General features: G+C 59.8%; 108 protein-coding genes and 3 tRNA genes (1 of these 111 only partly in view). 62 read left to right on the top strand and 49 right to left on the bottom strand.

Features of this window, described 5'->3' with window-relative positions:
• Positions 1-355, bottom strand: the start of a protein-coding gene (locus LGT41_RS12955; protein WP_274127314.1) for an aminotransferase. Its footprint begins 821 nt before the window's first position; the window shows 355 of its 1176 coding nt (coding positions 1-355); its start codon is at positions 353-355; its stop codon lies off the left edge, out of view.
• 99 nt (positions 356-454) lie between these two features.
• Between LGT41_RS12955 and LGT41_RS12950 the strand changes: the two genes are divergently transcribed.
• Positions 455-2260 (top strand): ABC-F family ATP-binding cassette domain-containing protein, encoded by a 1806-nt coding sequence (locus tag LGT41_RS12950; protein ID WP_274127312.1) that lies wholly within the window; start codon positions 455-457, stop codon positions 2258-2260.
• A 34-nt stretch (positions 2261-2294) separates the two neighbouring features.
• Here the strand turns inward: LGT41_RS12950 and parE are convergent, their stop codons facing one another.
• Positions 2295-4277, bottom strand: coding sequence for a DNA topoisomerase IV subunit B (gene parE, locus LGT41_RS12945; protein WP_274127311.1), 1983 nt, complete (start codon positions 4275-4277; stop codon positions 2295-2297).
• 139 nt (positions 4278-4416) lie between these two features.
• On the opposite strand from parE, the gene LGT41_RS12940 reads away from it, so the two are divergent.
• The gene (locus tag LGT41_RS12940; RefSeq protein ID WP_274127310.1) at positions 4417-5352 is read left to right on the top strand and encodes a glycosyltransferase family 2 protein; all 936 of its coding nucleotides are present in this window, start codon (positions 4417-4419) and stop codon (positions 5350-5352) included.
• A 74-nt stretch (positions 5353-5426) separates the two neighbouring features.
• Here LGT41_RS12940 and LGT41_RS12935 read toward each other — a convergent pair whose 3' ends face one another.
• Entirely contained in the window at positions 5427-5627 is a 201-nt protein-coding gene (locus tag LGT41_RS12935; RefSeq protein ID WP_274127309.1) for a hypothetical protein, read from the bottom strand.
• Positions 5628-5697: 70 nt separating this feature from the next.
• On the opposite strand from LGT41_RS12935, the gene LGT41_RS12930 reads away from it, so the two are divergent.
• On the top strand, positions 5698-6645 hold the full coding sequence (locus tag LGT41_RS12930; RefSeq protein ID WP_274127308.1) for a glycosyltransferase family 2 protein: 948 nt from the start codon (positions 5698-5700) through the stop codon (positions 6643-6645).
• Here LGT41_RS12930 and dddP read toward each other — a convergent pair.
• Together dddP and LGT41_RS12920 are read right to left on the bottom strand one after the other, a co-directional pair.
• Positions 6642-7955 carry a dimethylsulfonioproprionate lyase DddP gene (gene dddP, locus LGT41_RS12925; RefSeq protein WP_274127307.1) on the bottom strand — a complete coding sequence of 438 codons (1314 nt, stop codon included), beginning with the start codon at positions 7953-7955 and terminating at the stop codon, positions 6642-6644. The two genes, LGT41_RS12930 and dddP, sit on opposite strands and share 4 nt — an antisense overlap.
• A gap of 92 nt (positions 7956-8047) precedes the next feature.
• Positions 8048-8476: a glyoxalase superfamily protein gene (locus LGT41_RS12920; RefSeq protein WP_274127305.1), complete on the bottom strand. Its 429-nt coding sequence runs from the start codon at positions 8474-8476 to the stop codon at positions 8048-8050.
• A 338-nt stretch (positions 8477-8814) separates the two neighbouring features.
• Here LGT41_RS12920 and LGT41_RS12915 point away from each other — a divergent pair, with 338 nt between their 5' ends.
• Entirely contained in the window at positions 8815-9855 is a 1041-nt protein-coding gene (locus LGT41_RS12915; protein WP_337993034.1) for an aromatic ring-hydroxylating dioxygenase subunit alpha, read from the top strand.
• A 105-nt stretch (positions 9856-9960) separates the two neighbouring features.
• Here the strand turns inward: LGT41_RS12915 and LGT41_RS12910 are convergent, their stop codons facing one another.
• The 3 genes from LGT41_RS12910 to LGT41_RS12900 form a co-directional block, all read right to left on the bottom strand.
• Positions 9961-10608 carry an outer membrane protein gene (locus LGT41_RS12910; RefSeq protein WP_274127303.1) on the bottom strand — a complete coding sequence of 216 codons (648 nt, stop codon included), beginning with the start codon at positions 10606-10608 and terminating at the stop codon, positions 9961-9963.
• A gap of 108 nt (positions 10609-10716) precedes the next feature.
• On the bottom strand, positions 10717-12126 hold the full coding sequence (gene glnA / locus LGT41_RS12905; RefSeq protein WP_274127302.1) for a type I glutamate--ammonia ligase: 1410 nt from the start codon (positions 12124-12126) through the stop codon (positions 10717-10719).
• A gap of 33 nt (positions 12127-12159) precedes the next feature.
• Positions 12160-12498 (bottom strand): P-II family nitrogen regulator, encoded by a 339-nt coding sequence (locus LGT41_RS12900; protein WP_274127301.1) that lies wholly within the window; start codon positions 12496-12498, stop codon positions 12160-12162.
• Between the two features lie 150 nt (positions 12499-12648).
• On the opposite strand from LGT41_RS12900, the gene LGT41_RS12895 reads away from it, so the two are divergent.
• A complete protein-coding gene (locus tag LGT41_RS12895; RefSeq protein WP_274127300.1) occupies positions 12649-14364 on the top strand; it encodes an NAD(P)H-hydrate epimerase in 1716 nt (571 codons plus the stop codon).
• Positions 14365-14408: 44 nt separating this feature from the next.
• Positions 14409-14493, top strand: a tRNA-Leu gene (locus LGT41_RS12890).
• A gap of 5 nt (positions 14494-14498) precedes the next feature.
• On the opposite strand, the gene LGT41_RS12885 is transcribed toward LGT41_RS12890, so the two are convergent.
• A complete protein-coding gene (locus LGT41_RS12885; protein ID WP_274127299.1) occupies positions 14499-15134 on the bottom strand; it encodes a hypothetical protein in 636 nt (211 codons plus the stop codon).
• A 130-nt stretch (positions 15135-15264) separates the two neighbouring features.
• Here LGT41_RS12885 and tig point away from each other — a divergent pair, with 130 nt between their 5' ends.
• Positions 15265-16596: a trigger factor gene (gene tig, locus LGT41_RS12880; RefSeq protein WP_274127298.1), complete on the top strand. Its 1332-nt coding sequence runs from the start codon at positions 15265-15267 to the stop codon at positions 16594-16596.
• Positions 16597-16642: 46 nt separating this feature from the next.
• Here the strand turns inward: tig and LGT41_RS12875 are convergent, their stop codons facing one another.
• Positions 16643-17737 (bottom strand): hypothetical protein, encoded by a 1095-nt coding sequence (locus tag LGT41_RS12875; RefSeq protein ID WP_274127297.1) that lies wholly within the window; start codon positions 17735-17737, stop codon positions 16643-16645.
• A 182-nt stretch (positions 17738-17919) separates the two neighbouring features.
• Here LGT41_RS12875 and LGT41_RS12870 point away from each other — a divergent pair, with 182 nt between their 5' ends.
• The 5 genes from LGT41_RS12870 to LGT41_RS12850 all read left to right on the top strand — a co-directional run bounded on the left by LGT41_RS12870 (position 17920) and on the right by LGT41_RS12850 (position 21268).
• Positions 17920-18552, top strand: a complete 633-nt coding sequence (locus LGT41_RS12870; protein WP_274127296.1) for an ATP-dependent Clp protease proteolytic subunit — start codon at positions 17920-17922, stop codon at positions 18550-18552.
• 90 nt (positions 18553-18642) lie between these two features.
• Entirely contained in the window at positions 18643-19908 is a 1266-nt protein-coding gene (gene clpX / locus LGT41_RS12865; protein WP_274127295.1) for an ATP-dependent Clp protease ATP-binding subunit ClpX, read from the top strand.
• 68 nt (positions 19909-19976) lie between these two features.
• Positions 19977-20345, top strand: a complete 369-nt coding sequence (locus tag LGT41_RS12860) for an NADH:ubiquinone oxidoreductase subunit NDUFA12 (protein WP_274127294.1) — start codon at positions 19977-19979, stop codon at positions 20343-20345.
• Between the two features lie 3 nt (positions 20346-20348).
• Complete coding sequence (mlaD, locus tag LGT41_RS12855; protein ID WP_274127293.1) at positions 20349-20807, top strand: outer membrane lipid asymmetry maintenance protein MlaD; 459 nt, start codon at positions 20349-20351, stop codon at positions 20805-20807.
• Positions 20804-21268 carry a DUF2155 domain-containing protein gene (locus LGT41_RS12850; protein ID WP_274127292.1) on the top strand — a complete coding sequence of 155 codons (465 nt, stop codon included), beginning with the start codon at positions 20804-20806 and terminating at the stop codon, positions 21266-21268. Before mlaD ends, LGT41_RS12850 begins: the two co-directional genes overlap by 4 nt.
• On the opposite strand, the gene aat is transcribed toward LGT41_RS12850, so the two are convergent.
• From aat to LGT41_RS12825, 5 genes are all read right to left on the bottom strand, one after another.
• Positions 21232-21870 (bottom strand): leucyl/phenylalanyl-tRNA--protein transferase, encoded by a 639-nt coding sequence (aat, locus tag LGT41_RS12845; RefSeq protein WP_274127291.1) that lies wholly within the window; start codon positions 21868-21870, stop codon positions 21232-21234. The two genes, LGT41_RS12850 and aat, sit on opposite strands and share 37 nt — an antisense overlap.
• A gap of 6 nt (positions 21871-21876) precedes the next feature.
• Positions 21877-23223 (bottom strand): acetyl-CoA carboxylase biotin carboxylase subunit, encoded by a 1347-nt coding sequence (gene accC, locus LGT41_RS12840; RefSeq protein WP_274127290.1) that lies wholly within the window; start codon positions 23221-23223, stop codon positions 21877-21879.
• A gap of 6 nt (positions 23224-23229) precedes the next feature.
• The gene (gene accB, locus LGT41_RS12835) at positions 23230-23727 is read right to left on the bottom strand and encodes an acetyl-CoA carboxylase biotin carboxyl carrier protein (RefSeq protein ID WP_274127289.1); all 498 of its coding nucleotides are present in this window, start codon (positions 23725-23727) and stop codon (positions 23230-23232) included.
• Positions 23728-23814: 87 nt separating this feature from the next.
• Positions 23815-24570: a DsbA family protein gene (locus LGT41_RS12830; protein WP_274127288.1), complete on the bottom strand. Its 756-nt coding sequence runs from the start codon at positions 24568-24570 to the stop codon at positions 23815-23817.
• A 153-nt stretch (positions 24571-24723) separates the two neighbouring features.
• Positions 24724-27342, bottom strand: coding sequence for an Rne/Rng family ribonuclease (locus LGT41_RS12825; RefSeq protein ID WP_274127287.1), 2619 nt, complete (start codon positions 27340-27342; stop codon positions 24724-24726).
• A 404-nt stretch (positions 27343-27746) separates the two neighbouring features.
• On the opposite strand from LGT41_RS12825, the gene LGT41_RS12820 reads away from it, so the two are divergent.
• From LGT41_RS12820 to LGT41_RS12805, 4 genes are all read left to right on the top strand, one after another.
• A complete protein-coding gene (locus LGT41_RS12820) occupies positions 27747-28949 on the top strand; it encodes an N-acetylmuramoyl-L-alanine amidase (protein ID WP_274127286.1) in 1203 nt (400 codons plus the stop codon).
• A 123-nt stretch (positions 28950-29072) separates the two neighbouring features.
• A complete protein-coding gene (locus LGT41_RS12815) occupies positions 29073-31559 on the top strand; it encodes a penicillin-binding protein 1A (RefSeq protein WP_274127285.1) in 2487 nt (828 codons plus the stop codon).
• A 65-nt stretch (positions 31560-31624) separates the two neighbouring features.
• On the top strand, positions 31625-32752 hold the full coding sequence (prfB, locus tag LGT41_RS12810) for a peptide chain release factor 2 (protein ID WP_274127284.1): 1128 nt from the start codon (positions 31625-31627) through the stop codon (positions 32750-32752).
• A 78-nt stretch (positions 32753-32830) separates the two neighbouring features.
• Positions 32831-33433, top strand: coding sequence for a M35 family metallo-endopeptidase (locus LGT41_RS12805; protein ID WP_274127283.1), 603 nt, complete (start codon positions 32831-32833; stop codon positions 33431-33433).
• Between the two features lie 45 nt (positions 33434-33478).
• Here LGT41_RS12805 and LGT41_RS12800 read toward each other — a convergent pair whose 3' ends face one another.
• The 3 genes from LGT41_RS12800 to LGT41_RS12790 form a co-directional block, all read right to left on the bottom strand.
• Positions 33479-33988 carry a bactofilin family protein gene (locus tag LGT41_RS12800; protein WP_274127282.1) on the bottom strand — a complete coding sequence of 170 codons (510 nt, stop codon included), beginning with the start codon at positions 33986-33988 and terminating at the stop codon, positions 33479-33481.
• Positions 33978-35306, bottom strand: coding sequence for a M23 family metallopeptidase (locus LGT41_RS12795; RefSeq protein WP_274127281.1), 1329 nt, complete (start codon positions 35304-35306; stop codon positions 33978-33980). The genes LGT41_RS12800 and LGT41_RS12795 overlap by 11 nt, the downstream gene beginning before the upstream one ends.
• A 133-nt stretch (positions 35307-35439) precedes the next feature.
• Positions 35440-35895, bottom strand: coding sequence for a peroxiredoxin (locus LGT41_RS12790; RefSeq protein ID WP_274127280.1), 456 nt, complete (start codon positions 35893-35895; stop codon positions 35440-35442).
• A 90-nt stretch (positions 35896-35985) separates the two neighbouring features.
• Between LGT41_RS12790 and queA the strand changes: the two genes are divergently transcribed.
• From queA to lpdA, 4 genes are all read left to right on the top strand, one after another.
• Positions 35986-37044 (top strand): tRNA preQ1(34) S-adenosylmethionine ribosyltransferase-isomerase QueA, encoded by a 1059-nt coding sequence (gene queA, locus LGT41_RS12785; RefSeq protein ID WP_274127279.1) that lies wholly within the window; start codon positions 35986-35988, stop codon positions 37042-37044.
• 63 nt (positions 37045-37107) lie between these two features.
• Positions 37108-38367, top strand: a complete 1260-nt coding sequence (locus LGT41_RS12780; protein WP_274127278.1) for an MFS transporter — start codon at positions 37108-37110, stop codon at positions 38365-38367.
• A complete protein-coding gene (locus LGT41_RS12775) occupies positions 38364-38954 on the top strand; it encodes a DUF924 family protein (protein WP_274127277.1) in 591 nt (196 codons plus the stop codon). The genes LGT41_RS12780 and LGT41_RS12775 overlap by 4 nt, the downstream gene beginning before the upstream one ends.
• 79 nt (positions 38955-39033) lie before the next feature.
• Entirely contained in the window at positions 39034-40428 is a 1395-nt protein-coding gene (gene lpdA, locus LGT41_RS12770; RefSeq protein WP_274127276.1) for a dihydrolipoyl dehydrogenase, read from the top strand.
• An 85-nt stretch (positions 40429-40513) separates the two neighbouring features.
• Here lpdA and LGT41_RS12765 read toward each other — a convergent pair whose 3' ends face one another.
• Positions 40514-41944, bottom strand: coding sequence for a pyridoxal phosphate-dependent decarboxylase family protein (locus LGT41_RS12765; protein WP_274127275.1), 1431 nt, complete (start codon positions 41942-41944; stop codon positions 40514-40516).
• A 65-nt stretch (positions 41945-42009) separates the two neighbouring features.
• Positions 42010-43455, bottom strand: coding sequence for a catalase (locus LGT41_RS12760; protein ID WP_274127274.1), 1446 nt, complete (start codon positions 43453-43455; stop codon positions 42010-42012).
• A 145-nt stretch (positions 43456-43600) separates the two neighbouring features.
• Between LGT41_RS12760 and lipA the strand changes: the two genes are divergently transcribed.
• Positions 43601-44551, top strand: a complete 951-nt coding sequence (lipA, locus tag LGT41_RS12755; protein WP_274127272.1) for a lipoyl synthase — start codon at positions 43601-43603, stop codon at positions 44549-44551.
• A 12-nt stretch (positions 44552-44563) separates the two neighbouring features.
• Here the strand turns inward: lipA and LGT41_RS12750 are convergent, their stop codons facing one another.
• From LGT41_RS12750 to hpt, 3 genes are all read right to left on the bottom strand, one after another.
• Entirely contained in the window at positions 44564-44989 is a 426-nt protein-coding gene (locus LGT41_RS12750; RefSeq protein ID WP_274127271.1) for a hypothetical protein, read from the bottom strand.
• Between the two features lie 71 nt (positions 44990-45060).
• Positions 45061-45255: a hypothetical protein gene (locus LGT41_RS12745; RefSeq protein WP_274127270.1), complete on the bottom strand. Its 195-nt coding sequence runs from the start codon at positions 45253-45255 to the stop codon at positions 45061-45063.
• Positions 45252-45761, bottom strand: coding sequence for a hypoxanthine phosphoribosyltransferase (hpt, locus tag LGT41_RS12740; RefSeq protein WP_420720216.1), 510 nt, complete (start codon positions 45759-45761; stop codon positions 45252-45254). The genes LGT41_RS12745 and hpt overlap by 4 nt, the downstream gene beginning before the upstream one ends.
• 92 nt (positions 45762-45853) lie before the next feature.
• Between hpt and LGT41_RS12735 the strand changes: the two genes are divergently transcribed.
• The gene (locus tag LGT41_RS12735; RefSeq protein WP_274127268.1) at positions 45854-46303 is read left to right on the top strand and encodes a type II toxin-antitoxin system RatA family toxin; all 450 of its coding nucleotides are present in this window, start codon (positions 45854-45856) and stop codon (positions 46301-46303) included.
• Here LGT41_RS12735 and LGT41_RS12730 read toward each other — a convergent pair.
• Genes LGT41_RS12730 through LGT41_RS12720 form a run of 3 tightly spaced genes read right to left on the bottom strand, consistent with a single transcriptional unit; the run spans position 46300 to position 48415 of the window.
• Positions 46300-46776, bottom strand: coding sequence for a CinA family protein (locus tag LGT41_RS12730; protein WP_274127267.1), 477 nt, complete (start codon positions 46774-46776; stop codon positions 46300-46302). The genes LGT41_RS12735 and LGT41_RS12730 overlap by 4 nt on opposite strands.
• Positions 46773-47264, bottom strand: coding sequence for a phosphatidylglycerophosphatase A family protein (locus LGT41_RS12725; protein WP_274127266.1), 492 nt, complete (start codon positions 47262-47264; stop codon positions 46773-46775). The genes LGT41_RS12730 and LGT41_RS12725 overlap by 4 nt, the downstream gene beginning before the upstream one ends.
• Positions 47261-48415 (bottom strand): bifunctional 2-C-methyl-D-erythritol 4-phosphate cytidylyltransferase/2-C-methyl-D-erythritol 2,4-cyclodiphosphate synthase, encoded by a 1155-nt coding sequence (locus LGT41_RS12720; protein ID WP_274127265.1) that lies wholly within the window; start codon positions 48413-48415, stop codon positions 47261-47263. The genes LGT41_RS12725 and LGT41_RS12720 overlap by 4 nt, the downstream gene beginning before the upstream one ends.
• Before the next feature lie 113 nt (positions 48416-48528).
• On the opposite strand from LGT41_RS12720, the gene dusB reads away from it, so the two are divergent.
• The 9 genes from dusB (at position 48529) to hflX (ending at position 60218) form a co-directional block, all read left to right on the top strand.
• Positions 48529-49500: a tRNA dihydrouridine synthase DusB gene (gene dusB / locus LGT41_RS12715; protein WP_274127263.1), complete on the top strand. Its 972-nt coding sequence runs from the start codon at positions 48529-48531 to the stop codon at positions 49498-49500.
• A complete protein-coding gene (locus LGT41_RS12710) occupies positions 49497-50573 on the top strand; it encodes a two-component system sensor histidine kinase NtrB (protein WP_274127262.1) in 1077 nt (358 codons plus the stop codon). The genes dusB and LGT41_RS12710 overlap by 4 nt, the downstream gene beginning before the upstream one ends.
• Entirely contained in the window at positions 50573-51982 is a 1410-nt protein-coding gene (gene ntrC, locus LGT41_RS12705) for a nitrogen regulation protein NR(I) (RefSeq protein WP_274127261.1), read from the top strand. Before LGT41_RS12710 ends, ntrC begins: the two co-directional genes overlap by 1 nt.
• Before the next feature lie 115 nt (positions 51983-52097).
• Positions 52098-54278: a sensor histidine kinase NtrY-like gene (locus LGT41_RS12700; RefSeq protein ID WP_274127260.1), complete on the top strand. Its 2181-nt coding sequence runs from the start codon at positions 52098-52100 to the stop codon at positions 54276-54278.
• On the top strand, positions 54279-55673 hold the full coding sequence (gene ntrX, locus LGT41_RS12695; protein WP_274127259.1) for a nitrogen assimilation response regulator NtrX: 1395 nt from the start codon (positions 54279-54281) through the stop codon (positions 55671-55673).
• A 30-nt stretch (positions 55674-55703) separates the two neighbouring features.
• Positions 55704-57080, top strand: coding sequence for a Trk system potassium transporter TrkA (trkA, locus tag LGT41_RS12690; protein WP_274127258.1), 1377 nt, complete (start codon positions 55704-55706; stop codon positions 57078-57080).
• On the top strand, positions 57080-58597 hold the full coding sequence (locus LGT41_RS12685) for a TrkH family potassium uptake protein (protein WP_274127257.1): 1518 nt from the start codon (positions 57080-57082) through the stop codon (positions 58595-58597). The genes trkA and LGT41_RS12685 overlap by 1 nt, the downstream gene beginning before the upstream one ends.
• A 112-nt stretch (positions 58598-58709) precedes the next feature.
• Positions 58710-58949 (top strand): RNA chaperone Hfq, encoded by a 240-nt coding sequence (gene hfq, locus LGT41_RS12680; RefSeq protein ID WP_274127256.1) that lies wholly within the window; start codon positions 58710-58712, stop codon positions 58947-58949.
• A 42-nt stretch (positions 58950-58991) separates the two neighbouring features.
• A complete protein-coding gene (hflX, locus tag LGT41_RS12675; protein WP_274129727.1) occupies positions 58992-60218 on the top strand; it encodes a GTPase HflX in 1227 nt (408 codons plus the stop codon).
• Here hflX and LGT41_RS12670 read toward each other — a convergent pair whose 3' ends face one another.
• Together LGT41_RS12670 and LGT41_RS12665 are read right to left on the bottom strand one after the other, a co-directional pair.
• Positions 60219-61271, bottom strand: coding sequence for a DUF475 domain-containing protein (locus tag LGT41_RS12670; protein WP_274127255.1), 1053 nt, complete (start codon positions 61269-61271; stop codon positions 60219-60221).
• A 191-nt stretch (positions 61272-61462) separates the two neighbouring features.
• Positions 61463-62272: an FkbM family methyltransferase gene (locus LGT41_RS12665; RefSeq protein ID WP_274127254.1), complete on the bottom strand. Its 810-nt coding sequence runs from the start codon at positions 62270-62272 to the stop codon at positions 61463-61465.
• Between the two features lie 189 nt (positions 62273-62461).
• On the opposite strand from LGT41_RS12665, the gene LGT41_RS12660 reads away from it, so the two are divergent.
• The 9 genes from LGT41_RS12660 to LGT41_RS12620 all read left to right on the top strand — a co-directional run bounded on the left by LGT41_RS12660 (position 62462) and on the right by LGT41_RS12620 (position 72637).
• On the top strand, positions 62462-62689 hold the full coding sequence (locus LGT41_RS12660; RefSeq protein ID WP_274127253.1) for a hypothetical protein: 228 nt from the start codon (positions 62462-62464) through the stop codon (positions 62687-62689).
• Positions 62690-62750: 61 nt separating this feature from the next.
• Positions 62751-64214, top strand: coding sequence for a hypothetical protein (locus LGT41_RS12655; protein ID WP_274127252.1), 1464 nt, complete (start codon positions 62751-62753; stop codon positions 64212-64214).
• Positions 64207-64596 (top strand): DUF6165 family protein, encoded by a 390-nt coding sequence (locus tag LGT41_RS12650; protein ID WP_274127251.1) that lies wholly within the window; start codon positions 64207-64209, stop codon positions 64594-64596. The genes LGT41_RS12655 and LGT41_RS12650 overlap by 8 nt, the downstream gene beginning before the upstream one ends.
• The gene (gene miaA, locus LGT41_RS12645) at positions 64597-65514 is read left to right on the top strand and encodes a tRNA (adenosine(37)-N6)-dimethylallyltransferase MiaA (RefSeq protein WP_274127250.1); all 918 of its coding nucleotides are present in this window, start codon (positions 64597-64599) and stop codon (positions 65512-65514) included.
• 60 nt (positions 65515-65574) lie between these two features.
• Complete coding sequence (locus LGT41_RS12640; RefSeq protein WP_274127249.1) at positions 65575-66414, top strand: AraC family transcriptional regulator; 840 nt, start codon at positions 65575-65577, stop codon at positions 66412-66414.
• Between the two features lie 161 nt (positions 66415-66575).
• A complete protein-coding gene (locus tag LGT41_RS12635) occupies positions 66576-68222 on the top strand; it encodes an ABC transporter substrate-binding protein (RefSeq protein ID WP_274127248.1) in 1647 nt (548 codons plus the stop codon).
• A 113-nt stretch (positions 68223-68335) separates the two neighbouring features.
• Entirely contained in the window at positions 68336-69382 is a 1047-nt protein-coding gene (locus LGT41_RS12630; RefSeq protein WP_274127247.1) for an ABC transporter permease, read from the top strand.
• Positions 69383-69391: 9 nt separating this feature from the next.
• Positions 69392-70540, top strand: coding sequence for an ABC transporter permease (locus LGT41_RS12625; RefSeq protein ID WP_274127246.1), 1149 nt, complete (start codon positions 69392-69394; stop codon positions 70538-70540).
• Between the two features lie 3 nt (positions 70541-70543).
• Entirely contained in the window at positions 70544-72637 is a 2094-nt protein-coding gene (locus LGT41_RS12620) for a dipeptide ABC transporter ATP-binding protein (RefSeq protein ID WP_274127245.1), read from the top strand.
• A 75-nt stretch (positions 72638-72712) separates the two neighbouring features.
• On the opposite strand, the gene LGT41_RS12615 is transcribed toward LGT41_RS12620, so the two are convergent.
• Positions 72713-73153 carry a DUF6314 family protein gene (locus tag LGT41_RS12615; protein ID WP_274127244.1) on the bottom strand — a complete coding sequence of 147 codons (441 nt, stop codon included), beginning with the start codon at positions 73151-73153 and terminating at the stop codon, positions 72713-72715.
• Positions 73154-73205: 52 nt separating this feature from the next.
• Between LGT41_RS12615 and purB the strand changes: the two genes are divergently transcribed.
• Together purB and LGT41_RS12605 are read left to right on the top strand one after the other, a co-directional pair.
• On the top strand, positions 73206-74513 hold the full coding sequence (purB, locus tag LGT41_RS12610) for an adenylosuccinate lyase (RefSeq protein ID WP_274127243.1): 1308 nt from the start codon (positions 73206-73208) through the stop codon (positions 74511-74513).
• 9 nt (positions 74514-74522) lie between these two features.
• Positions 74523-75419: a cation diffusion facilitator family transporter gene (locus tag LGT41_RS12605; RefSeq protein WP_274127242.1), complete on the top strand. Its 897-nt coding sequence runs from the start codon at positions 74523-74525 to the stop codon at positions 75417-75419.
• 118 nt (positions 75420-75537) lie between these two features.
• On the opposite strand, the gene LGT41_RS12600 is transcribed toward LGT41_RS12605, so the two are convergent.
• The gene (locus tag LGT41_RS12600) at positions 75538-75852 is read right to left on the bottom strand and encodes a DUF1476 domain-containing protein (protein ID WP_274127241.1); all 315 of its coding nucleotides are present in this window, start codon (positions 75850-75852) and stop codon (positions 75538-75540) included.
• 162 nt (positions 75853-76014) lie between these two features.
• On the opposite strand from LGT41_RS12600, the gene purC reads away from it, so the two are divergent.
• The 6 genes from purC (at position 76015) to LGT41_RS12570 (ending at position 81370) form a co-directional block, all read left to right on the top strand.
• Positions 76015-76776 (top strand): phosphoribosylaminoimidazolesuccinocarboxamide synthase, encoded by a 762-nt coding sequence (gene purC, locus LGT41_RS12595; RefSeq protein WP_274127240.1) that lies wholly within the window; start codon positions 76015-76017, stop codon positions 76774-76776.
• Between the two features lie 11 nt (positions 76777-76787).
• Positions 76788-77027 carry a phosphoribosylformylglycinamidine synthase subunit PurS gene (purS, locus tag LGT41_RS12590; RefSeq protein ID WP_274127239.1) on the top strand — a complete coding sequence of 80 codons (240 nt, stop codon included), beginning with the start codon at positions 76788-76790 and terminating at the stop codon, positions 77025-77027.
• A 6-nt stretch (positions 77028-77033) separates the two neighbouring features.
• On the top strand, positions 77034-77510 hold the full coding sequence (locus LGT41_RS12585; RefSeq protein ID WP_274127238.1) for a DUF3592 domain-containing protein: 477 nt from the start codon (positions 77034-77036) through the stop codon (positions 77508-77510).
• Between the two features lie 11 nt (positions 77511-77521).
• Positions 77522-78193, top strand: a complete 672-nt coding sequence (gene purQ, locus LGT41_RS12580) for a phosphoribosylformylglycinamidine synthase subunit PurQ (protein ID WP_274127237.1) — start codon at positions 77522-77524, stop codon at positions 78191-78193.
• A 78-nt stretch (positions 78194-78271) separates the two neighbouring features.
• Positions 78272-80026 (top strand): sensor histidine kinase, encoded by a 1755-nt coding sequence (locus LGT41_RS12575; protein WP_274127236.1) that lies wholly within the window; start codon positions 78272-78274, stop codon positions 80024-80026.
• Between the two features lie 3 nt (positions 80027-80029).
• Positions 80030-81370 carry a sigma-54-dependent transcriptional regulator gene (locus LGT41_RS12570; RefSeq protein ID WP_274127235.1) on the top strand — a complete coding sequence of 447 codons (1341 nt, stop codon included), beginning with the start codon at positions 80030-80032 and terminating at the stop codon, positions 81368-81370.
• Here LGT41_RS12570 and LGT41_RS12565 read toward each other — a convergent pair.
• The 8 genes from LGT41_RS12565 to LGT41_RS12530 all read right to left on the bottom strand — a co-directional run bounded on the left by LGT41_RS12565 (position 81347) and on the right by LGT41_RS12530 (position 87321).
• Positions 81347-81955: a DUF1638 domain-containing protein gene (locus tag LGT41_RS12565; RefSeq protein WP_274127234.1), complete on the bottom strand. Its 609-nt coding sequence runs from the start codon at positions 81953-81955 to the stop codon at positions 81347-81349. The two genes, LGT41_RS12570 and LGT41_RS12565, sit on opposite strands and share 24 nt — an antisense overlap.
• Positions 81956-82038: 83 nt before the next feature.
• The gene (locus tag LGT41_RS12560) at positions 82039-82743 is read right to left on the bottom strand and encodes a corrinoid protein (protein WP_274127233.1); all 705 of its coding nucleotides are present in this window, start codon (positions 82741-82743) and stop codon (positions 82039-82041) included.
• 99 nt (positions 82744-82842) lie between these two features.
• On the bottom strand, positions 82843-83853 hold the full coding sequence (gene bmt, locus LGT41_RS12555; RefSeq protein WP_274127232.1) for a betaine--homocysteine S-methyltransferase: 1011 nt from the start codon (positions 83851-83853) through the stop codon (positions 82843-82845).
• Between the two features lie 2 nt (positions 83854-83855).
• Positions 83856-84320 (bottom strand): SufE family protein, encoded by a 465-nt coding sequence (locus LGT41_RS12550; RefSeq protein ID WP_274127231.1) that lies wholly within the window; start codon positions 84318-84320, stop codon positions 83856-83858.
• Positions 84321-84345: 25 nt separating this feature from the next.
• On the bottom strand, positions 84346-84981 hold the full coding sequence (locus LGT41_RS12545; RefSeq protein WP_274127230.1) for a precorrin-6A/cobalt-precorrin-6A reductase: 636 nt from the start codon (positions 84979-84981) through the stop codon (positions 84346-84348).
• Between the two features lie 13 nt (positions 84982-84994).
• Positions 84995-86155 (bottom strand): ribonuclease D, encoded by a 1161-nt coding sequence (gene rnd / locus LGT41_RS12540; RefSeq protein ID WP_274127229.1) that lies wholly within the window; start codon positions 86153-86155, stop codon positions 84995-84997.
• A 73-nt stretch (positions 86156-86228) separates the two neighbouring features.
• Positions 86229-86303, bottom strand: a tRNA-Asn gene (locus LGT41_RS12535).
• Between the two features lie 79 nt (positions 86304-86382).
• Complete coding sequence (locus LGT41_RS12530; RefSeq protein ID WP_274127228.1) at positions 86383-87321, bottom strand: MBL fold metallo-hydrolase; 939 nt, start codon at positions 87319-87321, stop codon at positions 86383-86385.
• Positions 87322-87442: 121 nt separating this feature from the next.
• Here LGT41_RS12530 and LGT41_RS12525 point away from each other — a divergent pair, with 121 nt between their 5' ends.
• Positions 87443-88699, top strand: a complete 1257-nt coding sequence (locus tag LGT41_RS12525; protein ID WP_274127227.1) for an ATP-binding protein — start codon at positions 87443-87445, stop codon at positions 88697-88699.
• On the opposite strand, the gene LGT41_RS12520 is transcribed toward LGT41_RS12525, so the two are convergent.
• Together LGT41_RS12520 and LGT41_RS12515 are read right to left on the bottom strand one after the other, a co-directional pair.
• A complete protein-coding gene (locus tag LGT41_RS12520; RefSeq protein ID WP_274127226.1) occupies positions 88696-90303 on the bottom strand; it encodes a SulP family inorganic anion transporter in 1608 nt (535 codons plus the stop codon). The genes LGT41_RS12525 and LGT41_RS12520 overlap by 4 nt on opposite strands.
• Before the next feature lie 65 nt (positions 90304-90368).
• Positions 90369-90444: transfer RNA gene (locus LGT41_RS12515), tRNA-Ile, on the bottom strand.
• Between the two features lie 125 nt (positions 90445-90569).
• Between LGT41_RS12515 and LGT41_RS12510 the strand changes: the two genes are divergently transcribed.
• The 4 genes from LGT41_RS12510 (at position 90570) to LGT41_RS12495 (ending at position 93079) form a co-directional block, all read left to right on the top strand.
• Positions 90570-91025: a hypothetical protein gene (locus LGT41_RS12510; RefSeq protein ID WP_274127225.1), complete on the top strand. Its 456-nt coding sequence runs from the start codon at positions 90570-90572 to the stop codon at positions 91023-91025.
• Between the two features lie 82 nt (positions 91026-91107).
• The gene (gene purM / locus LGT41_RS12505; RefSeq protein WP_274127224.1) at positions 91108-92157 is read left to right on the top strand and encodes a phosphoribosylformylglycinamidine cyclo-ligase; all 1050 of its coding nucleotides are present in this window, start codon (positions 91108-91110) and stop codon (positions 92155-92157) included.
• On the top strand, positions 92157-92756 hold the full coding sequence (gene purN / locus LGT41_RS12500) for a phosphoribosylglycinamide formyltransferase (RefSeq protein ID WP_274127223.1): 600 nt from the start codon (positions 92157-92159) through the stop codon (positions 92754-92756). The genes purM and purN overlap by 1 nt, the downstream gene beginning before the upstream one ends.
• Positions 92753-93079: a TfoX/Sxy family DNA transformation protein gene (locus LGT41_RS12495; RefSeq protein ID WP_274127222.1), complete on the top strand. Its 327-nt coding sequence runs from the start codon at positions 92753-92755 to the stop codon at positions 93077-93079. Before purN ends, LGT41_RS12495 begins: the two co-directional genes overlap by 4 nt.
• Here the strand turns inward: LGT41_RS12495 and ndk are convergent.
• Positions 93076-93498 carry a nucleoside-diphosphate kinase gene (ndk, locus tag LGT41_RS12490; protein ID WP_274127221.1) on the bottom strand — a complete coding sequence of 141 codons (423 nt, stop codon included), beginning with the start codon at positions 93496-93498 and terminating at the stop codon, positions 93076-93078. The two genes, LGT41_RS12495 and ndk, sit on opposite strands and share 4 nt — an antisense overlap.
• 140 nt (positions 93499-93638) lie before the next feature.
• Here ndk and LGT41_RS12485 point away from each other — a divergent pair, with 140 nt between their 5' ends.
• From LGT41_RS12485 to LGT41_RS12470, 4 genes are all read left to right on the top strand, one after another.
• Complete coding sequence (locus LGT41_RS12485; protein ID WP_274127220.1) at positions 93639-95498, top strand: ABC-F family ATP-binding cassette domain-containing protein; 1860 nt, start codon at positions 93639-93641, stop codon at positions 95496-95498.
• Positions 95498-96115: a MarC family protein gene (locus tag LGT41_RS12480; protein WP_274127219.1), complete on the top strand. Its 618-nt coding sequence runs from the start codon at positions 95498-95500 to the stop codon at positions 96113-96115. The genes LGT41_RS12485 and LGT41_RS12480 overlap by 1 nt, the downstream gene beginning before the upstream one ends.
• Positions 96115-96711: a retropepsin-like aspartic protease family protein gene (locus LGT41_RS12475; protein ID WP_274127218.1), complete on the top strand. Its 597-nt coding sequence runs from the start codon at positions 96115-96117 to the stop codon at positions 96709-96711. The genes LGT41_RS12480 and LGT41_RS12475 overlap by 1 nt, the downstream gene beginning before the upstream one ends.
• A 69-nt stretch (positions 96712-96780) precedes the next feature.
• Positions 96781-97608, top strand: coding sequence for a universal stress protein (locus tag LGT41_RS12470; RefSeq protein ID WP_274127217.1), 828 nt, complete (start codon positions 96781-96783; stop codon positions 97606-97608).
• Here the strand turns inward: LGT41_RS12470 and LGT41_RS12465 are convergent.
• Both LGT41_RS12465 and LGT41_RS12460 read right to left on the bottom strand, forming a co-directional pair.
• On the bottom strand, positions 97605-98075 hold the full coding sequence (locus LGT41_RS12465) for a DNA polymerase III subunit chi (RefSeq protein WP_274127215.1): 471 nt from the start codon (positions 98073-98075) through the stop codon (positions 97605-97607). The two genes, LGT41_RS12470 and LGT41_RS12465, sit on opposite strands and share 4 nt — an antisense overlap.
• Positions 98075-99541, bottom strand: a complete 1467-nt coding sequence (locus LGT41_RS12460; RefSeq protein WP_274127213.1) for a leucyl aminopeptidase — start codon at positions 99539-99541, stop codon at positions 98075-98077. The genes LGT41_RS12465 and LGT41_RS12460 overlap by 1 nt, the downstream gene beginning before the upstream one ends.
• Before the next feature lie 122 nt (positions 99542-99663).
• Here LGT41_RS12460 and lptF point away from each other — a divergent pair, with 122 nt between their 5' ends.
• The 5 genes from lptF to rsmA are packed head-to-tail and all read left to right on the top strand — an operon-like array spanning position 99664 to position 106080.
• On the top strand, positions 99664-100779 hold the full coding sequence (gene lptF, locus LGT41_RS12455; protein WP_274127211.1) for an LPS export ABC transporter permease LptF: 1116 nt from the start codon (positions 99664-99666) through the stop codon (positions 100777-100779).
• The gene (gene lptG / locus LGT41_RS12450) at positions 100776-101876 is read left to right on the top strand and encodes an LPS export ABC transporter permease LptG (protein ID WP_274127210.1); all 1101 of its coding nucleotides are present in this window, start codon (positions 100776-100778) and stop codon (positions 101874-101876) included. The genes lptF and lptG overlap by 4 nt, the downstream gene beginning before the upstream one ends.
• Positions 101876-103987, top strand: a complete 2112-nt coding sequence (locus LGT41_RS12445) for an LPS-assembly protein LptD (RefSeq protein ID WP_274127209.1) — start codon at positions 101876-101878, stop codon at positions 103985-103987. Before lptG ends, LGT41_RS12445 begins: the two co-directional genes overlap by 1 nt.
• 24 nt (positions 103988-104011) lie before the next feature.
• Positions 104012-105229: a peptidylprolyl isomerase gene (locus tag LGT41_RS12440; protein WP_274127207.1), complete on the top strand. Its 1218-nt coding sequence runs from the start codon at positions 104012-104014 to the stop codon at positions 105227-105229.
• Positions 105226-106080, top strand: a complete 855-nt coding sequence (gene rsmA / locus LGT41_RS12435) for a 16S rRNA (adenine(1518)-N(6)/adenine(1519)-N(6))-dimethyltransferase RsmA (protein WP_274127206.1) — start codon at positions 105226-105228, stop codon at positions 106078-106080. Before LGT41_RS12440 ends, rsmA begins: the two co-directional genes overlap by 4 nt.
• Here the strand turns inward: rsmA and LGT41_RS12430 are convergent.
• The 6 genes from LGT41_RS12430 to LGT41_RS12405 all read right to left on the bottom strand — a co-directional run bounded on the left by LGT41_RS12430 (position 106077) and on the right by LGT41_RS12405 (position 111619).
• On the bottom strand, positions 106077-106616 hold the full coding sequence (locus LGT41_RS12430; protein ID WP_274127204.1) for a DUF4167 domain-containing protein: 540 nt from the start codon (positions 106614-106616) through the stop codon (positions 106077-106079). The two genes, rsmA and LGT41_RS12430, sit on opposite strands and share 4 nt — an antisense overlap.
• Before the next feature lie 164 nt (positions 106617-106780).
• On the bottom strand, positions 106781-107644 hold the full coding sequence (gene prmC, locus LGT41_RS12425; RefSeq protein ID WP_274127202.1) for a peptide chain release factor N(5)-glutamine methyltransferase: 864 nt from the start codon (positions 107642-107644) through the stop codon (positions 106781-106783).
• Complete coding sequence (gene prfA / locus LGT41_RS12420) at positions 107645-108700, bottom strand: peptide chain release factor 1 (RefSeq protein ID WP_274127200.1); 1056 nt, start codon at positions 108698-108700, stop codon at positions 107645-107647.
• A 1-nt stretch (position 108701) separates the two neighbouring features.
• Positions 108702-109244, bottom strand: a complete 543-nt coding sequence (locus LGT41_RS12415; RefSeq protein WP_274127199.1) for a DUF1499 domain-containing protein — start codon at positions 109242-109244, stop codon at positions 108702-108704.
• The gene (ispG, locus tag LGT41_RS12410) at positions 109244-110365 is read right to left on the bottom strand and encodes a flavodoxin-dependent (E)-4-hydroxy-3-methylbut-2-enyl-diphosphate synthase (protein WP_274127198.1); all 1122 of its coding nucleotides are present in this window, start codon (positions 110363-110365) and stop codon (positions 109244-109246) included. The genes LGT41_RS12415 and ispG overlap by 1 nt, the downstream gene beginning before the upstream one ends.
• 96 nt (positions 110366-110461) lie before the next feature.
• Entirely contained in the window at positions 110462-111619 is a 1158-nt protein-coding gene (locus tag LGT41_RS12405; protein WP_274127197.1) for a helix-turn-helix domain-containing protein, read from the bottom strand.
• Positions 111620-111666: the final 47 nt, after the last annotated feature.

Genomic DNA, 111666 nt, shown 5'->3' with positions numbered 1-111666 from the left:
CGCCCGGCGCCGCGATGGTGGACATCGCGGCGGCAAAGGCCTGGTTGCAGCCCGAGGTGATGGCCACATCCTCTGGCGCAATATGCCCGCCATATTGCGCCGACCAGCGGGCCGCCAATTCGGCGCGCAGCGCCGGCAGGCCCAGCACGGGGCCATAAAGGTGGCTGCTGTCATCCTCAACCGCGTCTGCAAGCGCCTTGCGCAATTCCGGCGGTGGCGGGGCAACGGGTGCGGCCTGGCTCAGGTTCAGCAAGGGGCGGTCGGCCGGAATAGACACCCCCGCCAGCCAGCGCCGCGCCTCCATCACTGGCGGCGGCGTGGTGGCGGCAATTGTTGCAGCATGGGGTTTCAGCATGGCGCGGGCTCCGGCAAATTTCGGCCAGCTTAGCGGGCGGGGTGGCGTGCGCAAGTGCCAGCCCTTGACGCTGGCCAAATGGCGGGCGATATGGCGGGCATGGCACAGCCCCCAATCCTTACGCTAAGCGGTATTTCCCTGAATTTCGGGGGCGATCCGCTGTTTGAAAACCTGTCGCTCGCCGTGCATCCGGGCGACCGGATTGCGCTTGTCGGGCGCAATGGTTCGGGCAAGTCGACGCTGATGCGCATCATGCAAGGCCGCGTGACACCCGATTCCGGCACCGTATTCGCCCAGCCCGGCCAGCATGTCGCGATGATGGAGCAGGAGCCGGATTTCAGCGGCTTTGCCACGCTTGGCGCATGGGTGCGCGCTGGCCTGCACGAGGATGAAGGCTATCGCGCCGATATTGCACTTGAAGGCGTGAAGCTGCGCGGCGATATCGCGCCAGACGCCGCCAGCGGGGGCGAGCGGCGGCGCGCCGCCTTGGCGCGGCTTTTGGCCCAGGATGCCGAACTGATGCTGCTGGATGAGCCAACCAACCACCTTGATATCGACATGATCAAATGGCTTGAGGAAGAACTCGCCTCGACCCAGAAAGCCTTTGTGCTGATCAGCCATGACCGCGCGTTTCTGCGCGCGCTGACCCGCAACATTCTTTGGGTCGATCGTGGGCAGGTGCGCCGGGTGGACCGTGGCTTCAGCCATTTCGAGGAATGGCGTGACAAGATTTTCGAGGAAGAAGACCAGCAGCGCCACAAGCTGAACCGGCTGATCAAGGCCGAAGGCCGCTGGGCGGTTGAAGGCATTTCGGCGCGGCGCAAGCGCAATATGGGCCGCGTGCGCCGCCTGGCCGATTTGCGCGCCGAACGCGCGTCGCAAATTCGCCGCGCGGGCGTGGCGGCAATGGAGTTTGAAGCGGCCCCGAAATCCGGCGCGCTGGTGGTTGAGGCACGCGATGTCGGCAAATCCTTCGGTGCGCGCAGCATCGTGCGCGATTTTTCCATGCGCATTCAGCGCGGCGAACGCATTGCGCTTGTCGGCCCTAATGGGGCGGGCAAAACCACATTGCTGAACCTGCTGACCGGCGCGCTTGCGCCCGATAGCGGCAGCATCAAGCTCGGCGCAAACCTTGTGCCTGCGGTGTTTGACCAGAACCGCAGCGCGCTTGACCCCGGCCAAACCCTGTGGACCGCGCTAACCGAAGACCCGGCGATTGGCGGCTCTGGCCGGAATGACCAGATTATGGTGCGCGGCACGGCCCGGCATGTTGTGGGCTATCTGAAGGATTTTCTGTTCGCCGAAGAGCAAATGCGCAGCCCGATCACCGCGCTTTCGGGCGGGGAGAAGGCGCGCCTGTTGCTCGCCCGTCTGATGGCGCAACCGGCAAACCTGCTCATTCTCGACGAGCCGACCAATGATCTCGATGTCGAAACGCTCGACCTGTTGCAGGAACTGCTCGATGATTTTGACGGCACCGTGCTGCTGGTCAGCCATGACCGCGATTTCATCGACCGGATTGCCACCACCACGCTGGTGATGGAGGGCGATGGCCGTGTCACCATCTGCGCCGGGGGCTATACCGATTCCCTGTCGCAACGGGCGGTGAAGGTCGAAAAACCCGCCGCAGCGAAAAAGCCCGCCGGCGCGCCCGCCGCAAAACCCGCAACACCTGCGGCACAGCCCGGCCTAAGCTTCACCGAATCCCACCGGCTTGCCGAATTGCCCAAGCTGATTGCGGGCTACGAGGCGGATATCGCCAAGCTCACAGAGCTGCTGGCCACGCCCGATCTTTATACCAAAGATCCGGCGAAATTCGCCAAGGCCACCACGGCCCTGACCGACCGGCAGAACCTGCTGAGCGCGGCCGAGGAAGAATGGCTGATGCTGGAAGAACGCGCCTAGGCGGCACGCCGGGTTGGGTGGTCAACGCCGTGCGTTAAACATCCAGCTCTTCAACAAATCGCGCGTTTTCCTGAATATACTGGAAGCGTTTTTCGGGCTTTTTGCCCATCAAACGTTCGACCAGATCATCGGTTTCGCCCGGCTCGTCATCATCAATGCTCACGCGGATCAGCTTGCGGGTGTCCGGGTCCATCGTGGTTTCTTTAAGCTGGGCGGGGTTCATTTCGCCAAGGCCCTTGAAGCGGCCCACGTCGATCTTGCCACGCCCGCCAAGCCCGCGCGCCAGCCAGGCATCGCGCTCGGCCTCATCGCCCGCATAGACCGATTTCGCGCCTTGGGTGAGGCGGAACAGCGGCGGGGCGGCAAGGAACAGGTGGCCCGCATCAATCAGCGGGCGCATCTGGGTGAAGAAAAACGTCATCAGAAGGGCGGCGATATGCGCGCCATCCACATCGGCGTCGGTCATGATGATAATGCGCTCATAGCGCAAATCTTCGATATTGAAGCGGCTGCCGCCCTGCACGCCCATAGCCTGGCAAAGGTCGGCAAGCTCTTGGTTTTGTGTAAGTTTTGCGCCCGATGCCCCCAGCACGTTCAGGATTTTACCGCGCAGGGGTAAAATGGCCTGGCTGCGGCGGTTGCGCGCCTGCTTGGCGCTGCCGCCAGCCGAATCCCCCTCGACCAGAAACAGCTCGGTCCCCTCGCGGCCATTGGCTGAACAATCGGCCAGCTTGCCCGGCAGGCGCAGCTTTTTCGTGGCCGACTTGCGCTGGGTTTCCTTTTCGGCCCGGCGGCGCAGGCGCTCTTCGGCGCGCAGAACCAGATAATCGAGGATCGCGCCGGCCGATTTTGTGTCGGATGCCAGCCAATTGTCAAAATGGTCGCGCACGGCGTGTTCTACCAGCCGCGCCGCCTCGGTCGTGGCCAAACGGTCCTTGGTCTGGCCCACGAATTCCGGCTCGCGAATGAAAACCGAGATCATCGCGCAGCCACCGGCCATCACGTCCTCACGGGTGATCTGGCTGGCCTTGCGGTTTGAGACAAGTTCGCCATAAGCGCGCACGCCTTTCAGGATTGCCGCCCAGAAACCGCTTTCATGTGTGCCGCCCTCGGGCGTGGGCACGGTGTTGCAGTAAGAGTTGACGAAAGCATCGCGCGCCGGGGTCCAGTTGATCGCCCATTCGACCGAACCAACAGTCTCACCGCCAAAGCGTTCGGAAAACTCGACCTTACCCGCAAACGGCTTTTCGCTATAGGTTGCAGCATCTTCCAGCGTTTCCTTAAGGTAATCTGCCAAGCCGCCGGGGAAGTGGAAGGTTGCCGCATCAGGCGTATCATCGGTTATGCAGCCTGGCGCGCATTTCCAGCGGATTTCAACGCCCGAAAACAGATAGGCCTTTGAGCGGACCATTTTCAGCAGCCGCGCGGGCTTGAACCGCGCCATATTGCCAAAAATTTCCGCATCGGGGTGGAAGGTAACGGATGTGCCGCGCCGGTTCTGTGTGGCGCCCAGTTCCTCCAGCCCACCCACCGGCAGGCCACGGCTGAAACGCTGACGGTAAAGCAGCTTGTTGCGCGCCACCTCAACCGCGACATGGTCAGACAGCGCGTTGACCACCGAAATGCCAACCCCGTGCAAACCGCCGGATGTCTGATAGGCCTTGCCCGAAAACTTGCCGCCCGCATGGAGCGTGCATAAAATCACCTCCAGCGCCGATTTATCGGGAAATTTCGGGTGCGGGTCGATGGGCATCCCGCGGCCATTGTCGCGGATCGTTACCGAAAAATCTTCGTGCAGCTCCACCTCGATGCGGTTGGCATGGCCCGCCACGGCCTCGTCCATCGAATTGTCCAGCACCTCGGCCACCAGATGGTGCAGGGCGCGCTCATCGGTGCCGCCAATATACATGCCGGGGCGTTTGCGCACCGGCTCCAGCCCTTCCAGAACCTCGATCGAGGAGGCGGAATAGTTGTTGGAGGCTTCGTCTTCGTCAAAAAGGTCGTTCGGCGCTGTCATGGGTTTTCCCGTTTTCTGCTCAACCTCCAATATGGCAGATAGCGGGGGGGACACACAATATCTTGTGGCGCTGCAAATCGCATTTGCCTTGTGGATGCGCCGCAATATAAGCAAGGCCTGACCCCTGATTGGAAATTTTATGTTGAATATCGGTATTTGCACCCGCGAGCGGCCCAAAATGCTGAAGGCCTTGCTGGAAAGCCTTTGCGTCAGCATTGCGCAGGCCGGGGTTGATGTTGCGATCATCCTGGTTGAAAACGGCCCGCCGGGCGGTGCGAAAACCGTGGCCGATGGCTTTGCCGACCGGCTGAATATTGCGTTCAGCAACGAAGAACGTCTTGGCCTTGTTTATGCGCGAAACGCGGTTGTGCGGCAGTTTCTGGCCGGGCCGCACGACTGGATTGCGCTGGTCGATGACGATGAAACCGTTGCGCCCGACTGGCTTGCGACCCTGCTCAAGGCGCGCGCGGATTTTCCCGATACCGATATGTTTGTCGGGCCGACGTTTCGCATTTACGATGCCTCCGCCCCGCGCATTCTGCGTGAAATGCGCCAAAAACGCTATCGTTACGGCCAAAAGATATTTGGCAGCGGCACCAATAATTGCTTCATGCACAGGCGCAATTTTGACGATGGCGAAAAGCTGCACCTGTTTGATCTGGCCTATAACCTGTCGGGAGGCGAAGATTATGACCTGTTCCGCCGTATCAAGGCGCGCGGGCTTGTCTGCCGCTACATCATGGCGGCGCGCACCTATGAGGCTGTGCCGGACTCGCGACAAAGCCTGAAATTTCAGCTTTCAAAATGGCGACATCAATCGCATTGTCGCGGTCGCGTATACATTGGTCTGCATGGCGAAATTGCCGGAAGGCTATTGGTGCTGTTCGAAATGACGCGCGATATTGCCCGGATAATTGTTTTCAGCCTGGCCGGCTCGGTAGTGCTGGTGTTTTCCGAATCGCGCGGGCTTGCGCTTTTGGGCCTGGCGATGCGCAGCTTTGCCGCCCTCAGCGGGCGGCCTTTGGCTTTATGGAAGCGGCTAGGCGACAGCTATGCCAGTGTTCAAGGGCATTGAAGGCCAAAAAGAAAGCGCCCAGCACATTGCTGGACGCCCAGAAGATATCCGCCCGTCAGGGCAGTCAGAATAGCTTAGGTCGACGAATTGTCGTCGCCGGTCAGGGTCAGCGCGAGGATCGCGATGATTGCCAGCGGGATCAGCCAAGCACCCGAACCGGAGCGCATGGGTTCTTCAACCATCGTCACTTCGGGGGCTACAAAAACAGCAGAACCGGCATAAGCAGCACCTGCTGCGAATACACCGGCAAGGCTAGCGCGGATAACTTTAATCATTTAAGGCTCCATCATATAGGAATAAGACTTACGTCGTGCCGACTATATACCAGCAGAAACCGAAATTGAAATGCCCGAGATTGTAATCGCGATCTGCACGCGCGAACGGCCCAAAATGCTTGCCGAACTGTTGCATTCTTGCATCAATTTAACACCGGTAGAGGGTGTTGCCCTGCGGTTCATTCTTGTTGAAAGTGGGCCAGATACAGTGTCGCGCGGCGTGATCGACTCGTTTTCCGACAAAATTGACATAACCTATGCGCATGAGGCTCGAATCGGCGTGGTGCGGGCGCGCAACCGCGCGATAGAGCTGTTTTTGCGCGGCACGGGCGACTGGCTGGCCTTCATCGACGATGACGAGGTGATAGACCCGGACTGGGCCGCCGCCATAAAGGCCGCCATCGTGGCGCTGCCGGATTACAGCATTTTTGCGGGCCGCGCGATCATGATCGAGCCTGAAAGCGCGCCGCGCATCTACAAGGCGCTGCGGGCGCAAAGGGCCCGGCGCACAACATCTTACGAACGCAAGGCTGTCACCACGCAGAACGTGGTGTTCCGTCGCGCGATTTTTGCCGATGACGGGCGGGCGATGCGGTTTGATCTGCGGTTCAATACGATCGGCGGCTCCGACTATTTTCTGTGCTATCAGCTAACGGATGCCGGTGAAAAAATCCGCTTCGTGCCCGAGGCCATAACGCGTGAGAGGGTTCTGGCCGAACGCGCGGCGCTTGGCTTTCGGCTGCGCAAACAAATCGCACAGGCCCATCATGCCGGGTTGATATCCTTGCTGCGCTTTGGCCGGTTTCGCGGCCATATCCACAATATCTGGATGGTGCTTGGCGCGTTTGCCCGGTGCGTGATTCTACTGGCAAAAGCGGCCGTGATTCTGGTTTACAACGAACAGCGCGGGCTGGCCTGTTTTGCCGGCGCGCTGAACTGGCTCTGCGTGGTCATCGGGCGGCTGCGCTTTATCTGGCGCAATCCGGCCGATATTTACGCCAGTGTTCAGGGCGGCTAAAGCCCCAGCAAGGCCGCATCACGCGGGTAGCTGGTCAGGTTTTCATATCCGGTTTCGGTGATCAGCACCTGATCTTCCAGCTTGATCGAAAAATCGCCGCCCTCACGGCTGATCAGGGCTTCGACGCACAGCATCATGCCGGGTTTGATCTCGTAATCGAACGCGCCCTCCTCGTCGCGGTCGGCATAGTCGATGAGCGGCCATTCATCGCACAGGCCAACGCCGTGCATGGCGCAGGAATATTTTTGCGCCTGATAGATGTCGGGCAGTTGATGACCGTTTTGCACAAGGTCGCGCATGGACACGCCGGGTTTGAGCATGGCCATGTTATGCTCGATATGCTCCCAGCCGAGCGCGTAATCGTCAATCATGTCCTGGCGCGGCTTGCCGTTGCCTACAAACCAAGTGCGCGAAATATCGCAGCACATGCCATAGGCGCCGATCAGGTCGGTATCAAAGGCCAGTATCTCGTTGTTTTGCACAATGCGCGGCCCGCATTCCTGAAACCACGGGTTGGTGCGCGGGCCCGATGTCAGCAGGCGTGTTTCAATCCACTCTCCGCCACGGCGAATATTTTCGGCCTGTAGCACCGCCCAGATATCATCTTCCGAAAGCCCGGGGCTGGCGGCGCGCTCCATCGCGGCCACGGCTTTTTCGCAGGCATTCATGGCGCAGCGCATGGCCAGAATCTCATCCGGCCCCTTGATCGAGCGCGCCTTTTCCGTCAACTCCTCGCCTTCAATGACAACAAAGCCTTGCGCTTCGATTGCCCGCAGCCCGCTGAGCATGATCTTGTCAATCGCCAGCCGTGTCTGGCCCGGCGCGTGGGCGGCCAGAACGTCGGCCAGTTGGGCGGCAAAAGCCGCGGCCTTGCGCGCGCCCAGATCGCCGGTTGAAAAATAGAACATCGACGCCCCCGAGCGCACTTCGGCCACCAGCGGGTTGAAGGCCGAAAGAAAGGGCGAGTTCTTGTAATCCCACATCACCATATGCCCATCGGCACAAATCAGGCAGGCGCGAAACGGATTATGCGTGTTCCAAAGCTGCATATTCGTGCTGTCGGTCGCATAGCGAATGTTGAGCGGGTCAAACACCAACAGCCCGGCCAGGTCGCGCGCGTTGATATGCTCAACCAGCCGCGCATGGCGATAACGGCGCATCGCATCAAGGTTGGGGGCCTGCAAACCCGCCGCTGCCCATTCATCAAATGCCAGCTGCGTTGGCCCGATTTCAACCCGGTCATTGTCATCCGGCGTGCCATCGGGCTTGCGGCGGGTCGGGTCGATCTTGCGGCGGTCGATATAGTTCATGGTCTAACGGCCCATCGAAATGCGGTTTGCAGCAAGACTAGGGTCAGAACTTGCGCTTGCCGCCTAGAAAAGCGGCAAGCGCATGGTCGTTTTCAGGCAAGGTCCAGCACAACATGCGGCTGCCCGTCCGAGGTTTTCTCGAATGTGCGGCCCAGTCCGTTTACCGTGCAGCTTACGTAAGAGCGGTAGTTGCTGAAGTTTTTGAACTGCACCACGTCAATCGGGTCATCAAACTTCAGGTCCAGCGCAAACCAGCCATCGGCCCGCTCGCGCACCGCACGAATGCGCGCCCGGAACGGGTGGCCAAGATAGCGGCCAGTGACAAACTGGCCGATTGCAAAGCGCGGGGCAGGGTGCTGGTTGCCGAGCCTGGCAAACAATGTGTTCCAGTCGCGATAGCCGTGCTGCCTGGCAACAAGCTCAAGCGATTGGCTATGGCTGACGGGCGTGGTTGGCTCAAGTGCCGCGCGCAAGGCACGCGCCTGCTGCTTGAGCGTGTTAACTGTGGGAAGCGTATTCATAAGACATGCCTTTTTCCAAGCCATGCATTCGTTAAGGGTGCGTGCATTACCATAACCGCATGGAAAGGGGCGGGGCAGGTCATAGATGTCCGGGCTTCACCACAGCTTGCGCTTGCACGCGGCAGGGGCCGGACCCCTTGGGGATGGGCATATAGGGCGCAGGTGCCGGTTCGTCAATATGCACGGGCGCTTGACCGTTTCGCGCCTGTTGCATAGGACTTGCCTTGGCCGGACGATGGCGTCGTCTGTGCCGGGGCGCCTCAAGCCCTGTTTCATATTATCCTGCACGCCCGGATTACCCATGCGCGGTTGCGCGTGGCGAATTTCTGGAGATGATGATGTTTCTGAACAATGCCTGGTATGTTGCCGCCTGGGGCCATGAAATTGGCACCGATTTGCAGCAGGTTGTGGTGCTTGGCGAAAAGATCTGCATGTTTCGCAACGCGGCGGGCGAGGTTTTCGCGCTGGAAGATGCCTGCCCGCACAGAAAGCTGCCGCTGTCCAAAGGGCGCATCAAGGATGGAAATGTCGAATGCGGCTACCACGGGCTGACCTTCAACTGCTCGGGCCAATGCGTCTGGGCGCCGGGTGGTGGCGATATTCCGTCCAACGCCAAGCTGCGCAGCTATCCGGTGCATGAAAAATACGGGCTGGTCTGGATCTGGATGGGCAATGCCGCCATTGCCGATACGAGCGATATTTTCGACATCCCGAATTTTGGCGACCCGGCCTGGGGCATCAACCGCGGTGCGGCCATGCAGCTGAACTGCAACTACTTGCTGATGACAGATAACCTGCTCGACCCTACGCATGTGGCCTGGGTGCATCAGGGCTCATTCGCGCAGGATGCCACCAAAGATACGCCATTGCGGGTTTCCAAAACCGAAAACGGGGTCATCGTGCATCGCTGGATGATGGATGTGGAACCGGCACCGTTTTACAAGAAGGTCATCGGCTTTACCGGCAATTGCGACCGCTTGCAGCATTACGAGGTGCGCTATCCCAGCCATGCGCTGATCCGCGCCATCTTTACCCCGGCGGGCACGGGCGGGCCGAACGGGGCGCTGCATGAAGATACCTTCATCATGGACAGCTACAATTTCATGACCCCGACAACCGAATCCGAAACGCGGTATTACTGGTTCCAACTGCGCAATATCCGCCCCGATGACGAGGCGCTGTCCAAGCTGATGAGCGAGGATGTGCAGCACGCATTCGAGGAAGATCGCGCCATTCTGAACGAGGTGCAGATCGGGATGGACAATAAGACATCGCCCCATATCGACCTGCCGATCGACGGCGGCCAACTCCGCTTCCGCCGCCAGCTGCTTGCGATGATCAATGAAGAAAAGCAGGTAGATGCGCAAATGCAGGGTTAGGTTAGAAAGGCTTCAGCGGCATCGCACATCTGTTCCTGGCACTTCGTGCGATGCCGCATCTATCAGAGTTCATTCAAGCCCGGCGGCAATGGCGCCCAGCCTTTGTCAGAAGCTGAAGCCTACGCGCAGGTTGACCGAGGATGACGGGCCCTCAAATGTCCAGTCCGGCCAATCTGTCTGGTCAAACTCACCGGAAAGATCGCGTGCAACATATTCGACCCCGGCAAAAATGCGCTCGGTGATCTGGTAATCGACACCAACACCGTAGTTGAGCCCATCTATTGTGGTGGCGGGTGCAACACTGTCTTCATAGAAGGTTGCGGTGGAATATCCGGCAAAGCCGTAGAACAACACCTTGCCCATAGAGTAACCCAACCGCAGTTTCAGGTCCAAATAGTCCTGTGTGGTTACGGTATGAAAGCCTTCTCTGGTGGCAAACGGGCCTGCTGTGTAGCCCAGTTCGGCACCATAAACAAAATTGCCGCGCTGGAAATTGTAGCCGGCGAAGCCGCCAAAAGAGTCACCGCCGACAAACAGATTGCCGCCAAAGGCTCCGTTTTGATAGCTCGCCATCGAGTCCTGAACGAAACCATAGCTGGCGCCCGCGTAAAACCCGCTCCAGTCAGTCACGCTGACCGTGTTGGCAACTGCGCTGCCTACGCTTGCAACTGGCGTTTCTGCTGCGCCCGCATAGGCAAAACCGCCGCCAAAAGGTGCAAGCGTCAGGGCAAGACAGGAAATAAATGTTCTCATGTTCATACCTTCTTAACGATAAATGTGTGCGCAATATCGCGTGGTGCAGTATGTCACGCAAGAAAAAAGGGGCCCCGCAGGGCCCCGATTTGTAAGGGAGTGCCGCGTTTAGCAGCTATAATACATCCCGTATTCCACCGGATGCGGGGTGTGTTCGACCTTGTAAACTTCTTCCCATTTCAGCGCCATATAGCCCTGAAGCTGGTCTTTGGTGAACACGTTGCCTGCAAGCAGGAAGTCGTGGTCGGCCTCAAGGCTTTCCAGGGCTTCGCGCAAGCTGCCGCAAACTGTCGGGATGCCGGCCAGTTCTTCAGGCGGCAGGTCATACAGGTCTTTGTCCGAGGCTTCACCGGGGTGGATGCGGTTCTTGATCCCGTCGATGCCCGCCATCAGCAATGCGGCAAAGCACAGATAGGGGTTGGCGGTCGGGTCGGGGAAGCGGGCCTCGACACGCTTGGCCTTGGGGCTTTCTGTCCACGGAATGCGCACACAGCCCGAGCGGTTGCGGGCCGAATAGGCGCGCAGAACGGGGGCTTCAAAGCCGGGGATCAGGCGTTTGTAGCTGTTTGTGGACGGGTTGGTCAGCGCGTTCAGCGCCTTGGCATGTTTCAGAATGCCGCCGATGAAGAACAGCGCCTCATCCGACAGGTCGGCATATTTGTCGCCTGAGAACAGGTTCTTGCCGTCTTTCCAGATCGACATGTTCACATGCATCCCTGAGCCGTTATCGCCATAAATCGGCTTGGGCATGAAAGTGGCGGTCTTGCCATAGGCATGGGCCACGTTATGGATGACGTATTTGTATTTCTGGATATTGTCGGCCTGCTCGGTCAGCGTGCCGAAGATCAGCCCAAGCTCGTGCTGGGTGCTGGCAACCTCGTGGTGGTGCTTGTCGACCTTCATGCCGATGCGCTTCATGGTCGACAGCATCTCGCCGCGAATATCCTGCGCTGAATCGGTTGGGTTAACGGGGAAATAGCCGCCCTTGACGCCCGGGCGGTGGCCCATATTGCCCATTTCATAGGCGGCGTCGGTGTTCCATGCGGCATCCACCGCATCCACTTCAAAGCTGACCTTGTTCATCGAGTTGGAATAGCGCACATCGTCGAACATGAAGAATTCAGCCTCGGGGCCAAAATAGGCCACATCGCCAATTCCGGAGGAACGCAGATAGTTTTCGGCGTTCTCGGCTGTGCCGCGCGGGTCGCGGTCGTAGCGCTCGTTCGTGTCGGGCTCCAGCACCGTGCAATGGATGCACATGGTCTTTTCGGCATAGAACGGGTCGACATAGGCGCTGGTCAGATCGGGCATCAGCTTCATGTCCGATTTGTCGATGCTTTTCCAGCCGGCAATCGAGCTGCCATCGAACATGAAGCCTTCTTCAAAGAAGTCCTCGTCGATGATGTCTTTGTGCAGCGTGACATGCTGGAGTTTGCCGCGCGGGTCGGTGAAGCGCACATCGAGATACTCGATGTCTTCATCTTTCATGCGCGCAAGAATGCTTTGGGCGTCGCTCATAATGATACCTGTGTTCTGGTGGAAAGTTCGGGGCTAAAGGGCCTCGTTGCCCTCTTCGCCGGTGCGAATGCGGATCGCCTGTTCAACAGACGATACGAAGATTTTGCCATCGCCGATCTTGCCGGTTTTGGCGGCGTCGATAATGGCTTCAACAACCTGTTCGACCTGATCATCGGCGACCACGACCTCGATTTTTACCTTCGGCAGGAAATCGACAACGTATTCGGCACCGCGATACAGTTCGGTATGGCCTTTCTGGCGGCCAAAACCCTTGGCCTCGATCACGCTCAGCCCCTGAACGCCAGCGTCCTGCAGGGCTTCCTTCACCTCGTCGAGCTTGAAGGGTTTGATGACGGCTTCGATTTTCTTCATGGGGCCTCCGGCTATCGTCTGGGGGCTAAATTGCACCTGTGCAGGTGGGGTGCAATTGCCTAAGCTGGCGTGGGTGCGATGTGGCGCGGAAATTCGCCGCCACTGCCCGAAAATTAGGCATAATGCCCAAGAGTTGCACAGGCTGAAACCATGACTGAACTTCTAACCGCCGCCCAGATGCGCGCCATCGAGCAAGCCGCCATCGAGTCTGGTGCCGTAACCGGGCTGGAACTGATGGAGCGCGCGGGGCAGGGCGTTGTGGAGGCGGTGCTGGAAGAATGGCCAGAACTTGCGCTGACCAGCCACAAGGCCGTGGTGCTGTGCGGGCCGGGGAATAATGGTGGTGACGGATTTGTCGTGGCGCGGTTGCTGAAGGCGCGCGGCTGGGATGTCGAGGTGTTTTTGTATGGCGATGCGGAGCGGTTGCCGCCGGATGCGCGGGTGAATTATGAGCGGTGGTTGGGGGCGGGACACTCTGTGTCCGGTGCGACACAATTGGCTGTTGATGCGTTGTTCTATCAGAATACTGATGTTTTCATCGACGCTTGTTTCGGAACTGGATTGACGCGACCATTCCCGGCCGAACTCGGAAGCTGGGTTGCAGCAACCATCGACGGACAATCCTCTCGCAGTAGGTTAAAAACCGTAGCTGTCGATATAGCGAGCGGAATATGCGCTGATAGTGGACGAGCACTAAACAGCAGCCGCACGATACTCCCTAAACTGGTGGTTACATTCCATGCGGCCAAGCAAGGCCATTATTTGAACAAAGGTGCCGAAAACACAAGATCGCGCGGTGTAAAAGTTATTGATATTGGTTTGCAGGGAAACGCATTTTCGGCAACGAAACTGACCAGTGCTTCAATTATTGCGGCCCACAAAGCACCGTCATTGCATAAATATGCCCACGGCCACGCCCTCATCCTTTCAGGTCCGGCAGGCCAAACCGGTGCCGCGCGCCTCGCTGCACGCGGGGCGCTGCGCATTGGGGCAGGGGTGGTGACGGTCGGTGCGCCGCCTGAAGCAATGGCGGAACATGCGGCGCAGTTGAATGCCATCATGCTCAAACCTGTGGTGGATGTGGGTGCGCTCGCCGGAATTTTGGAGGATGCGCGGATCAACGCGCTATGCATCGGGCCGGGGTTTGGGACATCGGCGCGCGAAGTCGGGATTTTGGCGGAGGTTTTGGGCGTGCCTGTAGAGGCGCGCCCAGAGGTGCGCCCAGAGATGCGGAATGAATGCGCACCCTACGGAGATGAGGTTGGGGGCAGGGATAGCGCCGTCCCGGGCTTGACCCGGGACCTCGACGCCCCCACGCAAAGTAGAGGCCCCGGCGCGGGGGCCGGGGCGGCGCGTGGTCGGTGCGTTGTGCTTGATGCCGATGCGCTGACGCTGCTGGCAAAACACCCCGCGCTTTTTGCTGCCTTGCACGAAAACTGCATCCTCACCCCCCATGCGGGCGAATTTGCGCGGCTGTTCCCCGATATCGCTGAAAAACTCGCTGCCCCCGCCACAAAAGGCCCCGCCTATTCCAAGGTCGATGCCACGCGCGAAGCCGCCACCCGCGCAGGCTGCGTGGTGCTGTTCAAAGGCGCCGATACGGTGATCGCCGACCCGCAGGGCCGCTGCGCCATCAACTCGGCCCATTACGAGCGCGCCGCGCCCTGGCTTGCCACCGCTGGTTCGGGCGATGTGCTGGCGGGGTTCATCACAGGCTTGCTGGCGCGCGGCCTAGCACCTATGGCCGCTGCCGAGAGTGCCGCATGGCTGCATGTCGAATGCGCCCGCCATTTCGGCCCAGGCCTGATTGCCGAGGATATTCCCGAACAACTCCCCGCGGTATTTCGGGCGCTGGGCGTGAATTAGGGCTTTTCCCGCCAGAGTGAACTTGTTACATAGCGCGCCGGAACGCGGGTGTGGCGAAATTGGTAGACGCACTAGATTTAGGTTCTAGCGCCGCAAGGCGTGGGGGTTCAAGTCCCTCCACCCGCACCAGAGTTTCATCGGACAAGATCAACATAGCTTGTGTCGGCAGGAAGCAATGTCACGTTGTTTTGTTCGGAAAATTGTTCCGATCCGCTGAACCCAAAGTGGACAAGGTCATAGCCCGCACCGGGTTCCGCCAGGTCGTATTCTGAGCAGTATTGCGGCAGGTTCAAATCATACAAACTGCCATTTGCTGTTTCCAATCCCTCATCGTCGAAGAATGTGGCGTTATTGGCGCCGCGCAAATAGTAACGCTCAGTATCAGCGCCGATGTGGAAAATCTCACGAACCGGTAAACCAAGGTCAAGGATATCGTTGCCAATGGTAAGATATCGACGTAGCGAGCGGCATCGTCGACCTTCAATATATCTATGCCTTTGGCTGTGGCCTTGAATTCTTCCTTCGACAATTTGAACAATATATGAAAATTCTGACCCGCGCTCGTTTGAATCCCTAAACTCGATCCATTCACACTGCCCTGACGGTGTTTGATTAAAACAAAAGATGGCGTTGGATTCTATGACTTCATCCAAATCGCCGGGGAATAGTCTTGATTTTTCATCCCAGTTTGCAGCCACAAACCAGACGATCGCACCGATCACAAGGATGACTGATACAATGGGTGTCACAATTTCAGAACGCAGACGCATACAAACTCGCTATGGTTGTGCATTTCGTATATGGCCTGCCATTCCCCCTTGCAACACGCACGGCCCATCAATAGAAGGGGCGGGATTTTGGATTGGGGCGGATGCGCCCGCTAGCAACTAGAGGATCAACATGCAGGTCACCGAAACCCTGAACGAAGGCCTGAAGCGCGCCTATGCCATCAAGGTTACTGCCGAGGAGCTTGCCGCCAAGGTGGACGAAAAACTCGAAACCGCGCGTGCGGATTTTCAGATGAAGGGCTTTCGCAAGGGCAAGGCCCCGATGGCGCTGATGAAGAAGATGTTCGGCAAATCCGTTCTGGGCGAAGCCTTGCAGGAAGCCGTTGATGGCGCGGTGAACGAGCATTTCACCAAAACGGGCGACCGCCCCGCCGTGCAGCCCGATGTAAAAATGGCCGATGAGGAATGGAAAGAAGGCGATGACGTGAACGTCACGCTGGAATATGAAAACCTGCCCGTTGTGCCGGAAACCGATTTCAGCAAAATCAAGCTTGAGCGTCTGGTCGCCGAGGTTGACGAGGCTTCGGTTGAAGAGGCGCTGACCAACCTTGCCGCCTCGTCCAACCATTTCGAGAAGCGCCGCAAAGGCTCCAAGGCCAAAGACGGTGACCAGGTCGTGATCGACTTCAAAGGCTCGGTCGATGGGGAGCTGTTTGAAGGCGGCACCGCCGAGGATTATCCGCTGGTGCTGGGTTCGGGCAGCTTCATCCCCGGCTTTGAAGAGCAGCTTGACGGCGTGAAAGAGGGCGAAGAGGTTGAGGTCAAAGTCACCTTCCCCGAAAATTACGGTGCAAAGAACCTTGCCGGTAAAGACGCGGTGTTCGCCTGCACCATCAAGGAAGTGCGTGAACCCAAGCCCGCACCGCTGGATGACGAGCTGGCCACCAAATACGGCGCCGAAGACCTTGCCGCGCTGCGCAAACAGGTTTCCGACCGTTTGGCCGAAGAATACAAGGGTGCCGCCCGCGCCGTGATGAAGCGCAAGCTGATGGATGCGCTTGACGGTGTGGTGAAGTTCGACCTGCCCGAAACGCTGGTCAATGCCGAAGCGGGCCAGATTGCCCACCAGCTATGGCATGAAGACAACCCCGACGTGGATGGCCACGACCACCCCGAGATCGAGACCACCGACGAGCATAAAAAACTGGCTGGCCGCCGCGTGCGCCTTGGCCTTTTGCTGGCCGAGGTTGGCACGAAGAACGAGATTGTGGTTTCGGATGCCGAAATGCAGCAGGCCATGTTCCGCCAGGCCAGCCGCTATCCGGGGCAGGAGCGTGAGTTTTTCGACTTCATCCAGAAAAACCAGCAGGCCCAGCAGCAGATGCGCGCCCCGATCTTTGAAGACAAGGTTGTGGACTACATCTTTGAACTGGCGCAAGTAACCGACAAAACGGTCACCAAAGCCGAGCTGGAAAAAGCGATTGAAGCGCTGGAAGACGAATAAAAATTCGGGACAGTGATTTGAAAAGGCGGCCTTCGGGTCGCCTTTTTTATCCGCGCAGCCGGGTGGTCAGCACGTTCAGCGCGCTTGCCCCGGTTTTCAGGTCTTTGGAAATGCTCTTGGCTTTGCTTGCCGCATCATTCGCGCTGCCCGCATTGCCCTTGGCCAGTGCTTCGGCCTGATCTATCAGCGCCTTGGCCTCGGTCAGCAGCTTCAAAATCTGGTCGGTCGGCGCGATGGAATCGCGCAGTTTCAGTGCCTCGGCCTTGGTGCCGGCCACCTGGCGGCGGGTGGCGTCAATCACCCTGATCTGGCGACTGTCCTTGCCCTTCAGCGCGGCGCGCATGGCTTTGGTCAGCACATCGGCGGCCTTCTGGCTTTCGATCGTTGCCTTCACAATCCGCGCCCGCGTTGCCACGCGCAGCTTTTCCATGCGGGCGATGCGGGTAATGCCGGTTTGCACGGCTTTGGAGATTTTGCCGACATCGCTGGCCAGCCCGCCCGCAGAAATCTGGCTTTGCTTGAAAATCTGCTCGTTCCCATCCCAAATGGTGACAGAAGCACCAATTTGCGCCCCCGCGCCGTTGATCATCGGGATGAGCGCGCCAACATTGCCGGTGCTGGCGGCATTGACCGCCCCCGCACCATCGGCCCCCAAAACGCCGGTCATGAAATTGGCCTTGGCATCGCGCAGGGTATCAAAGCTGAATTTCGGCTTCAGCTTCTTCACCTCTTCTTCCGCCGCTTTGCCGATCAGCTTGGCGCTGTCGCCCAGCACATCCACGGCGATTCGCTCGGCATATTTGCCGTGGAAATTGTTCCAATCTGCAATCAACGCTTCCTGCTGGCTATCGGCGAAGGTTTTCATCTTCACGGCAGGGTCGTTATTTTTCAACATCCGCGCCAATTGCAGGCGGGCACGGCTGAATTTATCCTCAAGCTTGCCCATTTCGTTCTTGATACGGTCGGGGAAGGTCGCCTCGAACCTTTTGGCAAGGTCTTTGCCCAGGTCCGACTTCATATCCATCCCCGGCACAAGCTGCATGGTGCAGCTCAGCTCTTGCGCGGCAATTGCGCCAATTTTTTCGAGTTTCAGGGTATTTGTGCAGGTAATCTGCTTCCCGTCTGATTTGATCTGTAACATGAAAATATTTCCGTTCTTGCAAACTGCGCAATGATACCCCGCACAGCGCTTTTGCGCAAAAGCCAAATCATCGCTGCGTGATATTTGCCCACACGCCCTTGCGGCTGGCGGCTGGCATGATTAAACCTTTCCTCAACACCAAAAGGCTAAGGCCGGCTGGTAGACCAAGTTAGGACATTGCCATGTTTGATCCCTCCATGATCGCCAAAAGCTTCATCATCCCGACGGTGGAGGAAACCAACGCCCGCGGCTCGATCCGCTACGATATTTTCTCGCGTCTGCTGAAAGAGCGGATCATCTTCGTTTCCGGCCCCGTGCATGATGAAATGGCCACGGTGATCGTGGCGCAATTGCTGTTTCTGGAAGCGGAAAATCCGAACAAGGAAATCGCGATGTATATCAACTCGCCCGGCGGCGTTGTGTCATCTGGCCTGTCGATCTATGACACGATGCAATATATCAAACCCAAAATCTCGACCGTATGCATCGGGCAGGCGGCCTCGATGGGGGCGCTGCTGCTTTGCGGCGGCACCGAAGGGATGCGCATGTCGCTGCCCAACAGCCGGGTAATGGTGCATCAGCCTTCGGGCGGGTTTCAGGGGCAGGCCAGCGATATTGCGCTTCATGCCAAGGAAATTCAGGAGCTGAAAGACCGGCTGAACGGCATTTACGTCAAGCATTGCGGGCAAGACCTTGAAACCGTAGAAAAGGCGCTTGACCGGGATAATTTCATGACCGCGCAAGAGGCGAAGGACTGGGGTTTGATCGATGAAATCGTGACCCATCGCAGCCCGCCGGAAGACAGTGCAGCGTAACAAGCACTTGTGCTTTGCCGCAAGCTCGTGCCCTAATAGGGCGAAATAGATTGGCGCTGTGGTATACAGTGCAGACAAGCAGGAGAACGCATGAGCAAATCAGGCGGATCAGACAGCAAAAACACGCTTTATTGCTCTTTCTGCGGCAAAAGCCAGCATGAGGTGCGTAAGCTGATCGCTGGCCCTACCGTGTTCATCTGCGATGAATGCGTTGAATTGTGCATGGATATCATCCGCGAAGAAACAAAGTCTTCGCTGGTCAAATCCTCGGTCGGTGTGCCGACCCCGAAAGACATCTGCAAGGTGCTGGATGATTATGTGATCGGTCAGGAAGTGGCCAAGCGCATTCTGTCGGTTGCCGTGCATAACCATTACAAACGCCTCAACAGCGCCGACAAGCATGGCGAAGTTGAGCTGGCGAAATCCAACATCATGCTGATCGGCCCCACGGGCTGCGGCAAAACCCTGCTGGCGCAAACGCTGGCGCGCATCATCGATGTGCCCTTCACAATGGCCGATGCAACCACGCTGACCGAGGCGGGCTATGTGGGTGAGGATGTCGAGAATATCATCCTCAAACTGCTGCAATCGGCCGAATATAACGTGGAACGCGCGCAGCGCGGCATTGTCTATATCGACGAGGTCGACAAGATTTCGCGCAAATCCGACAACCCCAGCATCACGCGCGATGTTTCGGGCGAGGGTGTGCAGCAGGCCTTGCTGAAAATCATGGAAGGCACGGTTGCATCTGTGCCGCCACAAGGTGGGCGCAAGCATCCGCAGCAAGAGTTTTTGCAGGTCGACACTACAAACATTCTGTTCATCTGCGGCGGGGCCTTTGCGGGCTTGGATAAAATCATCGCGGCGCGCGGCAAAGGCTCGGCCGTTGGCTTTGGTGCCGATGTGCGCGGCCAGGACGAGCGGCGCGTTGGTGAAATCTTCGCCGATGTGCAGCCCGAAGACCTGTTGAAATTCGGCCTTATCCCCGAATTTGTGGGCCGATTGCCGGTGATCGCCACGCTGACCGATCTGGATATCGACGCGCTTGTCACCATTCTGAGCGCGCCGAAAAATGCGCTTGTAAAGCAGTATCAGCGCCTGTTCGACATGGAAGATGTGCAACTGTCCTTCACCGATGACGCGCTGAAAGCCATTGCCGAACGCGCGATCGAGCGCAAGACAGGCGCGCGCGGGCTACGCTCGATCCTTGAAGACGTGCTGCTGGATACGATGTATGAATTGCCCGGCATGGAAGGCGTGGCCGAGGTTGTGGTGAATGATGACTGCATCAACCGCAATGGCGAGCCGCTGATCATCTATTCCAAGCGCAAGGATGAGAGCGTTTCCGCCTCGTAAGGCGGGCGCATCTTTACGCGCGGGCTTGGCGGCGCTAAACAGGCGCAAATTATCGGGGTAAGGGGCTTATGGGCTTGCTATCACAAATGTTTACCTGGTGGAACGGCCAGACTTTGGGCACGCGGCTGAACACATGGCGCACGGGCAAGCATGTCGGCACCGATGATCAGGGCAACCGCTATTACACGCACAAGGCCCGCCGCTGGGTTATTTACAACGGCGAATCTGAAGCCAGCCGCATTTCGCCGGATTGGCATGGCTGGCTGCACCACACATTTGATGAAATGCCAAGCGGCACGCCGCTCAAACACCAGGCTTGGGAAAAACCGCATGTGCCGAATCTGACGGGCACCGACGCGGCCTACCATCCGCCGGGTTCGATGTATTCGGCCCAACCCGCCAAGCGTTCGGATTATGACGCTTGGCAGCCGGAATAAAACATGGCCAATAACGCCGCTGAAACGCTGATCGGGGCCGTGGTTGTGGCTGTGGCTGTCGGGTTCCTGGCCTATGCCAGCCAGTTTACCAGCGGTGCTGCGGCCAATGAAATTACGCTGGAAGCGCGGTTTGGCAGCGCCGAAGGGCTGCGCGTTGGCTCGGAGGTGCGGCTGGCCGGGGTGCGCGTTGGCACATTGACCGCGCTGAGCCTGGATCGGGCAACCTATCAGGCGGTTGCCGTGCTGGCGGTCGACCAGACCGTTGAAATTCCCGACGATTCCGAGGCCAAAGTGGCCAGCGAAGGCCTGCTTGGCGGCAATTTCATCGAGCTTGTTCCCGGTGGCTCGCCCATCATTCTGGCCGACGGGCAGGAAATAACCTATACGCAAGGCTCGGTCAGCCTGTTGAATTTGCTGATGAAATTCGCATCTGGCGGCGGCGGGGATGACGCGGCGCAATGATCCGGCCCCTGACATGCGCAATTTGCCTGCTGGCAGCCCCCGGATTTGCACAATCGCTGGCCGATGATCTTTTGCCATTCATCGAGCCCGATTCCCAGACCGGCGAAATTCCCGTGCCGGACATCCCGGAATTCATAAGCTCGGGCGGGGTGCGGTCTGCCAATTCCGACGCGGCAAATGCCGCCGTGCTGCGCGGGCTCGACACGATTACCGGCACGGTGGGCAATTTCCAGATTTCGGTTGGGGAAACCCTGCAATTTGAACGGCTTAACGTAACGCTCGAAGCCTGCCGCTACCCGCGCGATGACATTGACCGCGACGCGTTTGCCTTGCTGACAATTCAGGATATTCGCGAAGATGCCGTGCGTTTTCGCGGCTGGATGGTTGCCTCTAGCCCGGCGCTCGCCGCACTCGACCATCCGCGCTATGATATCTGGGTCATATCCTGCGTTAACGAATAGGGCGGGCAGGGCGCAAAAGGCCTGGGCGATTGCGCCAAAGCCGCTTCCAGGCGCCGATGATACTGCGCACGACTGATCTCGACACCCCCCAGGCTTGCCAGATGCGGTGTCAGGAATTGCGTGTCAAACAGCCTAAACCCTAGCCCGCGCAACTGCGCGATCAGCGCCAAAAGCGCAAGCTTGGAGCCGTCGGTGGCGCACGAAAACATGCTTTCACCAAAAAATGCCCCGCCAATGGCCAGCCCGTAAACCCCGCCAACCAGCGCGCCATCGCGCCAGATTTCCTGGGAATGCGCGATGCCCTGATGGTGCAGGGCCGTATAAAGCGTGATGATCTGCGGGTTGATCCAGGTGACATCGCGCCGGGCGCATTCGGCCATGACCCTGCTGAAGCATTGGTTGCGTGATGCCGTATAATACCCTGATCTTATGCGCTTTTTTAGGCTGCGTGAGACATGGAAACCGTCAATCGGAATGATGCCCCGCGCCGGTGGGTCGACCCAGAACAATGTCTCGGAACCGGCATCTTCCGCCATTGGAAATACCCCCGCACGATAGGCTTGCACCAGCAATGCGGGGGTGATCTCAATATCGTCTTTCATGGCAGCCTAGCCGCCCTGTTTCTCCAGCCATTTTTCCAGCCAGTGAATGGTATAATTCCCCGATTGCACATCGGGTTCGGCCAGAAGCTGGTGAAAAAGCGGGGTTGTGGTGTGAATGCCATCGACAATCAACTCGCCCAAAGCGCGGTTGAGTCGTGCCAGGGCTTCGGGGCGGTCACGCCCAAACACGATGAGCTTGCCGATCAGGCTGTCATAATAGGGTGGAATCGTATAGCCGTCATACAAATGGCTGTCCATCCGCACCCCAAGCCCGCCGGGCGCATGATATTGCGCGATCTTGCCGGGCGAGGGCTGGAAATTCGGCAGTTTTTCGGCGTTGATCCGGCATTCGATGGCATGGCCCTTTACCACCAGATCTTCCTGTTTGAATGACAGTGGCAGGCCCGCAGCCACGCGAATTTGTTCGCGCACAAGATCGACACCAAATACCGCTTCGGTCACAGGGTGTTCGACCTGCAGGCGGGTGTTCATTTCAATGAAATAGAACTCGCCATTCTCATACAGAAATTCGATCGTGCCGGCCCCGGCATAGCCGATTTCGGCCACAGCGTCGGCACAGGTCTTGCCGATGCGCGCGCGTGTTTCGGCATCGATCGCCGGCGAGGGGGCTTCCTCGAACACCTTCTGGTGGCGGCGTTGCAGCGAACAATCACGCTCGCCCAGATGCACGGCATTGCCTTTGCCATCGCCAAAAACCTGCACCTCGATATGGCGGGGCAGGGTGAGGTATTTCTCGATATAGACCTCGTCATTGCCAAAGGCGGCCTTGGATTCCGAGCGTGCCGTAGAAAAGGCCACGTCGATATCGGCCGCCGATTTGGCAACCTTCATGCCGCGCCCGCCACCACCGGCGGTGGCTTTCACAATCACCGGATAGCCCATATCGCCCGCAATGCGGCGGGCTTCCTCAACGGTCGGCACACCGCCATCCGAGCCGGGCACACAGGGCACGCCAAGGTTTTTCATCGTATCCTTGGCGGTGATCTTGTCGCCCATGATGCGGATATGCTGCGCGGTCGGGCCGATGAACTTCAGGTCATGGTCCTCGACGATCTGCACGAAATTCGCGTTTTCCGACAGAAAACCGTAACCGGGATGGATTGCTTCCGCGCCGGTAATCTCGCAAGCCGAAATGATATTCGGGATCGACAGGTAGGATTGGGTCGAGCTTGGCGGGCCGATGCACACGCTTTCATCGGCCATGCGCACATGCATCGCGTCGCTATCGGCGGTGGAATGCACGGCAACCGACTGGATGCCCATTTCGCGACAGGCGCGCACCACCCGCAGGGCAATCTCGCCGCGATTTGCGATCAGGATTTTCTTGAACATTGCCACCTACTCGATGATCACAAGCGGGGTGCCAAATTCGACCGGCGCACCATCATCAACCAGCACGCGCTTGATTGTGCCAGCACGCGGCGCGGGAATCTGGTTCATGGTTTTCATGGCTTCGATAATCAGAATCGTCTGGCCTTCGGCCACCTTGTCGCCAACCGAAACGAAATTCGGCTTGCCGGGTTCCGCCGCCAGATAGGCGGTGCCAACCATCGGTGAGGGCACGGCGCCGGGGTGTTGGGCCGGGTCAGATGGCGCGGCGGCGGCGGGCGCGGCACTTGCCGGGGCCGGGCTGGCGGCTGCGGTGGCGGGTGCTGGTGCCGCCGGTGCCTGCACCATGACCGGGGCCGATTGCATCTGGCGGGCAACGCGCACATCCAGCACATCATCCTCGCCATATTCACGGCGCACTTCAATCTCGGTCAGGTCATTGCTGCGCAGCATCTCGGCCAGTGCCTTGATAAAGCTCACATCTGATTCATGCTTGGAATCGCTCATCTATCCCTCAATTTTATGGGCCAGCGGGCTGGCTGTCGTGTTCTGCGGCCTTTATACGCGTCGCGGGCCGCCATGAAAAGTGCGCTTCTATTGCTGGGGGAGCGCATCGCGCGCATCTTCCAGCAAGGCGTTCATCACATCGGGGCTGACATAGCCGCGCACCATCTGGTTTCCGAACACAAAGGTTGGCGTGCCGGTGATCTGGATACGCTGTGCAAGGGCGCGGTTATTGGCAATCATGTCGGTAATCAGCGGGGTATTCATAAGCTCGGCCATGCGCACCGGGTCGGCGCCGGCTTCAAGCGCCATGTCTTCCAGGGTCGCATCGTTATAGGGGCCTTCAAATGTCATGAGCAGATCGTTCATTTTGTAATAGACCTCTTCGCCATCATTCACCAACACGGCAAGCGCCGCGCGCGAGGCAACGACGCTGTCTTCGCCCAGAATCGGGAATTCCTTGATGACATAGCGAATATCGTCATTGGCCGCGACCAGCGCGCGCACTTCTGCATGGGCGCGGCGGCAGTAGCCGCAACGATAGTCGATGAATTCGACCAGATTGATGGTGCCATCAGGATTGCCGCCGACAAAGGAATAGCCATCATCGTTGAGCTGGCTTTGGTAGCGCAGCGCCAATTCGCGGTCGTTGTTCACGGCGGCCTGGCTTTCACGCTCTTGCAAGATCGCCACGGCCTCCATCACAACTTCGGGATTTTCCAGAAGATAGCTGCGCACTGCCTCGCCAAAGGCTGTGCGCTGGTCCGGGGTCATGTCGCTGAAATTCTGAGCGTTTGCATTCAGCCCGAACAGGCAAAGCGAAAGGGTGATGAGAAGGCGGCGCATGGAGATATCCTTATTCAGTGTCGGTTTTGGCCCCGATGCGGGCCGGGAGCTAGGCGCTAACCATGCCATTTTCTACCAGTTAATCAACATGGGCAATAGCAGCAGCGGCAGGAACCTTCCCGGTGCAAACCGGAAAGGTTCGGCGTTTTCGGCCTATTTGCCAACCGCGCGCGACCACCAGCCGCGCTTGCGCGGGGCGTCGGGTTCGGCGGTGGTATCGGCTGCCGGTTCTGCCTTTGGGGCAGGGTCGGCAATAACCGCCTGAACGATGGCCGATGCTTTGGCGCGTTTGCGCGCCGGTTTGCGCGCTGCTTCGGGTGCTGCATCCGGTTCGGGTGCTTCATCCGGTTCGGGTGGTGCAACAGCAGGTGCGTCTGCGACCTCCGTTGTTTCCTGCGGCGTTTCGGCGGCGGCTTCCTTTAGCTTGGCTGCATCAGCGTCTTTTTTGCTGGCACGCGGCTTGCGGGCGCGCGGCTTTCTGGCCTTGGTTTCCGGTGCGGCTTCGGTGTCAGGCTGTGCGGCGGGCGCATCGTCCTGGGGGGCAGGTTCTGCTTCCGGTGCAGGGTCGGCGGCCTTTTCGCCATCGGCTGCAACACTTGCCTCGGCCTCGTTGCTGCCATCCTCACCATTGCGGCCCTTGCCACCGCGCCGCCGCCGCCGACGGCGCTTTTTGCGCGGTGCATCATCATCGGGATCGGCAGGAACGGGCGCGGGCGCGGCCTGGGCCTCATCTGCGCTGCGGTCTTCTTCAACATCCGGTGCTGCGACCGAGGTAAAGGACACGGTTTCAACCTCGACCACCGGGCGGGTGGTGGTTTTGAACCGCTCGACACGGTATTCCGGGCTGATCAGGCTGGCATCGGCCTCGATCCGCACCGACAGGCCAAAGCGGGTTTCAACCGTGGTCACATGCTCGCGCTTGGCGTTCAGCAGGTAGTTGGCCACCTCCACCGGCGCTGTCACCAGCACCTCGCGGGCGCGTTTGCGCACGCCTTCCTCTTCCAGCTCGCGCAAAATGGCCAGCGCCATCGAGTCGTTGGAACGTGTAATGCCGGTGCCGTGGCAATGCGGGCAGGGCTGGGTGGTGGCCTCGATCATGCCGGGGCGCAGGCGCTGGCGGCTCATCTCCATCAGGCCAAAGCCCGAAATGCGGCCCACCTGAATGCGCGCGCGGTCGTTCTTCAGCTTGTCCTTCATCTTCTTTTCAACCGCCAGATTGTTGCGGCGGTCTTCCATGTCGATGAAGTCAATCACGATCAGCCCGGCAAGGTCGCGCAGCTTGAGCTGATGCGCAACTTCTTCGGCGGCCTCAAGGTTGGTTTTCAGCGCGGTTTCCTCGATGGAACCCTCGCGCGTTGAACGGCCCGAGTTCACGTCGATCGCGACCAGTGCTTCGGTGATGCCGATAACGATATAGCCGCCCGATTTGAGCTGCACGGTCGGGTTGAACATGGCCGACAGGTAGTTTTCCACCTGATAGCGCGCAAAAAGCGGCAATGATTCGTCATACCGTTTCACGTTTTTGGCGTGCGACGGCATGAGCATTTTCATGTAGTCCTTGGCTTCGCGATAGCCTTCCTCGCCATCGACCCAGATCTCGTCGATATCGCGGTTATAGAGGTCGCGAATCGAACGTTTGATCAGGCTGCCTTCCTCGTAAATCGGGGCCGGGGCCATAGATTTGAGCGTGAGGTCGCGAATCTGCTCCCATTGGCGCAGCAGATATTCGTAATCGCGCTTGATCTCGGCCTTGGTGCGCTGGCTGCCCGCCGTGCGGATGATCAGCCCGGCGCCGTTCGGCACCTGAATTTCGGCGGCGATTTCTTTCAGCTTCTTGCGGTCAGAGATATTGGTGATCTTGCGGCTGATGCCACCGCCACGCGCGGTATTGGGCATTAACACGCAGTAGCGGCCGGCCAGCGACAGGTAGGTGGTAACGGCAGCGCCCTTGTTGCCGCGCTCTTCCTTGACCACCTGAATCAGCATGATCTGGCGCACCTTGATCACTTCCTGAATTTTGTAGCGGCGGTGGCGGGGCGCACGGCGCGGGGCAACCTCTTCGGCCACATCATCCGCGCCAACGGTTTCGTATTCGTCATCAGCCTGCTCAGAGTCACCACGCTTTTGCGCGGGCTTGCGGCGGCGGTTGCGGCCTTCGGGGGTTTCAACAAGTTGCGGATGGTCGTCGCCGTCCTCGTCGCCGTTGCCGTCATCATCGCTGTCGACCAGGCCGGTGCCGGCATCTGCGTCAATATCCGCCGGTTCGCTGACCGTTTCATCGGCCTGTGCGGGCGCGCCATCTTCCAGCGGCTGCGTGGCGTTCACATCGCCAGCGTCGCCCTGGGCAGCGCCCTCGTCGCTGTCAGCAGTTTCGTTTTGCTGGGCATCGGCCTGCTGTGCCTCGTCGCGCTTCTTGCCGCCACGACGGCGCGTGCGGCTGCGCGGTTTCGGCTTTTCCTCTTCCTCGGATTCGACCTCACGCGCGGCGCGGGCCTCTTCTTCAAGCAGCGCCTTACGGTCGGCTTGCGGAATTTGGTAATAATCGGGGTGAACTTCGGAAAAGGCCAGAAACCCGTGCCGGTTGCCGCCATATTCGACAAAGGCCGCCTGCAACGAGGGTTCGACCCGCGTGACCTTGGCTAGATAGATATTTCCGGCAAGCTGGCGTTTGTTTACAGACTCAAAATCGAAATCTTCAACTTTGTTTCCGTCGACCACCACAACGCGCGTTTCCTCGGCGTGGGTGGCATCAATAAGCATCTTTTTAGACATGTTGGCTTTCTGAACGCAAACAGCCGCAGGGCGCCAGACTGGCGCTGACCGGGGGGTGCTGCGTGGGATGGGGCAGATTGGCGCTGTGGCGCATAATGCGACCGGCCGCAAAAACTTTGCGGTAACTGGGCCTGCATATGTCCGTCGCGTTTCATCGCGGTTGTTTTCTCCAGCACCGTTGTCAGCGGTGCCAAAATGTGACCCTGAGTTACAGGGAGTGATCTGGCGCATGGGCGCCTGTCGGACTGGGGACGTTCAAAATTGCGAGTTGTGCAATCGCCACGCGGTCCGGCGAAACTGTTTTGGCCACGGGTTAGGTGGATAGCCCAACATAGTCGGGGTGGCAGGGCAGATTCAATCGAATTCTGATTGTCTTCATGGGGTCGGGGCTTTATTCGTCGGGCATGAAGAAAATTTTCCAACCTTTTCTGGCACGGATCGCGCTGTTTGCCTTGCTGATTTCGGGCGCATTACATGCCCAAAGCCCGGCGCAGGTGCGCATAATCCCCGGCGAAACGAAATTCGTGGCCGATGGGTTCGGGGTGGTCGCGGCGATCGCGCTCGATGAGCCAAGCCCGTTTCGGGTGTTCACGCTGGATGATCCCTGGCGCCTGGTGGTCGATTTTCCAACGCTCGACTGGAACGGGCTTACTCCTGATATTGTGGCCGATACCCCCGCATTGCAGGCGCTGCGATTTGGGCAATTCACGCGCGACTGGTCGCGGCTGGTCTTTGATCTGAACCAGCCGCTTGCGCTGAGCGAGGTTGAATTTGACACCACGACCAACAGCTTGCACTTGCGCCTGAGCCCGGTTTCCGCCAGCGCCTTTGCCGCGCAGGCGGGCGCGCCCGCCGGTGTTGAATGGCAGGTCAATACCCCGCTGGATATTCAGGGCGAGGCGGGATTGCCGATTGTGGCCATAGATGCCGGGCATGGTGGTGTCGACCCCGGCGCCATTCGTGGCTATGTTTTGGAAAAAGACCTGACCCTGGTTGTTGCGCAGGAATTGCGAACTGCCCTGCTGGCCACGGGCCGGTATCGCGTGGCCATGATTCGCGAGACCGATACATTTGTGTCTTTGCGCGACCGCGTGCGCCTTGCGCGCGCGGCGGGTGCGCATGTGCTTTTGTCGCTTCATGCCAATACAGCCGAGCGCGGGCGCGCACGCGGCACCAGCGTTTACAACCTGTCCGATGAAGCATCGGATGCCGAAACCGCCGCGATTGTCGAGTTTGAAAACCGCGCCGACCTGTTGGCCGGGATAGATCTGGATGGCGAAGAAGATCTGATTGCCGAAATTCTGGTCGATATGGCGCAACGCGAAACCAATCTCCTATCGGAGAACCTGGGTGCGATGCTGTCTGACAGCCTGCTGGCGGTGCTGGATAGCGGTGCAAAATCGCGCCACCGCTGGGCGGGGTTCAGGGTGCTGAAAGCCCCGGACATTCCTTCGGTGCTTCTTGAGCTTGGGTTCATGTCGACACCGGGGGATCTGGAAGACATGCAGTCCGAAACATGGCGCGCTGCACTCAACGCTCAGATCATCGCCACGCTTGATGCCTGGTTCGTGCAAATGGCGGAAACCCGCGCTCTAATGCGAAACTAGCGGCCCTGCTGCGCATTCCGCTTGGCCTTGGCGGCGCAGAAGCCTATAAAATGCCAATTTGGAAAAGGACGTAGCGTGCGGTTTTTAGGGTTCATATTCGCCTGGTTGTCATTGGGCGCGCTTATGGCGGTGCTAAGCATCGCCTGGGTCTTTTCGGCCTATTCGCGCGATCTGCCCGATACCGAAACACTGCGCAACTACAACCCCGCCACGCTGAGCCGTGTCTATTCATCCGATGGGCGCATTCTTGATGAATTCGTGCGGGAACGCCGCATCTTCACGCCTGCTGATGAAATTCCCGATGTCGTGAAATGGGCCTTCATCAGCGCCGAGGACAAGAATTTTTACGAGCATCAGGGCTTTGATGCCCGCGGGATGCTGGCAGCTCTGGTCGAGGCTGTGCGCTCGCGCGGGGAAAATGTGCGCGGCGCTTCGACCATTACCCAGCAGGTCATGAAGAACTTTCTGCTTGATGGCAGCCGCGAGATCGAGCGCAAGATCCGCGAGATCATCCTTGCCTACCGGGTGGAACAGACGCTTTCCAAAGACCAGATTCTGGCGCTTTACATGAATGATGTCTTTCTGGGCGCCAATTCCTATGGGGTTACGGCGGCGGCGCAAAACTATTTCGGCCTGCCGCTGGAAGAATTGTCGATCGCCCAGGCCGCCTTTCTGGCGATCCATCTGAAAGACCCGAATGACTATCACCCCGTGCGCAACCGCGAACGCGCTTTGGAGCGGCGGGCTTTCGTGCTGCGTGAGATGTTTCAGAACGGCTATATCACGCAAGAGGAATATGACACCGCATTGGCCGACCCGCTTGACACGGTGCAGGGCGGGCAACTGGTTTCGGTGCGCGAAACCATTCCGCCGCGCAGCTATTTCACCGATGAGATCCGCCGCCAGCTTTCCGGCACGATCGGCGATGAGCAGCTTTTCGGCGGCGGGCTGACCATTCGCGCCACGGTCGACCCTGTATTGCAGGCCTCGGCTGCACAGGCACTGCGCGACCGGCTGGAAGAATATGATCGCGAACTCGAAATCTATTGGGGGCCGATGGCCAATATCCCTCAGGAGCAACTGGTCGATGAGCCGACCTGGCGCGCCGCTCTGGCCGAATTGCAACTGCCGCGCGATATTGCCGGCTGGTCACTGGCCGTTGTGTTGCAGGTGGGCGACAATTCGGCGCGTATCGGCATCGAAGGTGTTCCAGATGATGGCGACGGCCAGTTTCTGACGGTGGATGACAGCCGCTGGGCGCGGCGCCCCACATCGGATGGCCGCCCCGGCGCGCGCCCCTCGGCCGCCTCGGATATCTGGGCTTTGGGCGATGTTGTGATGGTCAAGGCCATCACAACGAATGACGGGGTGTTTGAACGCTGGTCGCTGCGCCAGATTCCCGCCATTCAGGGCGCGTTCATGGCGATGGACCCGCAAACAGGCCGGGTTCTGGCCATGCAGGGCGGATTTTCCTATCAGGCCAGCGTGTTCAACCGCGCCACCCAGGCGCAGCGCCAGCCGGGCTCTGCCTTCAAACCCTTTATCTATGCGGCCGCGCTCGACAATGGCTATACCCCGGCCAGCATTGTGGTTGATGCACCGATCGAAGTGCGCACGGGTGATGGAATTTGGCGGCCGCAGAATGCCAGCCGCAAATTCTATGGCCCCGCGCCCTTGCGCACCGGAATCGAGTATTCGCGCAACCTGATGACCGTGCGCGTTGCGCAGGATATCGGCATGGATGTCGTTGCCGCCTATGCCGAACGGTTTGGCGTTTACGATGATATGCCCGAGCAATTGTCCTATGCATTGGGGGCGGGTGAAACCACGCTTTACAAAATGGTCACCGCCTATGCGATGTTTGCCAATGGCGGCCGCCGGGTGGAACCAACAATGGTTGACCGCGTGCAAGACCGGTTTGGCAATACGATCTACCGGCATGACCAGCGCCAGTGCTATGGCTGTTTTGAGGATCTGACCCCGGAGATCGAGCCATATATCGCCAGCAACACCACCCAGATCATGGACCCGGTAACCGCCTATCAACTGGCCTCGATGATGCGCGGTGTTGTTGCCAACGGCACGGCGGCCAGTTCGGTCGGGCGGCTTGGCGTGCCCATTTCAGGCAAGACCGGCACCACGAATGACGCCAAGGATGCCTGGTTCATCGGCTTTACCCCGCGCATCGCGGCGGGTTGCTACATGGGCTATGACAACCCCACCTCGCTGGGGCCTGGCGCATCGGGCGGCGCGCTGTGTGGCAATATGTTCGCCGCGTTTTTCCGCACGATGATGGAGAATCATGGCTCTTACGAATACCCGGTGCCCGCGGGCACGCGTTTTGTGCGCATCGACCGGTTTACCGGCGAGCGTTTGCCCGATGATGCGACCGGCGAATATGTCGTGACAGAACTGTTCCGCGACGGCGAGGAACCCGCCTATGGCGCCTATGGCGATTTTGTCGATGGCGGCTTTGCGATGGGGCGCGATCTGCTGATCTATGGCCGCGGCGAAAACGAAACCGGCGAAACGGTCATCATCGACGGGCAGGAAACCGTGCTGCCGCCCGCACCCACATTCGGCGGGCTGTCATCGGGCGGGCTTTACTAGCTGCCCCTTGCCCCCGTTCCGGCGCGTTGCTATGACCGCCACACACATTAAGACATGGGCAGAATATGCGCGCCGAAGTTGTTACCGCCGTTGAGGAAATCGAAAAATCCATTGCGCTTCTGGCGCAGCGGTTGAACGTGGAAACCGCCCAGCACCGGCTGGAAGAGTTCAACGCCATGTCCGAAGCGCCGGATTTCTGGAACGATCAGGCCCGCGCCCAGAAGCTGATGCGCGAACGCCAGGCGCTGGTCGATGCGATGGAAACCCATGCCGGGCTTGTGCGCGAGCTTTCCGACAATGTCGAGATGATCGAACTTGGCGAGGCCGAGGATGATGCCGAAGTGGTGGCCGAGGCTGAAGCCGCCGTGTTCGCCCTGCAAAAACTTGCCGCGCAAAAGGAACTGGAGGCGCTGCTCGATGGTGAAGCCGACAGCAATGACACGTTTCTGGAGGTCAATGCCGGTGCTGGCGGCACCGAAAGCTGCGACTGGGCGTCGATTCTGGCGCGCATGTATGTGCGCTGGGCCGAAAAGCAGGGCTATAAGGTTGAACTGCTCAGCGAAAGCCCTGGCGAGGAAGCGGGCATCAAATCGGTCACCTATCAGATTACCGGGCATAACGCCTATGGCTGGCTGAAAAGCGAAAGCGGTGTGCATCGGCTGGTGCGCATCTCGCCCTTTGATTCCGCCGCCAAGCGCCACACGTCTTTTGCCTCGGTCTGGGTCTATCCGGTGGTCGATGACAATATCGAAATCGACATTCCCGCATCCGATGTGCGGATTGATACCTTCCGTTCATCCGGCGCGGGTGGCCAGCATGTGAACAAAACCGACTCGGCGGTGCGTATTACCCATTTGCCCACGAATATCGTGGTGACAAGCTCGGAAAAATCGCAGCACCAGAACCGGGCAAACTGCTGGGCGGCGCTGAAATCGCGGCTTTATGAAATGGAGCTGCGCCGCCGCAACCAGGCCATTACCGATGCGCATGAAGCCAAGGGCGATGCGGGCTGGGGCAACCAGATCCGCTCCTACGTGCTACAGCCCTATCAGATGGTGAAAGATCTGCGCACGCGGCATGAAACATCCGATACGCAGGGCGTGCTGGATGGCGACCTGACCCCGTTCATGGCGGCTACGCTTGCGCAAAACCTTTCGGGAAAATCGCGCGGCGAGGCCGAGGCGCTGGACTGATTTCAGCCAAGGCGCGAAAGATTGACTTGCCTCATTCCCCGTTTCGGGCAGACTTGCGCGACAGGTAAGAGGTGACTTATGCGATTCCTGATTTTTACAGCAATTCTGTTTCTCACAGCCATCCCGGCGCGCGCCGAATTTGTAAACTGCAACCCCGCGCAAATTGGCGCCATTCAAAAGGCCATGTCGAACGCGCGCAACGCAGTCAGCATTGCGACAACGGCGGTTCACCCCGAAAGCACGATCTATCAGCGGTGGTTCGGCCATTGGGATACGTCGCGCGCCAATGATGTGCGCCGCAGCCTTGCCGCCATCAAGGAAGTGCTGGATGAAAGCATTCTGCGGGTAAACTGCGCGCGCCCCTTGCAAGATGGCTGTTCCGGCTCGGTCTATGCCAATGTCTGGCCCGACCGGCCGTTCCAGATCAATATTTGCAACAATTTCTTCAACCTGCCACAGCTTTCGGGCGACAAGAACCGTGCGGGCTTCAACCGGGTTGGCACAATGGCGGGCACAATGGTGCATGAGCTTTCGCATTTTGACAATGTGGCCGCGACCGATGACAATATCTATACGCGCGGCAGGTCAATCGAAATGGCGCGCGAAACGCCGGGCCTTGCCGTGCGCAATGCCGATTCCTACCAGTATTTTGTGGAAGACGCCTATTTGAAAGGCCTGTGAAAAGGGCCCCGAAAGGGGCCCGATCATGAATCAAATCTGCCGGGGTCAGGCGGTTGCCTTGACCGGCGCCTTGGATTTTTCCGAAGTCGAAAGCGGATCGTCGGCGCGCTGCACCGAGCCTTCAAAATGCGCACCGCTTTCAATGGCGATTGTTTTGTGGATGATATCGCCCTCGACCCGCGCCGAAGCAGTAAGCCGCACTTTCAGCCCGCGCACCCGGCCCAGAATGCGGCCATTGATGACCACATCATCGGCGATCACTTCGCCCTTGACGGTGGCGCCTTCGCCGATTGTCAGCAGATGCGCGCGAATATCGCCTTCAACCGTGCCTTCAACCTGAATGTCACCCGTGGTGATCAGGTTGCCCTTGACCATCAGGTCGGATGACAGGATGGAGGGGGCCGGTTTTGGCTTGGGCGCGGCGCTTGGTGCCGGGGCCGAAGAGCTGCTGGCGCTTGAGGATGATGACGAGTTGGAAGACGGCGCGCTGGGGGTGGTCAGCGTCGGGGCTTCGTGCTTGTCGTTTCCGTCGGTTGGTTTGGTTTTAGAAAACATCGCGTCCTACCCTTATGTATGTCATGGGATCTATCGACTCGTCATTGAGCCGAATTTCATAATGCAGATGGGGGCCGGAGGAACGCCCGGTATTGCCCATGCCGCCAATGCGCTCTCCGCGGGTGACACGTTGTCCAACGGTCACATCGATGGAGTTCAGATGCGCATAAAAGGTTTCATACCCGAACTCGTGACGTATTTTAATCAGATTGCCAAACCCGTTCTGGACTCCGGCAAAACTTACCACCCCATCGGCAGGGGCGATCACCGCTGTCTCGGTCGGGCCGGCCATGTCGAGGCCACGATGCATTCGGCCAGAGCGCATTCCAAAGCTCGACGACAAACGATAACTGCCGCCAACCGGCTCGCCTAGCGGCGATGTGTTGACGGCAATGTTGAGCATGGCAAGCCGGTCCAACTGCTCCAAAACGGATGAAACGCGCAGCGCAAGCGGGTCATTGCCGGTGCCATCGGGCGCGGCCGCAACAAATTCAGACGAAAGCCCGCCCGTGCCGGAATAGTTGCGCTTCACCGAGTCCAATATCTGGTCAACATCCAGCCCGATGCGTTTCAGCACGTTTTCAAGCGGCACAAGTGTTAGCTCGATTGCGCCTTCAAGCTGGCCGAACATCCGTTCCTGGCGCTGGCGGGCCAGCTCCTGTTCCAGCTCGATCTGCGCGATCCGCTCGCTCAGCGCGGTAGCTTCGGCGGCGAATTCATCGCGCCGCGCCGCGGTTTCTGCCAGGGCACTGGCGATTGTTTCGATCGTGCTGGACACTTCGGCATCGCCGTTCAGCCCTTCGTTCAGCACAAGCTGCAAAACGGCCAGTTTTTGCGACAGCACGCGCGCTTCGCTATCGGCCATATCGCGCGCCGATTGCAGCCCGCCAAGCTGGTTGCGCAGCACGGTCACGCGCTGGCCCTGTTCGGATACCGCTGCCGACAGGGTCATGATTTCCTGCTGTTGGCGCAGCAGCGAATCTTCGGCCTCGCTCAGCCGCGATGCGCGGGTTGAAAGCTGCTCGCGCAAGGCATCGCGCTCGGCCATCAGATCGGCAAGCCGGGCCTCATAGGCGGTGCGCAGGGCCTGGGCTTCGGACACAGGTGCTGCATCATCACTTCCGTTGAGCAGCAGCGTGGTGGTGGCAATGGTTGTCCAGGCAACCGCTGTCAGCACAGCGCCGCCAAGCAAAAGCCGGCCAAACGGCGAAAAGCGATGCTGGCGCACGCCATGCACATCGCTGAATGTCACCGTCATTGCCGGCAGATGCCGCGCCAGAAAACCCGGTTTGCGATTCGCCGGGTCTGATTTTGCCATAGGTTAGGTGCCCTAGATAATTCGCCCTGATGGGCTTGTTATACACTGTCGCGCTTAGCGATAGGGATTTTGGCCCGCTTTCGCAATGATTTTTCGCCGATACGCGGCGTTTCGGCAGGGAACCGCCGCCGAGCTAGAGCGCGGCCAACACCGTCTCGACATGGCCTTTAACGCGGATATTGCGCCATTCGGCTTGCAGCCTGCCCCGTGCATCAAACAAAAAGGTCGAACGCTGAATGCCCATATAGTCGCGACCGTAAAGCTTTTTCAAAACCCAGGCGCCAAGCGGCTCTATTAGCAGGCGATCAGGGTCCGACAGCAGGGGCAGGTCAAAACCGTGCCTGGCCTGGAACTTCTTGTGGCTGGCAATGCTATCGGCCGAACAGCCGATCACACGGCAGTTTTGGGCCGCAAATGCCGGAAGGGCAGCGGCAAAGGCCAGCGCCTCGGTGGTGCAGGTGCTGGTATTGTCGCGCGGATACAAAAACAGCACGAAGGGCGCACCAAGCAAGGCGGAATTGCCAAGGGTTTCGCCCGGCGTTACGGGCAAATCGAAGGCGGGGCAGGGGCTGTGCAGGCTTATCGGCATATCCCTGCCAGAGCATAATCGCCAAACACAAACAAGGGGTTTTGTTGGGCGGCAATCCTCGTTATTGGGGCAGCAACAACGAGGGCTGCGATGCGCACCGATGATTTTGATTTTGACCTGCCCGAGGCGCTGATCGCATTGCGCCCCGCCCAGCCCCGCCCGGCCTCGCGGCTGCTGGTCGCCGGGCCAAAACGCATGGAAGACAGCCATGTTCACGCGCTTGGCACCTTTCTGCGAAAGGGTGATTTGCTGGTGTTCAACGACACCAGGGTGCTGGCGGCCTATCTGGCTGGCACACGCCTGCGCGCAACATCCGATGGTTCGGGCCGCGCACAGGTGGGCTTTAACCTCATCACCCGGCTGGGCGCCGACCATTGGCGCGCGCTCGCCCGCCCCGCCAAACGGCTGAAACTGGGCGACAGGGTAGAGTTTGCGCAAGGGTTGGCCGCCGAAGTTACCGCCCGCGACCAGGGAGAGGTTGAACTGCGCTTCAATCAAACCGGCAAAGCACTTGATGCCGCGATTGAGGCTGCGGGCGATATGCCCCTGCCGCCCTATATTGCCAGCCGCCGCGCCGCCGATGCGGCCGACCGGGCCGATTACCAAACCGTATTCGCCAGCCGCCCCGGTGCCGTGGCGGCGCCCACAGCCTCGCTTCATTTCGATGCTGCATTACTTGGCGCGCTTGCCGCAAAGGGTGTTGAAAGCACCCGTGTCACCCTGCATGTGGGCGCGGGCACGTTCTTGCCGGTGAAGGTCGATGACATTGCCAGCCACAAGATGCACGCCGAATGGGGTGAAATCTCGGTCGCGTCCGCCGATGCCATCACCCGCGCCCATGCCGAGGGGCGGCGCGTAATTCCGGTGGGCACGACCGCGCTGCGGCTTATCGAATCTGCGGCCACCGCCAAGGGCGTTGTTGCGCCGTGGCAGGGTGAGACCGATATCTTCATCCATCCGGGCTATGAATTTCTGGCCACCAGCGGGCTGATGACCAATTTCCACCTGCCGCGTTCAACCCTGCTGATGCTGGTCTCGGCCCTGATGGGGCTGGGGCGGATGCGCGAAGTCTATGCCCATGCCATTGCCCAAAACTACCGCTTCTTTTCTTATGGCGATTCGTCGCTTTTGTTGCCCGACCTTACGTGATTGGCGCGACGTGCTAGTCTAACCCGTGCAGATTGACCGCAATTTACTTTCAAAAGGCCATATATGCTGATCATTCTCAAGAACTCCTGGGCCTTGCTGCTGGGTATGCTGCTGCTGATGCTGGGCAACGGGCTGCAAGGCACCTTGCTGGGGGTGCGCGGCGCCTACGAAAAGTTTGACCCGCAGATCATGGCCTTCATCATGTCGGGTTATTTTCTGGGGTTCTTGCTTGGCTCGCGGCTTGCACCGCATATGATCCGCCGCGTTGGCCATGTGCGGGTTTTTGCCGCCCTCGGCTCGCTGATTTCAGCCGCCTTTATCCTTTATGCCGCTTGGCCCGACCCCTATGTCTGGATGGTAATGCGGGTGTTGGTCGGGTTTTCGTTTTCCGGCGTTTACGTTGTGGCCGAAAGCTGGCTCAACGATGCGGCCACCAATGAAACCCGTGGTCAGGCGCTTTCGGCCTATCTGATCGTGCAGATGATGGGGATCATTTCGGCGCAGGTCGTGCTGAACTTTGCCGACCCGAGCGGCTATATCCTGTTTGTCGTCATGTCGGTGCTGGTGTCAATGTCCTTCCTGCCGATCCTGCTTTCGGTCAGCCCTGCACCGGTGTTTCGTGCCACCAAACCCATGACATTGCGCCAGCTTTTTATCACCTCACCTTTGGGCTGTGTCGGCACAATGCTGCTTGGCTCGGTCTTTTCCATCCAGTTCGGCATGGCGGCGGTGTTTGGCACGCAGATCAACCTGAGTGTCAGGGAAATCTCGATCTTTGTGGCGGTCATCTATATCGGCGGCATGGTGGCGCAATATCCGATCGGCTATCTGTCCGACAGGATGGACCGGCGCAAGCTGATCATCGCGCTGACCATTCTGGCCGCCAGCGCCATGACGATCGGCATTTTCGTTTACGAAACCTTCGCCGTGCTGCTGATTTTGGCGGCCATCATGGGTGGCGTTGCCAACCCGCTTTATTCGCTGCTTATCGCCTATACGAACGACCATTTGCAGCAGGAAGATATGGCCTCGGCCTCGGGCGGGCTGATCTTTCTGAACGGCATCGGGGCTATTGGCGCGCCCATTCTCATCGGCTGGATGATGTCAAACTGGGGTGCGGGCGCGTTTTTTGGCGGCATGGCCACATTTTTCGGTGGTATTGGCGCCTATGGCCTCTATCGTATGACCAGACGCGCAAGCATTTCGATCGGGTTGCAAACAGGCTTCACCACCGTCATGCCGCAGTCGACTGTGGTTGTCGCCGAGGCAGCACAGGAATTCGCGATTGATAAAGCCCATGCGGACGGGGAGCAGCGCTCATGAGCAAGATCACACACAGTATCACGCCAGAAGATATCAACGCGTTCTATATAGACGAGGTTGGCCCGGCAGGCTGGTTCAGCCAATCCGACGCGTTGGATGCGACAATCACCAGCCGCTTCATGGCAACCTATGAATTGGCGCGCGACCGCTTGCTGAAAGACTGGCTGGCAACGCGGCAGGGCACATTGGCGCTGGTCATTTTGCTCGACCAGTTCCCGCGCAACATGTTCCGCGAAGATGGCCGCGCCTTCGCTACAGATAGCGGCGCGCGCAAGGTTGCAAAATTTGCGCTTTCGCGCGGCGATGATATCGCCACAGCCGAGCCTGCGCGCAGCATTTACTACATGCCGCTCATGCACGCCGAATGCAACGCCGACCAGGATGCTTCGGTGCGCGCCTTCAAGGGCCGCAGCGAAGGCGGCACCATGCTGCTGCACGCGCGCGCACACCGCGAGATCATCCGCAAATTCGGCCGGTTTCCAACGCGCAATATCATGATGTCGCGCACATCCTCGGCGGCCGAGCAGGCCTATCTGGATGATGGCGGCTATGGCAAAATCGTCGATACCCTTTCGGCTGGTGCATAGCGGCCATTCATCGGGCATTATGGCTAAGACAGGAATTATTGGCTAACTATAGGCCAACATAGTTTTGGAGAACAAGAATATGGCAGCGCAGGTTTTCGATGTTGTGGTAATTGGTGCCGGCCCGGGCGGCTATGTCGCGGCCATCCGGGCGGCACAGCTTGGCAAAAAGGTTGCCGTGGTCGAGCGCGAAAACCTTGGCGGCATCTGCCTGAACTGGGGTTGCATCCCCACCAAAGCCTTGCTGCGCTCTGCCGAAGTGTTCCACCTGATGGAGCGGGCCAAAGAGTTTGGCCTGTCGGCCGACAAGATCGGCTATGACATCGACGCGGTGGTGAAACGTTCGCGCGGGGTGGCCAAGCAGCTTTCCGGCGGCGTGGGCCATTTGCTGAAAAAGAACAAGGTCACCGTGATCATGGGCGAGGCCAAGTTGGCGGGCGCAGGCAAGGTTGCCGTGAAAACCGACAGGGGCAGCGACGAGTTGCAGGCCAAAAGCATTATCGTCGCCACGGGTGCGCGGGCGCGCGAATTGCCGGGGCTGGAGGCCGATGGCAAGCGCGTCTGGACCTATCGCCACGCGCTTCAGCCGCCGCATATGCCCAAAAAGCTGCTTGTCATCGGCTCTGGCGCCATTGGCATTGAATTTGCCAGCTTCTTCAACACGCTGGGCGCCGATACGACGGTGGTCGAGGTGATGGACCGTGTTCTGCCCGTGGAAGATGCCGAAATCTCCGCCTTTGCGAAGAAGTCTTTCGTCAAACAGGGCATGAAGATCATGGAAAAGGCGATGGTCAAGCAGCTTGACCGTTCTGCCGACAAGGTCATCGCCCATGTCGAGCTTGGCGGCAAGGTCGAGAAGCTGGAGTTTGACACCGTCATCTCAGCCGTGGGCATCGTCGGCAATGTCGAGGGGCTTGGCTTGGAAGACGCGGGCGTAAAAATTGATCGCACCCATGTCATTACAGATGAGTTCTGCCGCACCGGCGTTGACGGGCTGTATGCGATTGGCGATATCGCCGGCGCGCCGTGGCTGGCCCATAAAGCCAGCCATGAGGGCGTGATGGTGGCCGAGCTGATCGCCGGTAAGCACGCGCATCCGATCAAGCCGGGCAGCATTGCCGGCTGCACCTATTGCCATCCGCAGGTGGCCAGCGTTGGCCTGACCGAAGCCAAGGCAAAGGAGGCGGGCTATGACATCAAGGTCGGGCGCTTCCCCTTTATTGGCAACGGGAAGGCCATTGCATTGGGCGAGGCCGAGGGTATGGTCAAAACCGTGTTTGACGCCAAAACAGGCGAGCTTTTGGGCGCGCATATGGTCGGCGCCGAAGTGACCGAGCTTATTCAGGGCTATATCGTCGGCCGTCAGCTGGAAACCACCGAGGAAGACCTGATGCACACCGTCTTCCCGCATCCGACCCTGTCGGAAATGATGCATGAATCGGTGCTGGATGCCTATGGGCGGGCCATCCACTTCTAGAGGTTTCAACATGCACCACGCCGTCCCGGGCCTGACCCGGGACCTCTGCGTCAGGGTCGAGGCCCCGGGTCAGGCCCGGGGCGGCTCAGGTTTTTGCGCTGCGTTCGCGCCCGATATCCAGCACGGCCGCCAGCAAGGCATCCAGATCGGCGCGCGTCGTCCGGTGGTTGGTGATGTTCACGCGAATGGCCGTCTGTCCGTCGATTTTCGTGGTCGAGGGTGCCGCGATACCGCGTTCCTGCAACAGCACGACAATTTCGTCATTCACCGCATCGGATGCATCATAGCGAAAACAGCAGATGTTCAGCGAAACGGGTGCAAGCCGGGTTAGGGCAGGCTGCGCATCGACCCGCGCCGCCAGATAGCGCGCCTGTGCGCAGTTATCGGCGATTTTTTCGCCCAGCCGTTCCAGCCCGAACAGCCGCAGATGATACCAGATTTTCAGCGCCCGAAACCCGCGCGAAAGCTCTGGCCCATAGTCGACCGGCCAGGGGTTGCCGCCTGCCAGCCCGCGCGTGGCCGGCGCCAGATAATCGGGCCGTTCAGCAAAGGCACCGCGGTGTTCGGCCTCGTTCCTGATCAGAATATATCCTGCATCATAAGTGACATGCAGCCATTTGTGAAAGTCAAAGGCGAGCGAATCTGCACGTGCGATTGCCGCCACGCGCGGGCGCAGTTCCGGCACAAGCTGCGTGAGTGCGCCAAAAGCGCCATCGACATGGAACCACAGGCCGTGTTCAGCGCAGATATCGGCAAGTGCGCTCAGGTCGTCGAACGCACCGACATTCACCGAACCGGCGGTGCCTGCCACGAAGAACGGGCGCAAACCGGCGGCTTTATCCGCGTCAATTGCATCCTTTAGTGCCTTGATATTCATCTGAAAAACATCATCAACCGGGATGATGCGCAGCGCCTCGGTTCCAAGCCCGAGCATATCAAATGCCCGTGCAAGGCAACTATGCGCCTGTGCCGAGGTGTAGCCGACAAGGCGCGGTGCATCCGCCAGCCCTTTGCGGCGCACATCTGGCCCCAATGCCCGCAAACGCGCGGCAGAAAGCGCGATGAGCGTTGCCACCGAAGTGCCCGAAACCACCAGGCCGGACGCCGCAGCCGGAAAGCCGAAAATTTCGACAATCCAATCCCTTAGCTGCTTTTCTACAAGTGCTGGTGCATGGTGCCGACCGCCGAGATTGGCGTTGATTGCCGCCTCATACATTGCCGGCACAATGCCCTGCGCCGTGCCGCTGCCATGCACCCAGCCGAAAAACCGTGGATGCGTATTGCCCACATCATGCGGCAGAATATGCGCGGCAATGTCCTGGGCAATCGCCTCGGGCGTAGTCGGCGCAAGGGGCAGGGTGGCGGTAAATGCCGATCGGCTTGCATCGCTTGGCGCGCGCCAAACGGGCGCATCGCCGCGCCCTTCGATATGGTCGATTGCCGCATCAAGTGCCGCATGGGCGGCGGCGCGAAATGCGGTCCAGTCATCGGGGTCCAGGGAGGGGGAATCGCTCATGCGCGCAATCATGGGCGCGCATGGCGAAAATGAAAAGGGGCAGGGCGAACCTGCCCCTTTTCGTGTTACTTGAGCGCGGCGCGGGCGGCGCGAATACCATCGCCATAGGCCTGCGAGATCTTGTCGTAATGGCCAAGGGCGCGGTTCACAATCGCCTCATCCACCCCTTGCATTGCGGCGGCGGTGTTGGCGTAAAGCCGGGCGCGCTGGCCTTCATCCATCAGGTCGTGCAGGGCGCGGGGCTGTTTGTAATCGTCATTGCCATCGCGGTGGTTGTAGCGCGCCGCATCACCCGAAATGCGCAAGGGCGGCTCGGCAACGCTTGGGTCTTCAGCCGCGCCGCCCATCGAGTTCGGCTCGTAATAGGCATCGCCCGCGCCGGTTTTCTGGCCGAAAAAGTTCATGCTGCCATCTTTGTGATAGTGATGAACCGGGCATTTCGGCGCATTGACCGGCAGTGCCTCGTAATGCGTGCCAAGCCGGTAGCGATGCGCGTCGGCATAGGAGAACACGCGCGCCTGCAGCATTTTATCGGGCGAATAGCCGATGCCGGGCACGATATTGCTGGGGCTGAAGGCCGCCTGTTCGATTTCGGCAAAGTAGTTGTCGGCGTTGCGGTTCAGCTCCATCACGCCAACATCAATCAGCGGATAGTCGCCATGCGGCCAGACTTTGGTAAGGTCGAAGGGGTTATACTCGGTCTTCTCCGCATCCATTTCCGGCATGATCTGCACGCAAACCCGCCATTTGGGGAAATTGCCGGCCTCGATGCCGCCGAACAGCGCTTCCTGATAGCCTTCACGGGTTTGGCCGATTTTGGCATTGCCCTCTTCATTGGTGAAATGCGCGTGGCCCTGCAGGGTTTTGAAGTGGAACTTCACCCAGAACCGCTCGCCATCATCATTCCAGAAGGAATAGGTGTGGCTGCCATAGCCGTTCATCTGCATCGGCGTTTGTGGCAGGCCACGGTCAGACATCAGGATCGTCACCTGATGCAGTGCTTCGGGGCTGAGGCTCCAGAAATCCCACATCGCATTGGGGCTGCGCAGATTGGTGCGCGGGTGGCGCTTTTGGGTGTGGATGAAATCGGGGAATTTCAGCGGGTCGCGCACGAAAAACACCGGGGTGTTGTTGCCAACCAAATCCCAGTTGCCTTCGGATGTGTAGAATTTCAGCGCAAAGCCGCGCACGTCGCGTTCGTGGTCGGCGGCCCCCAATTCGCCTGCAACGGTGGAAAACCGTGCCAGCATGTCGGTTTTCGTGCCTTTTTTGAACACGGCGGCGCGGGTGTATTTTGAAATGTCATGCGTTACGGTCAGCGTGCCGAAGGCGCCCCAGCCCTTGGCGTGGACAACACGCTCGGGAATGCGTTCGCGGTTCTGGTGGGCCAGCTTTTCAATCAGCTGATAATCCTGCAGCAAAACCGGGCCGCGCGGGCCGGCGGTTTGGCTGTTCTGGTTGTCGGCGATGGGTGCGCCGGCGGTGGTTGTCATACGTGGGGGTGTGGCCATGTTGGTCTCCTTTGTTTGTTGCGCCCGTTCTAACGGATTCGCAGGCAGATGAAAATCGCAATGCCGTTATGCAGCCAGCTTTCGCGCTTGGACTGGCTGGCGTGGCGCGTTATGGTCAGCCCAGTGCCCAAATGCAGGATGAATCATGGACCAGCGTGACCTAAGCGACCGTGCCCAGCGCCACCCGGAAAAGGCCAAAAAGGCCGATACGCCGATTTTGCGCAAGCCGGACTGGATTCGCGTGAAAGCGCCGGTTTCCGAAGGCTATCGCAAAACCCGCGACATTCTGCGCGAAAACAAGCTGGTAACGGTGTGCGAAGAGGCGGGCTGCCCCAATGTGGGCGAATGCTGGTCGCAAGGCCATGCCACGATGATGATCATGGGCGAGATCTGCACGCGCGGCTGCACGTTTTGCAACGTCGCCACCGGCCGCCCCGATGCGCTGGATGCGTTCGAGCCGGGGCGCGTGGCCGTGGCGGTTGAAAAGCTGGGGCTGAAGCATGTGGTTATTACCTCGGTTGACCGGGATGATCTGGAGGATGGCGGGGCCGAGCATATTGCCATGACCATCCGCGCCGTGCGCCGCAAAAACCCCGAAACAACGATTGAAGTGCTGACGCCCGACTTTCTGAAATGCGGCCCCGAGGCGCTGGAAGTGGTGGTTGAAGCCCGCCCCGATGTGTTCAATCACAACCTTGAAACCGTGCCCGGGCTTTACCCCGAAGTGCGGCCCGGTGCGCGCTATTTCGCCAGCCTTCGGCTGTTGCAGCGCGTCAAAGAGCTGGACCCGCTGGCCTTCACCAAATCGGGCATCATGGTTGGTTTGGGCGAAGACCGACAGTCGGTCATGCAGGTGATGGATGACATGCGCGCCGCCGATGTCGATTTTCTGACCATCGGGCAATATTTGCAGCCGACGCCCAAGCACCATGCGGTAAATCGCTTTGTAACACCGGACGAGTTCAAAGCCTATGAGCGCGCCGCTTTCGGCAAAGGTTTCCTCATGGTTTCCGCCACACCGCTGACACGCTCCAGCTACCACGCGGGCGATGATTTCGCGCGGCTCCGCGCCGCGCGTTTGGCAAAGATCGGCTAGGAAGGGCTGGCTCTAGCGCAGCACGCCCGCTGAACGCATTCGGCTGGAATACCAGATCAGCAACAGCGCCACCACGAAAATGGCTGCGATGAAGAGCAGCCCCATCACGCCCATTGCCCCGGTCATGGCCGAGTTTCCGGCCGTCAGCCCGTAGGCCATATTCACAACCATACCTGCGAAAGAGGCGACAAAGCTCCACAGCGCGAAGCGGCTGCGCAACAGCAGTAGGACCGAGCCAAGCACCGCGCCCCAAACGCCAAAGGCCCACACCGCCACTGTCCATGTCGGATAGCTTTCGAAATAGGCAATCTGTTCGGGTGTCATCATCGCCAGATAGGCTTCGTTCTTGGTTTGGTTCATCAGATAGTCATAGGCACCGCCCGCGTTCCAAAGTAAGGTAACAATGCCGATAACCCATAAATGCCAAGGCGCTTTCATAGTAATCTCCCCAATGTTGTGGCGGCATTTAAGCCCAGATTACGATGAAAAGACAAAATTTTTAGCTGCGTTCAGTTCGGCCATTGGGGCAGGCGGGAGCCGCGGCCGCTGAAATCGGGGGTCAGCCATTCCGGCCAGCCAAACCAGTATTCGATGCCGAACAGCACAAGGCTGGCAGCGATGACGCCAAGGATTAGCCAGACATGGCGGCGCGACGGCGGGCGTTGCACCCAGCGTTTCAGCCGCAATAGCCAGATCAGGTTCATTCGACGAACCGCACGGCGCCGATATGGTCGAGGTTGCGGTTGCGCTGTGCATAGTCGATGCCATAGCCCACGACAAATTTGTCGGGAATGGCAAAACCCACCCAATCGGCGGTCACATCGGTTTCGCGGCGGCTGGGTTTGTCAAGCAGGGCGCAGGTGCGCAGCCGCGCGGGGCTTCGGGTGCCGAGCAGCTTCAGCACATGGCTGAGCGTGTGGCCGGTATCGACGATGTCTTCCACCACAAGCACATCGCGCCCCTCGATCTCGCCGCGCAAATCCTTCAGAATCCGCACTTCGCGGCTGGATTCGGTGGCGTTGCCGTAGGATGAGGCTTCAAGGAAGTCGACCTCGACCGGCAGGTCAAGTTCGCGCACCAGATCGGCGATGAAAATGAAGCTGCCGCGCAGCAGGCCGACCACGACCAGCTTGTCGGTATCGGCGAAATAGGTGGAAATTTCCCGCGCCAGTGCTTCAACCCGCGCGGCAATGGATTTTGCGGAAATCATCTCGTCGATCACATAATTGGAATGGTTCACTGCACAGCCCTCTTGAGTCTGCCCGACTTTATTGAAAAGAACAGGCCGACAAAAGGATAACTATGACGACCCATTCAGAAACCCGCAAAATGCCCTATTCGGCCGCGCAAATGTATGCGCTTGTGGCCGATGTGGCGCGCTACCCCGAGTTTTTGCCCTGGTGTGCGGGGGCGCGCATCCGCGCGACCACGCGGATTGATGCGATCGTGGTGATGGAGGCTGATCTGGTCATCAGCTTCAAACTGTTCCGCGAAAAATTCGGCAGCCGGGTGACGCTCGATGAGGCGGGGCAGAAGATTCTGGTCGAGTATCTGGACGGGCCGTTCAAATATCTGCGCAATTCCTGGGCGTTTCGCGATGTTGAAGGTGGCTGCGAAATCGACTTCTTCGTTGATTTCGAGTTCAAGTCGCGGGTGTTGCAAACGCTGATCGGCGTTGTGTTTACCGAAGCGATGCACCGGATCGTGCGCGCATTCGAAGCACGCGCGCGCGCGCTATACGGCGATGGTTAGGCGCCAAGCGCCTCGTGCAGCAGGCCAAGCGCAAAGTCGCGCGCGGCACGGCGCACGCCATCCCGCCCCAAAGCACCGAATTCCTTGCGAAAGCTTTGTGCAGGTTTGCCGGATTGTGCCAGCCCGAACCAGACCAGCCCTTCGGGCTTTTCCGCCGTTCCGCCCCCCGGCCCGGCAATGCCGGTAATTGAAACCGCAAGGCTGGCGCCCGATGCCGTTACTGCCCCCATCGCCATTGCGGCCGCGACCTCGGAACTTACCGCACCGCGCAGGGCGATCAGCGCAGGGTCAACCCCCAGCATTTCGGCTTTGGCGGCGTTGGAGTAGGTTACAAAGCCACGGTCGAACACATCTGACGCGCCGGCAATATCGGTCAGGGCTGCGGCAACCATTCCGCCTGTGCAGCTTTCTGCCGTGGCAATCATCACGCCGTTTTGGCGCGCAAGGGCCAATATTTCGCCGGCAACGCTCATACAAATGCCAGATGCGCAAGAGCGGCGAGTGCGGCCACGCCAAGCGCGGCAAAGGCACCGGCGAATATGTCATCGAGCATCACGCCCAGCGCATCGCCACGCCGGTCGGCCCAGCCGATTATCCAGGGTTTGGTAATGTCGAACAGGCGAAATAGCAGGAATGCGGCAATCCAGCCGGGGTAAAGCGCCAGAATGTCAGCCCCCGCAATGGCCGCCCCGAAGGAGACGGGCAGCAGCGCAATCCACTGGCCGGCCAGTTCGTCGATGACAATTTCGCTGGGGTCGTGGTTTTCGCTGTCGCGCGTTTCAACCCAAGTGGCCCACCAGCCAAGCGCGCAGGCCAAGCCAAGCCCGGCCACCAGCGCCCAGGGCCCGCCAAGGATGTGCAGCAGATAGGCCAGCGGCAGCGATGCCGCAGAGCCCCAGGTGCCGGGGGCAGGGCGCAGATAGCCCACGCCACCCAGCGTTGCGATGGCGCGCGCAATCATTGCGCCACCAGGGTTGCTGTGGCCATTGCGGCAATTCCTTCCTCGCGGCCCGTAAAGCCGAGCTTTTCGCTTGTTGTGGCCTTGATCGACACGCGGTCAATATCCAGCCCGCAAATTTCGGCCACTCTGGCGCGCATTTTGGGCGCATGGGGGCCGATTTTGGGCGCTTCGCAGATCAGCGTGCAGTCTAAATGCGTGATGGCAAATCCGCGGATCCGCGCGCGCTCCACCGCCTTGCGCAGAAAAATATCGCTGGCAGCACCCTTCCACCGGGCATCACTTGGCGGGAACCATTGGCCGATATCGCCCTCGGCCAGCGCCCCGAAAATTGCATCGGTAAGGGCGTGGAGCCCGACATCGGCATCGGAATGTCCGGCCAGCGCCCGATCATGCGCCAGCCGCAGCCCGCAAAGGGTAACATGCGTGCCCGCGCAAAACGCATGAACGTCAAAGCCGTTGCCGCAGCGAATATCCATGAAACGCTCCTGTAATGCCGCAAAATCCTCGGGCAGGGTCAGTTTGATATTCTGCGCATCGCCCGGCACCAGGGCAACTTGCAGGCCCGCCGCGCGGGCAATGGCAGCGTCATCCAGCATTCCGGGTGCGGCCTTGCGATGCGCGACCAGAATGGCGGCAAATTGAAAACCCTGCGGTGTTTGCGCCCGAAACAGGTTTTCGCGCGGTTGCGGGCTGCTCAGCCCTGCCGCGCCACCATGCCAAAGCGCATCGACCAATGGCAGGCACGGCACGGCACCGGGGGCGGTTTCAAGTGCTTTTACAACATGCGCGATGGTTTCGGTTTTCAGAAAGGGCCGCGCCGCGTCGTGAATCAGAACCAGATCCGGCGTTTGGGCGGTCAGGGCTTCAAGCCCTGCAAGAACCGATTCTTGCCGTGTGTCGCCACCCGCAACACCCGGCAGGATGCGTGTATCGCCCAGAATTGCCAGCGCTTCATCGGTTTTTTCCAGCCATTCCGGGGCGGCAACCACTTGCAGAACCTCCAGCCCTTCAAAGGCCAGCATGGCACGCGCGGCGCGTTGCAGCACCATTTCACCGCCAAGCATCCGGAACTGTTTTGGTAGCCCGCCACCGGCCCGCCGGCCCGTGCCGGCAGCCACAATCAACCCGGCGGTTTTGCGCGTCTTTTGCATGGGCCGTGCTTAGCCAAAAGGGGCGATCAGGGCAATTGGCAAAAACGCGCGCGCGATATGCTTGCCCGCCGCGTTCCAATGGGCTAGGGAACTATCTGCACAGGAATTAGGCAATGTCAAAAAAACTGGCAGATTTGGGGATTGAGGCGCCCGTTCTACTGGCGCCAATGGCGGGCATTACCGATGCGCCGTTCCGCAACCTTGTCGCCGGTTTCGGGGCCGGGCTTGTGGTTTCGGAAATGGTGGCCAGCCATGAAATGCTGCATGGCAAGCCAGAGGCACGCGCCCGTGCCGACCTTGGGTTGGGCCAGGCACAAACCGCCGTGCAGCTTGCAGGCTGCGAGGCCGCGCCGATGGCCGAAGCCGCGCGGATGCTGACAGGCGAAGGCGCGCGGATTATCGACATCAATATGGGCTGCCCCGCCAAGAAGGTTGTAAACGGCTATTCGGGCGCGGCGCTGATGCGCGCACCCGACCATGCCATGAAGCTGGTGGCCGCCGTTATAGGCGCCACGCATGTGCCGGTAACGCTGAAAATGCGGCTTGGCTGGGATGATGCCAGCCTGAACGCACCGGAAATTGCCCGCATGGCGCAAGATGCTGGCGTGCGCATGATCACCGTGCATGGCCGCACGCGCTGCCAGTTTTACAAAGGTCATGCGGATTGGCGCGCGGTGGCGCGGGTGAAGGCGGCGGTTGATATTCCAGTGGTTGTGAATGGCGATATCACCGATCTGGCCAGCGCGCGCGCCGCTCTGGCGCAATCGGGTGCCGATGGGGTTATGGTGGGGCGCGGTGCGCAGGGCCAGCCCTGGCTGCTGGCGCAAATCGCCGCCGCCCTTGCGGGCCAGCCCGTGCCCGAAGCGCCCGGCACCGAGGCGCGTTTTGCGCTTATCCGCGCGCATTACCGCGCCATTCTGGCCTTTTACGGCGATGATCTGGGTCTGCGCGTGGCGCGAAAACATCTGGGCTGGTATCTGGAACGGATCGCCGGGGCCGATGCGTTGCGCGCCGCCATCTTCCGCATGAATTGCCCCGATGATGTGCTGCGCGCGCTTACCCCAACCCAAAGCCTGGCCGCATGAGCGCGCTCGATTACGAGGCCATCTGGGGCGCCATGCCAAGCCCGGCCTTTGTGCTGGATGCGCAGGATACGATCATCGCCGCCAACAACGCTGCCGAGCATTTCGCGCAAATGTCGCTGCGCCAGATCGAAGGCCATGTGCTGACCGAATTCGTCGGCGAAAGCTCGGCGCTCGCCGATGTGCTGGGGCAGGCGCGGCGCGGCGCGCTTTCGGTTGTGCGCTATGATGTCGAGGTGACATGGGCCGACCGCAGCCGCGCCTTAAGCAATGTGCAGGCCGCCTGGCTGAATGATAGCGGCGATTTGCTGGTGCAGATTCACCCGCGCGGCATGGCCGACAAGATGGACCGCTCGCTTGCACACCGCGCCGCGGCGCGTTCTGTCACCGCTATGGCGGCGATGCTGGGCCATGAAATCCGCAACCCTTTGGCCGGCATTTCGGGCGCTGCGCAGCTTTTGGCGATGAATTTGCAGGGCGACGACCGTGAATTGGCCGAGTTGATTGACGTTGAAACCAAGCGCATTGGCGCGCTGGTGAATATGGTCGAACATTTCGGCGATTTGCGCCCAGCGACGCGCACCGCTGTAAATGTGCATGACGTGCTTGACCGCGCCAAACGGGCTGCGCTTGCCGGTTATGCCCGCAATTTGCGCTTTGTCGAAGATTACGACCCTTCGCTGCCGCCGGTTGCCGCTGCCGCCGACCAGTTGCTTCAGGTCATCCAGAACCTGCTGAAAAACGCCGCCGAGGCGATTGGCGACAATCCCGGCACGATCACGCTGCGCACGGCCTACCGCCCCGGTGTCAAGCTGGCCTTGCCCGGCGGGCGGCGCGAAAGCCTGCCGATCGAGCTTACCATCGCCGATACCGGCCCCGGCATTCCCGACGATCTGCGCGACGATATTTTTGATGCATTCGTGACGACCAAGGCCAATGGAACCGGACTTGGCCTGTCGCTCGTGTCCAAGATCATCGCCGAACATGGTGGGGTGGTGGAATGTGTCACATCGCCCGAGGGCACGAAATTTCTTATACTTCTGCCGGTTTGGCGCGGCAAGGATGGGGTGAAATAATGGATGGCACCGTAATCGTCGCCGATGATGACCGCAGCTTGCGCACCGTTCTCAGCCAGGCGCTGACCCGCGCGGGCTGCCGCGTGCGCACAACCGGCACGGTTTCAACCCTGTTTCGCTGGGTGGAAGAGGGCGAGGGCGATGTCGTCGTCTCCGATGTGATGATGCCCGATGGCGATGCGCTGGAAATTCTGCCCACCATTCGCAAAAAACGCCCCGACCTGCCGGTGATCGTCATGTCGGCGCAAAACACGGTGATGACCGCCATTCGCGCCAGCGAGGCGGGCGCGTTTGATTATGTGCCAAAACCGTTCGATTTGTCGGCCCTGCTGGCGCTGGTGAACAAGGCCTTGCAGCAATCGCGCGGGGCGCAGCGCCGCGCCGTGCCCGAAGCCCCGCCGCCAGCCGAAGAACGCCTGCCGCTGATCGGGCGCAGCGCCGCCATGCAGGAAGTTTACCGCATCATGGCGCGGCTGATGAACACCGACCTTGGCGTGATGATCACCGGTGCATCCGGCACCGGCAAAGAGCTTGTGGCCCGCGCGTTGCACGATTTCGGCCCACGCCGCGCCGCACCCTTCATGGCAATGAACATGGCCGCGATTCCCGCGATCGAGGTCGAGACGGAGCTGTTTGGCAGGGGCGCGATGCAGGGCCGCTTTGCCGAGGCCGATGGCGGCACGCTGTTTCTGGACGAGGTGGGCGATATGCCGCCCGAGGCGCAAACCCGCCTGCTGCGCGTGTTGCAGGAAAGCGAGTTTGGCGCCAAGGCCCGCGCCGATGTGCGCCTGATCGCCGCAACCCATCAGGATTTGCGCAACCTTGTGAACGAAGGCCGTTTCCGCGAAGACCTGTTCTACCGGCTCAACGTCGTGCCGATCCGCCTGCCGCGGCTTGCCGAACGGCTGGAAGATATTCCCGACCTTGTGCGCCACTTTCTTGTGCAGGCCCAGGCGCAGGGACTGCCGCGCAAAACCATTGCCACCGAAGCGCTGGATGTGCTGAAGCGTCAGCCCTGGCCCGGCAATGTGCGCGAGCTTGAAAACCTTGTGCAGCGGCTGACGATTCTGGCGCCCGAAGATGCGATTTCGGCATCCCTGGTCAGCACCGAGCTTTCGGCCCGACCAAGCGCCACCACCGAACAGCCCGCGCAAAGCCACAGGCTTGGGGCCGCGGTCGAGGCGCATCTGAAACGCTATTTCGCCATTCACGGCGACGATCTGCCCCCTGACGGGTTGTATGAGCGGATTTTGCACGAGGTGGAATTGCCGCTGATCGCGCTGACTTTGCAGGCCACGCGGGGCAATCAGCTTCGCGCCGCCAAGCTGCTTGGCATCAACCGAAACACGCTTCGGTCAAAAATCGCCGGTCTGGATATTCAGGTGTCGCGTGGGAAACGGTTGATGTAAACTTGCCACAGTTTTGGAATCATCGGGCAAACCTGTAGCGCAAGTGCAACAAAATATCCTGACATCCCGGCTGATCCGGTTGGATCGCTGGCGCCGCCAGCGCCATGTGCAAACAATGCTGACCATCGCCCTGGTGCTAACCGCGCCGGTTCTGGCCATTGCCACGGCCGCCGTTCTGGGCCTGGCCACCACCACACGGGCAAACCAGCTTTTGTCGATCGTCGGCTTGCTCGACATCATCTACATTCTGCTGCTGATGGCGATTGTCGCGCGCCGGCTTGCGCGCACCATTGCCGCACGGCGCAGCCGCTCGGCCGGTTCACGGCTGCATTTCCGGCTGACCCGCGTCTTCACCCTTATGGCGCTGGCGCCAACCGTGCTTGTCGCCATCTTTTCAACCTTGATCGTGAATTTCGGGGTCGAGGGCTGGTTTTCCAACCGTGTGCGCAACGTGGTCTCAAACTCGCTGACCGCCGCGCAGGCCTATGAGGCCGAACACCGCGAAACCCTGAAATTTGATGCCGAGACCCTGGCGGTTTACATCGAGAGCCAGCGCAACAACTTTCCGCTGATCAATGATGCCTTGCTGCGCGATATTCTGGCGCGCGGGCAGGGGGCCATGCAGAATGTTCTGCAAGAGGCGTTCATCATTGACGGTCTGGCCGAACTGGTCGTGCGCGGCGAAAACTCTTACCGGTTTGACTATGAACCGCCCGATGCTGCGCAAATCACCGCCGCGCTGAACGGTGAAATGGTCATCATCGAAGATATGACCAATAGCGAATATCGCGCGCTTGTATCGCTGGATGGCTTTCCCGACCGTTACCTGTATGTGACCCGCGATGTCGATGGCAAAATCCTTGCGCTGCTCGATGAAACGCGCGAAACGGTGAAGCTCTACCAGCAGCTTGAAGCGGATCGCGGCACATTGCTGTTTGAATTCGCGATGATCTATCTGGGCTTTGCGATTATCGTCATTCTGGCGGCGGTCTTGCTTGGCCTGTGGTTTGCCGAACGACTTGCCCGCCCGGTGGGCCGGCTGGCCCATGCGGCCCAGCGCGTGGGCGAGGGTGACCTGGATGTCAGCGTGGCTGAAGGCGATGATGATGACGAAATCGCCACACTGGCGCGCACATTCAACCGAATGACCAAGCAGGTGCGCGGCCAGCGCGATGCGCTGATGGCCGTGAATGAAGAAACCGAAAGCCGCCGCCGGCTGTTTGATTCGGTGCTTGGCAGCGTTACCGCCGGGGTTATCGGGCTTAACCCTGAAGGGCGGATCGAAATCATCAACCTGTCGGCAGAATCGATGCTGGAACTGGCCGAAGGGCAGGGCGTTGGCCAGATGCTGGCCGATATCGTGCCCGAATTCTCGCCGCTTTTTACCCGCGTCAAACAGCCCACGCATGAGGTTGTGCAGGGCGCCATCCATGTTTCGCGCACGCGCATCAACGAAAACCTGCTGGTGCGGATGAGCGCGCGGCGCGGCGTTGGCGGCGATCTGGAAGGCTATGTCGTAACCTTTGACGATGTGACCGACCTTGTCAGCGCGCAGCGCATGGCTGCCTGGGGCGATGTGGCGCGCCGCATTGCCCATGAAATCAAGAACCCGCTGACGCCCATCCAGCTTTCGGCCGAGCGGCTGAAGCGCAAATTCGGGCCGCTGGTGGGCAGCGAGCGCGATAGTCTGGACCAATATGCCGATGTCATCGTGCGCCAAACCAATGACTTGCGACGTATTGTTGACGAGTTTTCCAAATTCGCCCGGATGCCCGCCCCCGAGCCCAAACCGCTGGATGTGATCGAGCTTTTGCGCGGGGCGGTGCTGTTGCAGCAATCAGCCCGCCCGGAACTGACGATAAAAACCGATATTCCCGCCCATCCGGTGCGCGCGGTGCTTGATGGCACACAGATGAGTCAGGCGCTAACCAATTTGTTGAAGAATGCCGCCGAAGCGATTGATACTAAAGTTGAATCAGGCGCTGAAAGTTTTGAACCCGAACTGCGTGTCATTGTCAGGGTCAGCCCCGCGCGGCTGGAGATCTGCATTCAGGACAATGGCATCGGCCTGCCAAAAGACACAGCGCGCCTGTTTGAACCTTATGTCACAACGCGCGATAAGGGCACGGGGCTTGGGCTGTCGATTGTGCGCAAGATCATCGAAGACCATCACGGAACGTTGGAACTGCGCCAGGCGCCCGCATTTGCCGAAGGTGCCCCGCACGGGGCAGAGGCCTGCATCGTGTTGCCCTTGCCGCCCGATGCGGCTTCAGAATTGACGGTTGAGGATAAATAGATGGGTAACATTCTTGTGGTCGATGACGAGGCGGATATTCGCGAGCTGATCGCCGATATCCTGCGCGACGAGGGGCATGAGGTGCGCCTTGGCTGGGATGGTGACAGCGCCTTTGCCGAAATCAATGCCGCCGCGCCCGACCTGATCATTCTGGATATCTGGCTGAAAGATTCCAAGATGGATGGAATCGACATTCTCAAACAGACCAAGCGCGACAACCCGGCCATTCCGGTGATCATCATTTCCGGTCATGGCAATATTGAAATTGCTGTCGCGGCGGTCAAGCAGGGTGCTTATGACTTCATCGAAAAGCCCTTCAATATCGACCAGCTTCTTGTAGTGATCGCGCGCGGGCTGGAAGCGTCGCGCCTGCGGCGCGAAAACGAAACCCTGCGCCGCGGCGATATGGCCCCCAGCGAAATGATCGGTGACTCTGCCGTGCTGCGCACGCTCAAATCGCAGCTCGACAAGGTGACGCGGTCCAACAGCCGGGTTATGCTTTCAGGGCCTTCCGGGGCGGGTAAAGAGGTGGCGGCGCGCTATATTCATGCCCATTCCGAGCGCGCACATGCGCCGTTTGTGACGGTCAATTCGGCCTCGATTGCACCAGAGCGGATGGAAGAGGTGCTGTTTGGGTCGGAAAGCGAGGCGCGTGGCCACCAGCCCGGCCTGTTCGAGCGCGCGCATGGTGGTGTGCTGTTTTTTGACGAGGTCGCCGACATGCCCGCCGGCACGCAAAGCAAAATTCTGCGCGTGCTGGTCGACCAGAGCTTTCAGCGCGCGGGCGGCAGCGACACGGTGCGCGTCGATGTGCGGGTGATTTCCGCCACCAGCCGCAATCTGCCAAGCGAAATTGCCAAAGGCGCGTTTCGCGAAGACCTGTTCCACCGGCTGAATGTTGTGCCCATCGAGGTGCCGTCGCTTGAGGCGCGGCGCGACGATATTGAGCTGCTTTGCGCGCATTTTGTGCGCTTGCTGAATGCCGAACAGGGCCTGCCGGCCCGCGAATTCTCGTCCGAGGCGCAGACCCAGTTGCAACTCATGCCCTGGCCCGGCAATATCCGGCAATTGCGCAACACGATCGAGCGCATTCTAATTCTTGGCCCCGAATCCGGGCCGATATCGGTGCGCGAGCTTCCCAAGGATTCTGCCGGCGCCGATGAGGGTGACAGCCGGATGCGGCTTGGACTGGAGCTTACATCCATGCCATTGCGCGAAGCGCGTGAGGTGTTCGAGCGTGAATATCTGATTACGCAGATCAACCGCTTCAACGGCAATATCTCGCGCACATCAACATTTGTGGGCATGGAGCGTTCGGCCCTGCACCGCAAGATGAAATCGCTCAATATCGGGTCGGTCAGCCAGGGGGCCGAGCTGACGGGCGAGCAAGACTAGGCGAATTGGGCCAATGGCCAGGAGTATGTGATGAAGGTTATCGTATGCGGGGCAGGGCAGGTGGGCTGGCAGATTGCCCGCCATCTTTCGACCGAAAAGAACGATGTTACTGTTGTGGACAACAACGCGGCGCTGATCCGGCGGATTACGGAATCGCTTGATGTCAGCGGCATTGCCGGCTTTGCCTCGCATCCGCATATTCTGGACAGGGCCGGTGCGCGCGATTGCGATATGATCGTGGCCGCCACCCATTCCGACGAGGTGAATATGGTCACCTGTCAGGTGGCGCATTCGGTGTTTTCCGTGCCACGCAAAATTGCCCGCCTGCGCGCGCAATCCTATCTCGATACGATGTATTCCGATATTTACCGCCGCGACCATCTGCCGATTGATGTGGTCATCAGCCCTGAAAAAGAGGTGGCCGAAGCGGCCTTGCGGCGCCTGCGAATGCCATCGGCCTTTGATACGGAAAGTTTTGTCGACGGGCAGGCGCAGCTTTTGGGCATTACGCTGGCCGAAGATTGCGCGGTGATCAACACGCCCTTGCGCCAGCTCTCGGAGCTGTTTTCAACCCTGCGCGCCGTGGTTGTGGGCGTGCGCCGTGCGGGCAAGCTGTTTGTGCCGCTGCCCGATGACCAGCTTTATGTGGGCGACCAAACCTATGTTTTCGCGGCAAAGGAAGACGTGAACCGCACATTGGAAATTTTCGGCAAGCCACAAAAAAAGGCCGAGCGCGTGGTGATTGTCGGGGCGGGCAATGTCGGGCTGGATATTGCGCGGCAACTGGAAAGCGGCGAGCGGCGCGTGCGCTGCAAGATCATCGAGCGCGACAGGGCGCGCGCTGAAACCGCGGCCGACGCGCTGGAGCGCACGATTGTGCTGAACGGCGACGGGCTCGATGCGGGCATCATGGCCGAGGCCAATATCGCCACCGCCGATGCCATGCTTGCCGTAACAGATGATGACAAGGTCAACCTGCTGGCCTGTGCGCGCGCCAAGGCCAGCGGCTGCCCCCTGGTCATTGCGCTGATCAACGACCCGTCCATGACCAGCCTGATGGCACCTTTGGGGATTGATGCCTTCATCAACCCCCGCGCCACCACCGTATCGTCCATTCTGCGCCATATCCGGCATGGGCGGGTGCGCGCCGTCTATTCGATTGGCGATGCCGAGGCCGAGGTGATCGAGGCCCAGGTCATGTCGGCCTCGTCCATTACAGGCAAATTCGTGCGCGATATTGCCTGGCCCGAAGGCTCGATCGTGGGGGCGGTGCGCAAGGGCGAGGTTTTGCACCTGCCGCGCGGCGATACCCGCATTGACGAGGGCGATGTCCTGGTGATTTTCGCGCTTACCGCCGAAGTGCCAAAGGTTGAACAGCTTTTGCAGGTCAGCATGGACTTTTTCTGATGCTCGCCCATCTGCGCCAATATCCACTTTTTGTGCTGCTCACAATGGCTGGCGGGGCGGCCATGCTCATTCCGGCCGCCCAAAGCCTGCGCAATGAAGAATGGCATCATGCGCGCATCTTCTTTCAGTCGGGCCTGCTGATCTGCGCAATGGCCACGCTGGTCGGCCTTGCGATGATGAACCGCAAAACCCGCAATCCCGTGCGCAGCCATCTGACGGCCTTGCTGCTGGCCTTTACCGTGCTTCCGGCCATTCTGGCCCTGCCGCTGGTGCTGTTGATCGATGATCTGAGCTGGTTCAAGGCCTGGTTTGAAATGCTGTCGAGCATAACAACCACCGGTGCCAGCCTGTTTGACGCGCCTTTTGAACTGCCCGAATCGGTGCATTTATGGCGCGCGACCGTGGGCTGGTTTGGCGGTTTTCTGATTTTGCTGGCCGGGTTTGCGGTTATGCAGCCGCTGAACCTTGGCGGCTTTGAAATCCGCTCGATGGTTCAGGATTCGGCGCGGGCGCTGAACCTGCCGCAAGATGCGCATGGCGACGGGTCTGACCGGATTATCCGCCTTGTGCGGGTGATTGCGCCCGCATATCTGGGCATGACCGCGCTGTTGGTGCTGGGCCTGGTTGTGGCGGGCGAGCGGGTGTATATCGCCTTTGCGCATGGCATGTCGATCATCTCGACAAGCGGCATCTCGCCTGTGGGCGGGCTTTCGGGGGGCACTTCGGGCCGCATGGGCGAGGTGATAATGGCGGTGTTCCTGCTCATTGCGATCAATGCGCGCCTTATCCTGATCTGGCAAGACCGCGGGTGGCGCACATGGATCCGCCGCGACCCTGAACTGCGGCTCGCCGGCATGATCGTGGTCGGCATGACGGTTGCGTTGTTTCTGCGCCATTGGTTTGCTGCTTTGGCCGAGGGCCAGCAAACCGACTATTCCAACATGCTCAATTCAATCTGGGGCACGGTATTTACAACACTCTCTTACCTTACAACCACCGGGTTTGAGAGCCGCGACTGGGGGGCGGCGCAAAGCTGGTCGGGGCTCAATTCGCCCGAAATCATCTTTCTGGGGCTGGCGGTTATCGGCGGGGGCGTGGCAACCACGGCAGGCGGGGTCAAACTGTTGCGGGTTTTTGCGCTGTTCAAACACAGCACGCGCGAGCTGGAGCGGCTGGTTTACGCCAATTCCATTGGCCGTTCGGGCATTATTACCCGCCGTGTGCGCCGCGAGGGGGCCTATATTGCCTGGATATTTCTGATGCTTTTCGCCATGTCGATTGCGCTGATCGCAATGGCACTTTCGCTGACCGGGCCCAGATTTGAGGAATCGGTGACACTGGCCATCGCCGCGCTGACCAATACCGGGCCGGTCATCTCCACGATAACCGACCATAGCGCAACCTATAGCGAACTCAGTTCGACCGGGCTGGGAATATTGGCCGCGGCAATGGTTTTGGGGCGGCTGGAGCTTCTGGCGGTGATCGCCATGTTCAACCCGGATTTCTGGCGCAGATAGCGATAACACGATTGTTGGCGAAAGGGGCTAGAAATTAACCCCAACTCTGCCCATTATAGACAAAACAACAAGCGCGCCTCAGGGGTGCGCCATAAAACTCAAAGGCCTGATCATGGCAAACGACAAGCAAAACCTGCAAGACGCCTTTCTCAACAATGTGCGCAAGGCCAAGAACCCGGTGACGATATTTCTGGTGAACGGGGTCAAGCTGCAAGGTGTCATTACCTGGTTTGACAATTTCTGTGTTTTGCTGCGCCGCGACGGGGCGGCGCAACTTGTGTATAAACACGCAATTTCCACCGTAATGCCCAGCCAGCCGGTTGTGCTTTATGATGGCGAGGACAGCCAGTAATTGGCCGAAACCACCACACGCACTGCCGTTATTCACCCGCATATGGCGCGCAGCACCGCGCGCCGTCTGCCCAAACATGCCTTGGCCGAAGCCGAGGGGCTGGCACGTGCGCTGCGCCTGGAAATTGTGGACAGCGCCACCGTGCCAATGGCCAAGCGCGTGGCCGGCACGCTGATCGGCTCGGGCAAGATAGACGAGCTTAAAGCCCGTTTCGAGGCCGAAGAGGTGGAACTTGTCATTGTTGACGCGCCACTTTCGCCCGTTCAACAGCGCAATCTCGAACGCGTCTGGCAGGTCAAGGTTCTGGACCGGACCGGGCTGATTCTGGAAATTTTTGCCGATCGTGCCGCAACCCGCGAAGGTGTTTTGCAGGTCGATCTGGCGCAGCTCACCTATCAACGCTCGCGCCTTGTGCGCAGCTGGACCCACCTTGAACGCCAGCGCGGGGCATCCGGCACCGTGGGCGGGCCGGGCGAAACCCAGCTTGAAAGCGACCGCCGCGCGATTGATGACCAGATCATCCGCATCAAGGCCCAGCTTTCCAAAGTGGTGAAAACCCGCGCTTTGCACCGCGCGGCGCGCAAAAAGGTGCCATACCCGATTGTGGCGCTTGTTGGCTATACAAACGCCGGAAAATCGAGCATTTTCAACCGGATGACCGGTGCAGACGTTCTGGCCAAAGACATGCTTTTCGCCACGCTCGACCCGACGATGCGCGCCATAGACCTGCCCGGCGGGCGGCGTGTGATATTGTCGGACACGGTTGGTTTTGTTTCTGAGTTGCCCACGCAGCTTGTGGCAGCGTTCCGCGCAACCCTTGAAGAGGTTCTCGACGCCGATCTGATTGTGCATGTGCGCGATATTGCCCATCCGGAAACCGAGGAACAGGCCAAGGATGTGCTGGATATTCTGCGCGATCTTGGCATCGACCCCGAACAGGGCGAGCGGATGGTCGAACTGTGGAACAAGGTTGATTTGCTGGATGCAGAGGCGCGCAGCGCGCTTGAAAACACCGCCGGTCGCAATGGTGATACCGTGGTGATGTCGGCCATGACAGGGCAGGGGATGGATGCGCTGTGCGATGCGATCGACAGCCATTTGGCCGAAGTTGCCAGCGAAGAAACCATAACCCTTGGCTATGATGCCGGCCAGCGCCGCGCCTGGCTTTTCAGCCGCAAACTCGTGCAAGACGAAGCGCAGGATGAGGATGGGTTTACGCTGACCGTGCGCTGGACCGAACGGCAGAAAAACCAGTTCGCAACGCTGTAGTTATTCGCCGGCCGGGTTTTGCGCGGGGTTCAGGCGGTTGTAACGCAGGCTCGACCAAAGCGCGACGAGGATGAGCGAAGCCCCCACAAGCCCGGTAAACACCTCTGGCACATGCGCAACGGATTCGACATACATCACGATCGACAGCGCCAGAATCGAGTAAAACGCGCCATGTTCCAGGTAGCGAAACTCGGTCAGCGTGCCGCGCTCGACCATTAAAATTGTCATCCCGCGCACATAGAATGCGCCAATGCCAAGGCCGATTGCAATCAACAGCAGATTGTTGGTCAGCGCAAAGGCCCCGATCACCCCGTCAAAGGAAAAACTGGCATCAAGCACTTCGAGGTAAAGAAACGCCCCAAACCCGCCACGCGCAAGGTCGGCCGATCTGGATTCGCGATCGAGGATATTGCTGAGCAATTCGACCGCCAGAAAGGTGACCATGCCGCCGATTGCCGCAAACAGGAAGCTGGCCGATTCCTCGTCGGGCAGAATGGCGGAGAAGGTCAAGACCAGCGCCAGCACCAGCCCGATTTCCAAGCCCCGCACCGAGGCCCAGCGGCGTATGCGGCATTCAAGCGCCTTGATCCAGTCGACCTCTTTTTGCTGGTCAAAGAAGAAGGTGAGGGCGACCATCATCAGAAATGTGCCGCCAAAGGCCGAAATTGAAATATGTGCATCACTCATGATGCGGCCATATTCAACCGGGTCGCGCAGCGCCAGGTCAAGCGCGGCCCAGGGGGTAATCTCGGCAGCGACGACCACAATCGCCAGCGGAAAGATTATGCGCATCCCAAAGACGGCAATCAGAATGCCCCAGGTCAGAAAGCGGCGTTGCCAGGCGGGTGTCATGTCCTTCAGCTTTGAGGCGTTGACGATCGCATTGTCAAAGGACAGCGAAATTTCCAGCACCGCCAGAACCGCGCCGATGAACAGGAAGGACAATCCGCCACTAATGCCGCCAAGCGTGCGATAGCCAAGCCAGAAACTCAGAACCAGGCCAATGATTGTTATAATTATCGGCCATTTCAAATAGGTGGCGGTGGATTTCATGTTCGGGCCGGTTGGGGGCGCGGTTGCGCCGTGAATGCACGTATGCAGACCTAATCCGCATATGGCCGGAATTCAATATCTGACGCCGAAAATAGGTTGAAGGGCAGCAGGGCCGCACCCATTTCGCGGCCATGTCATTAACGCATAATCAATATTATGTTAATAAAGCCTGACGATACCGTGCGCAGACTTCATACATCATTCATCAATTCCACCAGTTTTGCCTGTGTATCCGGGTCGACAAACACTTCGGCCGTGCCAAAATAGTCGACCAAGGCGTAGCCCTTGGACTCCATCGCCTGGCTTAACGCATCATCGCCGCGCGCGTTTTCAATGCTGGCGGCGCGGATCTGGTATTTGGCAAAATCCAGATCATTGACCAGCGCAACTTCACCACCCGCAAGATTGACCGCCAAAAAGTCGATCGCGCCGATCTGGTGTTCGGAAAGCACATCATTGATGGACCGGGTCGTTACCAACTCGCGCGTTTCCGAATAATCGGTTTGCGAACAAAGGCTTGCAAGCCAGTCTTTATCCAGTATTTCAGCCAGTCCATAGGCGTGGCCGGCGCTGGAGCTTGCCGAAACAAATTCCCCCTCCTGCCCCGCAGCACCTATAACGGCTTGCACAACCGTGCTGCGCCGACAGTCTTTAGCAGCCAGAACCGCTGCTTCGCGCGCATCGACAAGCAGGCCGGACCATTGGCGAAAAACCTCCAAATAAAAGCTGTTAGATGCCGTAGCTCCGTCACCGCAGCCAATGTCGACAAACGTGCCGCCACGCTGCTGCGGGAAAATGTGGGACGCCAGCAACATATCTTGCCCGGCGGCTGAAAAATAATGCGGCACAAGCCCCAGCGCCTGCTGTGCGTGCCACAGCGTTTGGTTCAGGCCGCCGCGCGCCCGCGTGACATCTTTGCCAAGCGCATCAGAGGTTTGTTTCAACGTTTCCAGAATGATGCTGCGCGCGGCAGCCAGGGTCGGGCGTGGGGCGTGTGACATGCGATCCTCGAACTATTGGCCGGACCAGTCTTAGGGCCAATTGCCGCAAGATTGAACCGAAAATGCCCGTAATCTGCACAATGCCGCTGCCAATGGGCTGTTTGGTGCCTGTAGCATAACGAAGCGTTGACGAAATCAGCTTTTTCGCGCTACCCTGTCTGTGAGCTAGAGCAGTATAAAGGAAATTCCATGCGTTCACTCATTCTTGCACCCGCAGCAGCCGCTGCAATGGCCACCGCCGCCAGCGCCGGTTCCGCCGTTTATGTCGCCCCCGAAGTTACAATGGTTGAAGAGCCAATGCGCAACGGCTCCGGCGGCTGGCTGATTCCGCTGGCAATCATCGCCATTCTGGCGCTGACACTGACTGGCGGCGATGATAGCAATTCGTCAATTCAGGCATCGTCGGTGCCAAACTAAGTCAGAATGAATTATCGTTCAAACAAACGGCCCGTATTGCGGGCCGTTTTTTTGAGGGTCTATGGACGTAAACCAACAAGCCCGCACGTTTATTGCGCAATCGCAAACCGCGTTGGATGAAAACCGCACGCCGCTCGCGACCCGTTATCTGATGTTGGCGGCATCGCTGCCGATCAGTGATGCCGAAGTACTGGAAGATCTGCTTGCCCGCGCAGCGTCGCGCAACGCGACCGATGTTGCCCAGCAGGCGCTGTCGCGCTCGCCCTTGCGCCAATCCAGCCCGAAATTGCAGCTTCAATATGCCGAAACGCTTTCGCGTCGTGGCCAGTATGACGCCGCGCGCGCTGGTTATCTTGCGCTTGTAAAAAGCGATGAACACGGGCCAGACGCGCTATTGGCCCTTGGGCATCTGGCCATGTGCAAGGGCGAGATTGCTGAGGCCTTTGACTTTGCCGAAAAATTGCAGGCGCGTGTGCCCGACAGCACGGTCGGCCTGTCGCTGACCGCGCGGATAGAAACCGAAATCGGCGCTTATGACCGCGCACAGGCCGCGCTAGACAAGGCCAATGCAATTTCACCCCTGAAGGCCCCGCCGCATTTCCTGCTCCAGCGCCGCGCGATTGCGGCTGGCGATATTGGCGAGATGTTTTTCAGGCTCTACCAACGTGAAAAACCACCAAACCCCCTGCCCGCGCTCGATGTGCCCTTTCTGGGCGATCTGAACGATGCGCGCGGCAAGAATATCGTCGTGTTTGGCGAACAGGGCTTTGGCGACATTCTCCAGTTCTGCCGCTATCTGCCGCATATGGTTGGAATGTCCGACTATCTGGGCTATTTGGTTCATCCGAAACTGAAGCGGATCGTGTCGGCGCTTGGGCTGTCCGGGGTTGAAATCTTCGATATGGATTTGAGCAGCCGCTGCCCGGATTATGTTGTGCCGCTGATGGATCTGCCGCATCTTCTGGGTGTCAAAACGATCGACCCGGCCCCATATCTGACCGCCGAACCCGCAGCATTGGAACGCTGGCGCAAGCGCATTGGCGCGGGCGGCTTCAAGATCGGCATCGTCTGGCAGGGCAATGCGCAAGCGGCAATAGATTATGGCCGCTCGATTCCACTGCACCATCTGGCGCGCCTGGCCGAGCTTGAGGGCGTGCGGCTGATTTCCTTGCAAAAGGGCACGGGAATCGAGCAGATCGCCGCCCTGCCCCGGCATGAGATAATCGAGGTTTTTGAAGACCTTGACAGCGGGCCGGATGCCTATATCGACACGGCCGCCGCAGCAAGCTGCCTTGATCTGATCGTGACGATTGATACTTCGGTGGCGCATCTGATCGGCGCGCTTGGCCTGCCCGGGGTGCTGCTGGCCAAATGCTACCCCGATTGGCGCTGGACATTTCCGCCGATCGACCGCAGCATCTGGTATGCCAATACCAAAATCATCCGCCAGCCCGCGCCCGATGATTGGGCCGCCTCGGTTGATATGCTGATGGATCATGTGAAAGAAAGACTGCAAAATGCCTGACCTGCCGCGCATCGAAATTTCATGGGGCGAGGTCCATGACCGGCTGAGCATACTGGAACTCAAGGCGGCCAAGTGCAAAAACATAAGCGATTCCAGGGTGATATCGGCTGAAATTGAAGGGTTGAAACAGGCGCTTGCGCCAATTGCGCAAATCGACCTTGGCACCCTGCCCGACCAGTTGCGCAGGGTAAATGCAACCCTGTGGGATGTGGAAGACGCGCTGCGCGCCGACGAGGCGGCTGGCAATTTTGACGCAGGTTTTGTGGCCCGCGCCCGTTCGGTTTACAAGGTCAACGACCAGCGCGCCGCGCTGAAACGGGCGATCAACGATGCAACGGGTGCGGCGCTTTACGAAGTGAAAATCTACAGCACAGGCGCGTAAATGCCTGAAAAGAAGCCCATTTTGCTTGCAGGTGCCACGGCGTCGGGCAAATCGGCGCTGGCGCTTGAACTGGCGGACAGGCTTGATGGGGTCATCATCAACGCCGATGCGCTGCAGGTGTATGACTGCTGGCAATTGCTATCCGCGCGCCCCGATGCCGCCGATCTGGCCACAGCGCCCCATGCGCTTTATGGCCATGTCGCGCATGATGTCCCCTATTCCGTGGGCGCATGGCTGCGTGACGTGGCGCCGTTTTTGCAGGAACCGGCGCAAAGGCCGATCATCGTCGGCGGCACGGGCTTGTATTTCTCGGCACTCACCGATGGCTTGGCCGATATTCCGCCCGTGCCGGATGATGTGCGCCGCCGTGGCAATGATTTGCGCGAAACACTCGGTGCCGCCGGCTTTGTTGAAATTCTGCAAAAATCCGACCCCGGCAGCCTTGCGCGGCTTGATGCGAACAACCCGATGCGCCTGCAACGCGCCTGGGAGGTGCTGGCGGCAACCGGCAAGGGGCTGGCCGCGTGGCAGGCAGATGCGTCACCTCCGCTTCTGCCGATAACCGCCTGTAATACCTATGTTATCAACGTTGAAACATCGGTGCTTGATGCGCGAATTTCCCGGCGCTTTGACCAGATGCTCGCCCAGGGTGCAATGGAGGAAGTGCGCGCCGCCGTAGTGCGCGGCTGGAACCCCGCCTTGCCGTCGAGCCGGGCCATCGGGGCGGCAGAATTGGTTGAGGTGCTTGAAGGCAAGCGCGACCTTCCCGCCGCCGTATCCGCAGCTAAGCTTGCCAGCCGGCAATATGCCAAGCGCCAGCGCAGCTGGTTTCGTAACCGTTTGGGCCACTGGCCGCAGCTTGCCTATACGACAGGGGCCGAGCGCAAAGCCGCGCTGGAAATGATTGCCGCGCAATAATTGTTGATTTAGTGCTAGAAACTTGGCATTTCTTGTTGGTTTCGATCATATGGCGCGCCAATGGATACTGTTGAGAAGCTCGATTTGAATGAATGCGGGGGGCGTGTGCGCTCGCTCGCACTGGCGGGCGTGGGGCCGATGGGTGGCACACGCGTGCAAAGCCCGCGCCATGACAGCAGCCATCAGTTGATTTGGGTGAACCGCGGCGGCGGGCGCATCATGATAGACGGTGCCCAGCACGGGTTTGGCCCCAACAGCGCCATTTTCGTGCCGGCCAACACGGTTTATTTGCTCGACCTTTCGCTTGGCGCTGCCGGCTGGCAGGTTTCCGTGCCGGTCGATCTGCCCGCCCCCCTGCCCCTTGCGCCGGTTCTGGCCAGCGTTACCAAGCCCCTGGCGCAGAATATGATGACCAAGGCCTTTGTCGGCATTCAGGATGAATTTGTCAGCAATGACCCGTTTCGCGGGGCGGCTATGGCCTATTCGGTGGGAATGCTGGCGGTGCTTTATGCGCGCATGGACCAGAATGCCACGCGCAAGGATGTCGGCAAGGATTCTGCCCGCCGCCGCCTGATGCGCCGCTTCATTGCGCGGCTGAACGCCCGGTATAACAGTGCCGATACGGTTAAGGATTATGCGCGCGAGCTTGGTGTCACCACCACGCATCTTACCCGTGTGTGCCGCGAAACGGCGGGCAAACCCGCCACGCAGCTCATTCAGGACCGCACGCTTGAAGCCGCCCGGTTGATGCTGACCCGCTCCTCCACACGCATAGGTGAAATTTCAAACGAGCTTGGTTTTTCCAGCCCGGCCTATTTCACGCGGCTGTTTTCGGAAAAAATCGGCCAGTCGCCAAAAGCATACCGCCGCACACATCGTGGCCAGCCCCGCGCGAACTGAGATTTCGGCCAAACGAAATTGCGATCTGTCGTAAAATTGCGATAAGCGGTCGCATTCAATATCGGTTTCCGCTAGCATTGCTGGTGACCTGAGCAAAACGATAATTGCATGTTTCCGGGCCAACCGGAGCAAAGGGACAAAACAAAATTAACCGGGAGAAGATGATGAAAGACAATAACCACACCACACCACACAGCGCCGCAGGCATGTATGCCGAGGAATATCGCGCAGGCCAGTTGAGCCGCCGCGAGTTTCTGACACGTGCCAGCGCGCTTGGTGTCGCCTCGACGGTTGCTTATGGCATGATCGGGCTCGACAGCCCGGTTGCCGCCGCCGCCCATGCCAAGTCTGGCGGCACCTTGCGTGTCAGCATGGAAACCAAGGCGCTGAAAGATCCGCGCACCTATGATTGGTCGGAACTGGCGAATTTCAGCCGCGGCTGGCTGGAATATCTGGTTGAATACAACAATGACGGCACGTTCCGCGGCATGTTGCTGGAAAGCTGGGACGTGAATGACGACGCCACCCAGTATACGCTGAATGTGCGCCCCGGTGTTACCTGGAGCAATGGCGACCCGTTCACCGCTGCCGATGTTGCCAACAACATTACCCGCTGGTGCGAAGGCGATGTCGAGGGCAACTCGATGGCTTCACGCATGTCCTCGCTGATCGACCCGGAAACCAACATGGCGCGCGAAGGCGCGATCGTGGTGCTTGATGATCAGACCGTTCAACTGAACCTCAACGGGCCTGACATTACGATCATTCCGGGCATGGCCGATTATCCGGCTGCCGTGGTTCATGCCAGCTATGACAATGGCGACCCGAGCATGAACCCCATTGGCACCGGCCCCTATATGCCGGAAAGCAACGAGGTGGGCGTCAAGCAGGTGCTTGTAAAATCTGACAGACCCTGGTGGGGCACCGAGGTGTATGGCGGCCCCTATCTTGATCGTGTCGAATTCATCGACCTTGGCACCGATCCTTCTGCGCTGGCCTCGGCGGCCGATGCCGACGAAATTGACATGACCTATCGCACCGATGGCGACTTTGTCGATGTGTTCGACGGGCTCGGCTGGGTGAAAACCGAAGCCGTAACCTCGGCCACGCTGGCCGTGCGCTTCAACCAGTTGAACGCGCCTTATGACAATCTTGCAGTGCGCAAAGCCTTGCAAAAGACCGTGAACAACGAGGTTGTGCTGGAGCTTGGCTATGCCGGGCTGGGCTTGCCTGCTGAAAACCACCATGTCAGCCCGATTCACCCGGAATATGCCGAATTGCCGCCGCTTGTCTTTGATCCGGCTGCGGCCAAGGCGGAAATTGATGCTGCGGGCCATGCGGATACCGAGTTCGAGCTGATCTCGATTGACGATGCCTGGCAGTCCGGTTCGTGCGATGCGGTTGCCGCGCAAATCCGCGATGCGGGCATCAACATCAAACGCACCATTCTGCCCGGCTCGACCTTCTGGAACGACTGGACGAAGTTTCCGTTTTCGGCAACCGAATGGAACATGCGCCCGCTTGGTGTGCAAATTCTGGCACTGGCCTATAAATCGGGTGTGCCGTGGAACGAGGCCGCCTATTCCAACGCCGAGTTTGACAGCCTGCTCGATGAGGCGATGGCAATTGCCGATGCCGATAAACGCCGCGTGGTCATGGCGAAAATCGAGAAGCTGTTGCAGGATGACGGTGTGCTGATCCAGCCCTACTGGCGCTCGATCTACCGCCATGCGCGCGAGGGCGTGATGGATGCGCCCATTCACGCCACATTCGAGATGCATCACTACAAGTGGTGGCTCGAAAGCTGAAACTCGGGAAAGGGGCTGCAGAAATGCAGCCCTTTTTCACCTGGCGACACCAATAAAAATTGCGCATCGGGTGCGCAGAGGCTGACACTGTTGCACCCCGGAAAGGATCGTGGATGCTGCCATTCCTGCTCAGGCGGGTCGCAACGATGATTTTGACGGCTCTGTGCCTGACCTTCATCGTGTTTTTTCTGACCAACCTCGCCCCCAATCTTGAAAAGCTGGCCAAATCCGAAGGCAATGCGCGCATGTCCGATGCGCAGGTCGAAAGCTGGCTCGATAAGCGCGGCTTCAACCAGCCGCTGATCATCCGCTATGGCGAATGGCTTGGCGTGGCCCCCGGCTGGCGCACTGTGGCCGATGACGGCACGGTAACGGGGCGCTGCATTGATGCGGGCCAGAACCCGGCGGAAGCGCCGCGGTTTTGCGGCGTTTTGCAGGGTGATTGGGGGTTCTCGTCGGTTTTCAAGGAAGATGTCAGCACGATTATCGGCAAGCGCCTTGGCCTTACGGCCATTCTCATGTTCTGGGTGATGGTGCTTATGGTGCCGGGTGCTTTGCTGTTGGGCGTGCTTGCGGGGATGCGCGAAGGCTCGCGCACCGACCGCACGCTTTCGACCTTTTCCATCGCGACCACGGCCACGCCCGAATATGTGTCTGGCGTCATTTTCGTGGTGATTTTCGCCTCCTCCGCCGTGGGGTTGAAGTGGTTCAAAGGCACGGCCACCAGCGCAATGGATGGCGTGACGTTTGAAAACTTCTTCCTGCCGGTGCTGACCATCGCGCTTTACGGCATGGGCTATATCGCCCGTATGACCCGCGCCAGCATGACCGAGGTGATGACCAGCCAATACATCCGCACGGCGCGCCTCAAGGGTGTGAGCTTTCGCAACATCGTCATGAAACACGCGCTGCGCAATGCGCTGATTGCGCCCTTCACGGTGATCATGCTGCAATTCCCGTGGCTGCTGAACGGCGTGGTGATCGTCGAAACCCTGTTCAACTACAAGGGCTTTGGCTGGACGCTGGTGCAGGCGGCGGGCAATAACGACATTGAAACCCTGCTCGGCTGTTCGGTCGTGGCGGTGTTCGTGGTGCTGGTCACGCAGCTGATATCCGATATCGGCTATGTGTTTCTAAATCCGCGCATCCGAATTTCATAGGAGACCACGATGGAAGATCTGTCCTGGGGTGGAATCCTCGCTGGAATGTTCGTGCAGTTTTGGCCCGTCTGGCTGGCGATGGTGGCGATCTATGCGCTGTCCATGATCTACAAGCGCAAGCTTGGCCTTTACGGCAAGTTGTTTGACAGCCCGATCGGCATGATCGGCCTTGGCCTGGTGCTGTTTTGGGTGCTGACCGCCTTTATGGCCGATATCATCATCACGCATGACCCATTGGCGCTTGGCAGCGGCATGAAGAACAAACCCCCCGGCACCGCCTTGCGCGATGGCGGCCATTATCTGCTGGGCGGCGACAGCCTGTCGCGCGATGTGTTCTCGCGTATGGTCATGGGGGCGCGCGACGTGCTTAAAATCGCCCCGGCGGCCACGCTGTTTGCCTATATGGTCGGCATTACGCTGGGCCTGCCGGCGGGCTATCGCGGCGGGCGGCTCGACACGGGCCTGTCCTTCCTTGCCAATCTCGTGCTGGCCTTTCCGGTGATCTTGCTGTTTTACCTGCTTGTTACGCCCGAAATCGTTGAAACCGGCATTCCGATGTATCTGGCGGCGGTGTTGTTCCTGTTTCCCATCCTGTTCATCGTGATCCTGATCAACAGCAAATATTACACGCAGCCCCCAAAGCGGAACCTTTATGTGGGCATCACGCTGGTCATCGGGTTCTGGCTTTATGCGGGCCTTGCCTTTAACGCCGACCCGCTTGGCCTTGTAGTGATGGCGCCGAACATCCTGATTGTTTTCGTCTCGGTGGTCTTCGTGAATGCGCCAACGGTGTTTCGCGTGGTGCGCGGTCTGGTGCTGGATATCAAGACCCGCGACTATGTGGCCGCCGGGCAAACCCGTGGCGAAGGGCAATGGTATATCATGCTATGGGAAATTCTGCCCAATGCCCGTGGCCCCTTGATTGTCGATTTCTGCCTGCGCATCGGCTATACGACCATTCTGCTTGGCACGCTTGGGTTTTTCGGGCTTGGCGTTTCGCCCGAAAGCCCGGATTGGGGTTCAACCATCAACCAGGGCCGCCAGCTCATGGCGATCTATCCCCATGCCGCGCTGGCCCCCGCCCTTGCCCTGATGAGCCTTGTTCTGGGCCTGAACCTGCTGGCCGATGGCCTGCGCGAACAAAGCCTGAAGGACTGAGCTATGGTAAAAGAAAAATATGACGGGCCGATCCTTGAAATCGAAAACCTGTCGATCAGCTTTTTCACCCGCGCGGGCGAAATTCCGGCGGTGATGGATTTTTCCTGCACCGTCATGCCGGGCGAAGCGATGGGGCTGGTTGGCGAATCCGGTTGCGGCAAGTCGACCGTGGCACTGGGTGTCATGCAAGACCTTGGCGTGAATGGCCGCGTGGTTGGCGGCTCGATCAAGTTCAAGGGCCGCGATCTGGCCAAGATGAGCCAGGCCGAGTTGCGCCAGATACGTGGCAACGAAATTGCCATGATCTACCAGGAGCCGATGGCCAGCCTCAACCCGGCCATGAAGATCGGCAAACAGCTCATGGAAGTGCCCATGCTTCATGCCGGTGCCAGCAAGGCCGAGGCACGGCGGCTGGCCTATGAGGTTGTCGAGGCTGTGCGCCTGCCCGATGCCGAGCGTATCTTGAACAGCTACCCGCACCAGCTTTCGGGCGGGCAACAGCAACGCATCGTCATTGCAATGGCGCTGATGGCCGAACCTGCCTTGCTGATACTGGACGAGCCGACCACCGCGCTGGATGTGACGGTGGAAGCCGGTATCGTCGATCTGGTCAAGGACCTTGGCAAGAAATATGGCACCTCGATGCTGTTCATCAGCCATAACCTTGGGCTGGTGCTGGAAACCTGCAACAGGCTATGCGTGATGTATTCGGGCGAGGCGGTTGAAACCGGCTCGATTGAAACGGTGTTCGACAAAATGCGCCACCCCTATACGCAGGCGCTGTTCCGCTCCATCCCGCTGCCGGGGGCTGACAAGAATGCCGCGCCGCTGGTGGCCATTCCCGGCAATTTCCCTCTGCCGCACGAGCGCCCCAAAGGCTGCAATTTCGGCCCGCGCTGCGATTATTTTGCCGATGGTGTGTGCAATGCGCGCGATATTCCGATGGATGAGCTTCAGGGCAAGGCCTTTGACCGCCACGAAACCCGCTGCCTGCGCCACAAGGAGATTGACTGGAACGCCAAGCCACCCGCGAAAACCGAACACGAAGCCGCCCCGCCGGGCGAGGTGATCTTGCGTGTCGAAAACCTGCGCAAATATTACGAGGTTGCCGCAAATGCCATTTTCGGCGGCGGCGAGACGCGCGTTGTCAAAGCCAATGAGGATTTGAGCTTTGTTGCGCGCGAGGCCGAAACGCTGGCGATTGTCGGTGAATCGGGTTGCGGCAAGTCGACAATGGCCAAAATTCTGCTGGGGCTGGAAACCGTCACCGATGGCTCGGTCAACCTGTCGGGCAACGATATCGGCGCCGTGCCGATCCAGCAGCGCAAAACCCGCACGATTGCCGATTTGCAGATGGTGTTCCAGAACCCGTTTGACACGCTGAACCCCAGCCACACAATCGGCGCGCAAATCATGCGTGTGCTGGAGAAATTCGACATTGGCAACAGTCAGGCCGAGCGCCACGAGCGGATGCTACAGCTTCTGGACCTTGTAAAACTGCCGCGCGAATTTGCGACCCGCCTGCCCCGCCAGCTATCGGGCGGGCAAAAGCAGCGCATTGGCATTGCGCGGGCCTTTGCAGGCTCGCCCAAGGTTGTGGTGGCCGACGAGCCTGTCAGCGCGCTCGATGTTTCGGTGCAGGCGGCGGTGACCGATCTGCTGATGGACATCCAGCGCGAGGCGCGCACCACGCTGATATTCATCAGCCACGATCTGTCGATCGTGCGCTATCTGGCCGACCGTGTGATGGTTATGTATCTTGGTCATGTGGTTGAAATGGGCACGACCGATCAGGTCTTTTCGCCCCCCTACCACCCCTATACCGAGGCGCTGCTTTCTGCCGTGCCCATTGCCGATACGCGGGTGAAGAAAAAGCGGATTGTGCTGGAGGGCGACATTCCCTCCGCGCTCAACCCGCCGCCCGGCTGCCCCTTTCAAACCCGCTGCGCGCGCAAATCATCGGTGCCGGGGAACCTGTGCGACACGACCCTGCCGCCCATGCGTGACCTTGCCTCGGGCCATCAGGTGAAATGCCATCTCGATCAGGAAATTCTTGACGCGATGGAGCCTGTGATTACAATTGAAGCTACGACTTAAGTCCATTTGAAACGTGGATTGTATTTAGCCGGCGCGTGTAGTGCGCTGGCTATTTTTTTTGGCAAATCACCGCTTTCATTCGCGGCTGTAAGCACTTTGCATGACATAGTTTTTGCGCGGCCCTTTCACCCGCCAAGTGCTTGTCCAATCGCCTGCCTGGCGGAAGTCAAAGCGCACGTCGTAATGATCATCGCCGCATAGATGCGCCGAATCGACCACGCCAAACGGGGCGGCAAGCGATATGAACGGGCGGCCATCGGCATAATCCATCCAGGCCTCATCCGCCTCGAACCGCCAGATATAGCTTTGCGCCGCTTCAATGCGCTGGCCATCGGGCAGGCAAAGCTGGCCCGCATCGCGTTGCAGCAAGCCGCCATCATAGGGCGTAAAACTGGCCGTGCCGGCCAGCGTTACCACCTGCCCTGCAAGATGGTCATCGATCTTGCGCGCCAGCCGCCACGGCCCGGCAAGCATATCGCGCAGCATTTCTGCCTGTGTTTGGCTTGAGACTTTCATGCGCGCAGTCTATCAGGGCGGCAGTGTTTCACCAGCCCGCAAGGATATGCCAATGATCCCCCGCTATTCGCGCCCCGACATGGTGGCCATCTGGTCGCCTGAAACCCGGTTCCGCATCTGGTATGAGATCGAGGCCCATGCCTGCGATGCGCAAGCCGCCCTTGGCGTTATTCCCAAAGACCATGCCGAAGCGGTGTGGACGGCGAAAGACGCCACGTTCGATGTGGCGCGGATTGACGAGATCGAAGCCGTAACCAAGCATGATGTGATCGCCTTCCTCACCCATCTGGCCGAAATCATCGGGCCGGAAAAGGCGCGCTTCGTGCATCAGGGCATGACCAGTTCCGATGTGCTGGACACCGCCTTCAACATCCAGCTTGTGCGCGCCGCCGATATTCTGATCGCCGATCTTGACGCACTGCTGGCTGCCCTGAAGCGCCGCGCGCTGGAGCATAAGGACACCATTCGCATTGGCCGCAGCCACGGCATTCATGCCGAGCCGACAACAATGGGCCTGACCTTTGCGCGCTTTTACGCCGAGATGGACCGCAACCGCGCCCGCCTTGTGGCCGCGCGCGCCGAAATTGCCACCGGTGCGATTTCCGGCGCGGTTGGCACCTTCGCCAATATCGACCCTGCGGTTGAAGAGCATGTTTGCGCCAAGCTTGGCCTGACACCCGAGCCGATTTCCACACAGGTTATTCCGCGCGACCGCCATGCCATGTTTTTTGCCACGCTTGGGGTGATTGGCAGCAGCATTGAAAATATTGCCACCGAAATTCGCCATATGCAGCGCACCGAGGTGCTGGAGGCCGAAGAGTTCTTCAGCCCCGGCCAGAAGGGTTCTTCCGCGATGCCGCATAAGCGCAACCCGGTTCTCAGCGAAAACCTGACGGGCCTTGCCCGCCTTGTGCGCATGGCCGTGGTGCCTGCATTGGAAAACGTAACCCTGTGGCACGAGCGCGATATCAGCCATTCGAGTGTCGAGCGCAATATCGGCCCCGACACGACCGTCACGCTCGATTTCGCGCTGGCGCGTCTGACCGGGCTGGTCGACAAGCTGGTGATCTATCCGCAGAACATGCTCGACAATATGAACAAGTTCCGCGGTCTGGTGATGAGCCAGCGCGTGTTGCTCGCCCTGACCCAGGCCGGTGTATCGCGCGAAGACAGCTACAGGCTCGTGCAGCGCAATGCCATGAAAGTGTGGGAACAGGGCAAGGACTTCAAGGAAGAACTGCTGGCCGATGCCGATGTGCTGGCCGCGCTCAGCCCCGATGAGATCGAGGAAAAATTCGACCTTGGCTACCACACAAAGCATGTGGATACGATCTTTGCGCGGGTCTTTGGCGCAGGCTAGGGGGTGGCCATGTCGCGCGTCATGAAGCTGGCCGTTGGGTCCATGTTTGTCAGCTTCTTTGTGCTGGGGCTGAAACTGCTGGCCTGGTGGGTGACAGGTTCGGTTGCGCTGCTCTCGGATGCGCTGGAAAGCACGGTGAATGTGGTCACGGCGCTGGCGGCATTGCTGGCCATTCGCGTGGCCGCCCTGCCCGCCGATGCCAACCACCCCTATGGCCATCACAAGGCCGAATTTCTGAGTGCGGTGCTGGAAGGCGTGATGATCATCATTGCGGCGCTGGTTATTCTGCGCGCTGCCTATTTTGATTTTCTGGACCCCGCGCCGCTGGATGCGCCCGCGCTTGGCCTTGCCTTTACCTTTGTTGCGACGCTGATAAACGGCGCCTGGTGCTGGACGCTGATCACCTATGGAAGGCGGTTCAGCTCGCCCGCGCTGGTCGCCGATGGCAGGCATTTGCTGTCCGATGTGCTGACCTCGGTCGGCGTGGCCCTGGGCCTGGTTCTGGTGCTGCTCACTGGCTGGTGGCTGCTCGACCCGCTAATGGCCAGTATCGTGGCCCTGGTCATTCTGTGGTCCGGGGCCAAGGTTGTCAGACAATCGCTCAGCGAATTGCTGGACGAGGCTTTGCCAGAAGAAACCCTTCAGATCATCCGCAGCACAATTGCCGCCCATGCCACGGGCGCCGTTCAGGCCCATGACATTCGCACCCGCAATGCCGGCCAGCGCATTTTCATCGACTTTCACCTTGTCGTGCCGGGTGAGGCGACGGTGAATGAAGCCCATGCAATGTGTGACGTGGTGGAGGCGGCGCTGATGGCAGCCGTTGAGAATGCCAATGTGACCATTCATGTCGAACCTGAGGACAAGGCAAAACGTCATGGCTTTGTGAAGGTTGACGATGCATAGCAGGTTCAGCGTGCCAGACCGCCCCGGGCCTGACCCGGGGCCTCTCGCTTGAGGCGAAGGCGAGGTCCCGGGTCAAGCCCGGGACGGCGCGGTATTTGACACCAGGCGCAGCGCGCCGTTAAAGCTCGTCCATCAACTGGCGCTTGGCTTCAATCATCAGTTCGGCCATTTTGGTGCGGATCGTGGTTTCATCGCTGGCGCCGCCCAGATCGCCGGCAAGCTTGCGATACACGTCTTCATCGCCCGCCTCTTCAAAATCGGCCTTCACCACTTCCATTGCATAGGCTTTGGCATCGGCCTCTGACTTTCCCAGCAATGTGGCCGCCCAAAGGCCAAGCAGTTTGTTGCGCCGGGCTTCGGCCTTGAACTGCATTTCAGCGTCATGCGCGAATTTGTTTTCAAACGCGTTTTCGCGGTCATCAAAGGTTGTCATCCGGCTCTCCTCAATTTCGGTTGGCTATAGATAATCACCCAAGGGCGGGTGCGACAAGGGCTGCGTGTGCGAATCCTTGCCCATTGCTGGATAACTGCCTATAGGGGGCACCAAACCCGACCCGGCGCAACCGCGCCCCATCGGCATTGGTTGGAGAGTGTTATGGCCCGTCGCCGCATGATTTATGAAGGCAAAGCCAAAATTCTGTATGAAGGCCCGGAGCCCGGCACCCTTGTGCAGTATTTCAAGGATGACACATCGGCTGGCGATGGCGCCAAGAAAGATGTGATCGAGGGCAAGGGCGTGTTGAACAACCGCCTTTCGGAATATTTCATGAACGGGCTGAACAGCATTGGCGTGCCAACGCATTTCATCCGCCGCCTGAACATGCGCGAACAGCTTGTGCGCAGTTGCGAGATCATTCCGCTCGAAGTGGTCGTGCGCAATGTGGCGGCCGGGTCCATCTCCAAGCGGCTTGGCATTGACGAGGGCACGCCCCTGCCCCGCCCGATTATCGAGTTCTACTACAAGGACGATGCCCTGCATGACCCGATGGTCAGCGAAGAGCATATCACCGCCTTTGGCTGGGCCAGCCAGCAAGATCTGGACGATATCGTCGCACTTGCGCTGCGGGTGAACGACTTCATGTCAGGCACGATGCTGGCGGTTGGCATCAAGCTCGTCGATTTCAAGATCGAGATCGGCCGCATTTATGATGGCGACTATATGCGCCTGCTGGTGGCCGATGAGATCAGCCCCGATAGCTGCCGCCTTTGGGATATTGCCACCGGCCAGAAGCTTGATAAAGACGTGTTCCGCCGCGACCTTGGCTCGCTGTCGGATGCCTATTCCGAAGTGGCGCGCCGCCTTGGCGTCTTGCCGCCCGCCAATGCTGGTAAAACCGGCCCCAAACTCGTTCACTAAAGGAATTCAGCATGAAAGTTCGAGTCGACATTACCCTGAAAACCGGCGTGTTGGACCCGCAAGGCGAAGCCGTGCGCCATGCTTTGGGCGCGATCGGGTTTGCCGGGGTGAATGCGGTGCGCCAGTCCAAGATGCTCGAACTTGATCTGGCCGAAACCGACCCGGACGCCGCGCGCAAATCTGTGGCCGAAATGTGCGAAAAGCTGCTGGCCAATACCGTGATCGAAAATTACAGCATCCATATCGGCTAGGGCGTCATGGAACAGGACAGCGTTTTTGTAACCACAGGGCCAGACGGCGTTCGCCGCCCTTCGGCCGGCGTCAGGGTGCTTGTGTTCATGGTGCCCTGCATGTTTCTGGCGCTTGGAATGGCACTGGCCTTTGTATCATATACCTTCGTTTCAAACGCCGTGACAGCAGAGGCGAGCGTTGTCACCTATGCCGCGCTTCCCGGTGGCGGCTATACGCCCTTTCTGGAATTCACCACCGATGGCGGCGTGGTTTCAACCGAGCTTGGCAGCCCGATAGATGAGGCGAGCCTGCCCACGGGTTCGGATGTTCCTGTATTGTATGACCCGGAAATGCCCGCCAATGTGCGACTGACCGGCTTTACCTATAACTATGGTTTCGCGCTTATGGTCATTGGCATCGGGGTTGTGCTTTTTCTTGTTGCCTGGCTTGGCTGGATCATACTTTCGCGCCGTGCTGCACGCCACGTGCCACCTGCAAAATAAGGAATTGCGCCATGAAATCGGCTGTTATCGTATTTCCGGGTTCCAACTGCGACCGTGATATGGCCGTGGCGCTGGAACGCGCTTCGGGCCGCCCGGCACATATGGTCTGGCACAAGGATGCAAGCCTGCCGGAAGGGCTTGATCTTGTGGCCATTCCCGGCGGGTTTTCCTTTGGCGACTATCTGCGCTGCGGGGCGATTGCGGCGCGCTCGCCCATTATGCGGGCCGTGGTGGAATTTGCGCAAGCCGGCGGCATGGTGCTGGGTGTGTGCAACGGCTTTCAGGTGCTGCTGGAAACCGGGCTTCTGCCGGGCGCGCTGATGCGCAATGCCGGGCTGAAATTCATTTGCCGCGATGTCGAGCTTGAAACCGTAACCACCAACAGCCCCTTTACCAACGCGTTGCAAAAGGGCCGCGTGCTGCGCGTGCCTGTCGCCCATCACGATGGCAACTATTTCGCCACGCCCGACGATCTGGCGCGCTTGCAGGGCGATGACCGCATTGCCTTTCGCTATGTCGACAACCCCAATGGTTCCGCCGGGTCCATCGCCGGAATCCTTTCGGAAAACCGCCGGATTCTGGGGATGATGCCCCATCCAGAGCGCGCCAATGATGAAGCCCTCGGCGGCACCGATGGTGCCTTGGTGTTTCAATCATTGGTCGGCGCAATGGCCAACGCCTAGGCCAGCTTTCGGCGGCTTCCCGCAATGGGGTAATCATACTGGCTTGAGGCGGGCTGTTGGCGGGCATAGGTTGGCCGCATGACAAACCCGCCCGTTGCAGCACAAACCACCCCAAGGCAGGCCCGGCTTATCCGCTGGGGCATCGGGCTTGGGGTTGCGGCGGCATTGGTGGTGCTGTGGGTCTCGAATATCTACCTGACCGCCAGCTTCACGCAAACCCAGCGCGCGCAGGCCGAACTTCGCGCGGCCCTTTATGCGGGCAACCTCAAATCCACGCTGGAGCGTTTTGCCGTTGTGCCCACGCTTTTGGCGCGCGATGCAACGCTGATCACCGCGCTGTCGACGGGCGATTATATTTCAACCTCGCAGCGTTTGCAGGGCTTTCAGGAAGAAACCGGCGCTGCAAGCGTGTTTCTGATGGACCTGACCGGCAATATCGTCGCCGCGAGTGACAGGCGGATGCTGGGTGAAAGCCGTTCGGATAGCGAGTTTTTCAGCCAGTTGCTGCGCACGCAAGGCACCCTGTTTTCAGCCGTGACCGACCCGGCCTCGGGCACCACGCGGTTCTACTATGGCCAGAAGGTTGAACTTTTGGGCAGCATCATGGGCGCGATTGTTGTCGAGGTCGGGCTGAACCGCGCCGAAGACCTGTGGCGCCGCTCGAATGTGCGCGTCAGCATGGCCGATGCGCAAGGCACGGTGCTGATCTCGTCCGATCTGGGGTGGCGGTCTCAGAACCTGACCAGCATTATCGAAACCGCGCGCCGCCCGACCACGGCGCAGCGGGTGTTTGGCCTGCTCCAGCAAATTCCGCTGTCAGAGCTTGTGTATATTGATGGCGAGCGTTTCATGGTCAGCGAAGCCACGCTTGGCTTTCGCGGCTGGAAGCTCAGCTATTTCGCGCCGATGGATGGTGTGGATGCGCGGGTCAATGCTGTCATCGCGCTCGAAATCATGTTCATGGCCATTGCGGCTGCGGCGTTGTTTTACATAGCCAGCCGCCGCGCCACGCGCGAAAGCCGCCGCAGCCACCGTGAAAGTGCTGAATTGCGTGCCCTGAATGCCCGCCTGTCGGCCGAGGTTGAACAGCGCATCCGTGCCGAGCGCAGCCTGCAATCGGCCGAGCAAAGCCTGGAACAGGCGGCCAAGCTCGCAGCCCTCGGCCAGCTTAGTGCCGCCGTCAGCCACGAGCTGAACCAGCCGCTTGCCGCCATGCGCACCTATCTGGCCGGCGCGCGCCTGCTGGTAAAGCGCAACCGCACCGAAGAGGCGCTGTCCTCCATGCAACGCATTGATGACCTGACCGAACGCATGGGCAACATAACCAAACAGTTGCGCAGCCATGCGCGCAAGGCCGGCGATGTGGCGGTGCTGGTCGATCTGCGCAACTGCGTCACCGATGCGCTGGCCATCATGTCACCCCGTTTGGGCAAGCAGACGGTCACGCTTGTGCAAAACCTGCCCGATGCGCCCGCCTATGTGCTGGGCGATAGCCAGCGCATTGGCCAGGTAATTGTGAACCTGATCAGCAATGCGCTGGATGCCGTGGCCAAAGTGACCGAGCCGCGCATTGCCGTTACGCTGGAATTGGGCGAAACAATTTCTTTGCGCATCGAGGATAACGGCTATGGTATCGAAGACCCTGAAAGCGTGTTCGAGCCGTTTTACACCACCAAACAGCCCGGCGAAGGTGTCGGGCTTGGACTGGCAATATCAGCCGGAATTGCCACCGAAATGGGCGGGCGGCTGATTGCCCGCAACGGCGTGCCGCTTGGCGCGGTGTTTGAATTGCAACTGCCCCGCGCTGACGGGGCCAAAAAGGCAGCGGAGTAAACCATGCCCAACAGTCTGACCGTCGCAATCGTCGATGACGAAGCACATATGCGCGATTCCATTAGCCAATGGCTGGAACTATCAGAAATTCCTACACAATCCTTTGCCAGCGCCGAGGCGGCCCTGGCCGAGATCGGCTCGGGTTTTCCGGGGATCATCGTATCCGATATCCGGATGCCCGGCATGGGTGGAATGGCGCTGCTCAAACGCGTGCAGCAGCTTGACCCGGCGCTGCCGATCATTCTGATCACCGGTCATGGCGACATTTCTATGGCGGTCGAGGCGATGCGCGCCGGCGCTTATGATTTTGTCGAAAAACCGTTTGACCCTGACCGGCTGGCCGATCTGTGCAAACGCGCCATCGAAGCCCGCCGCCTGACACTGGATAACCGCGCCTTGCGGCGCGAATTGTCCGATGGCACGGTGCTTTTGCGCAAGCTCATGGGCCGTTCGGCGGCTGTGGAACGGTTGCGCGAAGATATTCTGGATTTTGCGCAGGCCGATGGCAATGTCATGATCTGGGGTGAAACCGGCACCGGCAAAAGCCTGATCGCCCATGCCATCCACGCTTGCGGCACCCGTCAGGGCCGCCCGTTCATTGTGCTGAACTGCGCCGCGATGAGCGATGACGCCATCGAGCAACGCCTGTTTGGCCCGTCCGACACCGCCGAAATTCGCCCGATCATGGAGATGACCGTGCCCTGCACCCTGTGCCTGGAGGAAATCGAGGCGCTCAGCCCCGCCATGCAGGTGCGGCTGATGACCATGCTCGACAGCCTCGCACAGGAAGCGGCGGAAGGCGAAGCGCCGCGTGTGCGGCTGATCGCGGTTTGCGGGCAGGCCGAGAATGATGCCACCATAAAGGAAGCCTTGCGGCAGGATCTGTTTTTCCGCATCGCGGCGATGGAAATCACCGCGCCCAGCCTGCGCGACCGTGGCGAAGATGTGCTGCTGCTGTTCAACCGTTTCGCCCAGCTTTTTGCGGAAGATTACGGCTGCGAGCCGCCGCAGCTTACCCCGAATGATGCCGCCAACCTGCTGCGCGCCGACTGGCCCGGCAATATCCGGCAATTGCTGAACCTTGCCGAACGTGCGGTGCTGCAATCGCGCCGCGGAGGCGAGGATGTTTCGGCCCTTTTGGCCAGTGAAACCAGCGAAGAGGCCGAGGTGATGGTGAAGCCGCTCAAAGAGCATGTGGAAGCCTTCGAGCGGATGCTGATTGAAAACTCGCTCAACCGGCACAATGGTTCGGTCGCGCGGGTGATGGATGAGCTTGCCCTGCCCCGGCGCACATTGAACGAGAAAATGGCAAAATACGGGCTAAGCCGCGCCGATTTTGTCTGAAACCAATCCGGTCATGGCGGTTGCAAGATCGCCATAGCCGGTAAACCGGCGTTCATAGGCCAAGCCCAGCCTTTGGGCCGCGTCCTGTGCCATTGCGTCAATCTCTGGTGCCTCGGTCTGGGCAAGATAGACCAGTGTGGTGTAATTGCCAAATATCATGTCGATCAGCTCTGGATGCCGGTCAAACCCCATCGGTTTCCACACAAAGGCATCAAACTGGCGGGCCAGAAAATCGGTCAGGTAAAAGGCCGTTACCTCGCCATGCGCCGCGAAACGCGCGTTGCCTTCAAAGAAGGAATAACAATGCGGCCCGGCAATCATGTCCACGCCGAGCCTGGCACAGCGGGCTTGCAGCAGCCCGCCGGTGCCGCAATCGGCATAGACCACGAAGATCTGCGCATAACGATCGCGCGCCTCAAGCACCGCCGCCTCAACCGCATCGGGAATTTTGTCGGGCCGAAGGTGCAATTGCGCGGGCAGGCATTGCAGCTCCATATGCTGCCAGCCATTCATGGCTTTCAGCGCCAGAATTTCGCGCGCCAATGCCCCGCAGGCGATGAGCAGAATTTTTTCGTTCATATCCATAGCCCAAGCCTACCACGCCGGTTTCCAGCAAAAAAGGGCGCCATGCTATCCAGCGGGCGCCCTGTTTCTTTCGTTTGGCCCGCTCAGCCCGCTTTGGCGCGGTTGTGCTTGCGCAGCACAAATTCTTTCGCGGTTTCCACAGCAACGGCGGCATCGCGGCAATAGGCATCGGCGCCAATCGCCTTGCCGAATTCCTCGTTCAGCGGGGCGCCGCCCACCAGAACGATAAAGTCATCGCGCATCCCTTTTTCGACCATCGTGTCGATGACAACCTTCATATAGGGCATGGTCGTGGTCAGCAGGGCCGACATGCCCAGAATGTCGGGCTTTTCGGCTTCGAGGGCGTCCAGATAACTGTCGACCGAATTGTTGATGCCAAGGTCGCGCACCTCAAAGCCGGCCCCTTCCATCATCATCGAAACAAGGTTCTTGCCGATATCGTGGATATCGCCCTTCACCGTGCCGATGACCATTTTGCCAAGCTGCGGCGCGCCGGTTTCAACCAGCAGCGGCTTCAGAATATGCATTCCAGCCTTCATGGCGTTGGCGGCAAGCAGCACTTCGGGCACAAACAGGATACCGTCGCGAAAGTCGATACCGACAATGCGCATTCCCTCGACCAGGGCCTTGGTCAGAATGTCATAAGGTGTCCAGCCGCGTTCCAGCAGGATATGCACGGCTTCCTCGATTTCGGGTTTCATCCCGTCATAAAGGTCGTCATGCATCTGCGGGACGAGTTCGTCATCGCTGAGGTCTGCCAGGATCAGGTCGTCATTCTCGTCGGCCATTGGGCACATCCTTATTCAAGCCGTTGTCTTAAGGTCCATTTGTCACGGTTTATGCTGCGAATCGCTAGGAATTGCGACCTGCTTGGTCGTTTCCGCGACCTATCGGCGGCGGCGGCTGCGCTCGCGGCCCCCTTCCGTTGGCCCGGTGCTGCCATCATCGGCGGATGTAAAGGCGCCAAGGGCGGCGACAATCGCCTCAAGGCTGGGCGCTTCGGCTCGCGGGCGGGTTTCAAGCGCGTCGCGCATATGGCGCAAATGTTCGGGCTGGGTGCCGCAGCAGCCGCCAATAATTTTAGCCCCGCAATTGCGCGCCATTTCGGCGTAATCGGCCATCAGTTCCGGCGTGCCGTTATAGTGGATATGCCCATCCATATATTTCGGAATCCCGGCATTGCCCTTGGAAATGATTGGCCGTGTGGTGCCGGTGGCCGCAAAGCCAAGCACGGTGCGCAGAATATCGGCGGCCCCGGTGCCGCAATTGGCCCCAAAGGCCAGCGGTGCATTCGGCAGGCTTTCTACCAGCGCAACCATAGCCGGGCTGGTCACGCCCATCATCGTGCGCCCAGCCGTGTCAAAGCTCATCGTGCCAACCCAGGGCGCGTCGAGGTTGGCAAAAGCCTCGGCGGCGGCCTTGTATTCTTCGGGGGCGGAAATGGTTTCCAGCCACAAAACATCGGCCCCGCCATCCAGAAGCGCGCGGCCCTGTTCTTCAAACATTTCAACGGCTTCGGCATGGGAAAGCGCGCCGACCGGCTCCATGATCTCGCCCGTCGGGCCAACCGATCCGGCCACGATGATCTTGCGGTTCGACGCGTCGGCCACCTCGCGGCCAATTTCGGCGGCGATGCGGTTGATCTCGCCCACACGGTCTTGCAGATCATGCAGCTTCAGGCGCGCGGCATTGCCGCCAAAACTGTTGGTCAGGAACAAATCGCTGCCCGCATCAACCGAGCCCTGATAAAGTGCTGCGATCTTGGCGCGCTCGGTCAGGTTCCAGGTTTCGGGCGACTCGCCGGCCTCCAGCCCCATTGCAAACAGGTTGGTGCCGGTGGCGCCATCGGTCAAAAGCCAGTCGCGGCTGGCAAGCAATTCGGAAAAAGCGTTTGTCATGTTCAGGCTCCGCTGGCCGCGCCGGTTACAGGGGCGGGCTGGTTGTCATTCAGGGCGGCGGCAAGGTCGGCCAGCCGTTTGCTCATGGCGCGCAGCCCGTTGGAGCGTTGCGCAGAAAGATGCTGGTCAAGCCCAAGGCGGGCAAGCTCGGCACTCGCGTCGATTTTGGCGGCTTCGGCGGCGGTGGTTCCACTGTAAAGCGCGTGCAGCACGGCGATCAGCCCGCGCACGATCATCGCATCGCTATCGCCCTCAAAGCCAATGCGCGCCGATGGCCCCTGCCCTTCGATTAGCGGCCAGATCCAGACATTCGAGGCACAGCCGATGACCCGTGTCGCTTCGGATTTATGGGCATCCGGCATGGCGGGCATGGCGCGGCCAAGCTCGATCACATGACGATAGCGGTCTTCCCAATCGTCAAGGAATTCAAAATCATCGACTAGTGCTTCAAATTTCGGGCTGGCCATGCTGTTCCCTTTGCTTGCCACTGATTTAGGGCGCATATGGCGGAAGGTCCAGCCCCAGCGTGCTGCGCAGATGCCGCCAGAGCGTTGCAACATCATCAAACGCGGTGCCAGCGGGCCAGTCGGGGCGGCGCAACAGCACCACCGGCAGGCCAAGCGCACGCGCGGCGGCAAGTTTCGGCCAGCCACCCTGCCCGCCCGCATCATGAGCAACCACCGTTGTAATGCCGTGCTTGCGAAAGGCGGCGATTTCGCTGGCTTCGCTGAATGGGCCCGAGTCGACAATGACTTCGCCCAATGGCGGTTGTGCCGGATGCGGCGCCTTGCGCGAGCGGATGACCAGCGGTGTTGATGTCAGCGCATAGAACGGCGCCAACCGCTCGTTGCCAAGCGCAACAAGCACCGGTCCGGTCGCATGTTCTGCCAGCCAGTCAGCCGCCTGTTGCGGGGACGCCACCCAATGCCAGTTATCGCCCCGTGCAGCCGCCCAACCGGGGCGGCGCAGCATGATGCAGGGCGTAAAACGCGCCTGAAGTGCTGCCACATCCTCGGCAAACGGGTGCGGCGCGACAATGTGCAGCTCGGCGGCGCTATCCGCTGCCAAAGCCCCAGCTTGCGCAAGCCGTTCGCGCAACTGGCGCGCCTCGCGGCTGTTGCCATGCACAGCAATCCTGGGCTTACCGCGCGACAATCTCCACCCCGTTCGGGCCGGCCGAAAGCGCGATCTTGCCCGCCTTCAGGCGCAACGCATCTTCGCCGAACACCTCGCGCCGCCAACCCTTCAGGCAGGGCAGATCGGGGTCGTCATCGCTGGCCAGTGCTTCAAGGTCGGCGGCATTGGCCAGAAGCTTCGCCGCCACATCGGTTTCTTCCGATTTAGCCTTGAGCAGCACGCGCAGCAAATCGCCTAGCGCGCCGCTGCCCTGTTTGCGCTGGGGGGCTTCGGCCACTTTCGGCTGCTCTTTGCCGGGCGTTGCCATACCGCGCGCGATTGCGGCCAAAATCGCCTCGCTTACCGCCGGCTTGCGCCCTTCGCGCTGCAACAGGCGGGCGCGGCCAAGCTCTTCCAGCGTGCCGGGGCGCAAAGCGGCAAGCTCCAGAATGGCGTCATCCTTCATCACGCGGCTGCGCGGCACGTCGCGGCTTTGCGCATCTGCCTCGCGGAACGCCGCAAGTTCGCGCACGATCGCCAGAAACCGGCCATTGTTGTTGCGGGTCTTGATACGCTGCCACGCGGTTTCAGGGTCCACCTTATAGGTGGCCGGATCGGTCAGCACGGCAAGCTCTTCCTTTACCCAGTGGCTGCGCTTGCGCCGCTCCAGCTCGGCGGCCAGATATTCGTAGACATCGCGCAAATGGGTTACATCGGCCAGCGCATAGGATTTTTGCGCATCACTCAGCGGGCGGCGCGACCAGTCGGTGAAGCGGCTCGATTTATCGATATTCGCGCGGGTGATCTTGCGCACAAGCGTGTCATAGCCCACCTGATCGCCAAAGCCACACACCATTGCGGCAACCTGCGTATCAAAAAACGGCGTGGGCATAACCCCCGCATTCAGCACGAAGATTTCAAGGTCTTGCCGCGCGGCATGGAAGACTTTCAGCACATTCTCATTGCGAAACAGCGCATAAAGCGGCGCAAGGTCAATGCCTTCGGCCAGCGTGTCGATCAGCACGCCGCTGCTGTCATCCGCGCCCGGATAGGCCATTTGCACAAGGCAAAGCTGCGAATAATAGGTCCGCTCGCGCAGAAACTCGGTATCGACGGTTACATAGGGGTGTTTTGCACAAATGTCGCAAAATTCGGCCAGCGCCGCAGTGGTGGTTATGGTTTTCATGGCATTGCTATAACGCTTGCGTCATGCAACGGCCATGCAAAAGTTGCGAATGGGAAAATTTGCACGCGCTTGGTGGCTCCGGCGGTAGGGATCGAACCTACGACCAATTGATTAACAGTCAACTGCTCTACCGCTGAGCTACGCCGGAATAGCCGCCAATTGGCGTGCGGGGTGGATATAGCAAAGGGCTAAAACCCTCACAAGAGGAATATGGCGAATTTGCGCATCTATTTGCTAAAGTGTTGGGATTGTATGAAAAAAACCGCATCGGATTTCAACGCGCCGCTATGGGTAATGCGGCCTTTCGCCAGTTCATCAAGCAAATGCGCCAGCACATTGCGCGCCGCTGCCCCGTGCAGGGCCGGGGGGATGTCGGTATAGATGCGTGCAACCAGTTCTGCGGGCGTTGCCGGGTGCGCGGCAAGTGCTGTCAGGATCTGGTCTGCCCGGTTGCGGCGATGCGCGGCCAGGTGGCGCGCAATGGCCAAGCCATCGGCCACAGGGGCGCCATGACCGGGGTAATACCGATAGCCGGGCATTGATTCGAGCCGCTCCAGACTGTGCATGAAGGCGGCAAGGTCGCCATCGGGCGGAGAGATGAGCGTGCTGGCCCAGCCCATGACATGGTCGCCCGAAAACAGCGTGCGGGCATCATCCCATGCAAAGCACAGATGGTTGGACAGGTGGCCGGGTGTATGCATTGCGCGCAAGGCCCAGCCCTTGCCGCTGATAATATCTCCATCGGCAAGGGTTTGATGCGGGGTGAAGCCTGCGTCAATCCCCTCGGCCCCGCCAAGTTCGGCTGCACTGGCAAGCTGTGCCATCAGCGGCGAGCGGCCCGCATGGGCGGGGCCAAAGCCAAGCACCGGCGCATCGAGCCGCTGGCTCAGGCGTTGCGCCAATGGCGAATGGTCTACATGCGCATGGGTTACAAGAATATGGCCAACTCGTCGCCCGCCAAGCGCGGCCAGAAGGGCAGTTTCATGCGCGGCATCCAGCGGGCCGGGGTCGATCAACGCCACGTCATCATCGCCCAGAATATAGCTGCGTGTGCCGGTAAAGGTCATCGGGCTAGCATTGGGCGCGGTAACCACCTGCAAGCCCGGCGCCAGCGTTTCTGCCATGCCGATAGGCGGCGCATGGGTCAAATCAAACGGTGTTTGCATGTCACCCTCTCTTGCCAGCGGCGCTTTGCCTGATTATCGCTGGTCTATGGCAAAGCATGGTCTTAAAAATTATCTGCCCAAACGGCTGTTTTTCCGAACACTGCTTATATTGATCATGCCGATGATCAGCCTGCAACTGATTGTCGGGCTTGTCTTCATCAACCGCCATTTTGCCGGTGTCACGCGGCAGATGACCGAAGGCGTGGTGCTGGAACTGAACCACATCATCGACCAGGTGCGCGCCGAGGGCGGCGCGCCGCTGGCCGATCTGGCGCAGGATTTCGGGCTTGAGATTGCGCTGGGCGACGGGCCACTGCCGGCCGAGAACCTGCATAACTGGTATGACCTTTCGGGCCGCGTGCTGATACGCGAGCTTTCCGCCCGGCTGAAAGCCCCGGTGCGCATCGACCTGACACAGAGCGAATTCCTGGTGCGGCTTGTCATCGATACGGGCGATGTGCGCCTGTTTGTCGATTTGCCGCGCAGCCGGGTTTCGGCGCGCAATGCCCACCAGCTTTTGGTGCTGATGATCTTTGCATCCATTCTGCTCATTCTCATTTCGATGGCGTTCTTGCGCTTGCAGACACGCCCCATTCGCCGCCTGGCCGAAGTTTCCAGCGCCTTTGGCAAGGGGCAGGTTCTGCCGATCACCCCCAGCGGGGCCGAGGAGGTGCGCCGCGCGATCTTTGCCTTTTTGGCCATGCGCACACGGCTGGAACGGCAAATGGGCCAGCGCACGGCCATGCTCAGCTCGATCAGCCATGATTTGCGCACACCGCTTACCCGGCTCAAGCTGGCCGCCGAATTTCTGGAAGATGACGAGGATACCGCCGCCATGCGCCGCGATCTGGCCGAGATGGAAGCCATGCTTGACGAGTTTCTTGCCTTTGCCAAGGGCGAGGCGGCCGATGATTTGCGCGAGACCGACGCGCTGGCGCTGGCCGAAGCCGTGGTCGAGGCAACGCGGCGCGGCCTGCCCACCACCGGAATGCCCGAAGTGACAATGCAGGTCTTCAACCCGACATCTGAAAGCGCCATTACCACGATGCGCAGCGGCGCGATCGAGCGGGCTGTGCAAAACCTTGTGAACAACGCCGTGCGCTATGGCACCCGCGTGCGGCTGACGCTGCGGCTTTTACCAAAAGCAGTGGAATTTGTGGTGGAAGATAACGGCCCCGGCATTGCCGAGGCCGACCGCGCCCGCGCCGTGCGGCCCTTCACGCGGCTGGATGAGGCGCGCAACCAGAACAAGGGTGGCGGTGTCGGGCTTGGCCTGTCAATCGCCACCGACGCGGCGCGCAGTCATGGCGGCGCGCTTGAACTGGGTGTCAGCATCGAGCTTGGCGGGCTGCGCGCCAGCCTGCGCCTGCCGCGCTAATGGCTGCCAAGCCGGCCAAGGCGCACATCGTAATCGACCGCCAGCGCATAATCCGGGTCATCATCGGCATCGACAATCAGCTGCCCGGCCGAGCTTAACAATTGGTGGCAATCATGCGTCAGGTGGCGCAATTGCAGCCGCTTGCCTGCTTCGGCGTATTTTGCGGCCACCGCCTCAATCGCCTGAAGGGCCGATTGGTCAACCACGCGCGAACCCATGAAATCGACAATCACCAGCTCCGGGTCATTTTCGATATCGAACAATTCCTGAAAGCGCGTGGCCGAACCAAAAAACAGCGGGCCTTCAAGCTCGTATACCCGCGCGCCGGGGCTGGTGGCCGAATTGCGCACACGCGCATGAATGCGCGAGGCGGCGTTCCAGGAATAGACAAGCGCCGAAACGATCACACCCACAACAACGGCAATGGCCAGGTCTTCATAAACGGTGACGGCGGTCACCAGAACAATCACGAAAGCATCGGCGCGCGGGATGATGCGCAGAATGCGAAGGCTCTGCCATGCAAATGTGCCGATCACCACCATGAACATCACGCCGACAAGCGCCGCCAGCGGAATTTGCTCGATCAGCGGGCTGGCGAACAGAATGAAGCTAAGCAAGAACAGCGCCGCCGCAATGCCGGCAAGCCGTGTGCGCCCGCCGCTTTTGACGTTGATCATGCTTTGCCCGATCATCGCACAGCCGCCCATGCCGCCGAAAAACCCGGTCACGGTGTTCGCCACGCCCTGCGCCACGCATTCCTGGCTGGCCCCGCCGCGCTTGTTGGTAATCTCACCCACAAGATTGAGCGTGAGCAGGCTTTCGATAAGCCCGATTGCCGCAAGAATAATCGAATAAGGCAGGATGATTTTGAATGTTTCCCAAGTGAACGGCACGCTGGGCACAGCAAATTCGGGCAATCCGCCCTTGAGGCTGGCCAGATCACCCACGCGCGGCACGGGGATATCGAGCAGGATGACAAGAACCGCCACCGCGCCAATCGCAGCAAGCGGTGCCGGTATGGCACGGGTCAGCTTGGGCGTGAGCCAGATCAGCGCCATTGTCAGCACGACAAGGCCAAGCATAAGCGCCAGTGTTGGCAGGTCCATCCACTCGGTTCCGCCGGTGGCATCTGGCACTTTGAACTGCTCGAGCTGGGCCAGAAAAATGACGATTGCCAGACCGTTTACAAAGCCGAGCATAACGGGGTGCGGCACCATGCGGATGAACTTGCCCAGCCGCAACACACCGGCGGTAATTTGCAAAATGCCCATCAACACCACGGTTGCGAACAGATATTGCACACCATGATCGGCCACCAGCGCGACCATGACCACCGCCAGCGCGCCGGTTGCACCCGAAATCATGCCCGGCCGTCCGCCGATGAGGGCGGTAATCAGCCCCACGATGAAGGCCGCATAAAGCCCGACCATTGGCTGCACGCCGGCCACAAAGGCGAAAGCCACCGCTTCGGGCACCAGCGCCAGCGCCACGGTCAGGCCCGACAGCACATCGATGCGCGCCTGAGTCGGCGTAAGCCGATCACCCGTCAGGCTTGGCAGCGCCATACGTTTGGCAAAATCGGCAATCGTGGTCAGTCGGTCCATTTCTGGCCTCTTTTTGTGGCTTGGGGCGCCCGTCTAGGGGGTTTGGCGGGAAATGGAAAGCGAAATGGTAGGCCCGGAGGGATTTGAACCCCCAACCAAAGCGTTATGAGCGCTCTGCTCTAACCGTTGAGCTACAGGCCCGCCGGCGCAATGCATAGCTGTTTGAGCCGCGCCGTCAAGTATTGTGTCGGCTTTGGGCGCATCGAATATCTTTACCGTATGGTAAAACTATTTTAGCATGTATCAAGTGCAGTAGGAGCGTAACAATGGCCAAGTTGACCGAAGAAATGATGCATGAAATTCTGGCCCCGATCGCCGCAGGGCAAGACATTTCGCAAGCCGCCTATGGCATAAAGCAGCCCAACATTCTGTATATGTTGCCATTCTTTGCGCTGGCCATCGTTCCGGGCGTGTTGATGACGCAAAAGTTAACCAAACATTATATCGTTGGGCTGACATCTTCGCATATACTTGTGGCAGAGGTTGCGCCAAAATGGTCGACCTTGGCGGTGGCCGTTGACTCGGTGAAATCGGCTCAGGCCATTGCATTGGCGGGCCTTCGCGGGAAAGCCGTGCGCGGCGAAAGCGGTGCCATCTTCACGAATATCGCGTTTCCGCATGACTCTGGCCAGTTTACGGCCAAGTTCCACCGTGCCTTTTCACGCACCAACCGCCCGGCGGCCGTGGCAATCGGCAAGGCCGTTGTCGCGGCGGCTGGCTAAATGTAGCGCGCCACGCACGCACCACATTGAACCCCGCGCCGCGATGGGTTAACCCATCGAGAAGCGCAGCGATGGGGTGACAATGACCATACCAAACGGAATGACCTATGCCGATGCAGGCGTCGATATTGATGCCGGCAATGCGCTGGTCGAGCGGATCAAACCTGCCGCAAAAGCAACCGACCGCCCCGGCACGATGGCCGGGCTAGGCGGGTTCGGCGCGCTGTTCGATCTAAAAGCCGCCGGATATTCCGACCCGGTTCTGGTGGCGGCCACCGATGGTGTTGGCACCAAGCTGCGCATTGCGATTGATACCGGCATTGTCGACACCGTCGGCATTGACCTTGTCGCCATGTGCGTGAACGACCTTGTCTGCCAGGGTGCCGAGCCGCTGTTCTTTCTCGATTATTTCGCCACCGGCAAGCTTGCGGTGGATGAGGCGGCCGCCGTCATCAACGGCATCGCTTCTGGCTGCAAAGCGGCTGGTGCGGCGCTGATCGGCGGGGAAACCGCCGAAATGCCCGGCATGTATGATGCGGGCGATTTTGACCTTGCAGGTTTTGCCGTTGGCGCGATGGAGCGTGGCACCGCCCTGCCCGCCAATGTAGCGGCGGGCGATGTTTTGCTTGGCCTTGCCAGCAATGGCGTGCATTCCAACGGCTATTCGCTGGTGCGCAAGATTGTAGAAACAACCGGGCTGGGCTGGGATGCCCCCTGCCCCTTCGACGACCAGGCCGAAAGCCTTGGCGCCGCCCTGCTTGCACCCACGCGCATTTATGTGGCCGCCGCGCTGGCCGCGATCCGCACTGGTGGTGTGCATGGTCTGGCGCATATCACCGGCGGCGGCCTTACCGAAAACCTGCCGCGCGTATTGCCCGAAGGTCTTGGAGCAGACATCAACCTGGAAGCCTGGACGCTGCCGCCTGTTTTTGCATGGCTGAACGCAACCGCGGGGCTGGAGCAGGCCGAATTGCTCAAAACCTTCAACTGCGGCATTGGCATGATCGCGGTTGTTTCGCCTGACGAGGCGAATACGCTGCGCGCGGTGTGCGAGGCGGCGGGCGAAAAAGTGGTCACGCTGGGCACGGTCACGGATGGCGAAGGTATTCGCTATGCCGGGGTGCTGGCATAATGCGCAAACGGGTTGCCATCCTCATTTCGGGCGGCGGCTCGAACATGCTGGCGCTGCTCAACGATATGGCTACCGAAGATCACCCCGCCGAACCGGTGCTTGTCCTGTCCAATAACCCCGACTCGGGCGGGCTGGCGCGGGCCGCGGCGCGCGGTGTCGCAACTGCGGTGGTCGATCATCGCAACTTTCCCAAGAACCGTGCCAACTTCGAGGCGGCGTTGCACACAGAGCTGAGCCGCGCAAAGCCCGACATTATTTGCCTTGCCGGCTTCATGCGCATCCTGTCGCCCGAATTTGTGCGCAACTGGGCGGGCAAGATTCTGAACATCCACCCCTCGATCCTGCCGCTCTTTCCCGGGCTGCACACGCATGAACGGGCATTGGCGGCAGGCATGGCCGTGCATGGCTGCACCGTGCATCTGGTCGATGAAACGCTCGATGGCGGGCCGATCCTTGGGCAATCGACTATGGATATCGACCCCGATGACACGCCGGAAACCCTTGCCGCCCGGCTGCTCAAGCGCGAACATATGCTCTATCCGCAGGTGCTGCGCGAATTTGCGGCCGGTCTGAGCGGAACCGCCTTTCCCACCAAATGAGCGCGATTTCCACAATCCGCAACCTTGGTCCGGCATCCGAGGAGGCGTTCAGGCGCGCGGGCATTACAACAGCCGAAGAAATTCAGGCAATGGGGGCCGATGCCGCCTATCTGGCCCTGCTTGAAAGCGGCGCGCGCCCGCATTTCATTGGCTATTATGTGCTGGTCATGGGCCTGCAGGGCCGTGGCTGGAACGACCTTGACCCGAAGGAAAAGGCCAAGCTGCGCAAACAATTCGATGCGCTGGTGACATCCAGCAAAGCAAAAAGCCGCCCCGATATCGAGGCGGCTTTGGACAAGCTCGGAACGGGTAAGCGGCGTTAGCCGACCAGTTCCAGACCCGAGAAGAAATAGGCAATCTCTTCGGCGGCGGTTTCAGGTGCGTCCGAGCCGTGAACCGAGTTTTCGCCAACCGAAAGCGCAAATTCCTTGCGGATGGTGCCTGCATCGGCATTGGCGGGGTTGGTTGCGCCCATCACTTCGCGGTTTTTGGCAATGGCGCCTTCGCCTTCCAGAACCTGCACGACAACGGGTTCCGATGCCATGAACTCGGTCAGCTCGCCAAAGAAGGGGCGCTCGGCATGAACGGCATAAAACGCCTGTGCCTGTGCAATGCTCAGATGAATGCGCTTCTGTGCGACAATGCGCAGGCCTGCATCTTCAAACTTGGCGTTGATCTTGCCGGTCAGGTTGCGGCGGGTTGCATCGGGCTTGATGATCGAAAGTGTGCGTTCGACGGCCATTGTAATCTCCTGGGTTTTGGCCCCCTTGGGCCCTGTAATTGCGCCGCCCAATAGCATGGCAGGGCTGGGCAGGAAAGGGGCAATTCGCCCCATTTTGCTACGCATTGACTTCGCGCGCGCGCCGCGCAATACCCCGCCCCATGCTACATATACGCGACATAACATTTCTGATGAACGGCAACCCTTTGCTGGTGAATGCCAATGCCACAATTCCAACCGGCCACAAGGTGGGGCTTGTGGGCAAGAACGGCACGGGCAAAACCACGCTTTTCAGGCTGATCAGGGGCGAGCTGACACTGGATGACGGCAGCATCGAGTTCCCGTCGCGCGCGCGCATTGGCGGCGTGGCGCAAGAGGTGCCAAGCTCCTCTACCAGCCTGCTGGACACCGTTCTGGCCGCCGATACCGAGCGCGCCGCATTGCTGGCCGAGGCGAAAACCGCAACCGACCCGCACCGCATTGCCGAAATTCAAACCCGTTTGGCCGATATCGAAAGCCATTCGGCGGAAGCGCGCGCCGCTTCAATCCTGTCCGGACTTGGCTTTGATGCTAAAGCCCAGGCCCGCCCCTGTTCCGATTTTTCCGGCGGCTGGCGGATGCGCGTTGCGCTTGCAGCCGTGCTGTTTTCCAAACCCGATTATCTGTTGCTGGACGAACCAACAAACTATCTGGACCTTGAAGGCGCGATCTGGCTGGAAAACTATCTGGCCAAGTATCCGCATACGGTCATCATCATCAGCCATGACCGCGGTTTGCTGAACCGCGCGGTGACGCATATTCTGCATCTGGACCAGAAAAAGCTTACGCTTTACGGCGGCAATTACGACACGTTCGAGGCCACGCGCCGCGCACGGCTGGAAGGGCAGATTGCCGAAAAGGCCAAGCAAGATGCGGCGCGCGCGCATATGCAAAGCTTTGTCGATCGTTTTCGCGCCAAGGCCAGCAAGGCGCGTCAGGCCCAGTCGCGCCTGAAGGCGATCGAGCGTATGGGCCCGCCGATTGAAATTTACGGCGACACGGTCGCGCCCTTCAACTTTCCCAGCCCAGAAGAGCTTTCGCCGCCGATCATCCGGCTGGAAGGTGTCGATGTCGGCTATGGTGGCGCGCCAATTCTGCGCGACCTTGATTTGCGGATAGACCAGGATGACCGTATCGCGCTGCTTGGCGCGAACGGTCAGGGCAAATCCACCCTTGCCAAACTGCTATGCGAGCGGCTGGAGGCGCAAAAGGGTCAGGTGTTTCGGGCCTCCAAACTGCGCATCGGCTATTTTGCCCAGCACCAGATTGACGAGCTTTACCCCGACGAAACCCCGGTGCAGCACCTGCGCCGCCACCGCCCCACCGAGACACCCGCCAAGCTGCGCGCACGGCTGGCGGCAGGCGGTTTGGGGGCCGAGCAGGCCGAAACGCCGGTGGTCAAGCTATCCGGCGGGCAAAAGGCGCGGCTTTCCATGCTGCTGGTCACGCTCGAAGCACCGCATCTGATTGTGCTGGACGAGCCGACAAACCACCTTGATATCCAATCGCGCGAGGCACTTGTCACCGCGCTGACCGAATATAACGGCGCGGTCATTCTGGTCAGCCACGACCCGCATCTGGTGGAGCTGGTGGCCGACAGGCTGTGGCTGGTGAAAGACGGCAAGGTCCGCCCCTATAACGATGATATGGAGGCGTATCGCAAGCTGCTGCTCAGCCAGCGCGGCGGCGCGCCCGTGCGCGATACAGCGGCCCAAAAGCCCAAAGCCGCGCCCAAACCGGCGGCACGCAACCTGTTGGCCCCGCTGCGTGCCGAGGTGACAAAAGCCGAAGGCCGCATCACAAAGCTTGACGAAATGCGCGCCAGCATTGATCTTCGGCTATCAGATCCGGCGCTTTATGCCAGCAATGATGTCGAGGAGATCGAGAAGTTGCAGAAAAAACGCGCCGAGATCGACACGGCCATGCAGCGCGCCGAAAAGTTGTGGGAACAGGCGCAACTGGCTTTGGAAAAGGCCCAGTAATGCAGGAACTCGAACTCGCCTTCGCGGTTTTTGTAACGCTTTTCGTGGTGGTCGACCCGATCGGCCTTGCCCCGCTTTTCGTGGCGCTCACCGACGGTATGGACGTTCAGAAACGCCGCCGCATCGCGCTGCGCGCCTGCCTTGTAGCGGCGGCGATTTTGGCCCTGTTCGGGCTGGTGGGCGAAGATCTGCTTGGCGCGGTTGGCATTTCCATGCCGGCTTTTCGCATATCCGGCGGGGTTTTGCTGTTTATCACGGCGCTTGACATGTTGTTCGAGCGGCGCACCCAGCGGCGCGAAAACAACGCCAATTCCGAGAATGACCCGTCGGTCTTTCCGCTCGCCATGCCGCTGCTGGCTGGCCCGGGTGCCATGACCTCGATGATCCTGCTGACCGGCGAACACCCCGATGTTACGGGTCAGGCAATTGTCTTTAGCGTTATGTTTGCCATTCTCATATTAGTTTTTGCCATGTTCCTCGTATCGGGTATATTGGCCAAAGCAATGGGGCGCACTGGCATCATGGTAACCACGCGGCTGTTCGGAATTTTTCTTTCGGCCCTGTCAGTGCAGTTCATTCTTGATGGCTTGTCAGATTTTGGATTGGTGCCCGGATAATGTTAGGACTCGACTCAGACGGACAGGCGCGACTGGCCTATTTGGTGCTGTTGTTGCTGGTTATCGGCGGGTCGATGATATTTTCGGGGCACCGCCAGCTCAACCGCGGCCTGCAGCATCTGGGTATCTGGGGGCTGATCTTTGTGGGCGCCGTGGCCGCTTACGGGTTGCGCGACCAGCTATCGCTGACACTGCGCAGCGCAACACCGGCCGCCCAAAGCCAGCCCGGACAGGTGACATTGACCCGCAACTATGACGGGCATTTTTATGCGACTTTGCGCGTAGACGGGGTTGATGTTGATTTCGCCGTTGATACGGGGGCCAGCGGCATTGTGCTGTCGCGCAGCGATGCCGAGCGGATTGGCCTTGATGTGAACGAACTGCGCTATTTCGGCAATGCGCAAACCGCCAATGGCCCGGTGCAAACCGCGCCTGTGCGCCTTGGCCGGACGGAATTCGGCCCGTTTGTCGATACCAACCTGCTGGCCGAGGTGAATGGCGGCGCGCTCGATATTTCGCTGCTGGGAATGCGCTATCTGTCGCTTTTCAGCCGCATTGAAATTGAGGAAGACCAGATGGTGCTGTCGCGCGAGTGATCCAGATCAAAGTGCAAGGCCGCCAAAAGCCCCTATATATCAGGTAACACTCATAGAAGGGGGTCTATCATGTCTTACCAGAATATCCTTGTTGCCTATACCGCCACCGAGGCATCCAATGCCGCACTGGCCGTGGCGAAAAAGCTCGCCAAACCAACGAATGCGCATGTTACGGGGCTGCTGGCCCACGGGTTGCCCGCCAGTTTTTACAACTATGCAGCACAAGTGCCCCATACCACGGTGCTGACCGAGCTTACCGAATCTGATACGGCGCGCCGTGACGAGGTGCGCGCGGCGTTCTTTGCCCAGGCGGGAGATATGCCGGCCGATCGGCTTCATTTTCTTGATTTGCGCGGCGAGCCCGATCTGCGGCTGATCGAAGCCTCGCGCAGCTATGATCTGACCGTAATGGGCCCGACCGACACCGGTTCGGAATTTCCGCATATGGAGGGCCACCCCGATGTTGTGGCGCGCGAGGCGGGCCGCCCGGTGCTGCTGGCGCCGGTTGAACCCACAGCGCAGGCGCTGAATGGCCATGTGCTGATTGCATGGGATGGCGGCAATGCCGCCGCCCGCGCCGTGGCCGATGCGCTGCCGCTGATCAAGGACGCCAACACCGTGAGCGTGCTAAGCGTTGGTGCGCGCGAGGAAGACGCCCAGGCCATGAACAGGTTCACAACCCATCTGGAGCGGCACGGCAAACGCCCCAAGCATATTTCGCTGCCAAAGACGCGCGGGCGAATTGGCGATACCATCCTGTCCACGGCCGCCGATATTGGCGCGGGTCTGGTCATCATGGGGGCTTACGAGCATTCCAAATTTGCCGAAGACCTGTTTGGCGGGGTCACAAACCGGGTGATCGCCAAGGCCAATATCCCGATCTTGATGTCGCATTAGGTTTTGGCCGCGCTGGTGGCTTTTTGCTGCCAGCGCCCGCCTTCGCGCGCCCAGTATACCGCAGCGAAACCAGCCGCCGATACGGTGCGCCACTGCGCGCGCGCGCCATTCAGCATATCGGCGTCATTGCCATCAAACACGATGCACACACGTTCATGGGCCTCAAGCCCGGTCAGATCGGGTGCGCCGCCATCTATCAGCACCAGCATTTCGGCCTTGTTGGCCGCCGCACCCACCGGGCCAAGCAGCACGGGCTGGGCGGCATCATGCGCGCCGCCCGCCTGTGCATGGGGCAGGAAGGACTCTTTTTTATAGGTCCATAAATGCGCATCGAGAAAGTCGAGCCGCGCCGCATCCGGCCCCTGCACGGCAACCCGCCACCCCTGCCCGATTGCCTTTTCCAGCAATGCCGGCAGCAAGGCTTCGAGCGGCGAGTCGGTCAGTTGATAAAACAGGAATTCGGGCATTATGCCGCCTCAAAATTATCCCGAATGAACCGGTCCAGCGCCAGAACGCCCCAGCCGGTTGCCCCTTTGGGCGCAAAGGTGGTTTCGGCCCCCGGCAGGGTGACGCCCGCAATATCCAGATGGATCCACGGTGTTTCATCCTTCACGAACCGCCCCAGAAACTGCGCGGCGGTGATAGAACCCGCAGGCCGCCCGCAGGAATTGCGCATATCGGCGATGTGACTGTCGACAATCTTGTCATAGGCGGCGGAAAGCGGCATTCGCCACGCGCCCTCGCCTTCGGCCTTTGCGGCGGCCAGAAACTTGTCGGCCAGCGCGTCATTATTGGAAAACACGCCCGCATTCTCGGTGCCAAGGGCCACGACAACCGCGCCGGTCAGCGTGGCAAGGTCGATCATCCCGACGGGCGCAAAACGGTCTTGCGTATACCAAAGCACATCGGCCAGCACGAGGCGGCCTTCGGCATCGGTATTGATCACCTCGATCGTGTCGCCTTTCATGGATTTCACAATGTCGCCGGGGCGCTGCGCCAAACCATCGGGCATGTTTTCAACCAGCCCGACAACACCCACCACATTGGCGCGGGCCTTGCGCCGCGCAAGGCTGCGCATTACGCCCGATACCACGCCAGCCCCGCCCATATCGCAGGTCATTTCCTCCATTCCCGCGCCGGGTTTGAGCGAGATGCCGCCCGTATCAAACACCACGCCCTTGCCGACCAGCGCAAAGGGCCGCGCATCGCCCGCCCCTGTCCAGCGCATGACCACCACTTTCGACGGGCTGGCCGAACCCTGGCCAACGCCCAGAAGCGCGCGCATACCTAGCCGGGCGAGTTCCGGCTCGTCCAGCACCTCAACCTCAACGCCCAGATCGCGCAAGGCCTCCAGCCGGGCGGCAAATTCGACTGTGCCCAGCACATTGGCAGGCTCGCTGACCAGATCGCGGGTGAAATACACGCCCTCGGCGCGCGCCGCATATGTTGCCCATGTTGCCTGCAGTGCCGCCACATCCTTGCACAGCACCGAAATTCCGGTGCGGTTGTCTTCATGTTTGGGCTTGTAGGCGGTGAAGGCATAGCCGCGCAGAACCAGCCCCAGCAGAATTTCGGGTGTTTTGGCATGGGTGCCGACAAGATGCAGCACACCGCGCGTGTGCGCCTTGGCAATATTGGCCCCGGCGCGGCGCGCATCGCTTTGCGTGGCCCGCGCATCAAGCTTGGCAAGGATGATCGACTGCACGCCCATCCTGTCGGGAAAGGCAATGATGCGCGTATCACCAGCCTTTGCCTTGGCCCAATCCTCCGAGGCCACAAGCCGCGCCAAGGCGCCGCGCGCAAGGCTGTTGATCTTGCGCGCCGGAACGCCAAGGCTGCCATCGGCGGGCACGGTCAGGGCGATTTGCCCTTCGAGCGCGGAGAACGCAGCCGGATCAAGCTGCTGGAACTGGGTGTTGAGTGGGGTTGTCATGCTTTGCCCTCGGCAGAAAAATGTGATTACGCCAGACCTAGCGCGAATTTGCGCGCTTGACCAGTTGAGGGCACAGGCAAACCCTAGTAACACAGTCCAAAGTCTTTTTCCGAGGGCCGCGGGTGAACCGACTCGACCGATATTTCCTGATGCAGTTGCTCGGCCCGCTGGGTTTTTTTGCTTTGGCTCTGGTCGGCATTCTGTGGCTGGCCCAGGCCATGCCGCTAATTGATCGTGTTATTGAAAACGGGCAGTCGGCCGGCGTGTTTCTTGAGATTACCTCGCTGCTTATACCGCGCGTTGTGCAGGTGGTGCTGCCTGTCGCCGGTTTTGCCGCCACGCTTTACGCGCTGAACAAGCTTTATGGCGAATCCGAGCTGATCGTGATGATGAGCGCGGGCCATTCCCCGTGGCGCCTTGCACGGCCCGTGGCCATGTTCGGGCTGATCGTGATGGCCATGATGTTCAGCGTCACGCTCTATCTGGCGCCGAAATCTGCCACGCAAATGAACCAGCGTTTGCGCGATATCGAAACGCAAATCACCTCGACCATTCTGCGCGAAGGGCAGTTTTTGCATTTGGGCGACCGGCTCACGCTATATGTGCGCGACGCCTCGCGCGATGGTGAAATGGCGGGGGTGTTCCTGAACGATACCCGCAACCCCGATGTGCCGGTCACCTATTCCGCCGAACGGGCCTTGTTCGTGTCAGATAGCGAAGGCGCGCGCGTTGTGCTGATTTCCGGGCTGATCCAGCGGTATGAGCCACAGGGGCGCGCGCTGTCTTCGGTGTTTTTTGACCGGCTTTCGCTGGACATAGACAAGCTGATGCCAGAAGCCCTGCCCCGCAACCGCCGCCCCTATGAAATGTTTGTTGGCGAGTTGCTCTATCCAAGCGCCGAAATACGCGACAGCGATACCTACAAACCCGCGATCATGATTGCCGAAGCGATGGACAGGCTTGCCCAGCCGCTGAGCGCGCTGGTGCTGCCGCTAATCGCGCTTGGGGCGATTCTGGCGGGCGGGTTCCGGCGCGGCGGTTTTGCCGGGCGCGTTGTTCTGGCGGTCGGGCTTGGCGTTGTGCTGCAATCCGGCGTTAGCGCCATGCGCCCGAATATCGAGGCGAATCCATCGCTTTTTGCCATTGCGGCCCTGCCGGCTTTGGCGGGTGTTCTGGTGTCTTTTGCGCTTTTATATGTCGCAGCCCGCTCCAAACGGTTGAAACGGGGGGCGGCATGACCCTGGCGCTTTACATTGTGCGGCGCTATTTATGGAATATTCTGCGCGTGCAGATTGCGCTGCTTTTCCTGATTTTGCTGATTGATACCGTTGAAGTGCTGCGCGTCATACCCGAGCTTGACGGCTCGTTCGCCCGTGCGCTGCAACTGGCGTTGCTGCGCGCGCCGGCCATTGTCATCCAGATCTTGCCGCTGGTCATTTTGCTGGCGGCGCTGGCAACCTTTCTGGGCTTTGCGCGGTCGTCCGAACTGGTGATCGGGCGGGCGGCCGGGCAGTCGGCGCTGCGACTTATCACACCGGCGATTGTGACCACGCTTGTGCTGGGGGCCATCATCACGGCCGTGTTCAACCCGATTGTTGCGGCCACCCAGCGCCGCGCCGCCACGCTGACAGAGCAATACAGATTTGGCACAACCACGCTGTTTTCACTGGGCGAACAAAGCATCTGGCTGCGCCAGGGTGTGGGGGAATCGCAATATGTCATCCAGGCCGCCCGCGCCAGTAATGATGGCACAAGGCTCTATCAGGTGCGGTTTTTCCAGTTTGACCGCCGTGGCCGCATTCTCAGCAGAATCGAAGCGGGCCGTGCCGAATTGTCCAACGGGTTCTGGCTGCTCTCTGACACGAAGCGCTGGCGCTTTCTGGAAGAGCTGGACGAAGGCGCAAGCGATATCACCGAGCAAATCCAGCTTCGCCTGCCCACCGAATTGACCAGCAATGAAATTCTGGATTCGTTTTCGGCCCCGCGCGAGGTGTCATTCTGGGATTTGCCCGGCTTTATCGACAGGCTGGAACGGTCTGGCTTTTCAGCGCAGCGGCACAGGGTTTTCTACCAGTCCGAACTTGCCCGCCCGCTGTATTTGACCGCGATGATGCTGATCGGCATCGGCTTTTCGATGCGCCACTCGCGCTTCGGGCAAACCGGGGTTATGGTGCTGTCGGCGGTCATGTCGGGGTTTATCGTCTATGCGCTCAAAAGCCTGTCGGAAAGTATGGGCTCGGCGCAGGAAATTCCGGTCATCGCCGCCGCCTGGGGGCCACCATTGGCGGCGGTTCTACTTGCGCTCGCGCTGATTTTACACCTGGAGGATGGTTGATGTTCAGACTGCTCGCCAGCCTTGTTTTTCTGCTGTTCTCCACCAACATGCTTGCGGCGCAGGCCTATGCCGGGCTGATCGCCGACAGCATAACCTATGATGCCGACAGCGCCGATCTGCGGGCAAGCGGCAATGTTGTCGTCAGCTATGAAGGGGTCACGCTGGAGGCTGTCAGCATCAGCTACAATTCAGCCACAGGCCAGTTGCGCGCCGAAGGGCCGCTGCGCCTGACAACCGCCGATGGCACGGTCACGCTCGCCGATCTGGCCGAGCTTTCAAGCGATTTGCAAACCGGGCTGATCAGCGGCGCGCGCGTGCTGCTGGCCGACCAGTTCCAGCTTGCCGCGCCCGAAATCCGGCGCACGGGCGGGCGGTTCACGGCCTTTTACCAGGTGGTCGGCTCAAGCTGTCAGGTTTGCGGCAAGCGCCCAACCCCCATTTGGCAGATCCGCGCCTCTCGCGTTATTCATGACCAGGAGGTGGGGCGGTTCTATTTTGAAAACGCGACTTTTGTGGTCTTTGGCCTGCCCATTCTGCAAATGCCGCGCATGTCCATCCCCGACCCGAGCATTACACGCTCCAGCGGGTTTCTGTTCCCCGAGCTTGCCGTTTCCAACAGCTTTGGCAACGGTATAAAAATGCCGTATTATCTGGTGCTGGGCGATCATTCCGACGCAACATTCACACCCTTTGTCACCACCAACGGCGCCTTTGTCATCGAGGCCGAATATCGCAAGCGCCTGATCAATGGCAGCATCGATATTCTGGGCGCCTTTGCGCTGACCGACCCTGTTGGCGGCACCGGCGGATTTCTGAAAGCCAGTGTCAGCTTTGGATTTGGCGACAGGTATGAAGCCTTTGCCGATTTCAACTTCAGCTCGACCAACGGGTTCTTGCGGCGGTTCGACTATGATGAATCCGACCGGTTGGTCAGCGAAATCGGGCTGCGCCGCTATGGTGACAGCGGGTTTCTCAATGCCAGCCTTGTCTATTTTCAAAGCTTGCGTGAAGGCGAGCTGGCCTCGGAAATTCCGATCGTTCTGCCCGAAGTCACTTGGCGACGCACATTCGTAGAGCCGCTGACCGGCGGCTCGACCGCCTTCACGCTTGAAACGGTTGGGCTTTGGCGCAGTGGCGGGCGCGATATGCTGCGCGCATCTGCGTCGGGTGATTGGCGGCGTGACTGGTCGGCACCGTTTGGAATGCGCCTGACCACATTCGCCGAAACCCATCTCGACCTTTACCGTGTTTGGGATGACGGCGCCTATTCCGATAATGTTCTCAAGGTCTTTACCCCCATTATCGGGGCCGAGCTGCGCTGGCCGCTATCCATGACACGCGGCGAGGTCTTGCACATGCTCGAACCCGTTGCGCAGTTCATTTACACCGTGCCCTTTGGATTTAACGATGATGTGCCGAATGAAGACAGCACACAGCTTGAATTTGACGAAACCAACCTCTTTGCCGTCAACCGTTTTCCCGGCGCCAATGTTTACGAAGCCGGGTTTCGCGCCAATCTGGGTGCAAGCTATCGCCGGTTTGATCCGGATGGCTGGATCTTCGGATTTGACGCCGGGCGCGTCTATCGCTTCAAGGATAATGGCCAGTTCACCACGGAATCCGGCCTTGGCGGTGCGGTCTCCGATGTGTTGGCGGCCGTGCGCTTTGAATTGCCGCCGCATGTGCGGGTGATCAACCGTTTTCTTATTGGCGGCGGGTTCAACGTCAAGCGTGCCGAGGTTGAACTCAGCCTTGATTATGACCGGTTCAATATTGAATCGAGCTATGTCTATCTGGCCCCGAATGTCAGCGCCGATGCGCCCGATGCGCGGTCCGAAATTCAACTGGCAGCCGATTGGCGCATGTCGCAAAACTGGAAAATCGGGGCGGAATGGCGCCATGACCTGATTGCACAGGAACCCGTCTATGGCGCATTGGGGCTGACTTATGGTAACGAATGTATCGAAGTAGAGGTCTCTGTCGCCCGCAGATTCACCGATTCTGCGAATTTTCCGGCGGGAACGACCTATAATATCGCCATCAAGCTTGCAGGTTTGGGGGCAACATTGCAAACTGAGCAGCCGGCACAACGATGCATGCGCAGCTATTAAGTATAACGAGGTCGGGCGATGATTATGAATTTTCTGCGCGTTTTGGTGGGTGTAGCGGCATTCCTTGCCGCTGGCGTGCCTGCGCTTGCGCAAAACCCCTATTCCGCTGCCTGGCGGGTCAATCAATCCATCATCTCGAATTACGATATCGACCAGCGTGTGCGCCTGATGCGTGCGCTTGGCGCCCCGTCTGACAACCTGCGCCAGACTGCGGTTTCCGACCTGATCGACGACCGGCTGCGCGTAGAGCTTGGCCGCCAGATGGGGCTTGAGGCGACGAGCGAAAATATCGCGCGCGCTATCGAGACCTATGCCGCACAGCGCAATCTGACCGGGCCGCGCCTGCTGGCGCAGTTGCGCAGCGCCGGGGTCAGCCAGGAAGCCTTTGAGGATTTTCTGGCCGCAAGCCTGATCTGGCGCACCGTTCTGAACCTGCGGTTTGGCGACCGGGCCAACCCCACGGAAGACGAGCTTAACGCCCAAGTTTCAAGCATCGCATTGTCAAGCTCGCGCAGCATCCAGCTTGGCGAACTTGTGCTGCCCTATCTTGGGCGTGGGCAAGATGAAACCGTGGCCCTTGCGCGCCGCTTGCAGGCCGAGCTTGATGCCGGCGGCGACTGGGCGGCCGCCGTTGCCCAGTATTCGCAATCCGGCACGGCCGCGCGTGGTGGCGTGATCGGCTGGGTCGACCCGAACCGATTGCCCGAACAGATTGGCGCGGCCGTGCGCGGTGTGCGGGTTGGCGGTGTATCGCAGCCAATATTCGTGCCTTCGGGCGTGATCCTGATCAAGGTTCTGGATGCGCGCACCGTTACACAACAAATTACCGTGCCGATCAATGTCAGCGTAAGCTATGCCGAAATTCTGCTTCCCAACCCCGGTGGCACGATGCGCGCGCAAATGCGCGAAGCCGACCGTTTTCGCCGCACGCTTTCGGGCTGTCGCCAGTTGGAGCAGCGTGCCGCAGCGGCGAATGGCAGCGTATCGCTGAGCGGGCTGGTTGATCTGGATGCCCTGCCCGCCGATACCGGGCTTGCCTTGTCGCGCCTTGATCCGCGCGAAAGCGTCGCACTGCCGCAGCCCGAAGCCCTGCGCATTCTGGTGCTGTGCGAGCGGCAATCCTCGATGGATGAGACCGCGCGCGAAATCATGCGCAACCAGTTGCGGGGCCGCGCGCTCAGCGCCATGTCCGACGGGCTTTTGCTGGAATTGCGACGCACGGCGCTGATCGAAGAGCTATGAGCAACGCCCCTGACGGGCTGCCGCCCCTGCGCGAGGTCATTGCCGCGCATGGGCTTTCGGCCAACAAGGCGCTAGGCCAGAACTTTTTGTTCGATCTGAACCTGACAGGCAAGATTGCCCGCCGCGCGGGCGATCTTGCGGCCTGTGATGTGCTTGAAATCGGCCCCGGCCCCGGCGGGCTTACCCGCGCATTGCTGATGGAAGGCGCGCGCAAGGTGGTGGCGGTAGAGCGTGACGCGCGCTGCCTGCCGATCCTTGACGACATATCAGCCGCCTATCCCGGCAGGTTGCAGGTGCTGCACGGTGACGCGCTCAAGCTTGACCCTGCCGCGCATCTTGACCCACCTGTGCGTATTGTCGCCAATCTGCCTTATAATGTGGGCACTGAATTGCTGGTGAACTGGCTCACACCGCCAAGCTGGCCGCCTTTCTGGCAATCGCTGACGCTGATGTTCCAAAAAGAGGTGGCCGAGCGCATTACCGCGCCGCCGGGCAGTCGCGCCTATGGGCGGCTGTCGCTGCTGGCGCAATGGCGCTGCGATGCGAAGATCGTCTTTGAAATTCCGCCGCAAGCCTTTACGCCGCCGCCCAAGGTCACCTCGGCGGTTGTTCACCTCACCGCCCTGCCCGCGCCCCGCTTCCCTGCCGATGCCGCCATTTTGCAAGAGGTGATTGCCCGCGCCTTCAACCAGCGGCGCAAGATGCTGCGCGCCTCGCTGAAAGGCATGGTGCCGAATATGGAGCAGGAACTCGTGGCCATCGGGCTCAACCCGCAAGAGCGGGCCGAGCAGCTGACATTGGCGCAATTCTGCACGCTTGCGCGCCACGTTCAGGCGCTGCGCGCGGCTTAAGCGTCGGGTGTGGCCGCGGGCTGGCCTTCGGCGGCGGGCTTGGCCGGGCGGCGTGCCCGGGGTTTGCGCGGCGCGCGGGGCGCGGCGGCTTGCACGCCTTCGGGCGTTTCCACAAGCGACGAGCTTTCGGCAATATCCGGCTGCGAACTGTCGCCATTGTCAGCCTTCGGCGCGTTTTCGCGGTTCTCGGCCTGGCGGCGGTTGTCATCCTGATCAGAGGGTTGGTTGTTGTTTTGCTGGTTCTGCTGTTGGCGTTCATTCGCCTCGGCGGCGCGTTCGGCCATTTCGCGCTGCGCTTCTCCAAGCATCCGCAGATAATGCTCGGCATGTTGCGCAAAGTTTTCAGCGGCAACACGGTCGCCCGATAGCTGGGCATCGCGCGCAAGTGTCTGGTATTTCTCGATAACCTGCTGCGGCGTGCCGCGCACCTTGCCTTCGGGACCAGCCGAGTCAAACACCCGGTTGATCACATTGCCCAGGCTATTGCGACGGTTGTTGTTCTTGTTGCGCGAGCGCGACTTGTTTGATGATCTCATGTAAAAATTCACTGCCTTTTTGGCGGGATTTGGACAAATGGCCCGTGAGCGGTTTCAAATGCGCCCGATTTTTAGTTGACCATTGTCTGTCGAACCGGGCCGTGCCCCGTTCTGGACTGACGCCTAACGCTATAGCGTTCCATGCGCTGAAAACAAGACATTTTTCACCTTTCAGCGGGTTTTTGCGCTGAATTCGGGCTATTCTGCACCAATATGACACGATCTTTACCATTGATGTCCGGAATGCAGGACAGATTGGCAAAACCGGCGCTTTGAAACAGCGCCAAGGCCGCGGCGCCCTGCTGGTGGCCAATTTCAAATATCGCGCGCCCGTTTGGGGCAAGATAGTGCGAAAGTCGCCCCGCGATGTGCCGATAGGGCGCCAGCCCGTCCGCGCCGGGGGTGAGCGCAATTTTCGGCTCAAATTCGCGCACATCACGCGCCAGGGTTTCCCATTCGGCGGCGTCGATATAGGGCGGGTTGCAGATGATCAGGTCAAACCGCCCGTCAACCGCATCAAACCAGTCGGAAATGCGCAGATCGAGCCGCTTGGCTACGCCATGCCTTTGGGCATTCAGGCGCGCCACCGCCAGCGCCGCCGGGCTGATATCGACCGCCACGGCCTGCGCATGGCAGCGTTCGGCCAGAAGCGTGACGACAAGCGTGCCCGAACCTGTGCCAAGGTCCAGCACCGTTTCATATGGGCCATCCAGCGCCCGCTCGATCAGCGTTTCGCTATCGGGGCGCGGGTCCAGCACATCGGGGGTGACATGCATCTTGCGGCCCCAAAACGCGCGCCAGCCCCGAATTTGCGCCAGCGGCTGGTGGCGTGCGCGCGCCTGCACAAGGGTGTTGAACGTCGCAGCGGTATCGGGTGCAAGCGCGTCATGCGTAAGGTGAAGCAGCGCACTGCTCTCTACCCCCAAAGCATGGGCCAGCAGCAGGCGCGCATCGCGCATGGGTGCGTCTATCCCGGCGCTGTCAAGACGCGCGGCAGCATCGCGCAATGCCTCGGCCCCGGTTGGCATTTACAGCGCCAGTTCGGCCAGTTTTGCGGCCTGATCGGCGGCGCGCAAACCTTCGACAAGTTCGTCAATATCGCCGGCAATCACCGAATCGAGCCGGTAAAGCGTAAGGTTGATACGATGGTCGGTCACACGGCCCTGCGGGAAATTATAGGTGCGGATGCGCTCGGACCTATCGCCACTGCCCACCTGCCCCTTGCGCGCGGCGGAACGTTCATCATCGGCCTGCTGGCGCTGCAAATCATACAAGCGTGTGCGCAGCACCTGCATGGCGCGGGCGCGGTTCTGGTGCTGCGATTTTTCCGACGATGTCACCACGATCCCGGTTGGCAAATGCGTGATCCGCACAGCGGAATCAGTGGTATTCACATGCTGGCCACCCGCGCCCGATGCGCGCATCGTATCAATGCGAATATCGGTTGTGGGAATTTCGATATCCACCTCTTCGGCCTCGGGCAACACGGCCACGGTGGCGGCCGATGTATGGATGCGCCCGCCGCTTTCGGTGGTTGGCACACGCTGCACACGATGCACACCACTTTCAAACTTCATGCGCGCAAACACGTTGTCGCCGCGTAAAACGGCGATGATTTCCTTCACGCCGCCAAGCTCGGTCAGCGATTCTTCCAGAACCTCAACCTTCCAGCCGCGCCCTTCGGCATAGCGTTGATACATGCGAAACAGGTCGGCGGCGAACAGGGCCGCCTCGTCACCGCCAGTGCCGGCGCGAATTTCCAGAATGGCGGGGCGGCTATCGGCGGCATCTTTGGGCAAAAGCGACAGCATGACAGCGCGCTCGATCTCGGGCAATTCGCCTTCAATCTCGGCAAGCTCGTCCTGGGCCAGCGCCTTCATTTCCGGGTCGGCCAGCAGCGCCTTGGCCTGGTGTTTGCGCGCGTTCAATGCGCGCAGCGCCTGGATGGTTTCCACAACCGGGCGCAGCTCGGCATATTCCCGCCCCATGCTGGCCAATTCGGCTGGCGTGGTGACGGTCGCCATTTTCGCTTCGAGAAAGGCAAAGCGCCCGACGATCTGTTCAAGCCGTTCTTCGGGGATCATGTTACTGGCTGGCCGTTTCGTCTTCAGCCGTGCCGGGCAGCACGATCGGCTCGGCGGGCCGCTCGAGCGATTGCAGGCTGGCAAGCCAGCTTTCGACCCGCGCCGCGTTCACGCCCATATCGCCATAGCCAAAGCGCGAGCGTGACCAGATGATAATGGTTGAGGCGCCCCCTTCCAGCGGCACGAATTTCACCGAAATATAGTCGGGGATTTGCCAGAACCACGAGCGCTGCACATAGGTGATCATCAGTTCTTCCGGGCTGCCGGCTACGACCGTAACCTTGTTCTGGCGGATGACATAATCATCAAACGCCTTGGCCAGCACATCGGCCGAAACCTGGTATTGCGGTGCTTCACGGTCAACCGTGGTGATATGCAGCACCTGCGGCGCCACCAGATAGGTGTTGGGTGTGACCGGGCGTTCTACAAGCTGCGGGTCGACATGCCAGACCTGCGGGTCATGCGTGGCCGAAATAAACCGATACATCGTAAACGCCATCGCCAGTAAAAAAACGACGAAAAGAACGATAAGGATGCGTAACATTAGCTCTCCGCCGATTCTGCCGCGGCAATTGCAGCTGCTTTTTCTTCAACAAGTTCAACAATATGCGCGATCATTTGCGCATTGTCCATTTTATGTGTCTGTTTTCCGGCCAAATACACCATGCCGTGGCCGGCACCGCCACCCGTAAAGCCGATATCGGTCATCAAAGCCTCGCCCGGGCCGTTGACCACGCAGCCGATGATGGAAAGTGACATGGGCGTGTGAATATGGGCAAGCCGCTTTTCAAGCTCGGCCACCGTTGAAATAACGTCAAACCCCTGTCGCGCGCAGCTTGGGCAGGAAATGATGTTCACCCCGCGGTGCCGCAACCCGAGTGATTTCAGAATTTCAAAACCCGCCTTCACCTCTTCCACAGGGTCTGCCGACAGGCTTACGCGGATGGTGTCGCCAATGCCTGCCCAGAGCAGGTTGCCAAGGCCGATGGCACTTTTGATCGTGCCGGAAACCAGCCCGCCCGCCTCGGTTATGCCCAGATGGATCGGCGCGTCGGTGGCCTCTGCCAGCCCCTGATAGGCGGCGGCGGCAAGGAACACATCGCTGGCCTTCACGCTGATCTTGAAGTTGTGAAAGTCGTTATCCTGCAAAATGCGGATATGGTCGAGCCCGCTCTCGATCATCGCTTCGGGGCAAGGTTCGGCGTATTTCTCAAGCAGATGCCGCTCCAGACTGCCGGCATTCACGCCAATGCGGATAGAACAGTTGTGGTCCTTGGCGGCCTTGATCACCTCGCGCACACGTTCAGCCGAGCCGATGTTGCCGGGGTTGATGCGCAAACAGGCCGCCCCCGCCCTGGCCGATTCAATCGCGCGGCGATAGTGGAAGTGAATGTCGGCGACAATCGGCACCGGGCTTTCGCGCACGATCTCGGCCAAGGCGGCGGTCGAAGCCTCGTCCGGGCAGGACACGCGCACAATATCCGCCCCGGCTTCGGCACAGGCCAGCACTTGGGCGATTGTCGCCTTGGCATCGCTTGTCAGCGTGTTGGTCATGGTTTGCACGCTGATCGGCGCATCGCCCCCCACCGGCACATTGCCCACCATGATCTGGCGGCTTTTGCGCCGGTCGATATTGCGCCAGGGGCGGATGGGATTATGGGTCATTGTGAAATACCTGCGGGGCTGGCTGATTTTGCACACTGAATACTGCCAAGACGGGGCAGTGTCACGGGCTCAATACCCGATTGCAATTTTGGGTGGCTAATTCGCGGCGCCGGTTTCAGCCGAAGCAAGCGCGACCAAAGCGCGCTGCATTTCCGCCGTTGGGTTGCCATATTCGGGAAAGCTCGACGGGATTTCGCTGGCGGCAAGCGATACGTTCTTGGCGACCGCGCCCGCAGTGCCAACCGGGCCATAGGCCAAACCATCGACCATAAGAAACACCGCCGTTGCATTGCCCGCGCGCAAGGTTGCGCCCTCCAGCCCTTCGGGCAGAACATAGCTTTCGCCGGCATCCAGAATGGTTTCGCGCAGCACGGTGCCATCGGCTGCGGTTACGCGAATCCAGGCCGGGGCCTGGGCAAAAACGCCAGTCACCTTTGCGGTGGGTGCGGTATTGATCACCGGTTCGGGCGGCTGCACGGCTTCGGCGCTGGCCACGGTATTGGTGGTTTGCGGCACATTCACAACCGTGCCGTATCTATCCGGGTCGATAAAGGCAATCGGGCCATCGCGCGGCACAACGAAGGGCGCGTTGCTGTTGGCCCCGGTATAAAGCCGCGTAATATCGGCCACATGTTCGTTGGCGCGGTCCAGTGCGATATTTTCCAGACTGGTGGCGAAATTGCTGCTGTCAATCTGGTCAAGCACTTCGGGCGTGTCATCAATCGGGGCGATGTCAACGCGCTGAATATCCTGCACCATCATCCAGCCGCCATAGCCAAGCCCTGCAATCACCGCGATCAGCACCAGAAGCGGGCCAAGTGCTGCCAGTGCGGGCGCAAGAATGCCGTGATTTGGCACACGCCCCTGAATGGCGCGAATGCGACCGCCATCATTGCCCGCCCACAGCGCCGAAGTGGCGCCGATGCTGCTTTTGCCGTCGCGGCGGCGGCCCAGTTCCGGGTTTGCGCCCTGAAAGCCCGCCTCTTTGCAGAAACGGCTGAAAATTTCCTCGGTATCAAGCTGAAGGTAGCGCGCGTAAGAACGCACGTAACCGGCTATGAATGCACGGTTTTCAAAGACATCCAGGTCGCAGTTTTCAATGGCGGCGATGTAAACTGCCTTGATCCGCAGGTCGCGCTGCACATCAAGCAGGGATTTCGACAATGTGGCACGTTCACCGCGTAGCAAGTCGCCCAGCTTGTCCTCAAACGAGTCAAAGCCCTGCAAATCTTGCACGTTTTGGTTTTCTGCCATCAAGTCCGCCCGTTTTATGGCCGCTCGTCTCTGCGTTGTGGCCAAGT

Source organism: Abyssibius alkaniclasticus (assembly GCF_020447305.1).
In the GTDB taxonomy this organism is placed as follows: domain Bacteria; phylum Pseudomonadota; class Alphaproteobacteria; order Rhodobacterales; family Rhodobacteraceae; genus Abyssibius; species Abyssibius alkaniclasticus.
Note: the sequence above shows the minus strand (reverse complement) of the source record. Positions and strands in the feature narration are given on the sequence as shown.

Coding starts and splice junctions, on each gene's coding strand:
- LGT41_RS12950 (WP_274127312.1), top strand. CDS start 455: ATGGCACAGCCCCCAATCCTTACGCTAAGCGGTATTTCCCTGAATTTC.
- parE (WP_274127311.1), bottom strand. CDS start 4,277: ATGACAGCGCCGAACGACCTTTTTGACGAAGACGAAGCCTCCAACAAC.
- LGT41_RS12940 (WP_274127310.1), top strand. CDS start 4,417: ATGTTGAATATCGGTATTTGCACCCGCGAGCGGCCCAAAATGCTGAAG.
- LGT41_RS12935 (WP_274127309.1), bottom strand. CDS start 5,627: ATGATTAAAGTTATCCGCGCTAGCCTTGCCGGTGTATTCGCAGCAGGT.
- LGT41_RS12930 (WP_274127308.1), top strand. CDS start 5,698: ATGCCCGAGATTGTAATCGCGATCTGCACGCGCGAACGGCCCAAAATG.
- dddP (WP_274127307.1), bottom strand. CDS start 7,955: ATGAACTATATCGACCGCCGCAAGATCGACCCGACCCGCCGCAAGCCC.
- LGT41_RS12920 (WP_274127305.1), bottom strand. CDS start 8,476: ATGAATACGCTTCCCACAGTTAACACGCTCAAGCAGCAGGCGCGTGCC.
- LGT41_RS12915 (WP_337993034.1), top strand. CDS start 8,815: ATGTTTCTGAACAATGCCTGGTATGTTGCCGCCTGGGGCCATGAAATT.
- LGT41_RS12910 (WP_274127303.1), bottom strand. CDS start 10,608: ATGAGAACATTTATTTCCTGTCTTGCCCTGACGCTTGCACCTTTTGGC.
- glnA (WP_274127302.1), bottom strand. CDS start 12,126: ATGAGCGACGCCCAAAGCATTCTTGCGCGCATGAAAGATGAAGACATC.
- LGT41_RS12900 (WP_274127301.1), bottom strand. CDS start 12,498: ATGAAGAAAATCGAAGCCGTCATCAAACCCTTCAAGCTCGACGAGGTG.
- LGT41_RS12895 (WP_274127300.1), top strand. CDS start 12,649: ATGACTGAACTTCTAACCGCCGCCCAGATGCGCGCCATCGAGCAAGCC.
- LGT41_RS12885 (WP_274127299.1), bottom strand. CDS start 15,134: ATGCGTCTGCGTTCTGAAATTGTGACACCCATTGTATCAGTCATCCTT.
- tig (WP_274127298.1), top strand. CDS start 15,265: ATGCAGGTCACCGAAACCCTGAACGAAGGCCTGAAGCGCGCCTATGCC.
- LGT41_RS12875 (WP_274127297.1), bottom strand. CDS start 17,737: ATGTTACAGATCAAATCAGACGGGAAGCAGATTACCTGCACAAATACC.
- LGT41_RS12870 (WP_274127296.1), top strand. CDS start 17,920: ATGTTTGATCCCTCCATGATCGCCAAAAGCTTCATCATCCCGACGGTG.
- clpX (WP_274127295.1), top strand. CDS start 18,643: ATGAGCAAATCAGGCGGATCAGACAGCAAAAACACGCTTTATTGCTCT.
- LGT41_RS12860 (WP_274127294.1), top strand. CDS start 19,977: ATGGGCTTGCTATCACAAATGTTTACCTGGTGGAACGGCCAGACTTTG.
- mlaD (WP_274127293.1), top strand. CDS start 20,349: ATGGCCAATAACGCCGCTGAAACGCTGATCGGGGCCGTGGTTGTGGCT.
- LGT41_RS12850 (WP_274127292.1), top strand. CDS start 20,804: ATGATCCGGCCCCTGACATGCGCAATTTGCCTGCTGGCAGCCCCCGGA.
- aat (WP_274127291.1), bottom strand. CDS start 21,870: ATGAAAGACGATATTGAGATCACCCCCGCATTGCTGGTGCAAGCCTAT.
- accC (WP_274127290.1), bottom strand. CDS start 23,223: ATGTTCAAGAAAATCCTGATCGCAAATCGCGGCGAGATTGCCCTGCGG.
- accB (WP_274127289.1), bottom strand. CDS start 23,727: ATGAGCGATTCCAAGCATGAATCAGATGTGAGCTTTATCAAGGCACTG.
- LGT41_RS12830 (WP_274127288.1), bottom strand. CDS start 24,570: ATGCGCCGCCTTCTCATCACCCTTTCGCTTTGCCTGTTCGGGCTGAAT.
- LGT41_RS12825 (WP_274127287.1), bottom strand. CDS start 27,342: ATGTCTAAAAAGATGCTTATTGATGCCACCCACGCCGAGGAAACGCGC.
- LGT41_RS12820 (WP_274127286.1), top strand. CDS start 27,747: ATGAAGAAAATTTTCCAACCTTTTCTGGCACGGATCGCGCTGTTTGCC.
- LGT41_RS12815 (WP_274127285.1), top strand. CDS start 29,073: ATGGCGGTGCTAAGCATCGCCTGGGTCTTTTCGGCCTATTCGCGCGAT.
- prfB (WP_274127284.1), top strand. CDS start 31,625: ATGCGCGCCGAAGTTGTTACCGCCGTTGAGGAAATCGAAAAATCCATT.
- LGT41_RS12805 (WP_274127283.1), top strand. CDS start 32,831: ATGCGATTCCTGATTTTTACAGCAATTCTGTTTCTCACAGCCATCCCG.
- LGT41_RS12800 (WP_274127282.1), bottom strand. CDS start 33,988: ATGTTTTCTAAAACCAAACCAACCGACGGAAACGACAAGCACGAAGCC.
- LGT41_RS12795 (WP_274127281.1), bottom strand. CDS start 35,306: ATGGCAAAATCAGACCCGGCGAATCGCAAACCGGGTTTTCTGGCGCGG.
- LGT41_RS12790 (WP_274127280.1), bottom strand. CDS start 35,895: ATGCCGATAAGCCTGCACAGCCCCTGCCCCGCCTTCGATTTGCCCGTA.
- queA (WP_274127279.1), top strand. CDS start 35,986: ATGCGCACCGATGATTTTGATTTTGACCTGCCCGAGGCGCTGATCGCA.
- LGT41_RS12780 (WP_274127278.1), top strand. CDS start 37,108: ATGCTGATCATTCTCAAGAACTCCTGGGCCTTGCTGCTGGGTATGCTG.
- LGT41_RS12775 (WP_274127277.1), top strand. CDS start 38,364: ATGAGCAAGATCACACACAGTATCACGCCAGAAGATATCAACGCGTTC.
- lpdA (WP_274127276.1), top strand. CDS start 39,034: ATGGCAGCGCAGGTTTTCGATGTTGTGGTAATTGGTGCCGGCCCGGGC.
- LGT41_RS12765 (WP_274127275.1), bottom strand. CDS start 41,944: ATGAGCGATTCCCCCTCCCTGGACCCCGATGACTGGACCGCATTTCGC.
- LGT41_RS12760 (WP_274127274.1), bottom strand. CDS start 43,455: ATGGCCACACCCCCACGTATGACAACCACCGCCGGCGCACCCATCGCC.
- lipA (WP_274127272.1), top strand. CDS start 43,601: ATGGACCAGCGTGACCTAAGCGACCGTGCCCAGCGCCACCCGGAAAAG.
- LGT41_RS12750 (WP_274127271.1), bottom strand. CDS start 44,989: ATGAAAGCGCCTTGGCATTTATGGGTTATCGGCATTGTTACCTTACTT.
- LGT41_RS12745 (WP_274127270.1), bottom strand. CDS start 45,255: ATGAACCTGATCTGGCTATTGCGGCTGAAACGCTGGGTGCAACGCCCG.
- hpt (WP_420720216.1), bottom strand. CDS start 45,761: ATGATTTCCGCAAAATCCATTGCCGCGCGGGTTGAAGCACTGGCGCGG.
- LGT41_RS12735 (WP_274127268.1), top strand. CDS start 45,854: ATGACGACCCATTCAGAAACCCGCAAAATGCCCTATTCGGCCGCGCAA.
- LGT41_RS12730 (WP_274127267.1), bottom strand. CDS start 46,776: ATGAGCGTTGCCGGCGAAATATTGGCCCTTGCGCGCCAAAACGGCGTG.
- LGT41_RS12725 (WP_274127266.1), bottom strand. CDS start 47,264: ATGATTGCGCGCGCCATCGCAACGCTGGGTGGCGTGGGCTATCTGCGC.
- LGT41_RS12720 (WP_274127265.1), bottom strand. CDS start 48,415: ATGCAAAAGACGCGCAAAACCGCCGGGTTGATTGTGGCTGCCGGCACG.
- dusB (WP_274127263.1), top strand. CDS start 48,529: ATGTCAAAAAAACTGGCAGATTTGGGGATTGAGGCGCCCGTTCTACTG.
- LGT41_RS12710 (WP_274127262.1), top strand. CDS start 49,497: ATGAGCGCGCTCGATTACGAGGCCATCTGGGGCGCCATGCCAAGCCCG.
- ntrC (WP_274127261.1), top strand. CDS start 50,573: ATGGATGGCACCGTAATCGTCGCCGATGATGACCGCAGCTTGCGCACC.
- LGT41_RS12700 (WP_274127260.1), top strand. CDS start 52,098: ATGCTGACCATCGCCCTGGTGCTAACCGCGCCGGTTCTGGCCATTGCC.
- ntrX (WP_274127259.1), top strand. CDS start 54,279: ATGGGTAACATTCTTGTGGTCGATGACGAGGCGGATATTCGCGAGCTG.
- trkA (WP_274127258.1), top strand. CDS start 55,704: ATGAAGGTTATCGTATGCGGGGCAGGGCAGGTGGGCTGGCAGATTGCC.
- LGT41_RS12685 (WP_274127257.1), top strand. CDS start 57,080: ATGCTCGCCCATCTGCGCCAATATCCACTTTTTGTGCTGCTCACAATG.
- hfq (WP_274127256.1), top strand. CDS start 58,710: ATGGCAAACGACAAGCAAAACCTGCAAGACGCCTTTCTCAACAATGTG.
- hflX (WP_274129727.1), top strand. CDS start 58,992: ATGGCGCGCAGCACCGCGCGCCGTCTGCCCAAACATGCCTTGGCCGAA.
- LGT41_RS12670 (WP_274127255.1), bottom strand. CDS start 61,271: ATGAAATCCACCGCCACCTATTTGAAATGGCCGATAATTATAACAATC.
- LGT41_RS12665 (WP_274127254.1), bottom strand. CDS start 62,272: ATGTCACACGCCCCACGCCCGACCCTGGCTGCCGCGCGCAGCATCATT.
- LGT41_RS12660 (WP_274127253.1), top strand. CDS start 62,462: ATGCGTTCACTCATTCTTGCACCCGCAGCAGCCGCTGCAATGGCCACC.
- LGT41_RS12655 (WP_274127252.1), top strand. CDS start 62,751: ATGGACGTAAACCAACAAGCCCGCACGTTTATTGCGCAATCGCAAACC.
- LGT41_RS12650 (WP_274127251.1), top strand. CDS start 64,207: ATGCCTGACCTGCCGCGCATCGAAATTTCATGGGGCGAGGTCCATGAC.
- miaA (WP_274127250.1), top strand. CDS start 64,597: ATGCCTGAAAAGAAGCCCATTTTGCTTGCAGGTGCCACGGCGTCGGGC.
- LGT41_RS12640 (WP_274127249.1), top strand. CDS start 65,575: ATGGATACTGTTGAGAAGCTCGATTTGAATGAATGCGGGGGGCGTGTG.
- LGT41_RS12635 (WP_274127248.1), top strand. CDS start 66,576: ATGATGAAAGACAATAACCACACCACACCACACAGCGCCGCAGGCATG.
- LGT41_RS12630 (WP_274127247.1), top strand. CDS start 68,336: ATGCTGCCATTCCTGCTCAGGCGGGTCGCAACGATGATTTTGACGGCT.
- LGT41_RS12625 (WP_274127246.1), top strand. CDS start 69,392: ATGGAAGATCTGTCCTGGGGTGGAATCCTCGCTGGAATGTTCGTGCAG.
- LGT41_RS12620 (WP_274127245.1), top strand. CDS start 70,544: ATGGTAAAAGAAAAATATGACGGGCCGATCCTTGAAATCGAAAACCTG.
- LGT41_RS12615 (WP_274127244.1), bottom strand. CDS start 73,153: ATGAAAGTCTCAAGCCAAACACAGGCAGAAATGCTGCGCGATATGCTT.
- purB (WP_274127243.1), top strand. CDS start 73,206: ATGATCCCCCGCTATTCGCGCCCCGACATGGTGGCCATCTGGTCGCCT.
- LGT41_RS12605 (WP_274127242.1), top strand. CDS start 74,523: ATGTCGCGCGTCATGAAGCTGGCCGTTGGGTCCATGTTTGTCAGCTTC.
- LGT41_RS12600 (WP_274127241.1), bottom strand. CDS start 75,852: ATGACAACCTTTGATGACCGCGAAAACGCGTTTGAAAACAAATTCGCG.
- purC (WP_274127240.1), top strand. CDS start 76,015: ATGGCCCGTCGCCGCATGATTTATGAAGGCAAAGCCAAAATTCTGTAT.
- purS (WP_274127239.1), top strand. CDS start 76,788: ATGAAAGTTCGAGTCGACATTACCCTGAAAACCGGCGTGTTGGACCCG.
- LGT41_RS12585 (WP_274127238.1), top strand. CDS start 77,034: ATGGAACAGGACAGCGTTTTTGTAACCACAGGGCCAGACGGCGTTCGC.
- purQ (WP_274127237.1), top strand. CDS start 77,522: ATGAAATCGGCTGTTATCGTATTTCCGGGTTCCAACTGCGACCGTGAT.
- LGT41_RS12575 (WP_274127236.1), top strand. CDS start 78,272: ATGACAAACCCGCCCGTTGCAGCACAAACCACCCCAAGGCAGGCCCGG.
- LGT41_RS12570 (WP_274127235.1), top strand. CDS start 80,030: ATGCCCAACAGTCTGACCGTCGCAATCGTCGATGACGAAGCACATATG.
- LGT41_RS12565 (WP_274127234.1), bottom strand. CDS start 81,955: ATGGATATGAACGAAAAAATTCTGCTCATCGCCTGCGGGGCATTGGCG.
- LGT41_RS12560 (WP_274127233.1), bottom strand. CDS start 82,743: ATGGCCGACGAGAATGACGACCTGATCCTGGCAGACCTCAGCGATGAC.
- bmt (WP_274127232.1), bottom strand. CDS start 83,853: ATGACAAACGCTTTTTCCGAATTGCTTGCCAGCCGCGACTGGCTTTTG.
- LGT41_RS12550 (WP_274127231.1), bottom strand. CDS start 84,320: ATGGCCAGCCCGAAATTTGAAGCACTAGTCGATGATTTTGAATTCCTT.
- rnd (WP_274127229.1), bottom strand. CDS start 86,155: ATGAAAACCATAACCACCACTGCGGCGCTGGCCGAATTTTGCGACATT.
- LGT41_RS12530 (WP_274127228.1), bottom strand. CDS start 87,321: ATGCAAACACCGTTTGATTTGACCCATGCGCCGCCTATCGGCATGGCA.
- LGT41_RS12525 (WP_274127227.1), top strand. CDS start 87,443: ATGATCAGCCTGCAACTGATTGTCGGGCTTGTCTTCATCAACCGCCAT.
- LGT41_RS12520 (WP_274127226.1), bottom strand. CDS start 90,303: ATGGACCGACTGACCACGATTGCCGATTTTGCCAAACGTATGGCGCTG.
- LGT41_RS12510 (WP_274127225.1), top strand. CDS start 90,570: ATGGCCAAGTTGACCGAAGAAATGATGCATGAAATTCTGGCCCCGATC.
- purM (WP_274127224.1), top strand. CDS start 91,108: ATGACCATACCAAACGGAATGACCTATGCCGATGCAGGCGTCGATATT.
- purN (WP_274127223.1), top strand. CDS start 92,157: ATGCGCAAACGGGTTGCCATCCTCATTTCGGGCGGCGGCTCGAACATG.
- LGT41_RS12495 (WP_274127222.1), top strand. CDS start 92,753: ATGAGCGCGATTTCCACAATCCGCAACCTTGGTCCGGCATCCGAGGAG.
- ndk (WP_274127221.1), bottom strand. CDS start 93,498: ATGGCCGTCGAACGCACACTTTCGATCATCAAGCCCGATGCAACCCGC.
- LGT41_RS12485 (WP_274127220.1), top strand. CDS start 93,639: ATGCTACATATACGCGACATAACATTTCTGATGAACGGCAACCCTTTG.
- LGT41_RS12480 (WP_274127219.1), top strand. CDS start 95,498: ATGCAGGAACTCGAACTCGCCTTCGCGGTTTTTGTAACGCTTTTCGTG.
- LGT41_RS12475 (WP_274127218.1), top strand. CDS start 96,115: ATGTTAGGACTCGACTCAGACGGACAGGCGCGACTGGCCTATTTGGTG.
- LGT41_RS12470 (WP_274127217.1), top strand. CDS start 96,781: ATGTCTTACCAGAATATCCTTGTTGCCTATACCGCCACCGAGGCATCC.
- LGT41_RS12465 (WP_274127215.1), bottom strand. CDS start 98,075: ATGCCCGAATTCCTGTTTTATCAACTGACCGACTCGCCGCTCGAAGCC.
- LGT41_RS12460 (WP_274127213.1), bottom strand. CDS start 99,541: ATGACAACCCCACTCAACACCCAGTTCCAGCAGCTTGATCCGGCTGCG.
- lptG (WP_274127210.1), top strand. CDS start 100,776: ATGACCCTGGCGCTTTACATTGTGCGGCGCTATTTATGGAATATTCTG.
- LGT41_RS12445 (WP_274127209.1), top strand. CDS start 101,876: ATGTTCAGACTGCTCGCCAGCCTTGTTTTTCTGCTGTTCTCCACCAAC.
- LGT41_RS12440 (WP_274127207.1), top strand. CDS start 104,012: ATGAATTTTCTGCGCGTTTTGGTGGGTGTAGCGGCATTCCTTGCCGCT.
- rsmA (WP_274127206.1), top strand. CDS start 105,226: ATGAGCAACGCCCCTGACGGGCTGCCGCCCCTGCGCGAGGTCATTGCC.
- LGT41_RS12430 (WP_274127204.1), bottom strand. CDS start 106,616: ATGAGATCATCAAACAAGTCGCGCTCGCGCAACAAGAACAACAACCGT.
- prmC (WP_274127202.1), bottom strand. CDS start 107,644: ATGCCAACCGGGGCCGAGGCATTGCGCGATGCTGCCGCGCGTCTTGAC.
- prfA (WP_274127200.1), bottom strand. CDS start 108,700: ATGATCCCCGAAGAACGGCTTGAACAGATCGTCGGGCGCTTTGCCTTT.
- LGT41_RS12415 (WP_274127199.1), bottom strand. CDS start 109,244: ATGTTACGCATCCTTATCGTTCTTTTCGTCGTTTTTTTACTGGCGATG.
- ispG (WP_274127198.1), bottom strand. CDS start 110,365: ATGACCCATAATCCCATCCGCCCCTGGCGCAATATCGACCGGCGCAAA.
- LGT41_RS12405 (WP_274127197.1), bottom strand. CDS start 111,619: ATGGCAGAAAACCAAAACGTGCAAGATTTGCAGGGCTTTGACTCGTTT.